The organism is Burkholderia sp. M6-3 (assembly GCF_050858985.1).
Classification (GTDB): Bacteria; Pseudomonadota; Gammaproteobacteria; order Burkholderiales; family Burkholderiaceae; genus Paraburkholderia; species Paraburkholderia caledonica.
Genome location: NZ_CP110090.1, coordinates 1,382,461 through 1,497,803, shown reverse-complemented (window position 1 = coordinate 1,497,803; position 115,343 = coordinate 1,382,461). Strand labels below are relative to the sequence as shown.

General features: G+C 62.0%; 98 protein-coding genes, 2 tRNA genes and 1 pseudogene (2 of these 101 only partly in view). 37 read left to right on the top strand and 64 right to left on the bottom strand.

Annotated features, from left to right (window positions below; genetic code table 11):
- Positions 1-1,065, bottom strand: partial view of a glycosyltransferase family 4 protein gene (locus tag OH764_RS06460; RefSeq protein WP_498848445.1) — the 5' portion only. The gene continues 153 nt to the left of window position 1, outside the view; only the first 1,065 of its 1,218 coding nucleotides appear in the window; the start codon lies at positions 1,063-1,065; the stop codon falls past the left edge of the window.
- A gap of 166 nt (positions 1,066-1,231) precedes the next feature.
- On the opposite strand from OH764_RS06460, the gene OH764_RS06455 reads away from it, so the two are divergent.
- The gene (locus OH764_RS06455) at positions 1,232-2,560 is read left to right on the top strand and encodes a glycosyltransferase (RefSeq protein ID WP_498848444.1); all 1,329 of its coding nucleotides are present in this window, start codon (positions 1,232-1,234) and stop codon (positions 2,558-2,560) included.
- Positions 2,561-2,625: 65 nt separating this feature from the next.
- On the opposite strand, the gene rpiA is transcribed toward OH764_RS06455, so the two are convergent.
- From rpiA to rnr, 3 genes are all read right to left on the bottom strand, one after another.
- A complete protein-coding gene (gene rpiA / locus OH764_RS06450; protein ID WP_087750926.1) occupies positions 2,626-3,321 on the bottom strand; it encodes a ribose-5-phosphate isomerase RpiA in 696 nt (231 codons plus the stop codon).
- A gap of 64 nt (positions 3,322-3,385) precedes the next feature.
- Positions 3,386-4,129 carry a 23S rRNA (guanosine(2251)-2'-O)-methyltransferase RlmB gene (rlmB, locus tag OH764_RS06445; protein ID WP_020065733.1) on the bottom strand — a complete coding sequence of 248 codons (744 nt, stop codon included), beginning with the start codon at positions 4,127-4,129 and terminating at the stop codon, positions 3,386-3,388.
- Positions 4,130-4,323: 194 nt separating this feature from the next.
- Positions 4,324-6,825, bottom strand: coding sequence for a ribonuclease R family protein (rnr, locus tag OH764_RS06440; RefSeq protein ID WP_498848443.1), 2,502 nt, complete (start codon positions 6,823-6,825; stop codon positions 4,324-4,326).
- Between the two features lie 305 nt (positions 6,826-7,130).
- On the opposite strand from rnr, the gene OH764_RS06435 reads away from it, so the two are divergent.
- The 3 genes from OH764_RS06435 to OH764_RS06425 all read left to right on the top strand — a co-directional run bounded on the left by OH764_RS06435 (position 7,131) and on the right by OH764_RS06425 (position 9,127).
- Positions 7,131-7,217: transfer RNA gene (locus OH764_RS06435), tRNA-Leu, on the top strand.
- Positions 7,218-7,429: 212 nt separating this feature from the next.
- A tRNA-Leu gene (locus tag OH764_RS06430) sits at positions 7,430-7,516 on the top strand.
- 288 nt (positions 7,517-7,804) lie between these two features.
- On the top strand, positions 7,805-9,127 hold the full coding sequence (locus OH764_RS06425) for an IS5 family transposase (RefSeq protein WP_498847578.1): 1,323 nt from the start codon (positions 7,805-7,807) through the stop codon (positions 9,125-9,127).
- Between the two features lie 45 nt (positions 9,128-9,172).
- Here the strand turns inward: OH764_RS06425 and OH764_RS06420 are convergent, their stop codons facing one another.
- The 7 genes from OH764_RS06420 to OH764_RS06390 all read right to left on the bottom strand — a co-directional run bounded on the left by OH764_RS06420 (position 9,173) and on the right by OH764_RS06390 (position 18,903).
- Entirely contained in the window at positions 9,173-9,838 is a 666-nt protein-coding gene (locus tag OH764_RS06420) for a TetR/AcrR family transcriptional regulator (protein ID WP_498848442.1), read from the bottom strand.
- Positions 9,839-10,043: 205 nt separating this feature from the next.
- Positions 10,044-10,907, bottom strand: coding sequence for a 4Fe-4S dicluster domain-containing protein (locus OH764_RS06415; protein ID WP_498848441.1), 864 nt, complete (start codon positions 10,905-10,907; stop codon positions 10,044-10,046).
- Between the two features lie 10 nt (positions 10,908-10,917).
- Positions 10,918-13,896, bottom strand: coding sequence for a molybdopterin-dependent oxidoreductase family protein (locus tag OH764_RS06410; protein ID WP_498848440.1), 2,979 nt, complete (start codon positions 13,894-13,896; stop codon positions 10,918-10,920).
- A 51-nt stretch (positions 13,897-13,947) separates the two neighbouring features.
- Positions 13,948-14,685 (bottom strand): OmpW/AlkL family protein, encoded by a 738-nt coding sequence (locus OH764_RS06405; protein ID WP_498848439.1) that lies wholly within the window; start codon positions 14,683-14,685, stop codon positions 13,948-13,950.
- A gap of 191 nt (positions 14,686-14,876) precedes the next feature.
- On the bottom strand, positions 14,877-16,844 hold the full coding sequence (locus tag OH764_RS06400; protein ID WP_498848438.1) for an acyl-CoA synthetase: 1,968 nt from the start codon (positions 16,842-16,844) through the stop codon (positions 14,877-14,879).
- Positions 16,841-17,797, bottom strand: a complete 957-nt coding sequence (locus tag OH764_RS06395; protein WP_498848437.1) for a fumarylacetoacetate hydrolase family protein — start codon at positions 17,795-17,797, stop codon at positions 16,841-16,843. Before OH764_RS06395 ends, OH764_RS06400 begins: the two co-directional genes overlap by 4 nt.
- Before the next feature lie 35 nt (positions 17,798-17,832).
- Positions 17,833-18,903, bottom strand: coding sequence for a VOC family protein (locus tag OH764_RS06390; protein ID WP_498848436.1), 1,071 nt, complete (start codon positions 18,901-18,903; stop codon positions 17,833-17,835).
- Positions 18,904-19,341: 438 nt separating this feature from the next.
- Between OH764_RS06390 and OH764_RS06385 the strand changes: the two genes are divergently transcribed.
- Positions 19,342-20,097, top strand: a complete 756-nt coding sequence (locus tag OH764_RS06385) for a TetR/AcrR family transcriptional regulator (RefSeq protein ID WP_498848435.1) — start codon at positions 19,342-19,344, stop codon at positions 20,095-20,097.
- 60 nt (positions 20,098-20,157) lie between these two features.
- Here OH764_RS06385 and OH764_RS06380 read toward each other — a convergent pair whose 3' ends face one another.
- The 6 genes from OH764_RS06380 to OH764_RS06355 all read right to left on the bottom strand — a co-directional run bounded on the left by OH764_RS06380 (position 20,158) and on the right by OH764_RS06355 (position 29,887).
- Complete coding sequence (locus OH764_RS06380; protein WP_498848434.1) at positions 20,158-20,895, bottom strand: PqiC family protein; 738 nt, start codon at positions 20,893-20,895, stop codon at positions 20,158-20,160.
- Positions 20,892-22,487: a PqiB family protein gene (locus OH764_RS06375; RefSeq protein ID WP_498848433.1), complete on the bottom strand. Its 1,596-nt coding sequence runs from the start codon at positions 22,485-22,487 to the stop codon at positions 20,892-20,894. The genes OH764_RS06380 and OH764_RS06375 overlap by 4 nt, the downstream gene beginning before the upstream one ends.
- 84 nt (positions 22,488-22,571) lie before the next feature.
- The gene (locus OH764_RS06370) at positions 22,572-23,891 is read right to left on the bottom strand and encodes a paraquat-inducible protein A (RefSeq protein ID WP_498848432.1); all 1,320 of its coding nucleotides are present in this window, start codon (positions 23,889-23,891) and stop codon (positions 22,572-22,574) included.
- Between the two features lie 181 nt (positions 23,892-24,072).
- Positions 24,073-25,536, bottom strand: coding sequence for an outer membrane factor lipoprotein domain-containing protein (locus OH764_RS06365; RefSeq protein WP_498848431.1), 1,464 nt, complete (start codon positions 25,534-25,536; stop codon positions 24,073-24,075).
- A 2-nt stretch (positions 25,537-25,538) separates the two neighbouring features.
- Complete coding sequence (locus OH764_RS06360; protein WP_498848430.1) at positions 25,539-28,712, bottom strand: efflux RND transporter permease subunit; 3,174 nt, start codon at positions 28,710-28,712, stop codon at positions 25,539-25,541.
- Complete coding sequence (locus OH764_RS06355) at positions 28,709-29,887, bottom strand: efflux RND transporter periplasmic adaptor subunit (RefSeq protein WP_498848429.1); 1,179 nt, start codon at positions 29,885-29,887, stop codon at positions 28,709-28,711. Before OH764_RS06355 ends, OH764_RS06360 begins: the two co-directional genes overlap by 4 nt.
- A 443-nt stretch (positions 29,888-30,330) precedes the next feature.
- Here OH764_RS06355 and OH764_RS06350 point away from each other — a divergent pair, with 443 nt between their 5' ends.
- Together OH764_RS06350 and OH764_RS06345 are read left to right on the top strand one after the other, a co-directional pair.
- Positions 30,331-31,086 carry a TetR/AcrR family transcriptional regulator gene (locus tag OH764_RS06350; protein WP_498848428.1) on the top strand — a complete coding sequence of 252 codons (756 nt, stop codon included), beginning with the start codon at positions 30,331-30,333 and terminating at the stop codon, positions 31,084-31,086.
- A 50-nt stretch (positions 31,087-31,136) separates the two neighbouring features.
- The gene (locus OH764_RS06345) at positions 31,137-33,578 is read left to right on the top strand and encodes a DUF3772 domain-containing protein (protein WP_498848427.1); all 2,442 of its coding nucleotides are present in this window, start codon (positions 31,137-31,139) and stop codon (positions 33,576-33,578) included.
- 48 nt (positions 33,579-33,626) lie between these two features.
- Here OH764_RS06345 and OH764_RS06340 read toward each other — a convergent pair whose 3' ends face one another.
- Genes OH764_RS06340 through OH764_RS06330 form a run of 3 tightly spaced genes read right to left on the bottom strand, consistent with a single transcriptional unit; the run spans position 33,627 to position 37,831 of the window.
- A complete protein-coding gene (locus OH764_RS06340; RefSeq protein ID WP_498848426.1) occupies positions 33,627-35,036 on the bottom strand; it encodes an FAD-binding oxidoreductase in 1,410 nt (469 codons plus the stop codon).
- Positions 35,037-35,051: 15 nt separating this feature from the next.
- Positions 35,052-36,353: an MFS transporter gene (locus tag OH764_RS06335; RefSeq protein ID WP_498848425.1), complete on the bottom strand. Its 1,302-nt coding sequence runs from the start codon at positions 36,351-36,353 to the stop codon at positions 35,052-35,054.
- 47 nt (positions 36,354-36,400) lie between these two features.
- Complete coding sequence (locus OH764_RS06330; RefSeq protein WP_498848424.1) at positions 36,401-37,831, bottom strand: sulfatase family protein; 1,431 nt, start codon at positions 37,829-37,831, stop codon at positions 36,401-36,403.
- Positions 37,832-37,971: 140 nt separating this feature from the next.
- On the opposite strand from OH764_RS06330, the gene OH764_RS06325 reads away from it, so the two are divergent.
- From OH764_RS06325 to OH764_RS06305, 5 genes are all read left to right on the top strand, one after another.
- The gene (locus OH764_RS06325) at positions 37,972-38,922 is read left to right on the top strand and encodes a LysR family transcriptional regulator (protein WP_498848423.1); all 951 of its coding nucleotides are present in this window, start codon (positions 37,972-37,974) and stop codon (positions 38,920-38,922) included.
- A 231-nt stretch (positions 38,923-39,153) separates the two neighbouring features.
- Complete coding sequence (locus tag OH764_RS06320) at positions 39,154-40,323, top strand: acyl-CoA dehydrogenase family protein (protein WP_498848422.1); 1,170 nt, start codon at positions 39,154-39,156, stop codon at positions 40,321-40,323.
- A 71-nt stretch (positions 40,324-40,394) separates the two neighbouring features.
- A complete protein-coding gene (locus OH764_RS06315; RefSeq protein WP_498848421.1) occupies positions 40,395-41,303 on the top strand; it encodes a CaiB/BaiF CoA transferase family protein in 909 nt (302 codons plus the stop codon).
- Between the two features lie 22 nt (positions 41,304-41,325).
- Entirely contained in the window at positions 41,326-41,472 is a 147-nt protein-coding gene (locus OH764_RS06310; protein ID WP_498848420.1) for a hypothetical protein, read from the top strand.
- A gap of 51 nt (positions 41,473-41,523) precedes the next feature.
- Entirely contained in the window at positions 41,524-42,762 is a 1,239-nt protein-coding gene (locus OH764_RS06305) for a thiolase family protein (protein WP_498848419.1), read from the top strand.
- Between the two features lie 40 nt (positions 42,763-42,802).
- Here OH764_RS06305 and OH764_RS06300 read toward each other — a convergent pair whose 3' ends face one another.
- Both OH764_RS06300 and OH764_RS06295 read right to left on the bottom strand, forming a co-directional pair.
- Complete coding sequence (locus OH764_RS06300; protein ID WP_498848768.1) at positions 42,803-43,021, bottom strand: helix-turn-helix domain-containing protein; 219 nt, start codon at positions 43,019-43,021, stop codon at positions 42,803-42,805.
- 222 nt (positions 43,022-43,243) lie between these two features.
- Positions 43,244-43,736, bottom strand: a pseudogene (locus OH764_RS06295) (AraC family transcriptional regulator ligand-binding domain-containing protein); the annotation flags it as partial.
- A gap of 218 nt (positions 43,737-43,954) precedes the next feature.
- On the opposite strand from OH764_RS06295, the gene OH764_RS06290 reads away from it, so the two are divergent.
- The 3 genes from OH764_RS06290 to OH764_RS06280 are packed head-to-tail and all read left to right on the top strand — an operon-like array spanning position 43,955 to position 47,113.
- The gene (locus tag OH764_RS06290; protein WP_498848418.1) at positions 43,955-44,737 is read left to right on the top strand and encodes an enoyl-CoA hydratase/isomerase family protein; all 783 of its coding nucleotides are present in this window, start codon (positions 43,955-43,957) and stop codon (positions 44,735-44,737) included.
- Positions 44,738-44,779: 42 nt separating this feature from the next.
- Positions 44,780-45,526 carry a Rossmann-fold NAD(P)-binding domain-containing protein gene (locus tag OH764_RS06285; protein ID WP_498848417.1) on the top strand — a complete coding sequence of 249 codons (747 nt, stop codon included), beginning with the start codon at positions 44,780-44,782 and terminating at the stop codon, positions 45,524-45,526.
- Between the two features lie 24 nt (positions 45,527-45,550).
- Positions 45,551-47,113 (top strand): class I adenylate-forming enzyme family protein, encoded by a 1,563-nt coding sequence (locus OH764_RS06280; RefSeq protein WP_498848416.1) that lies wholly within the window; start codon positions 45,551-45,553, stop codon positions 47,111-47,113.
- A gap of 116 nt (positions 47,114-47,229) precedes the next feature.
- Here OH764_RS06280 and OH764_RS06275 read toward each other — a convergent pair whose 3' ends face one another.
- Both OH764_RS06275 and OH764_RS06270 read right to left on the bottom strand, forming a co-directional pair.
- Positions 47,230-47,424: a DUF1427 family protein gene (locus tag OH764_RS06275; RefSeq protein WP_498848415.1), complete on the bottom strand. Its 195-nt coding sequence runs from the start codon at positions 47,422-47,424 to the stop codon at positions 47,230-47,232.
- Between the two features lie 33 nt (positions 47,425-47,457).
- On the bottom strand, positions 47,458-48,420 hold the full coding sequence (locus tag OH764_RS06270; RefSeq protein ID WP_498848414.1) for a quinone oxidoreductase family protein: 963 nt from the start codon (positions 48,418-48,420) through the stop codon (positions 47,458-47,460).
- Between the two features lie 381 nt (positions 48,421-48,801).
- Here OH764_RS06270 and OH764_RS06265 point away from each other — a divergent pair, with 381 nt between their 5' ends.
- The 3 genes from OH764_RS06265 to OH764_RS06255 all read left to right on the top strand — a co-directional run bounded on the left by OH764_RS06265 (position 48,802) and on the right by OH764_RS06255 (position 52,951).
- A complete protein-coding gene (locus OH764_RS06265) occupies positions 48,802-50,640 on the top strand; it encodes a glycoside hydrolase family 15 protein (RefSeq protein WP_498848413.1) in 1,839 nt (612 codons plus the stop codon).
- A gap of 161 nt (positions 50,641-50,801) precedes the next feature.
- On the top strand, positions 50,802-51,242 hold the full coding sequence (locus OH764_RS06260; RefSeq protein WP_498848412.1) for a response regulator: 441 nt from the start codon (positions 50,802-50,804) through the stop codon (positions 51,240-51,242).
- An 875-nt stretch (positions 51,243-52,117) separates the two neighbouring features.
- Positions 52,118-52,951, top strand: a complete 834-nt coding sequence (locus OH764_RS06255; RefSeq protein ID WP_498848411.1) for a CHAD domain-containing protein — start codon at positions 52,118-52,120, stop codon at positions 52,949-52,951.
- Between the two features lie 100 nt (positions 52,952-53,051).
- Here the strand turns inward: OH764_RS06255 and OH764_RS06250 are convergent, their stop codons facing one another.
- On the bottom strand, positions 53,052-55,280 hold the full coding sequence (locus OH764_RS06250) for a phospholipase C/P1 nuclease family protein (protein ID WP_498848410.1): 2,229 nt from the start codon (positions 55,278-55,280) through the stop codon (positions 53,052-53,054).
- A gap of 299 nt (positions 55,281-55,579) precedes the next feature.
- On the bottom strand, positions 55,580-56,020 hold the full coding sequence (locus tag OH764_RS06245; protein WP_498848409.1) for a hypothetical protein: 441 nt from the start codon (positions 56,018-56,020) through the stop codon (positions 55,580-55,582).
- A 459-nt stretch (positions 56,021-56,479) separates the two neighbouring features.
- Between OH764_RS06245 and OH764_RS06240 the strand changes: the two genes are divergently transcribed.
- The 4 genes from OH764_RS06240 (at position 56,480) to OH764_RS06225 (ending at position 60,768) form a co-directional block, all read left to right on the top strand.
- Entirely contained in the window at positions 56,480-58,174 is a 1,695-nt protein-coding gene (locus OH764_RS06240; RefSeq protein WP_498848408.1) for a hybrid sensor histidine kinase/response regulator, read from the top strand.
- 265 nt (positions 58,175-58,439) lie between these two features.
- Positions 58,440-59,513 carry an acyl-CoA dehydrogenase family protein gene (locus tag OH764_RS06235; RefSeq protein WP_498848407.1) on the top strand — a complete coding sequence of 358 codons (1,074 nt, stop codon included), beginning with the start codon at positions 58,440-58,442 and terminating at the stop codon, positions 59,511-59,513.
- Positions 59,510-60,118 carry a class I SAM-dependent methyltransferase gene (locus OH764_RS06230; RefSeq protein ID WP_498848767.1) on the top strand — a complete coding sequence of 203 codons (609 nt, stop codon included), beginning with the start codon at positions 59,510-59,512 and terminating at the stop codon, positions 60,116-60,118. The genes OH764_RS06235 and OH764_RS06230 overlap by 4 nt, the downstream gene beginning before the upstream one ends.
- Positions 60,115-60,768 carry a glycosyltransferase family 2 protein gene (locus tag OH764_RS06225; RefSeq protein ID WP_087752169.1) on the top strand — a complete coding sequence of 218 codons (654 nt, stop codon included), beginning with the start codon at positions 60,115-60,117 and terminating at the stop codon, positions 60,766-60,768. The genes OH764_RS06230 and OH764_RS06225 overlap by 4 nt, the downstream gene beginning before the upstream one ends.
- Positions 60,769-60,824: 56 nt before the next feature.
- Here OH764_RS06225 and OH764_RS06220 read toward each other — a convergent pair whose 3' ends face one another.
- The 3 genes from OH764_RS06220 to OH764_RS06210 form a co-directional block, all read right to left on the bottom strand.
- Positions 60,825-61,571: an SDR family NAD(P)-dependent oxidoreductase gene (locus OH764_RS06220; RefSeq protein ID WP_498848406.1), complete on the bottom strand. Its 747-nt coding sequence runs from the start codon at positions 61,569-61,571 to the stop codon at positions 60,825-60,827.
- A gap of 4 nt (positions 61,572-61,575) precedes the next feature.
- Positions 61,576-61,800: a cupin domain-containing protein gene (locus tag OH764_RS06215; RefSeq protein WP_498848405.1), complete on the bottom strand. Its 225-nt coding sequence runs from the start codon at positions 61,798-61,800 to the stop codon at positions 61,576-61,578.
- Between the two features lie 282 nt (positions 61,801-62,082).
- A complete protein-coding gene (locus OH764_RS06210; RefSeq protein ID WP_498848404.1) occupies positions 62,083-62,826 on the bottom strand; it encodes an SDR family oxidoreductase in 744 nt (247 codons plus the stop codon).
- A gap of 106 nt (positions 62,827-62,932) precedes the next feature.
- Here OH764_RS06210 and OH764_RS06205 point away from each other — a divergent pair, with 106 nt between their 5' ends.
- From OH764_RS06205 to madM, 3 genes are all read left to right on the top strand, one after another.
- Positions 62,933-63,856, top strand: coding sequence for a LysR family transcriptional regulator (locus tag OH764_RS06205; RefSeq protein WP_498848403.1), 924 nt, complete (start codon positions 62,933-62,935; stop codon positions 63,854-63,856).
- 316 nt (positions 63,857-64,172) lie between these two features.
- Positions 64,173-64,568, top strand: coding sequence for a malonate transporter subunit MadL (gene madL / locus OH764_RS06200; RefSeq protein ID WP_498848402.1), 396 nt, complete (start codon positions 64,173-64,175; stop codon positions 64,566-64,568).
- Positions 64,569-64,582: 14 nt separating this feature from the next.
- The gene (gene madM, locus OH764_RS06195) at positions 64,583-65,350 is read left to right on the top strand and encodes a malonate transporter subunit MadM (protein ID WP_020065695.1); all 768 of its coding nucleotides are present in this window, start codon (positions 64,583-64,585) and stop codon (positions 65,348-65,350) included.
- Positions 65,351-65,500: 150 nt separating this feature from the next.
- On the opposite strand, the gene OH764_RS06190 is transcribed toward madM, so the two are convergent.
- The 4 genes from OH764_RS06190 to OH764_RS06175 form a co-directional block, all read right to left on the bottom strand.
- Positions 65,501-66,415, bottom strand: a complete 915-nt coding sequence (locus OH764_RS06190) for a LysR family transcriptional regulator (protein ID WP_020065694.1) — start codon at positions 66,413-66,415, stop codon at positions 65,501-65,503.
- Positions 66,416-66,545: 130 nt separating this feature from the next.
- Positions 66,546-66,710, bottom strand: a complete 165-nt coding sequence (locus OH764_RS06185; RefSeq protein ID WP_498848401.1) for a hypothetical protein — start codon at positions 66,708-66,710, stop codon at positions 66,546-66,548.
- Between the two features lie 48 nt (positions 66,711-66,758).
- Positions 66,759-66,956, bottom strand: a complete 198-nt coding sequence (locus tag OH764_RS06180) for a hypothetical protein (RefSeq protein WP_498848400.1) — start codon at positions 66,954-66,956, stop codon at positions 66,759-66,761.
- A gap of 510 nt (positions 66,957-67,466) precedes the next feature.
- Positions 67,467-68,168, bottom strand: coding sequence for a FadR/GntR family transcriptional regulator (locus OH764_RS06175; protein ID WP_498848399.1), 702 nt, complete (start codon positions 68,166-68,168; stop codon positions 67,467-67,469).
- Between the two features lie 324 nt (positions 68,169-68,492).
- Here OH764_RS06175 and OH764_RS06170 point away from each other — a divergent pair, with 324 nt between their 5' ends.
- From OH764_RS06170 to OH764_RS06155, 4 genes are all read left to right on the top strand, one after another.
- Positions 68,493-69,503, top strand: coding sequence for a zinc-binding alcohol dehydrogenase family protein (locus tag OH764_RS06170; RefSeq protein ID WP_498848398.1), 1,011 nt, complete (start codon positions 68,493-68,495; stop codon positions 69,501-69,503).
- Between the two features lie 16 nt (positions 69,504-69,519).
- On the top strand, positions 69,520-70,653 hold the full coding sequence (locus OH764_RS06165) for a mannitol dehydrogenase family protein (protein ID WP_498848397.1): 1,134 nt from the start codon (positions 69,520-69,522) through the stop codon (positions 70,651-70,653).
- A gap of 90 nt (positions 70,654-70,743) precedes the next feature.
- Positions 70,744-72,030, top strand: a complete 1,287-nt coding sequence (locus tag OH764_RS06160; protein WP_498848396.1) for an MFS transporter — start codon at positions 70,744-70,746, stop codon at positions 72,028-72,030.
- 5 nt (positions 72,031-72,035) lie between these two features.
- Positions 72,036-73,583 carry a UxaA family hydrolase gene (locus OH764_RS06155; RefSeq protein ID WP_498848395.1) on the top strand — a complete coding sequence of 516 codons (1,548 nt, stop codon included), beginning with the start codon at positions 72,036-72,038 and terminating at the stop codon, positions 73,581-73,583.
- A gap of 331 nt (positions 73,584-73,914) precedes the next feature.
- On the opposite strand, the gene OH764_RS06150 is transcribed toward OH764_RS06155, so the two are convergent.
- The 5 genes from OH764_RS06150 to OH764_RS06130 all read right to left on the bottom strand — a co-directional run bounded on the left by OH764_RS06150 (position 73,915) and on the right by OH764_RS06130 (position 79,878).
- Complete coding sequence (locus OH764_RS06150; RefSeq protein ID WP_498848394.1) at positions 73,915-76,740, bottom strand: nitrate reductase; 2,826 nt, start codon at positions 76,738-76,740, stop codon at positions 73,915-73,917.
- A gap of 13 nt (positions 76,741-76,753) precedes the next feature.
- Complete coding sequence (locus OH764_RS06145) at positions 76,754-78,025, bottom strand: NAD(P)/FAD-dependent oxidoreductase (protein WP_498848393.1); 1,272 nt, start codon at positions 78,023-78,025, stop codon at positions 76,754-76,756.
- Entirely contained in the window at positions 78,022-78,369 is a 348-nt protein-coding gene (gene nirD, locus OH764_RS06140) for a nitrite reductase small subunit NirD (RefSeq protein ID WP_498848392.1), read from the bottom strand. Before nirD ends, OH764_RS06145 begins: the two co-directional genes overlap by 4 nt.
- A 163-nt stretch (positions 78,370-78,532) precedes the next feature.
- The gene (locus tag OH764_RS06135) at positions 78,533-78,889 is read right to left on the bottom strand and encodes a hypothetical protein (protein ID WP_498848391.1); all 357 of its coding nucleotides are present in this window, start codon (positions 78,887-78,889) and stop codon (positions 78,533-78,535) included.
- A gap of 155 nt (positions 78,890-79,044) precedes the next feature.
- The gene (locus OH764_RS06130; RefSeq protein WP_498848390.1) at positions 79,045-79,878 is read right to left on the bottom strand and encodes an oxidoreductase; all 834 of its coding nucleotides are present in this window, start codon (positions 79,876-79,878) and stop codon (positions 79,045-79,047) included.
- 163 nt (positions 79,879-80,041) lie between these two features.
- Here OH764_RS06130 and OH764_RS06125 point away from each other — a divergent pair, with 163 nt between their 5' ends.
- A complete protein-coding gene (locus OH764_RS06125; protein WP_498848389.1) occupies positions 80,042-80,953 on the top strand; it encodes an AraC family transcriptional regulator in 912 nt (303 codons plus the stop codon).
- 167 nt (positions 80,954-81,120) lie between these two features.
- On the opposite strand, the gene OH764_RS06120 is transcribed toward OH764_RS06125, so the two are convergent.
- The 8 genes from OH764_RS06120 to OH764_RS06085 all read right to left on the bottom strand — a co-directional run bounded on the left by OH764_RS06120 (position 81,121) and on the right by OH764_RS06085 (position 89,558).
- Positions 81,121-81,594 (bottom strand): VOC family protein, encoded by a 474-nt coding sequence (locus tag OH764_RS06120; protein ID WP_087752184.1) that lies wholly within the window; start codon positions 81,592-81,594, stop codon positions 81,121-81,123.
- A 295-nt stretch (positions 81,595-81,889) separates the two neighbouring features.
- Positions 81,890-82,156, bottom strand: coding sequence for a hypothetical protein (locus OH764_RS06115; RefSeq protein ID WP_498848388.1), 267 nt, complete (start codon positions 82,154-82,156; stop codon positions 81,890-81,892).
- A gap of 118 nt (positions 82,157-82,274) precedes the next feature.
- Entirely contained in the window at positions 82,275-83,117 is an 843-nt protein-coding gene (locus tag OH764_RS06110; protein WP_110403091.1) for an IclR family transcriptional regulator, read from the bottom strand.
- A gap of 70 nt (positions 83,118-83,187) precedes the next feature.
- Positions 83,188-84,729, bottom strand: a complete 1,542-nt coding sequence (locus OH764_RS06105) for an acyl-CoA synthetase family protein (RefSeq protein ID WP_498848387.1) — start codon at positions 84,727-84,729, stop codon at positions 83,188-83,190.
- Between the two features lie 26 nt (positions 84,730-84,755).
- Positions 84,756-86,537, bottom strand: a complete 1,782-nt coding sequence (locus OH764_RS06100) for an ABC transporter permease subunit (protein ID WP_498848386.1) — start codon at positions 86,535-86,537, stop codon at positions 84,756-84,758.
- Between the two features lie 10 nt (positions 86,538-86,547).
- A complete protein-coding gene (locus tag OH764_RS06095) occupies positions 86,548-87,627 on the bottom strand; it encodes an ABC transporter ATP-binding protein (protein ID WP_498848385.1) in 1,080 nt (359 codons plus the stop codon).
- A gap of 10 nt (positions 87,628-87,637) precedes the next feature.
- Positions 87,638-88,699, bottom strand: coding sequence for an ABC transporter substrate-binding protein (locus tag OH764_RS06090; RefSeq protein WP_498848384.1), 1,062 nt, complete (start codon positions 88,697-88,699; stop codon positions 87,638-87,640).
- A 97-nt stretch (positions 88,700-88,796) separates the two neighbouring features.
- On the bottom strand, positions 88,797-89,558 hold the full coding sequence (locus tag OH764_RS06085; RefSeq protein ID WP_498848383.1) for an enoyl-CoA hydratase/isomerase family protein: 762 nt from the start codon (positions 89,556-89,558) through the stop codon (positions 88,797-88,799).
- A 924-nt stretch (positions 89,559-90,482) separates the two neighbouring features.
- Between OH764_RS06085 and OH764_RS06080 the strand changes: the two genes are divergently transcribed.
- Positions 90,483-91,250 carry a glycosyltransferase family 2 protein gene (locus OH764_RS06080; protein ID WP_498848382.1) on the top strand — a complete coding sequence of 256 codons (768 nt, stop codon included), beginning with the start codon at positions 90,483-90,485 and terminating at the stop codon, positions 91,248-91,250.
- A gap of 104 nt (positions 91,251-91,354) precedes the next feature.
- The gene (locus OH764_RS06075) at positions 91,355-91,762 is read left to right on the top strand and encodes a hypothetical protein (protein ID WP_498848381.1); all 408 of its coding nucleotides are present in this window, start codon (positions 91,355-91,357) and stop codon (positions 91,760-91,762) included.
- 91 nt (positions 91,763-91,853) lie between these two features.
- Here OH764_RS06075 and OH764_RS06070 read toward each other — a convergent pair whose 3' ends face one another.
- From OH764_RS06070 to OH764_RS06055, 4 genes are all read right to left on the bottom strand, one after another.
- The gene (locus OH764_RS06070) at positions 91,854-92,690 is read right to left on the bottom strand and encodes a DeoR/GlpR family DNA-binding transcription regulator (protein WP_498848380.1); all 837 of its coding nucleotides are present in this window, start codon (positions 92,688-92,690) and stop codon (positions 91,854-91,856) included.
- A 65-nt stretch (positions 92,691-92,755) separates the two neighbouring features.
- Positions 92,756-93,757, bottom strand: a complete 1,002-nt coding sequence (gene pdxA, locus OH764_RS06065) for a 4-hydroxythreonine-4-phosphate dehydrogenase PdxA (protein ID WP_498848379.1) — start codon at positions 93,755-93,757, stop codon at positions 92,756-92,758.
- 62 nt (positions 93,758-93,819) lie between these two features.
- Positions 93,820-95,118, bottom strand: coding sequence for a four-carbon acid sugar kinase family protein (locus tag OH764_RS06060; protein ID WP_498848378.1), 1,299 nt, complete (start codon positions 95,116-95,118; stop codon positions 93,820-93,822).
- Positions 95,115-96,095 carry a 2-keto-3-deoxygluconate permease gene (locus OH764_RS06055; protein ID WP_498848377.1) on the bottom strand — a complete coding sequence of 327 codons (981 nt, stop codon included), beginning with the start codon at positions 96,093-96,095 and terminating at the stop codon, positions 95,115-95,117. Before OH764_RS06055 ends, OH764_RS06060 begins: the two co-directional genes overlap by 4 nt.
- Positions 96,096-96,362: 267 nt before the next feature.
- Between OH764_RS06055 and OH764_RS06050 the strand changes: the two genes are divergently transcribed.
- Together OH764_RS06050 and OH764_RS06045 are read left to right on the top strand one after the other, a co-directional pair.
- On the top strand, positions 96,363-97,220 hold the full coding sequence (locus tag OH764_RS06050) for an AraC family ligand binding domain-containing protein (RefSeq protein ID WP_498848376.1): 858 nt from the start codon (positions 96,363-96,365) through the stop codon (positions 97,218-97,220).
- A gap of 44 nt (positions 97,221-97,264) precedes the next feature.
- Positions 97,265-97,672, top strand: a complete 408-nt coding sequence (locus OH764_RS06045) for a DUF2000 family protein (RefSeq protein WP_498848375.1) — start codon at positions 97,265-97,267, stop codon at positions 97,670-97,672.
- 116 nt (positions 97,673-97,788) lie between these two features.
- Here the strand turns inward: OH764_RS06045 and OH764_RS06040 are convergent, their stop codons facing one another.
- From OH764_RS06040 to kce, 4 genes are all read right to left on the bottom strand, one after another.
- Positions 97,789-98,580 (bottom strand): SDR family oxidoreductase, encoded by a 792-nt coding sequence (locus OH764_RS06040; protein WP_498848374.1) that lies wholly within the window; start codon positions 98,578-98,580, stop codon positions 97,789-97,791.
- Positions 98,581-98,647: 67 nt separating this feature from the next.
- Complete coding sequence (gene fabG / locus OH764_RS06035) at positions 98,648-99,388, bottom strand: beta-ketoacyl-ACP reductase (RefSeq protein WP_498848373.1); 741 nt, start codon at positions 99,386-99,388, stop codon at positions 98,648-98,650.
- 43 nt (positions 99,389-99,431) lie between these two features.
- Positions 99,432-100,778 carry an MFS transporter gene (locus tag OH764_RS06030; protein WP_498848372.1) on the bottom strand — a complete coding sequence of 449 codons (1,347 nt, stop codon included), beginning with the start codon at positions 100,776-100,778 and terminating at the stop codon, positions 99,432-99,434.
- Positions 100,779-100,876: 98 nt separating this feature from the next.
- Positions 100,877-101,815 (bottom strand): beta-keto acid cleavage family enzyme, encoded by a 939-nt coding sequence (gene kce, locus OH764_RS06025; RefSeq protein WP_498848371.1) that lies wholly within the window; start codon positions 101,813-101,815, stop codon positions 100,877-100,879.
- A gap of 207 nt (positions 101,816-102,022) precedes the next feature.
- Here kce and OH764_RS06020 point away from each other — a divergent pair, with 207 nt between their 5' ends.
- Complete coding sequence (locus OH764_RS06020) at positions 102,023-103,048, top strand: AraC family transcriptional regulator (protein WP_027775304.1); 1,026 nt, start codon at positions 102,023-102,025, stop codon at positions 103,046-103,048.
- Between the two features lie 122 nt (positions 103,049-103,170).
- On the opposite strand, the gene OH764_RS06015 is transcribed toward OH764_RS06020, so the two are convergent.
- The 5 genes from OH764_RS06015 to guaB all read right to left on the bottom strand — a co-directional run bounded on the left by OH764_RS06015 (position 103,171) and on the right by guaB (position 110,455).
- Positions 103,171-105,039 carry a serine hydrolase domain-containing protein gene (locus OH764_RS06015; RefSeq protein WP_498848370.1) on the bottom strand — a complete coding sequence of 623 codons (1,869 nt, stop codon included), beginning with the start codon at positions 105,037-105,039 and terminating at the stop codon, positions 103,171-103,173.
- A gap of 281 nt (positions 105,040-105,320) precedes the next feature.
- Positions 105,321-106,091: a DUF72 domain-containing protein gene (locus OH764_RS06010; protein ID WP_498848369.1), complete on the bottom strand. Its 771-nt coding sequence runs from the start codon at positions 106,089-106,091 to the stop codon at positions 105,321-105,323.
- A 258-nt stretch (positions 106,092-106,349) separates the two neighbouring features.
- Positions 106,350-107,933: a glutamine-hydrolyzing GMP synthase gene (gene guaA / locus OH764_RS06005; RefSeq protein WP_498848368.1), complete on the bottom strand. Its 1,584-nt coding sequence runs from the start codon at positions 107,931-107,933 to the stop codon at positions 106,350-106,352.
- Between the two features lie 221 nt (positions 107,934-108,154).
- Positions 108,155-108,988 (bottom strand): hypothetical protein, encoded by an 834-nt coding sequence (locus OH764_RS06000; protein WP_498848367.1) that lies wholly within the window; start codon positions 108,986-108,988, stop codon positions 108,155-108,157.
- 6 nt (positions 108,989-108,994) lie between these two features.
- Positions 108,995-110,455, bottom strand: coding sequence for an IMP dehydrogenase (guaB, locus tag OH764_RS05995; RefSeq protein ID WP_020065652.1), 1,461 nt, complete (start codon positions 110,453-110,455; stop codon positions 108,995-108,997).
- Positions 110,456-110,700: 245 nt separating this feature from the next.
- Between guaB and OH764_RS05990 the strand changes: the two genes are divergently transcribed.
- Positions 110,701-111,678: a DMT family transporter gene (locus OH764_RS05990; RefSeq protein ID WP_408425576.1), complete on the top strand. Its 978-nt coding sequence runs from the start codon at positions 110,701-110,703 to the stop codon at positions 111,676-111,678.
- A 28-nt stretch (positions 111,679-111,706) separates the two neighbouring features.
- On the opposite strand, the gene OH764_RS05985 is transcribed toward OH764_RS05990, so the two are convergent.
- The gene (locus OH764_RS05985; RefSeq protein WP_498848366.1) at positions 111,707-112,039 is read right to left on the bottom strand and encodes an RnfH family protein; all 333 of its coding nucleotides are present in this window, start codon (positions 112,037-112,039) and stop codon (positions 111,707-111,709) included.
- Positions 112,036-112,473 (bottom strand): type II toxin-antitoxin system RatA family toxin, encoded by a 438-nt coding sequence (locus OH764_RS05980; protein WP_498848365.1) that lies wholly within the window; start codon positions 112,471-112,473, stop codon positions 112,036-112,038. Before OH764_RS05980 ends, OH764_RS05985 begins: the two co-directional genes overlap by 4 nt.
- A gap of 100 nt (positions 112,474-112,573) precedes the next feature.
- Here OH764_RS05980 and smpB point away from each other — a divergent pair, with 100 nt between their 5' ends.
- Positions 112,574-113,020: an SsrA-binding protein SmpB gene (smpB, locus tag OH764_RS05975; RefSeq protein WP_114196884.1), complete on the top strand. Its 447-nt coding sequence runs from the start codon at positions 112,574-112,576 to the stop codon at positions 113,018-113,020.
- Positions 113,021-113,220: 200 nt separating this feature from the next.
- On the opposite strand, the gene OH764_RS05970 is transcribed toward smpB, so the two are convergent.
- The 3 genes from OH764_RS05970 to ppsA form a co-directional block, all read right to left on the bottom strand.
- The gene (locus OH764_RS05970; protein WP_020065647.1) at positions 113,221-114,153 is read right to left on the bottom strand and encodes an SPFH domain-containing protein; all 933 of its coding nucleotides are present in this window, start codon (positions 114,151-114,153) and stop codon (positions 113,221-113,223) included.
- Positions 114,154-114,212: 59 nt separating this feature from the next.
- Positions 114,213-114,668, bottom strand: a complete 456-nt coding sequence (locus OH764_RS05965) for an NfeD family protein (protein ID WP_498848364.1) — start codon at positions 114,666-114,668, stop codon at positions 114,213-114,215.
- Between the two features lie 177 nt (positions 114,669-114,845).
- Positions 114,846-115,343, bottom strand: partial view of a phosphoenolpyruvate synthase gene (ppsA, locus tag OH764_RS05960; RefSeq protein ID WP_498848363.1) — the final stretch only. 1,908 nt of this gene lie beyond the right edge of the window; 498 of the gene's 2,406 nt are visible here — the last part of the coding sequence; its start codon lies off the right edge, out of view; the stop codon is at positions 114,846-114,848.

The following is a 115,343-nucleotide window of genomic DNA, read 5'->3' as shown; positions in this document are numbered from 1 at the left end:
AAACACGGCCGACGAGAACCGCTCCGCATTCGCACGGCAAGCGGCTGGCGTGATCTGCTCACGCTGCCGCTCGAAACGGTCGATGGCATCGAGCATCGACACGACAGTCTGTCGTCCGAAATAAACGCCTGTAGGATGCGCTTCACCGACAGGCACAACTGTTTCGAGCGCTCCGCCCTTGCCGAACGCAATGACCGGCGTGCCGCAGGCCTGTGCTTCGAGTGGAACGATGCCGAAGTCCTCTTCGGCAGCGAAGACAAACGCCTTCGCGCGCTGCAAATAGTCCTTGAGCACGCCGGCCGGCTGATAGCCGAGTATCGTCACATTCGGCCCGGCCTTGGCGCGAATCGCAGACATTTCGGGGCCGTCGCCGATCACGACCAACTGACGGTGCGGCGTTGCGCTGAACGTCTCGACAATCAGGTCGATGCGCTTGTACGGCACCATTCGCGAGGCCGTCAGATAAAAGTCGTCTTTGTTCGTGCATAGCTCGAACTGGTGCACGTCGACGGGAGGCGGAATGACGGCCGCGTCACGTCGGTAGGTTTTCATCATGCGGCGCGCGACGAATTGCGAATTGGCGATAAGACGGTCCACGCTATTCGCCGAGTGCGAATCCCAGCCACGCAGGTAATGCAGCAACAGGCGCACCAGCCAGGACCTGGGCCCGTGCGTCAATCGCGCTTCGCGCAGATACTGATGCTGCAAGTCCCACGCGTAGCGCATCGGCGAATGCACGTAACTCACATGCGTCTGATCGGGTCCGACGAGCACACCCTTCGCAACCGCATAGGAACTCGTGATAATGAGGTCGTAGCCCGAGAGGTCGAACTGCTCGACCGCGAGCGGCATCAACGGCAGGTAAGCGCGGTAGCGGCGCCGCGCGAGCGGCAGGCATTGAATGAACGAGGTAGTGACCGGTTTGCCGCGCAACGGCCGGCGGTCTTCGAGGAAGTCGACGAGACTGAAAAGATCGGCGTCCGGAAAGCATTCGATGATCTGCTCGAGTACTTTCTCCGCGCCGCCGGGTGCGACGAGCCAGTCGTGCACGATCGCAACTCTCATGATCTCCTTATCCTCAGTCAACGCCTCTGGGCTTAACAACGAGTGTATGTGGCGCTTCGTTTGCTGCGTGTGCGCGTGCACACATTCGACGCGCGACGGGACGCGAATAATTAATCATCCCATTCGCCTCTTGCGAACGAACAAAAACCAATTAATTCGCCTTCCTATGCGCCCTACGCTCGACGCCTCTCCAATCGCTACCCCGCTTCCGCTCGTGTCGCCGGTGTTCATCGATCCAGTTGCAGCGCCTGCCGCGCCGGTCGGCTCCGGCATGTCCGCACCCACGGTGAGGCACACGAGCGTATTGCCGCGCGTGCTGTTTGTCGACCAAAGCGGCCAACTCGGCGGGGCCGAGTTCGCGTTGCTGCAATTGGCAGAACATTGCATATCGCATAGCGAAGTCGTATTGCTTGCCGACGGTCCGTTTCGCATGCGTCTGGAAGCACTCGGCGCTCGCGTGCAAGTGATCAGCGACGCGAAGGTCTCGGGCATCGCGCGGCAAGCGTCGGCTTTGAACTGCTTGCGCGTGCTGCCGGGCATCGTGCGGCAGGTCCGCGCTCTTGCGGCACGCGCGCGAGCGTTCGACGTCTTGTTCGTCAACACACAAAAAGCGCTTGTGTTGGGCGCGCTTGGCAAGGCGCTGTATCGGAAGCCTGTGGTCTGGTATCAGCACGACATTCTCACGCGCGAGCATTTCGGCCGGGTGCAACTGAGCGTCATCAAGTGGGCCGTGCGGCTTGGGGTCGACCACGTGATCGTCAATTCGCAGGCATCGGCGAGGTCGCTTGCAGCACTCACGGGTCTCGCCGCAGACTCGGTGCCGGTCGTCTATAACGGCATCGACGCGAGCGCGTTCGATCAAGTGGATGGCACCGACATCGGCTCGCTCAGGCAGCGCCTCGGCTTGCCGGAGAACGCCTGGCTCGCAGGTCTGTTCGGCCGCCTCGCGCCGTGGAAAGGTCAGCACGTCGCGCTCGACGCGTTGGCGCGATTGCCCGACGCACACCTCGTTCTGGTCGGCGCACCGCTATTTGGTGAGGATGCCTATGCGCAGCGTCTGCGCGACCAGGCCGCCGCGCTCGGCATTGCCGAACGCGTGCATTTCGCGGGCTTTCAGGACGACGTGCCCACGTGGATGAAAGCGATGAATGTGATCTTGCACACGTCGACGGAACCCGAGCCGTTTGGCCGTGTGATCGTCGAGGGCATGGCGGCGGCCCGGCCGGTGATCGCGGCAGCCGCGGGCGGCGTAACGGAGATCGTGCGGCATGGCCGCAACGGCTGGCTCGTCAAGCCCGGCGATGCAGCGGCGCTCGCGGAGGCAATCGTCGCGTTGCGCGCAGATCCGGCGCTCGCACAGCGCCTCGCCCAACAGGCGCTGACCGATGCGCAGGTGGAGTTTTCGGTAGAGCGGTATTTGCAGCGGATGATGGACGCGTTGACGGCCGCGATGCAGCGCCCCGGTGATAGAACGAATACGCAGGCGAGCCGCTAGAACGCGTGCCGCTGCTCAAAAACAATGGATGCGTGCGAGCCCGCGTGAGCAGGCTCGCGCGTGACTCAGTCCTTGCGGTATTCGATGGTTTGCACGCCGGTGTCCGTGCCGAGCAGACACAGATTTGCGCCGCGCGCCGCGAAGAGTCCGACCGTCACGACGCCTGGCCAGGCATTGATATGCATTTCGAGCGTGCGCGGATCGCTAATACGCAGACCTTTGACGTCGATAATCTCATTGCCGTTGTCGGTGATGAAGGGCGTGCCCTCTTTCGTGACGCGCACCACCGGCACTCCGCCGAGGGCCGTGACGCGGCGGCCGATTGCGGTGCGTGCCATCGGCACCACTTCGATCGGCAGCGGAAAATTGCCCAGCGTGTCGACGAGTTTGCTCGCATCCGCGATACAGACGAACACGTCCGATACCGAAGCGACGATTTTCTCGCGCGTCAGCGCACCGCCGCCGCCTTTGATCATCGCGCCGCTGTGGTCGATCTCGTCCGCACCGTCTACATAAACCGGCAGCGAATCGATTTCGTTCAGATCGAGCACCTTGATGCCGTGCGATTGCAGGCGCGCGGTGGTGGCAAGCGAACTCGACACCGCGCCGCGATAGCGCGCCTTGTTGGCGGCCAGCGCGTCGATGAAGCAGTTCGCGGTAGAGCCTGTGCCCACGCCGATCAGCGAGCCTTCGGGCACGTTGGCGAGGACGTAGTCGGCGGCGGCCTGACCGACCAGTTGCTTGAGTTCGTCTTGAGTCATGGGAATGCCGGCTAGCAGTAAAAAACACTAGTTTACCGGAGTGCAAGCCTCGCGCCGGCCGGAATTACTTCTTCACCGCCCGCTGCCTGACCGCCTCGAACAGACACACGCCGCTCGCCACGGACACGTTCAGGCTTTCCACGGTGCCAGCCATCGGAATCTGCATGACGACGTCGCAGGTATCGCGCGTAAGGCGGCGCATGCCCTCGCCTTCGGCGCCCATCACGAGTGCAACAGGACCGTCGAGCTCCGTCTCGTACAGGCTCTTGCTGGCCTCGCCGGCCGTGCCGACAACCCACACGCCGGCGTCCTTCAGTTCGCGCAACGCCCGTGCCAGGTTCGTCACGGTGATGTATGGCACGGTGTCAGCGGCGCCGCTCGCGACCTTCGCGGCAGTCGCGTTCAGGCCGACGGCCCGGTCACGCGGCGCGATCACCGCGTGCGCGCCGGCAGCGTCGGCGACGCGCAGGCAGGCGCCCAGATTGTGCGGGTCCGTCACGCCGTCCAGCACCAGAATGAGTGGCGAACCGTTGATGCCATCGAGCAACTCAGCCAGGTTCTGCGCGAGCGGCATGTCGCCCGCGCGCGCGACGACGCCCTGGTGACGCTCGGTGTGCGCGAGGCCCCACAGTCGCGTTTCGTCGGCGGCGATGAGACGCACGCCCGCTTCTTTCGCCACGTGCAGAAACTCGGTCATGCGACGGTCCTTGCGCGTGGCGTCGTAATAGACATCTTCGACGGTGGACGCGTCGTGCCTGATACGCGCGGTGACTGCGTGGAAACCGTATAAAACCTTGTGACGTGCCATGACTGATACAACCTTTGATTGAGCCCGGCAGGATCGCCGCGCTGCTGTGATGAATATATGTGCCTGTGCGCGATCCAGCCAGCGCGTGAATCCGGGATTGACCGCAGATTGAACCAGGCAGCTGAAACGAACACCGCGCGCAACCGGCACGTCTAGACGTACCCGCTGCGCGCGGTTCAAGCCATGAGGCGGCTTTAGCGCTTCTTGCGCGCCGTCGGCTTGGACGCCGGCTTGGGTGCCGCGCCGTGCTTCTTCGCGGCACCGCGCGCGGCGCGTGCTTCCTTGACGGCAGCGCTTTGTGCGGGAGCCGCTTTCTTGCGACGCGCGCCCGCCGCATTGCCGCCTTCGACCGGCGGCAATGCACGCACGCGCGCGCCGCCGTTTTCGCCGGATGATTTGTCGGCCGCCGCCACGCCGCGCACCGGGTGCGGCTTGATCGGCGTATCCCGTACGAGACGGAAGTCGATCTTCCGCGCGTCGAGATCCACGCGGCTCACCTGCACGCGCACGCGATCCGACAGGCGGTAGCGAATGCCGGTGCGCTCGCCGCGCAGTTCGTTCTTGATCTCGTCATACTGGAAGTAGTCGGAGCCCAGTTCGGTCACGTGCACGAGGCCTTCGATGAAAAGCGAGTCGAGCTGCACGAAAATGCCGAACGACGTGACACCGTTCACCATGCCGCCATATTCTTCGCCGAGCTTGTCGCGCATGAAATAGCACTTGAGCCACGCTTCGACGTCGCGCGACGCTTCGTCGGCCCGGCGTTCGTTGGCCGAGCAATGCAGACCCAGTTCTTCCCAGATCGCCACGTTGTTCGAGCGCGAGCGGCCGCTTTTTTCCTCGTCGGCCTGCTGCATCGCGCGTGCGCGCGGCGACAGCGCCGTATTCAGCGTGACGCCTTGCGGCGGCTCAGGCTGATACTTGCGGCCCTGCAGGATCGCGTATATCGCGCGGTGCGTGAGCAGGTCGGGATAACGGCGGATCGGGCTCGTGAAGTGGGCGTACGCCTCGTAGGCGAGACCGAAGTGGCCGATATTGTCGGGGCTGTACACGGCCTGTTGCATCGAGCGCAGCAGCATGGTTTGCAGCATTTGCGCGTCGGGCCGTTCGCGGATTTGCGCCATCAGTGCGGCGTAGTCGCTTGCATGCGGCTTGTCGCCGCCGCCGAGCGTGAGGCCCATGCCGCGCAGGAACGTACGCAGATTCTCGAGCTTCTCCGCAGTCGGCCCGGCGTGCACGCGGAACAGGCCCGGATGCTTGTTGCGCTTGAGGAAGTCGGCGGCGCAGACGTTCGCGGCCAGCATGCATTCCTCGATCAGCTTGTGCGCGTCGTTGCGGGTGCGCGGCACGATCTGTTCGATCTTGCCCTGCGCATTGCAGACGATGTACGTCTCGGTCGTGTCGAAGTCGATCGCGCCGCGCTTCTGGCGCGCAGCAAATAGGGACTTGTAGACGCCGTACAGGTTCTGCAATTGCGGCAGCAGCGCGGCGCGGCGCGCGGCTTCCGGACCCTTGGTATTCTTCAGCACGGCGGCGACTTCGGTATAAGTCAGACGTGCGGCCGAATGCATCACGCCGGGATAGAACTGATACGCCTTCACTTCGCCCCGCGCGGTGACGATCATGTCGCACACCAGCACGCAACGGTCGACGCTCGGATTCAGCGAGCACAAACCGTTCGACAGTTTTTCCGGCAGCATGGGAATCACGCGGCGCGGAAAATAAACGGAGGTGCTGCGCTCGATCGCGTCCGCGTCGAGGCCGCTTTTCGGATGCACGTAGTGGGACACGTCCGCGATCGCGACGATCAGGCGGAAACCTTCGCCGCGGCCTACCTTGACCGGCTCGCAATAGACGGCGTCGTCGAAGTCGCGCGCGTCTTCGCCGTCGATCGTGACGAGCGGGACGTCGCGCAGGTCGACGCGGTGACGCACGTCGGCCGGTCGGACTTCATCGGGAAGTTTCGACGCTTCGGCGAGCGCGTCGGGGCTGAACTCGTGCGGCACGCCGTACTTGCGCACGGCGATCTCGATTTCCATGCCGGGGTCGTCGATATCGCCGAGCACTTCGGCCACGCGGCCAAGCGGCTGCGAATGACGACTCGGAAAATCGGTCAGCTCAACGACCACCACCTGACCGACCTTGGCCTTCTTGGTGTTCTGCGTGATCAGGATGTCGTGGCCAATGCGCTTGTCTTCGGGCGCGACGATCAGCGCGCCGTTCTCGTTGAGCAGGCGGCCGATGACGCGCTTGTTGGCACGGTCGGTGACTTCGACGATATGCCCTTCCGGCCGGCCACGCCGGTCATAGCCGACGATGCGCGCAAGCACGCGGTCGTTGTGCATGACCTTTTGCATTTCGGCGGTGGGCAGGAACAGGTCGTCCTGGCCGTCGTCGCGAATCAGGAAGCCGTAGCCGTCCCGATGGCCCTGAACGCGCCCTGCGACGAAGTTCGACGGATGAGTCAGTTGATACAAATTGCGCTGATCGAGCCGGATCTGGCCATCGCGCTCCATCGCGCCGAGGCGCTTGAAGAACCCCTCGCGCTCCTGGCGCTTGATCGACAAGGCTTCGGCGATGTCGTTGGCGGCGAGCGGCGCTTCGCTCGTACGCAGGACGCCGAGGATTTCCTCGCGGCTCGGAATCGGATACGGAAATTTGCTCAAGGGCTTGTCGATGATTTTTTCTCGTTGCATGGACGTCGGTCGGCGATGTGGCTCGGCTTAAGAAGCGTTTGCAGCGCGCATGATCCGCGCCTGCCGTTGCACTAAAAAGACTGTCTCGGGTCCGGCTCGTTCAAGGCTGAGTCCGACGGGCTTGTGCACCGTGCCAACGAACTACTGCGAGGCATTCTAACACCCGTGCGGCGCGCCACGCGGGCCGTCAATAGTCGCCGGGAAGCCCGCGCAGCGTCGTCGGCGAGTTGTTTAAGCAAGTTTTGAGAAACGCTTGACAGGCTCCATCCTGCCGCTATAATGGCGGTCTTTGCTGTTCATCACCTGCCCAGGTGGCGAAATTGGTAGACGCACTAGGTTCAGGTCCTAGCGGTGGCAACACTGTGGAGGTTCGAGTCCTCTCTTGGGCACCAAGATTCAAAACTAAAGCCGCCATGTTGTATGGGCGGCTTTAGTTTTTGTGCAAAGCGTTTTGTGCAAAGCGTTTGGTTTGATGGTCATGGAGTCTGATTACTGGCCGCCGGCATTAGATGCGTTGCTCGTAGTTGTAAAAGCGAAGTTTGTTTATAGCGGGGATTGACACGCTGCATCAGCCCGCTAAAATAGCGTTCTAGCTTGAAGACGTGCCCAGGTGGCGGAATTGGTAGACGCACTAGGTTCAGGTCCTAGCGGTGGCAACACCGTGGAGGTTCGAGTCCTCTCCTGGGCACCACAGTTGTTCCGGCGCAAGCCGCAGTAGTTCGAGAAACCCCGTAAGGCCAACGTCTTACGGGGTTTTTTGTTGTCTATAGATCCATTGCGTTCTACTGACATCGGCGATTTGTGCCTCTACCCACCATCACGCATCGTTAATGCAGGACGGTCGGCCACGTTCATTAGTCGACCCTGAACAATTCGGAGCTCCTTGTGCAGCAGAGCTTTGAGGCCGAAATGGTGTTGTGAGAATTGCAGGAACCTGGCACATTAACGCGAGAACCCTGCATTTTTCGACGAGGTGCGGATGGGTCCGAAGACACCTGTGACGGAGGGAGATTTTTTCCGCCAACCGCTGCGCGAACAGATCAACCTGAAGCATCCGTTGATACGTTTGGCCGACCTGATCAACTGGGCGCGACTGGGCGCGTCGATGAGCGAAAGCTTTGTATCGCGCAAGGGGCGACCGGCGACGTCGCCCAGACTGATTGCCGGGCTGCTGTATTTGCAGCACGCGTTCGACCTGTCCGACGAAGAGGTCGTCTGGCAATGGGTTGAGAACCCCTACTGGCAGGTCTTTACGGGCGAGACGTATCTCCAGACGGAGCCGCCAATCGACCCGTCGAGCCTGACGCGCTGGCGCAAACGACTGGGCGAAGCCGGCGTTGAAGAATTGCTCGCCGAGACGATCGAAGCAGCGAAGCGCGCTGGCGTGATCAAGGCCTCGAGCGTCAAGCGCGTGATTGTCGATACGACTGTCATGGAGAAGGCGATCGCACACCCAACCGATTCGCGATTGCTCGAACGGTGTCGCGAACATCTGGTGAAGGCTGCGGCACGGCATGGTCTGAAACTGAGGCAAAACTACAACCGCGAGGCGCCGCGACTGGGGCTGCAGATTGGCCGCTACGCTCACGCGAAGCAGTACAAACGCATGAGAAAGACATTGCGCACGCTGCGTTCGCGCGTTGGACGGGTGATGCGTGATGTGGAGCGGCAGCTCTCCCACGTGCCAGACTCAGGTCGTGTGGCGTTGCAGGAGTTAATTGGTCGCACGAAGCGCATCCTGGCGCAGAAGCCGAAGGACAAAAATAAGCTCTACGCGCTGCACGCACCGGAAGTTGAATGTCTGGCAAAGGGAAAGGCCCGCACGCCCTACGAATTCGGCGTGAAAGTGTCGATCACGACGACCCACAAGGAAGGCCTGGTCGTTGGCATGCGCTCGATGCCGGGCAATCCGTATGACGGGCACACGCTGGCTGAAGCGCTGGAGCAGGCGGCAATCCTGTGCGACGACACGCCAGAAGTCGCCATCGTCGATCGCGGCTACAAGGGTGTCGCCGTCGATGGCGTGAAGATCTATCACCCGGGGTTGCGGCGTGGCATCACACGCGGACTACGAGCGATGATCAGGCGACGCAGCGCAATCGAGCCAGCCATCGGTCACATGAAGACAGACGGAAAACTTGATCGCAACTGGCTCAAAGGCGCGCTCGGCGATGCGATGCACGCGGTGCTGTGCGGCGCCGGTCACAACTTCCGGATGATCCTGAGGAAGCTGCGGCTTCTTTGTGTCTTCGTTCTCGTTGCCCTGTTCAACTGCCACACTGCCACCGAAGTGCCGGCGTAACGCGAATGGCACGAGAACCGAATTGTTCAGGGCCGACTCATTAGCTCAGACGCACGGCGCTGTTACGCTGCTGCACTTCAAGTCTTGGCGTTTTTCCGGCGACAGTTGCCGCAGCGCATTTGAAATAAGCTTGCCGACCAAGGATTGAATCGCCTCGTCGCTGACTGCTTGCGGTGTGCATATCTTCAAGAAGTGCAAGCCATTGCACAGACTCATCAGCGTCATCGCGACGGCGTCCTGCGACAAAGGCAACTCGCAGCCGCCATGCATGACATTCGCACGCAAATAGGCGCTGACTTCTCCCAGTTGTTCGTGGCGGAGCGCATTCACGCGCTCCCGGAATGCGCTGTCGCGGCGTGCAATGAGATGCGCCTCCAGCCAAAGCGGAAAGGAATCGCTTTGGAGAAAGCAGCGGCTGTAATACGCGGTCGCGCGCGAACCCATATCGTCTGCCCTGCCCCGATCCGCGACGATGGACTGCAGACCCGCACTTGCCTCGTCGGCATCGCGACGGAGCAGTTCCAGGAGTAGTTCCTGTTTGCAGTGGAAGTTGGAGTAGAAGGCGCCGCGCGTATAACCCGCCGCCTTGACGATGTCCTCTACGCTCGTCGCGGCCAAACCCTTTTCAAGGAAAACGCTCCGCGCAGCCTCGAACAGACGCTCTCGCGTCTGCTGTTTCCTCCGCGCGTGCGTCAGGCGTTCGTGCTTCATCGCGTAGCTCACCGGTGACGTTGCCGTCTGGACTCGCCGAGCCTCAGCGAGCACGTCAGATGGCGGGTTGTTCGACAGCTCTACCGGTGCACCGAGCGGCGCACCGGCCATTTCTGTATGTATAGATCATAACTGATTATATTGTCAATTAAAAAAGCAGGAATGGAAATAACGAACCGTCCCGGCAAGGACGTTCATCCTGACGTTACGCGGGCTCGGCTGCGGTCGCCGGCTGCGCGACGTTGACGTCGCCGAGGTAAACGCTTTCGCCCAGTTCGCACTCGCGCGACGCCTTGCCGAGCGCGTGAACTATCTGCACCCGGTAGAGGCCGCTGTCCTTTGCGAGGCCCAGGAACCGGAAATCGCCGAACGCGTCCGACACCGTTTCGGCAATCTTCTCGCCACGCGCGTACAGCACGACCACGGCATCGGCAACACACTCGACGATGCCTTTCACCTCGGCACTCACGCTTCCGCCGATAAAGCAGCTTTCCCAGCGCTCAAGGCCGCTGTACCACACGCGAGGTTTTGTGCCGAGGCGCGGTTGCAAAACCTTCAGCCCTTCTTGCCTCGCCTTTTCCGCCATCTTTGCGTCGTCCAGCTTGACCGTTTCGAACACGCCGGTCGGGCATGACTGTTCACATCTGGGACGTTGCCAACCCCCGTCGAGCAGGTGGGCGTCGAAGATCCACGTCTGCGGCAGTTGCAGTTCCTCGTTCCACACGATCGCCTTGTAAGGGCAGGACTTCACGATATCCTTCCGCCCGCGCGCCTTCTCAGGATCGATGATGACGATGCCGTCGGCGCGTTTGCGAACGGCGCCGTCACCCGCTCGCACGCATGGCGCGTCGTCGCAGTGATTGCACATCACGGGCAGGTACGTCGTGTCGACCATGTGCGAGCGGCCCTGCACACGGCGCAAGATCCGGATGGGGCTCCCGGCGTCGGCCACGGCGGGCGCGGCGTAACCGGGGAAGTCGTTGCCGACGTGCTCGTCGCGCGCAGCGATGACGCAGTTCTGGCAGTTCTCGCAACGTCCGACCTTGACAATCAGATTCCATTTTTTCACGCTGTGCTCCTTACGCTGCGCGGGCGAGCAGAAACGCTTCGGCGCCTCGCCATTTCTCGACCTGTACGAGGCATGAATTCGGGCTCATGCTGCTCGTTCCTGCCGTTTGGGGCCGGTCGGGTGTCAGCATATTCATGCAGCCACCAATTTCGACGCGCTCGCCGTCGATCTCGATCAATTGAAACTCAGCGCTCGCCTCATATGACTTGACGACCCCTGCGGTGACCAGCGGCGAAACGTCGGCTGCGCAGATCACAGCACCGCGGTCGTTGTAGACCTTGACGAGCTCGCGATGACCGATGCATCGCATCGCCGCATCCGCCGCGCTCAACCTGAGGAGCCAAAAACGGTGCCCGCCGATGAGCGCGCGATGATCCTCGACACTGTTGATGGACGAATTTTTGCCGTCACAATGCGTATGAAAGCTGTAACGGCTGTGCGTGGCGATCAGTTGCAATGGGTATCGGTGAGCGAGGTCCGAGCGCAGCCCTTCCCACGACGGGATATAGCGGTTCAGCGGCGGCCGCTCAGGGTTGTCCGCTGTATGTCGCTTGAGCAGTTCGGGAATGAACTCGAACTTCCCGCTCGGCGTTTGCAGCCCCATGCCGAATTTTTCGGCATGCTGCGACGGCAGCGGATGAGGTTCTTGCAAGTCCTTGCGACGGCCCTGCGCGAACCAGCGCATATCCGGCGGCTGGCACAATTCCGCTTTCTCGGGCGGCACGACGAAATAGCCTTTGCGGCAGAAATCTCGCCACGAGATGTGATCGGGTAAATCCGACGATTCGAACACGCGCTTGACCCAGTCGAGTTCGCTGCATCCCTCGGTGAACACGCCGCCGAGGCCGAGCCGGGTCAAGATTGCAGTGAAGATGTCGTAGTCGGAGCGCGACTCGCCCAGTGGCTCGATGCATTTGTGCTGCATGGTCATGATGCGATGATTGACCGTGTTGAAACCATGATGTGCGTAGCCGCCGGAATTCGACCATTCGCCGATGTCCCACCGCTCGAGCGACGTGCACGCGGGCAGGATGATGTCGGCGAACTGCGCCTCGCCTTCCATCCAGATCGACTGGTTCACGACGAACTCGATGCTCGGGTGGCGGTAAGCCTCGGCCCAGCGTCCGGATCGGGTCACCGTGCTGAAGGCAGAGCCGCCATATCGGTAGATCATGTGGATGGGCGAGTAACCGGGCATCGGGTAGCTGAACGGCGCAAATTGCGCTTCCTGAGAAATGCCGTCCCATAGATATCCGGTCGCACGGCCGTTGATAATCGCGTCGGGCAGTTGTTGGCGCGGCACCATCTGCTTGACCGGATTCATGGTGAGAATATGCGGCATGCGCTGGTAGTTGTTCACCGCGTTCGCGGTCCAGGCCAGGTCGCCGGACATGCCGCCGTCCGCATAGCCAGGAAAGTAGAACTGCAGATCGTGCGGGACCCCGATCTCCAGGCAGCCGAAATTGACGCCCGGCTTGCCCCAGCCTTGCATCGCCATCATCATGACCATGCAGCGCGCCCATTGCGCGCCCGTGGCGCCGCGTGCGGCACCGCCAAATCCCGCTCCTGTCATGCCGACGGCGAGATAGACCTTCCTGTTCCCCCAGCGCCGCGCGAGCGCGCGGACATCTTTTGCAGGAACGCCGGTTTCCGGCTCCTGCCATTCAGGCGTCTTCGGCACACCATCGGATTCGCCGAGCAGATAGGCACGCCACTCGTCGAAGCCGGTCGTGCGCGTGGCAACGTAGTCTTCGTCATATAAACCTTCAACGACCCATACGTGCATGATGGCAGTGGCCAGCGCCGCATCGGTTTGCGGCCGCACGGGAATCCACCGTCCGCCGAACAGCTGGGCAGTCGGATTGCAGTGCGGATCGATGTGCACGAACTCGATACCAAGCTCCTTCGCCCACAGACGCCTCGCTGTTCCTTCGAACCCGGCATATGCGCCATTGGTGCTCTCCGGATCGCAAGACCAGAACACGATCATCTCCGCTTCCTTCAGGCAATCTTCGACGCCGCCGTAGCCGGACGGCACGCCGACCCGCATCGAGTTGCCGAAGTGATGCATCGCCCCCCAGTACCATCCCTCCCAACTGTCCGGATTCGCGGCCACGCGGGTGAACCCGATAAGGTTCGCAAACCGGGTCAGCGCGCTCAGGTAGTAGCCGACATTGCCCCATTGGTGATGGGAAGACATGGGAAACGTGATCGAACCGGGGCCATGAACGCGCTTTTGCCGGTTGATCTCCCGCGAGACGATGTCGAGAGCCTCGTCCCAACTGATCGGCACATAGCCGGACGTGCCGCGGTTTTGCGGATTGCGTTCGCCATCAGGGTCGAAGTCGACCCGCTTCATCGGGTGAAGAATGCGCTTGTCCGAGTAGACGAGTGACTTGATCGCCAATGCGTGCGGCGCGACCATGCCTCGCCGCGGCGGGCTGAAACGGCGTCCGCGCGCCTCGATCTCCCAGCTTGCTGCATCGGAGCGATCCAGGTCTATCGGCGTGACCCGGACGATGCGGCCATCCTTTACATAGACGAACAACGGCCCGCCGTTCGTGCAAGTCGCATAGCGCCGCGTGCCATCGCGCATCGGCGTACCCATCGGCAGGCCGACGGTTTGCATCATGCTCAGTGTTTGCATGAGCCAGACCAGTAGCTCGTCGTCGCCTTCCGTCACGACCTTGAAATTCTTCGCCGCATGCACGATCTCGGCCTGATCGGGACGTGGAGAGAGGAATTTGAGCGCGGTGGCGACATCCTTGAATGCGATGCGTACGTCCGGCTTTCGGCGCGTGTCAGCAAGAGAACGGACTCGCCCGTTCTTTATCTGGATTGCGCGCCCCATGCTTTCGTCCATCAGTCCGATCGAGGCGACCAGGTCGTGCTCTTTCAGCCGACGTCGATAAGCCGGAAAGCGGCGTGCCGTCAGTTCGAGAACTTTGGGCAGCGCAAAAAGAATGGTCTTGAGGACCTGTCGTTTCATCATTCGATCCTATGTGAGCTTTGTGTTGGAAGCGCAGCGGGCGGACCTGCGCTAGAACGTGTACGCCACGTTCACGAAAACGCTCACGGGATCCAGCCTGAGCGTGGATTTCGACACGACCTGGGTTCCCAGGGCGGTCTGCCCGTGCAAGGTCAGGTTGGTCTTGACCGGCATATAGTTGACGTTGCTTCCAACGGACCAGTGCTTTGTGAGCGCGTAACTTGCGCCTAGCTCGAATACCGGATTCCACGACGAACTGAGCGTTGCGTGCGCCGATCCGCCGGGCCCAAAGCTTCCTTCGACGAACGCTTTGTTAGTAGCCCGTACCTGTGTGAACCACGTATAGTTCACGCCGAGCCCTATGAATGGCCGGAACGCCGAGCCGGCCGAAAACAGGTGATAGCGAAGTTCGATCGCCGGCGGCATGGGCTTCGTCGTGCCGAGATTGCCGTACTTCGCCAGCGTCCCCTCCCCAATCAGGTCGACCTTCACTGGAAAACCCAGAAGCGCCGCAACGCCGATGCTATCCGTCACGTAGTATTCGGTTGTGATCCCCACCGTATCCGACGTCGATGCGTGCGCCCCTGTGCCCGTGAGCGTCTGATTCACTGGCTGCCCGCCAACGCTCTCGACCGTGAGCGGCGTTGCGTGACCCTGTGGCGCCACATGCAACCATCCGAGCGACAGCGTCATGCTGCCTGCACTCTGCGCGTGGGCCGCATCAGTCAGCGCGATCCCGCAGACGCACGCCACCGCTCCGGCAATGCCGGTTCTCCTCTGCTTCGTCATTGTTTTCTCCTGTCTCCAGTTGCCGCAACTGTTATGAATTGGGGCTTGTCCATGCCACTAGTGAGGCATCTTTTTCATTTTTAATAGTCGTACTAAATTAATTAAATCGTACTCATGCGATAAAAAGTCAATGCGCGCAAACGTCTTTGCGTGCGTCGACGTCCTATCGTCGCGTCCCTGCTACGGTGACTTCACCGCTCCTGCTGCTGGCGCACACAAGAAAACGAAATGGCGAACGGAAAGCGTGCGAGTGCCGAGGCCGCCAAAGCCTCCTGCGCGAGATCGGGAAGTTCAACGCGCAGCGCAAGACCCCTTGTTGCGTCTTCAACGACGCTAACGCTGGCGCCTTCGATGCCGACCGCCGCAAGAGCGCAATCAACTGCGTCTACCGTCTCGCGCCGTTTGAGCGCGGGCTTGAAAATCTTGCCGACAGCCGTCAGCGGCATGGAGTCGACGATGCGGATCGCCTTCGGCAGCGCGGCGCGCTCTTGAATCTCGCCACGCAAGAAGTCGAATAATTCCGCCTCTGTCGCGCTCATGCCCCGCTTCGTTTCGACATAAGCGACGGGCAGCTCCCCTGCGTGTGTATCCGGGCGGCCCACCGCCGCGGCGAGACGTACCGCCGGATGACGATGCAGCGGTTCTTCAATTGCCGCGGGATCGATGTTGTGTCCGCCCCGGATAATCAGCTCTTTTTTGCGGCCGGTGAGCCAGAAGTACCCGTCGGCGTCACAACGGCCGAGGTCGCCCGTGTTAAGCCAGCGGCCGCCGTCGCCCGTATCCATCCAGATGCCGCTGTTCTGCTCTGCTCTCGCGTAACCGACGAATACATTCGGGCCCGAGATCAGCAACTGTCCGACTTCATTTGCAGCGCAGTCCCGAACGTAGCTTCCGGCTTCGTCGACCACCACTGCTTTCATCGCCTGACCAGGCAGACGCAGACCGATCGAGCCGGCACGGCGCTTGCCAAGCGGCGGGTTGACGCTGCTGACGCAACTGCCTTCCGTGAGACCGTAACCTTCGAGAATTCTTATTCCCGTGCGGGCCTGGAATGCGCGGAGCAACTCAACCGGCATGGGCGCGGCGCCGCATAGTGCGTATTCGAGTGAACCGATATCCCGGCCCTCGACTGGAACATCCATCAATGAACCATAGAGGGTCGGGACGCCGCTGAAAAAGTTGATCCGGTAGTGCTCGACGATTTCCCAGAAACGCTTGACGACGCCTTCGCCCCGATAGCCCTGTGCCGTGCCGAGCACGACATGCGCGCCGCGCGAAAACGCAAGCAGCCCCGTCACCGTCACGGCGTTGACGTGAAAGAGCGGCAGTCCGCAGAAAATCGTCTTCCCGGGTCCGACGCTCTGCCCAAGGAACCGGCCGGCGCTCCACGCGTTGGCCACTTCGTTGCCGTGTCGGCGCATCGCGATCTTGGGCAGCCCGGTCGTGCCGCCCGTGCAGAAATAGGAAGACACGTCGTCCGGGTTCATCTGCTGCGCGGTGCAAAGCGCCTCGCCCGACTCGCGCGCAACTGCCGTCGCGAAATCGTGGAACGCAATCTGCGAGGCCACGGCGCGACTCTCGCCGACAGGTTCGTGCTGCGGCGAGCATTCGCCGGCTCGAACCGTCTGGGCCGGAGCCGCCCGGTCGCTGCGCGCTTCGCCGGCGAGATCGACCAGCACGACATGCCTGAGCGAAGGCACCTTATGCAGAACCGGCTTCACCTTCTGCCAGAAGTCAGTGCCTGGGAACGGTGCCAGCGTGACAAGCACGGCAGCGCCCGACGCCTTCAGCAATTGACCGATCGCCTCGCCTTCGAGCATCGGGTTGATCGCACAGACGATCCCCACCGCCTCGCCGCCCCAGATCACACAATGCGTCTCGGGCAAATTGGGCAGCACATAGGCGACGACGCTGCCGCGCTGTACTCCGAGGCGCGACAGCATGTTCGCCGTGCGCGTGATATCGCGCACGAGTTCGCTGTACGTCCAGTGTTTCGCGTTCGCGTAATCGTCGGCAGTTGCGAAATACGAGAGCGCCGGTGCAGATGGATCGATCGCGGCGCCCCGGCAGATCATCTCGTAGGTGTTCGACGGCAGATCGGCCGGTTGTCCTTGCGCTTCGATAGCAAGAACGTCCTGTAGGTTGGCGACGCCTTTCATGCTGCCTCTGCGATGACCAGGTTACGCTGTACCCCAAGGTCGATCGAACCGTCGGGACTGGCGATACGCGCTTCCACCACATCTCCGATGCTCAAATACTGCGGCCGCTCGGACTGCATCTTGAGGAACATGCGCCACTTTTCCGCTTCCGGAAGTTGCGCCGCGGCGCGCTGCTTCTCGGGCGATGGAACGATGAGCGCGCAGCCGGACGGCGTCCCCGTCGCGAGCAGGTCGCCTGCGTACAGGTCATGCACTCCGGACAGTTCAGTCAAAGTCTCCGCCGGACCGTAGACGAGACCCGCCGTCGAATCGCTCTGGCGAACCGCGCCGTTGACAGTCAACGTCAGCTTCAGCTCCTTCAGCTTGGGAATGTCGTGCTGTTGAAGCAGACAGAGGTATGGACCGACTGGGCCGAACGTGCGGTAGCTCTTGCCCTTGTAGAACTGCATTTGCGGAATCTGGATGTCTCGCGCCGAATAGTCGTTGACGATGACGATGCCCGCGACGAAGTCGTGGAGATTCTCCTCGGTAACCGTTTGGCGCGATTTGACGTTGCGCTTGAGAACAAGGCCCAGTTCGATCTCGTAGTCGAGAAACTGCACCTCCTTGGGCTTTACCAACCGGGAATCGGCGGCAACGATACAGCTAGACGCCTTCGTGAAGATCATGTTGAATTTCTTCACATCAGGGTCCAATCCGGACTCGATCATATGCTGGCGGTAATTGGCGCCCTGGCAGATGAACTGCTGATCCGCCGTGACTGGCGAGAGCCACTGCACGTCCGACTCGGCGATCTTCTGGCCGTCGAGGTACAGCAACTGCTCGACAGGATTGGCCTCGATGAACTCCGCGGTCGACTTGAACTCGCCGGGGATGGGCGTAATAGCGCCATCGGCCACGACGCCCCAATGTGCGCGGCCCTCATGCAGGTAATGCAGAACGTGAACTGGCATAGGTCGATCTCCGGATTCAAAGAAAAGGTGTGGTGTCACGCGAAAATTCTGGCCAGCGTCCTCAGCTTGCTCAGCGTGAGATCTGGGCAGCGTCGCAAATTCGAAATCAATGTGGCAATGCTCGCGGGAGTGAATCGAGGCCTCGTGAAACTGCGTGGCATCGTGGGCCCCCACTGAGCCATCGCCTCGCGGCTCACGGCATGAATGCCCGTTAGCGCGGCGGACGTGAACAGATCGCCGTCGCAGTAGTGTTCATGCTTGTCGCCCCATGGGTCCTGCCAGTAGTCGAATATCTGGCTGCCGAGAATATGGCGGCCGATGCCCCACGCGTGCGTCCAGCCTTTGTCGCGCAGAACGCGTTGGCCCATACCGACCGCGTCGGCGTCCACGACTTCGTAAGCACTATGGCTGTAGGTCGCCACGAAGCCCTGTGCGAGCGCGAGCGTGTGATGGTCGGCCGGCTCGTCACCGAGATCCAGCCGCAGGAATGCAACTGCCGGCGAACCGTCGGGAAGCACCTGTACGTCGCTCGGAATGAAGCCGAAGTGCCGCGTGTACCACGCACAGGTTTCCTGATAGTCGGCGAGTTCGAGCACGACATGCCCGAGCCGGATGACCTCCGGCGGCTGTTGGGGCGGCCGCTGTGTATCGTTGATGCGGACTGCCGCATCGAAGGAATTGAAAGGCAACGGCTGCCGATGGGGCAAGGCCTCTGCCGGCGACTGGCCCCATATCGCATCGACTCGGAAACCCGACGGATCGGTTAGCTGAACGACATAGCCGCCGCCCAGGAGCGCAGACGCTTGCACTTGGGACGCGCCCGGCAGGTTGGCCAGTGCATCGAGTTCGGCCATGCTGCCGACCTGCAGACCGAAACCGGCAAAGCGGGCTTTCTGCGCCTTGCGCACGGCATAGCAGAAATGCGAAGCCCCGGTACCGCGAAGAAGCAGGAGCGCTTCGTCCCGCGATACGGTCAGGAGCCCGAAGTCGTTGAGAAATCGTTCTGCCTGCTCCAGATCAGGCCGATCGAACATCAGATAACTCAATGCCGTTGCTTTTGCGGTCGGGTTGGCGTGACGAGCAGGCTGTGCGGTAGTGATTTTCATGGCGGGATGTGATCAGGCGATCGTAGTGACCGATGCGGTTTCGAAAGCCGGCGAACCGGCAGCGCGCGCAGACGGTAGAAGATGTCGGCGCCCACCGAGGTTGCCGACGGAACCGTGAACTAGAGGGGTGCCTGGACAGCAGCGGGACAGGCCTGTCACGCGACGGCTCACGGGTTGCCGGGCAATCGCTGTCTCCGCTGGCGAGCATTTCGCCGCCACGGCATGAACGACGCATGACGCCGCCGCCATGCGCGGAAGAATGAGGTAGTGCCGGCCGGTCGGCGCGACACCCTTTCGGGTTGCTGTCTCCACAGTCACTCCATCTGTTTTCGTTAGACCGGCCGTTGCGCCGTTGATGACATTAAACTCATCGCTGATTGTTTTGTCAACGTAGACGTTCGAATCTATACTGTGGACATAACCAGATCAGGATTGAACATGACAAACACGACAAATCGCCGGACAGCGCCGCGTCCGGCGCGTAAGGCGCCCGTCTCGCCGGCTCCCGCCGTCGAAGAACGCGAGCCGCGCGGCGCGCGCCGCAAACGTGAGACACGCGCGCGGCTGCTGGACGCGGCGCTCAGATTGATGGCCGAAAAAGGCATGGAGGGCGTGGCGATCAATGAGATCACCGAGGCGGCAGACGTCGGCTTCGGCTCGTTTTACAACCACTTCGAGTCGAAAGAGGCGATCTACGCGACGCTGATCGACAACGTGTTCGAGGAATTTGCGGACATGCTCGATCGTCTCGCGGCCGGCATTTCCGATCCTGCCGAAGTGGTCTCGGTCTCGGTGCGCCATACGGTGCTGCGCGCCAGGCGCGACCCGGTTTGGGGACGTTTCCTGATTCGCGAAGGGTTCTCTGCTCGCGTCGTCAGCCGCGGGCTAGGCCAGCGACTGCTGCGCGACATTGGAAACGGCATCGCTGCGAAGCGTTTCATCGTCGCAGATCCGTTTGTCGCGTTTCTGGCAGTGGGAGGCACGGTCCTCTCAGTGATTGCAGCCGATCTGAACTTTGCCGCACCTGGCGCAACCGCACCGGCAGTGCTCGCAGAACTCGGCTTTAGCGGCGAGCATTTCCCCGAGCGCACGGCGGCCGTGCTGCTGCAAACGCTGGGTCTGAAGCGCGCGGAGGCAGAAAAGATTGCGGCGCGTCCGCTGCCCGTCGTGGACGAGGCCGCCGAGGAGCAGTGACACCCCCGATGCCGCTCGCACCACGCCCATAGAGCGCGATACGCGGCTCGCGGAGCTGCTTTAATTCTCGCCGCGCGGGACCGATCGGTCGGCGATCGTTGCAGCGCTATCGGACAATCGGGGACATGCCAGTGCCGCCTTCTCCGTTTTGACAGATGTCGCCGCAGGTCGAAGGCCCGCCTCCGTCGATGTGCTGGAGAACGCGCGCACGGCCTGCGCGATCTGTGTAGCGATGGTCCGTATCGCGCGCCGATGACCATTCACCATGGCCTGATAGCCGTCTTGCACCGGCTCGCTCACCACGCTGCGACAGGTCAATGTCTGGCTACCGGCGAGCCTGTGAACGTTCCATACGACGTCGATCAGTACACGCGATCCAGGCCACGATTCGAAACGCTGAACGTCTGCAGCGATCTGGTAGGTCGGAATATCCGCGTCGTGCGCGACGCTCTCCCCACTCGGCGCGCCGCCGGCCTGCTGATTCACGCCGGCCAGAAGCGCGTAGCGGATCTCGTCGGGAAGCGGGGACGCCCACCGGTCATCCTCCAGCACCTTCACCTGCGCCGCGTCGACCTGCACGACAAGCTGACTTCTGGCGACGGCGGGCGGCACCTTGACCGGACGCATATCTATCCCGAAGGCCGGACTCGACGTGCTGTTCGCAATCGTCGGCTGCGCGTCGGCAACCAGCGTATAGAAGTGCGTAGGCGGCGACGCGCATCCGGCTAAAGCGGCGAGTCCAACGGCGGCAGCGATACACGCCGTGGTGCGCAACGGGCGTGGGTATTTCAGTGTCATGGCTTATCTCCTTTCTTGCCCACCAGCAGCGCCTGCGGATGCCGCTCAAGGTAATCCGCGAGTGCGTTGAGCGATTGCAGCGTACGCGTGAGCTCCTGCATCGCGTTCTGAATGTCCGACTGCATGGGCGCGGTCTGCCGGAGCGTCGATTCAGCGGTGCTGAAGGTTTTTTGCGCGGCCGCGAGCGTGTCACGGGCTTGCGGGACGATCTCCGTGTCCATATGCCCGAACAGCCTGTTGGCGTTCGCGAGCGCGCCGTTCAGATTGGCGCCGATCTGGTCGAACGGCACCTGGTTCAGTTTTCTTGCGATGTCCGCGACTTGCACCTGTAGTTCATCCAGCGTATTGGGCACGGTGGGCAATTCAATCGGATTGCGGTGCACATCCACGCTCGCGCGCGACGCTTTCGGGAACATGTCGAGTGCGACATAAAGCTGTCCGGTCAGAAGGTTTCCGGTTCTCAGCTGCCCGCGCAGACCTTCCATCACGAGATGCTGCAACAACTCGTGGCCGCCGGGCGTGTCCGGCGCCGGCAGCGCCTCGCTGGAGCGGCGGCTGAGCCGGTCGGGATAAAGCGCCATGGACACCTTCATACTGAAGCTCTTCTGGCCTTCGTTGTACTCGATGCCGATGTCCGTCACCTGCCCCAGCGATATGCCGCGAAGGTCGACCGGCGCGCCGACGGACAACCCGCGAAGAGACTGATTGAATCGCATCACGACATTCAGCGGCGGGCCGTCGGCCTCGCGCATCGCGTCCGATTCGTCCGCGGCCAGCCGGAACACCGCCTTGTCGGCTGCCGGTTGTCCGGCCTCCTGTCCTGGCGGCGACTGGAACGCGAGCCCGCCCACGACGACCGTCGCGAGCGATTGCGTGTTCAGCTTGAGCCCGTTTGAATCGAGTCGTAGATCGACCCCGCTTGCATGCCACCAACGTGTATTGGTGGCGACATACCGGTCGAACGGCGCATTGACGAATACGTTGACCACCACGCCCGCTCCGTGCGGATCGAGCGAGAAGCCAACCACCTGACCGACCTGGATACGGTGGTAAAAAACCGGCGCGCCGATATCCACCGAGCCCAGCGACTCGCCGCGCAGCGTGTACTGGTGGCCAAGCTGCCCTGTCGTGACGATGGGCGGATTTTCGAGGCCGGAAAATGCGGTTTGCTTCTGGGCGGAACGGCCGATATCCACGCCGATATACGCACCCGAAAGCAACGTGCCCAATCCGGAGACGCCGCTTGCGCCGACGCGCGGGCGCACGACCCAGAAGCGCGTACCCTCGGTCGCGAATTTCTCCGCGTCCTTGCTCAACTGGATATTCACGATGACGCGGCGCAGATCCTTCGACAGCGTGATGGTTTGTACCGAGCCGATCTCGACGTCCTTGTACTTGACCTTTGTTTTGCCCGCTTCCATGCCGTCGGCGCTACTGAAGGTCACGCTCACCACGGGTCCTTTGTCCACGATGGATCGCGCCACCAGCGCAACGCCGATCAACGCTGAAATGAGCGGCACTAGCCAGATGAGCGACGGCAGCCAACGTTTGCGCGGCTTGAGTTCAGGGTTTGACAGGTTGGAAAGATGCATCGTTTGAGAACTCTTTCAGGATTGGCGGTTTTTGGTGATCAGCGTCGCAGCGGCGGCTACATCATGGGTTGAGCGGTTCAAGCACTACGTTGCATCCTCGTGGTCCCAGATGAGCCGCGGATCGAACTGATGCGACGCGAGCATGGTGAGCACCACGACCGCCGCGAAAGCGAGCGCGGCGGGACCCGCAGTGACGACGGCGAACGAGCCGAAATGCACTAGCGCGACCGTCAGCGCGACAACAAACACGTCGAGCATCGACCATCGGCCAATGCGTTCGACTATCCGGTACAGACTGGCTCTTTCGCGGGCGCGCCAGCGCGACCCTCGACGAGCGGCGAGCGCCAGAAGCGTCAGAACCAGGAGCTTGAGCACGGGCACGAGAACGCTCGCGACAAAGACCACGACCGCGAGCGGCCAGTCTCCAGATGTCCAGAAGTACGCAACGCCACCGAGGATCGTGTCGTCCTCGGAGCGACCCAGCGAAGACGCGTGCATGATCGGCAGCAGGTTCGCCGGAATGTAAGCAATTGCAGCGGCGAGCAGCAGACTCACGGTTCGCGTGAGACTGTCCGGGCGGCGCTGATGCAGTACGCTCGCGCATCGCGAGCAACGCGCGGTCACCTCGGCTTGGTGACCCGTCTGAACGAGACCGCAGGCGTGGCAGCCGACGAGTCCCGCGCGCCGCGCGCTGACGGCAGCCGAAGAATCGCGTTTGACTGCCCGCTCGGGCCTGGCGAAGCAAACACGTTTGCCGCTCGCCGACGACCAGCGAAGCCTCGTCACGCGAGCAGACTTCGATTTGTCTCCAATTGCCCAAAGTCCGCGGGGATCGAAGGCGGCAAGAATGCCCAGCATGACCGTCAGCGCCGCCAGTGCGAATACTCCGGGGCCGGCGATCACCTCGGCCATGCTGACCATCTTCACGATCGTCACCAGCACGCCGAGCATGAACACTTCGACCATGCCCCAAGGCCGCACGAGTTGCACTACGCGTAACGTCGTATCGAAATGCGGTGGCCGCTTGCCGAAGCGAAGCGGCACCAGCAGATACAGCAACGCAAACAGTTCGATCAGCGGAAAAAGGATGGCCGAACAGAACACGATGATCGCGACGACGCCCATGTTGCCCGTCCAGAGCGAGCGCACGGCGCCCCACAGTGTTGCCTCGGATGTCATGCCGTTTGCGCGCAGTCCGATCACGGGGAACACCTGCGCGATGCAAAACATGATCAACGCCGCGAGCGTCAACGCGCATACCCTGTCGAGCGCCGCACCGGCGGCTTGCAGCGCCGTCAGACTTGCACCGCAGCGGGAACAGGTCGCGACACGCCCCCGGACGTGTGAAGGCTTGCGAAACAGCATGTCGCATTCGTGGCAGGCAATGAGTCTCTGGTATTCCATATGGGATGAAGTGGAAATCCGTGGAGATGGACAGGCGGAAGGCCCGCAGCGCGTGTTTCGCGCCGCAGGTCTCAGATGCAGGCGTTGTGCAGCAGATATCGTTCGATCGAGTCGGAACCCGCGGCTTCATAGCAGCGCCGAACTTGCGGCTCCGCCCGGGTCGACTCGCGGGAACATTCCGTTATTGCCCTGACGCTGCCGTCTGCTGGTTCGCTGGCAATTCGCCCATCGCCTGGAAAAGCGCCGCCGTGTCGCTCATGCGCTGGCTGGCCGCCCGCACCGCGCCCATCTGCGCGTTCAGATAGCGCGCTTCGCTCGCGTACTGCGCCGTGACAGGCAGCGAGCCCATGCGATGGCGCGAGGCGGTGTCGTCGAATGCTGCGCGCGCGGCCTGAGCGGCTACTTCGTTAGACGCCAGCGTCTGCGCATCGTTATCGAGTGCGGCAAGCGAATTCGCCACGTCCTGGAACGCGGAAAGCACCGTCGCCTTGTAGTGCAGCACTGAGGCGTCGTACGCATCGATCGACGCGCGGCGCTGTGCAACGAGCGCGCCGCCGTGGAAGATCGGCTGCGACAGGCTGGCGCCGATAGCCCATAGCCCGCCCGCGCCCGAGAGCAGCGCCGGCCAGCTAAAGCCGCCGCGGCCCATCGAGGCGGTCAGCGACAGGCTCGGGAACATCTGTGCCGTTGCAGAGCCGACATCGGCGGCTGCAGCCTTGACGGCGGCGTCGGCGGCCTGAATGTCAGGGCGTGCACGCAGCAGGTCCGAAGGGACAGCGACGGGCACGTGCTCGGGCAGCGACAGGGTGTCGAGTGCCGGCACGCTCGGCGGGTTGTCGGGCGTGCGGCCGAGCAGCACAGCGAGTGCATGAATCGCAGACGCGCGCTGCTGACGCAGCGCCGGCAAAGTCGCCGCGACCGACGCCGCATCCTGTTTCGACCCAAGCGCCTGCGCACGCGAGACCGAGCCGAACGCATAGCGCTGCTGGTCGTCGTTCGCCGTGTCGTTGGATACGGCAACGAGCCGTTCGGTGAGCGCGATCTGCCGGTCGAGCGCCGCGACACTGATCGAAGCACCCACGATGTTCGCGGCCAGCGCACGCCGCGACGCTTCGAGCTCATACGCCTGCACGTTCACTCGGGCCGCGCTCGCCGAGTTCATGTAACGGGTCTGACCGAACAGGTCGAACGTGTAGTGCGCCGCAAGCTGACCTGCAAAGAAGTTGTATTGCACCTGCTCGGGACCAAGTCCGGGCACGACCGGTGACCGGGCGCGCTCGATCTGTGCGACACCGTCGATCGACGGAAGCGTTGTCGCGCCGATCTGCGCCCGCAGTTGCTGTTGCGCCGACGCGAGCGTGCGCTGTGCCGCCGCGAGCGTGGGACTGTTGCGCAAGCCCTCGTCGACGAGAGCGTCGAGCGCATCGGAGCGATAGAGGCGCCACCATTGTGCCGCCGAGGTCGCGCCTACATCGAAAGTCTGTGTAACGCCCTCCGCCGCCACTGTCTTCGAAGGCTGCGTCTGCGCGCCGTAATGCTCGGGCGAAGGCATGGCCGGCGGCTCGCCGCCCGGTCCGAACGAGCACGCGCTCACAGCGAGTGCCGCAGCCACCGCCAGCACGGATGTCTTGTAATTGAAGCTCATGATCAAACCTCCGTATGCTCGGCGACGACCGCTTGCGTGCCGCGCTCGTCATGGCGGACCCTGAAGCACGTCGCATACAGCGCCGGCAGGAAGAACACAGTCAGCACCGTGGCGATCGTGATGCCGCCCATCAGCGCGGTTGCCATGGGCCCGAAGAAGCCCGAGCGAAGCAGCGGAATCAGCGCGAGCACGGCGGCGGCCGCCGTCAGCATGATCGGCCTGAAGCGCCGCACCGTTGCGCCGATGATGGCGTCGAAGCGCGCATGCCCCGCCGCGATGTCCTGATCGATCTGATCGACCAGGATCACCGAGTTGCGCATGATGATGCCGAACATCGCGATTACACCGAGCAGCGCGACGAATCCGAATGGCTTGCCGAACAGCAGCAGCGCCGTCACCACACCGATCAGACCCAGCGGCGCCGTCAGCACCACGATGAACGTCCGCGCAAAGTTCTTGAGCTGAATCATCAACAGCGTGAGCACCGCAATGATCATCAGCGGCATTTCCGCATTGATCGACGTCTGCCCCTTCACGCTTTCTTCGACCGCACCGCCCACGTCGATCCGATAGCCGACAGGCAGTGTGGCGCGCACAGAGGTGAGTGCGCGGTCGATGTCGCGCGTGACGTCGATGCCCTGTGCGTCGCCGCGCACATCGGCCTGCACCGTAATGGTCGGCTGCCGGTCGCGTTCCCAGATCACGCCGTACTCGAGCGTATCGCGTACATGTCCCAGCGAGCCGAGCGGCACTGGGCCATTCGGTGTCGGAATCGCGAGGCTCGTGAGCTTTGCCGGATCGACGCGTTCGCTCTTCGGCGCGCGCAGGTCCACGTTGATCAGCTTGTCGCGCTCGCGATACTGCGTGACCGTATATCCCGACAGCGTCATGGCGAGAAAGCTCGATACGTCTTCCGAACTCACACCCAACTGGCGCGCCCTGTTCTGGTCGATCTCGAACGAGATGGAGCGTTCGGCCGGTTCGTCCCAGTCGAACTGGACGTTGCGCGTGCGCGAGTCGCCACGGACCTTCTCAGCGACCGTCTCGGCGAGCGAGCGCACCGTCGCGATGTCGTCGCCGCTCACGCGGAACTTGATCGGGAAACCCACTGGCGGCCCGTTCTCGAGTCGTGCAACACGGGTACGAACGCCGGAGAAGTCTTTCTCGAGTTTCGCGTCGAGCCAGTGCATCAGCTCCTCACGGGTCTCGACGTCCCTCGCCGTAATCACGAATTGCGCGAAGTTCGGCTGCTGAAGCTGCTGGTCGAGCGGCAGATAGAAGCGCGGCGCGCCCGTGCCGACGAAGTCGACGAAATGCTGGATCTCCGCCTTGCCGTCGAGCACTTTTTCGAGGCGCTTCGCCTCACGCAGCGTTGCCTCGAACGAAGCACCTTCGGGCAACCTCAGGTCCACGAGCAGTTCAGGCCGTTCGGAGTTCGGGAAAAACTGCTGCGGCACGCGCGTGAATGCGCCCATTGCGATCGCGAACAGCACGACGGTCACACCGAGCACGACCCAGCGCCGCTCGATGCACCACGTCACCCAGCCTGCCAGACGCTTATAGAAGCCCGTGTTGTAGACATCGTGCTCGTGCCCATGAACGCTACCGGCATGGCCCTTGCGCTCAGGCAGCATATGAAAACCCAGGAGCGGCACCAGTACGACGGCCGCGAACCACGAAACGACGAGCGCGATTGCCGACACTTCGAAGATCGAGCGCGTGTACTCGCCCGTGCTCGATTTCGCGAGCGCGATCGGCAGGAAACCGCAGACGGTCACGAGCGTGCCGGTCAGCATAGGGAATGCGGTGCTGGTGTAGGCAAACGCCGCGGCGCGCATGCGGCTCCAGCCCTGCTCCAGCTTCACCGCCATCATTTCGACCGCGATGATCGCGTCGTCGACGAGCAGGCCGAGCGCGAGCACGAGCGTGCCGAGCGACACCTTGTCGAGCCCGATCCCGAACAGATGCATGCACAGCGCCGTCACCGCGAGCACGATCGGAATGGTGATCACGACCACCATGCCCGTTCGCAAGCCAAGCGAAACGAGGCTCACGACGAGCACGATCGCCACTGCCTCGCCCACCGAGCGCACGAACTCGTCGACCGAGTGCTTGACCGCATGCGGCATGCTCGAAACGGGTGCGAGCTTCAAACCCGCGGGCAGCGTGGCCTGCAGTTCGGACGCCTTTGCGTCGAGCGCCTTGCCGAGGTCGATGACGTCGCCGCCCTTTTGCATCGTCACGCCAATACCGAGCACTGCCTGACCGCCGACGCGCATCTGCGTCACGGGCGGATCGTCATAGCCGCGCCTGATGATGGCGATGTCGCCGAGCCGGAACGTGCGCTTGTTGATCGTGATCAGCACGTCCGCTAACGCCTGCTCGTCCTTGATTGCGCCGCTGGGCCGCACGAACACGCGGTCGTCAGCCGTGGTGACCGTGCCGACGGGCGCGACGGAATTCTGCGCGTCGATGGCCTGAGCCAGCTGCTGCGGCGTGATCGAAAGCCGCGTCAGCTGCGCATTCGAGACCTCGACGAAGATGTGCTGGTCGGGATCGCCGAAGTAGTCGACCTTCGCCACGCCGGGCACGCGTAGCAGCACCGTGCGCAGCTTGTCGGCGTAGTCGTGCAGCTGCGCGGGCGTGAAGCCGTCGCCCTCGAGCGCGTAGATGTTGGTATAGACGTCGCCGAACTCGTCGTTAAAGAATGGCCCGACCGTTCCCTTCGGCAGCGTTGCCCGGATATCGCCCACCTTCTTGCGAACCTGGTACCAGGTCTGGGGTACTTCCTTGACGGGCGCCGAGTCCTTCATCGCGAAGAAAATCATCGACTCGCCGGGGCGCGAGTAGCTCTTGATGTTGTCGACATACGGCGCCGCCTGCAACTGGCGGCCGATACGATCCGTGATCTGCTCCTGCACTTCGCGCGCGGTCGCGCCCGGCCAGTAGGTCTGAATGACCATCGTGCGAAACGTGAATGGCGGATCTTCCGATTGCGCGAGGCGCGTATAGCCGATCACGCCGAAGAGCGTCGCCAGTCCGATCAGGAAGATCACGAGCTGCTGGTGACGCAGTGCCCAGGAGGAGAGATTGAAACCGCCTGCGTCAGCGGTCCCTTTGTCGGAAGCATTCACGGGCGGCATGTCCGGCCCGTTCTCATGGTCGCGCGCGTTCATGACGGGAAGTCCTCCGGATGCAGCGGCGGCACGACTTGCACATGCTGTCCCGAACTCACGGCGTGCACGCCTTGCAGGATCACGCGGTCGCCGTCGTGCAGGCCCGAACCGATCGATACCGTACGTTCGTCGTATCGCTGGATCGTGACCGGGCGCAACTCGAGCGTGTCGCTTGCGCTACGCACGACCCACACCGCGGGATTCTCGCCACGATGGAAAAGCGCAGTCACCGGCAGCGTGAAGGTCTGTCCGGCTGCGTTGCCCTGAACCGAATCGAACGCGACGTTGGCCGTCATGCCAAGGCGCACTTCCGGGCTCGCTGCCGCGAGCGTCAGCTTGACCCGCCAGGTGCGGCTTTCCTGATCGGCGGCGGCCGACACTTCGCGCACGCTCGCCTCGAACGACTTGCCCGGCAACGCGGGCAGCGTCACACGCGCCTTGCTGCCGGCCTTCAGCGAGTTCACCACGCGCTCCGGGGCATCGCAGACGATATCCACGTCACCCGTCCAGTCGATATGATACACGGCCTGCGTGGCCTGAACGTTCTGCCCGGTGTTGGCATCTTCGGAAGTCACCACGCCGTCGTGATCCGCGGCAAGCGTTGCATAGCGCAGGTGATCGGAGGCGAGCGCCATCTGCGCCAGCGAGGAATTGCGCTGCGCCAGCGCGGTCGCGTAGGCGTCCTGGGTCTGTTCGAGCTGTGCGGGCGCAATCAGGTTCGCGTGCGCCTGTGCCTCGTCGCGGTCGAGCTGCTGTTTGGCAAACACGAGGCGATGTTCTGCGGCGTCGAGCTGCGCTCGCGCGCTGACAAGGTTGTTCTGCAGATCGGTTGGGTCGAGCAGCGCCACCGTCTGTCCCGCCTTGACGGTATCGCCGATACGCACTCGCCGCTCAGTGATCTTGCCGCCGACGCGAAACGAAAGCGTCGTGGAATAGCGCGCCTCTACCTGCGCGGGCAGCGACTCGCCCGGGATGCGTCCGTCGGGGCGAACCACACGTGCAACGACCGGCTTGGCCGCGGGCGCCACGACCTCGCGTTGATGACATGCGGAAAGAAGGATTGCGCTGCACGCCATGAGGATGACGGGCGCCCGATGCGTCGACCGGATGATGGAAGGTAACAACGAACGCGCCCGCTTCAGCGCGACAGGAACGGAATGTTTCACGATGTTCACAAGACAGGTGGTGAGTCCAGGTAGAAAAGTCGTCCGCGCTGATGAAAGCCGCCGTGCCCGGAAGCACGCGTTGCCATTGGCGCGAAAACAGGAAAGCCCTCTGATGCGCTACTGATCCTCTCGAGCGCCGCGGCAAACGATGGCACCGGCTTCTGGCCGGCCACCGAACCTGGCACGCAACACCTGCGTGTTGCAGATCAGCATTGACGGAGCCGCGCGATTGCATTTGCGCACGCGCCGCTCTGCACGGTATCTGCGGATTCCGGCCTGGTGTCCGTCAACGCCTCAGACGTTGCCGCTCTATCCACCCTGCCCGTTCAGTCCTGCTAGCCCACGTTTCCGCATGTCAGCCGCACGGATGAGATTAGACCCATAACTGATAACGTTGTCAACCATGACGTTTGAATCTAAAATCGGAACAGTCAATGACCGAGGAGGCAACAATGTCTGATGGCTCCAACCCGCGCGCGAGCCGCCGACAAGCAGTCATGGCCCTGATTCCGGCGCGCGAGCCGCTCGCCGGAGATTCGCCGCGTCTCGCCCGGCGCAAGAGCGAAACCCGCGCCCGTCTGCTCAACGCCGCGTTCGGACTGATCGCGAAAAAAGGAATGGATGGTGTGACGATCAGCGAGATCACGGACGCAGCCGATGTGGGATTCGGCTCCTTCTACAACCACTTCGAATCGAAGGAAGGCATCTTCACCGCGCTGGTCGAATGGCTGTTCGAGGAATTCGCCAATACGCTGGATCGACTCGCAAGCGGCTTGTCGGACCCCGCCGAGGTGATCGCGGTGTCGGTTCGTCATACGCTTTTGCGCGCTTGCCGTGAGCCGGTCTGGGGAGAACTGCTGATACGCGAAGGCCTGTCGATGCGCACGCTCAGCCGAGGGCTCGGTCAGCGTCTGCTGCGCGATACGGAGCGGGGCATTTCCGAGCAACGCTTCGTGGTGGCCGACGAGCTGATGTGCGTGATTTCCGTCATCGGCACGGTGCTCGCAGGAGTGGCCGTCGAACTCAATTCCTCCGCGTCGTCGAAACATGTAGTTCGTATGCGCAAAACGCTTCCATCGAAACAGGAGAAGCTCGCAGAGAACACGGCGGCCATCGTCCTGCAGGCGTTCGGCCTGAAACGCGCGGAGGCGGAGAAGATTGCCCGGCGTCCGCTGCCGGCGCCGCTCCAAAGCCAGCAATGTTTTTGAGGAACCGCCAGGCCGTGTCTTACTCTCTACGCGCTCCGCGCATGTACGTCATGCGAAATTTCATTGTGGTCGTCGTCCGTCTGAGCGTTCTTGCGCTGTTCGGCATTCTTCCTGGCACGGCCCGCCCGGCCAACGCGCCGCCTCCCGGGACCGGAGAATTCACCTATGCTCTGCCCGTCATCGCTCCCGCACCGGACGCCTCCCACGCACTCAATGCCCTTCAAAACAGGGAAGATCTGATCAGGCAGCGTGCATCTGCGGCAACCAGCGACGCCCAGCTACTCGAACTGGACGCACTGAGCCGACGTGTAGCCGAAGATGTGGACAAGTTGATAACCGGCTCTCTGCAGCCCGATCTCGCGAGAACACATGCGCAGCTCGACGTGCTGGGTGCGATGCCCGCGGCGGACACCGGTTCGGAAACCCCTGCGGTGGCGAGGCAACGCGACGCACTGACGGCGCAGCAAGCGCGGCTCGATGCAGAAGTCAAACAGGCGCAAGCGATCAAAGACAACCTTCTCAACGTGAATGCGCAGATTGGGCGACTGCTGCACGAACATTTGAAGGACCAATTGGCGCTTCGCACGGGAAGCATTCTGAGCATTCCGTTCTGGACGCCTGTCCTGCACCCTGAAGCGGCGGACTATCAACATCTGCGGGCATTCGGCGAGCAGATCGAAAAACAGATGCAATCGATGTGGCAACCGGAACGGAGGATCGCCACGGCGATTCTTCTGCTGATGGCGCTGGCCTGCACGACAATCGGGACGCGCATTCTTGAAAGAACGTTGGGCTCGCTCTGCCTGAGGCGTCTTCCGGAAGGACGGCTGCGGCGCAGTGCTTTCGCGGTATCGACCGTGCTCGCGACGTTGGCCACCGCGATTTGCGCCGTTCACTTCGTCAGCCTGGCGGTTGCCAGTCAGCAGCCCCTTTCGCCTGCCCTTCAGACCTTCGTCGACGGTCTCGTCAAACATGTCGTCAATTGTGTGCTGGTCGCCGCTCTGGGCAGGGCCTTCCTTTGTACACGACATCCTTCCTGGCGGCTGCCGGCCATCGCCGATCCGGTTGCGCGCGCGCTCAGCCCTTTCCCACGGATGTTGGCGGCGCTGCTGCTATTTTCAGGGACGATCGAGCAGATCAACCGGGCTGTCGATACGAGCCTGCAACTTACGATTTTCACTCGCGGTCTGGTGGCGTTGATCGTCGTGTTGACCATTGGTGCGTCGCTGCTGCGGGTCAACCGGGTACGCACCGCGCTTGCCGCTGCGGGCCATTCCCCCGAAGCGCGGTCGACGCTTACCGGCCTGATTCACGCTGCCGTCTGCGTGAGCGTCGTGGGCGCTTTTGTTGCGTTGCTGTGCGGGTACGTTTCCGTCGCTCGCTTCGTCACCTACGAGCTCGTATGGTTCGACATTGTTCTGTGCAGTCTCTTTTTTCTTGTCACGCTCACGCACGACGTATGTGAAAGCGCGTTGTCTCCCGCGCATGCAAGCGGCAAAACGATCAGACATCTGTTTGCGCTTAAAGACTTCCATCTCGAACAGATCGGCACGGTGCTTTCCGGCATTTGCCGAAGCGCACTGATCGTCGCTGCGGTGGTCGCATTGCTCACCGGTGGCCTCGGAACGACCCCCGCCGAACTCTTCGACAGCATTCTCGACATGCTGGGCGGCGACAGGCTGCGCGCGCTCAATATCGTCCCCGCTCAGATCCTGAGCGCCATACCGACGTGCGGCATCGGGCTATACCTGGTCCGCTCGGTGCGCAAATGGTTCGACAAGGAGTTGCTGCCCAAGACAGAGATGAGTCCGGGCATGCGCGCTTCACTGCTCACGCTGTTCGCAAACGTCGGCTACGCCCTGGTTGCGTTGCAGACTTTGTCCGTGCTTGGAGTGAGATGGCACAACCTGGCCTGGATTGTCAGCGCGTTATCCGTGGGAATCGGTTTTGGCCTTCAGGAGATCGTGAAGAACTTCATCTCGGGGCTCATATTGCTCGCCGAGCGGCCCGTCAAGGTAGGCGACATGATCAGTATCGCGGGCATCGAGGGCGACATACGGCGCATCAGCGTGCGTGCCACCGAGATCCAGCTCTCAGACAGATCAACGGTGATCGTTCCAAATTCGCAGCTCATATCGCAGAACGTGCGCAACGTGACGATGGGAAACACCACGCAAGGCGTCGTCACTCTTGTTCTAACATTCGCGCTGGATGTCGACCCCGAGCGGGTCCGCGATATCCTTGTCGATGCTTACCTGGATCATCCGGCGGTTCTCGAACACCCTCTGCCATCCGTCATGTTCAGTCATCTGACACCCGACGGCATTACGATGACGGTCACAGGATATGTCAGGAGTCCTCGGATCGCTGGAGAAACGAGAAGTGAACTGCTGTTCGCCATACTGAAAAGGCTACGCGCGGCCAACATCTCGCTGTCGAACCCAAGAACCGTGGTGGTTCAAGGAACGAGAAATAGCGAACTGATCGCGTGACAGCAATCGACTAAAAAAAGAACCGTGGAATAGCCCTGTCTCATGGCTTTATGTGCGCGCTGCGCGTTGCTTGAAGACACGGCCCGCGTTGAGCATTCCCGTGGGGTCGAGCAGCGCCTTGAGTTTGTTCATCAGTTCGATTTCCGGTTCCGAGCGGCTGCAACGCAGGAACGGCTCTTTAATCACTCCAATGCCATGTTCGGCAGAAATACAGCCTTCGGCCTCACTAACGGCCGCATAGATCAGCTCTTCCACTTCCAGCAAATTTGAAGCGTCCGCATACGGGCCGGAAAGCAGATGCAGGTTTCCATCGCCGAGATGGCCAAAGAACAAATGCGTCTGCTGCGGGAAGCGTTCGCTCAAAGACGAGCGTGCACCGTCGACAAAGCGCTCCATCCTGTCCATCGGTATTCCGATGTCGAACGCCGCATGAGGCTTGAGCTTCGACAGCAATTCGCCGACCGTCTCGCGGTATGCCCACAACTGCTTTGCGTGCTCGATGGTTTGCGCAATGATCACGTCCTGAACAATGCCTTCTTCCAGCATCCGTTCGAGCGACTGTTCAAGCGCGAGCCTGTCGTCATCGTAGGATTCGCCCAGCGTTTCCACCAGCACATACACGGGATACCACTCGCCGAACGGTGCTTTCAAATGAGCGATGTCCATCGCCGCGCTCATGAAGTCCTGCCACATCACTTCGAACGAAGAGAGACTTGCGAGCCGCGCGCGCAGGTACTTGAGCAGCCGCGTCGCGTCTTCGAACGACGCAACCGCGCACAACGCCGTATTCGCCGCTGAAGGCTTCGGCTCCAGCTTGAGCACGAGCCGCGTGATCACGCCGAGCGAGCCTTCGGAACCGATAAAAAGCTGCTTCAGATCGATACCTGTGGTGTTCTTCGTCACCCGATTCATCATCGACAGCACCGTGCCGTCGGGCAACGCAACTTCCAGTCCGAGAATCCGATCCCGCATCGTACCGAACCGGATCACGCGATTACCGCCGGCGTTCGTCGCCGCGTTGCCGCCGATCTGACATGTGCCGCGGGCACCGAGATCGAGTGGAAAGAACCAGCCTTCCGCTTCGACGAACGTCTGCAACTGTTCGAGCGGCACACCGGCTTGCACCGTCAGCGTTCCGCCAATCCTGTCGAACGATTCGATCGCATTGACGCGCGCAAGCGACAACGCGACTTCACCCGCCTGCGGCGTCGCACCGCCCGCCAGTCCAGTCAGTCCGCCCTGTACGACGACAGGCTGTCGGTGCTTCGCCAGCACGCGCAATGCGCGTGCAACGTCGGCGGGCGTGCGTGGGAACAAGGTCATTCGTGGCCGGACACGCGGCGCGTCGCTCCAATCGCCGGCGTGGGCGTCGGCAACGGACGCATCAAGCGACACGCAATCCGCGCCCAGTGTTTCGACAAGTGAGAGTTGGAGTGCGTCCGGATGCTGTGCATGCATGTTCCGATCTCCCGTTCAGGTCGCCACGCGTTCAATCTGTCCGCCGAAGCGGCCGACGAAACTGCCTGCGATCAACGCGATCAGCGCGACGACCGTCAGGAAGATGCCAGGCGCGGTCAATGCGCCGGTGTGATGCAGCAGTTGCGTCACGACCAGCGGCGTAATGCCTGTGAACAGCACGGTCGCGAGGTTGAGCGACAGCGCGATGCCGCTGAAACGCACGTTGGTCGGAAAAAGATCGGCGAGCAGATATGCGTACGCGCCGTTCACAAAGCCGCCGACGATGCCGATGATCACGAACGCAAACAGCGGATCAATGCCATGCGCGGCCACGAGACGGTAAAACGGATAGCTGCCGAACAGCATCAGAAGCGAACCGATGCGATGCCAATGCCGCGAAGGCACCGAATCGCCGAGCCACGCGAATAACAGCAGCGACGCAGACATCGTCGCGATACCGAGGTTCTGTCCGGCGCTGACTGCCGTAGGCGCGTAGTGGAGGACGGTCGTCAGGTACGACGGCAGCACGACGAAAAGGAGGCTGTTCGACGCATTCACAATCCCCGCCACGCCGACCCCGATCGCGACCTGCTTCGGGTAATCGGTCAGCACCTTCCTGAACGGACGCTTAACCTTGTGACTCTTGAGCCGCTGATATTCGTTCGATTCTTCGAGCGAAGTGCGCAGCCAGTACGAGACCAGTCCGATTACGCCGCCGAAGATGAAAGCAATGCGCCAGCCGAACGCGAGCGCGTCGGCGGCGTTGAGCAGCGAGTGCAGCGCGAGGCTGATCAGCGTCGCCGTCAGTACGCCGGAATTCAGGCAGAAGATCACAAGTCCGCTGACGAGACTTGCTCGCACCGGAATCTCTTCAACGACGTACGTGATCGAGCAAGGCAATTCGCCCGCGAGGAAAAAGCCTTGTGCGAGACGCAGCAGCACTAGCAGCACGGGCGCCATCACGCCGATCGACGCATAGCCCGGAATCAGCCCGATGCCGATGGTCGCTGCCGACATCGCCAGCACGGAGACCAGAAAAATCACGCGCCGCCCGAAGCGGTCGCCGAGACTGCTCAACACGATGCCGCCTAACGGACGCGACACGTAGCCGATCGCGAACACGCCGAACGTGCTGATCAACGACGCCAGTGGATCCGTTGCGGGAAAGAACTGCCGCGCGATTTCACGCGCGAACACGCCGTAGATGATGAAGTCGTAAATCTCCAGCGAGCCGCCGAGGCTTGCGAGAATCACCGTCTTCCACTTCTGCCTGACCGCGGGCTGGCGGGCAACCGCCGCAATGTCTGCTGAGGCCATCGAGTTGTCTCCATCATGGTTTTTTATCGGAATGTCTATGGCACGCGCTATTCGACCGGTACGGGTGTCGCCGCGGGCGTGCCTGTTCTCAACGCGGCGTCCCGGCCGCCGAATGCTTGCACCAGTCTGTCCTGATCAGACTTGGCGGCAGCATCGGCAGCCTCGGGATCGACCAGCGTCCGAAGCTGCCGTTCGAAACTCGCGAGCACATCGGCGTATTCCGGCAACGGCGCCAGGTCGCGCAACTCTTCCGGGTCGTTCTTCAGATCGAACAGTTCCGGCCGCATGCCGACGTAATGGTGATACTTATAGCGGCTGTCGGCGACCATGTAGGCTGCGCTCTCCGATCCAACGGCGTGATATTCGCTGAATGCGAGGCGCTCAGGCACGTCGTCCATGCGGGCGAGTTTAACCAGCGACTCGCCCGGACCGTCGATCATCTCCGCATCGCAGCCCGTGCAGTCGAGCAGCGTATTCTGGATGTCGACCAGCGACACCGGCGTGCCGCTCACCTTCCCCGCCGGAATGTCCGGACCGGCGACAATCATCGGCACGCCCGTCGACTCGCGGTACATCAGGCACTTGTTCCACATGCCGCGCTTGCCGAGGTTGTCGCCGTGATCGCTGCTGTAGATGATCGTCGTCGATTCGTCGAGCCCGTTCTCACGCAGCGCGGCGAGCACCTTGCCGACCTGCGCGTCGAGAAACGACACGAGCGCGTAATAGCACGCGACGGCAAGGCGCCGACGCTCGTCGCTGCCGATCGCGGCGTCGTGATCCATATGCCGCGCCTGACGTTCGACCCACGGATGCCGCACGTAACCCGTCGACGGATGCAGCGCCGGCAGGTCGATCGCGTCTGGATCATAAAGATCGAAGAATTCTTGCGGCACGACGAGCGGAAAATGCGGCGCAACGAGGCCGACGAACAGCACCCAGGGTTTGTCGTCGCGGCTGTGTGCGCCGAGCCAGTCGCACGCCGTATCGGCCACGCGCATGTCGAAGCGGTTGTAATCGGACATGCCCGGACCGATCTTGTCGTAGAGCGGAGAGCGGCCCATCGTCTCGGGCATCGGATTGCGCACCGAGCCCCACACCTGGCCGATGCCATCGAGAATGTGCACCGCGTGATGCTGCTTGCGAAAGCCAACGGGCGACGCCTCCGTCTTGTAGTGCAGCTTGCCGATAGACTCTGTCAGCAAGCCGCTCGCCGACAGATGCTGCGCCCAGCCAGGCGTGCTGCCGTCGTATGCGATTGCGTTGTCCCAGCAGCGGATGTCGTGAACATAGCGCCCCGTCGCGAGACTCGCGCGGGCCGGCACGCAGATCGGCGACGGTGTGTACGCGTTGCTGAAGCGCGTGCCGCGCTGCGCGAGCGCATCGAGCGCTGGCGTCTTGATGAGGGGGTGTCCGGCGCATCCCATCAGGTCGTGCTGATGTTCGTCGGACAGAATGAAAAGGACATTGGTGGGCTTCATGGCGCTGTCTCTGCGGCTTGTAGTCGATATTGCCGCGTCTCCTGCAGTTTATAGTGGTCCAACGCCGCATGACGTGCAATTGACATTTTGTGAAAAGCGAATAACTATTCGTTATTCGCTTTCGCGTCAGGCCATTGCTTATGGATCCGATCGAGCGCTTCTTCCAAGCTGGATTGAAGCTCAGTCATCTGCGTCTGCTCACAATGTTCGACAGCCTTGGGCAAATCCGGCTCGTCGCCGAAAAGCTCAACGTGACGCAACCTGCTATATCGAAGCAGCTTGCAGAACTGGAAGCGGGTCTGGGCGTGCCCGTGCTGACGCGTGTGGGCAACCGGCTGTTCTTCACGCCGGTCGGCGAGGCGCTGATGAAGCGCGCTCGCGAGGTATTCCATCAGCTTGAGCAGGCGCGCTTCGAGGTCGATGCGTTGACGAGCGGCATCTCGGGCAAGATTTCCGTCGGCGCGGTCGCGACCGTGATGCCCGTGTTCGCCCCCGAACTCGTGGTCGAACTGAAAAAACACGCGCCGCATGTGAACGTAAGCTTTTTCGAGGCCACCAGCGACCGCCTGTTTCCGATGCTCGCCGCCGGCGCGCTCGATTTCGTTCTGAGCCGCACGGGGCCGCCGCGCGCCGACACGGCCGCATTTGCTTCGCACGCTGTGCTCAATGATCCGATCGTCGTGGTCTGCGGACGCGAGCATCCGCTCGCCGGGCGCCGCACGATCGGCGCGTCCGATCTCGCCGGGCTGCCGTGGATCCTGCCGCCGCGCGAAGCGCCCACCTTTCTCTCGCTGCAAGCGTGGATGCACGAACACGAACTCGAGTTTCCCGATGGCTGCGTGCAATCCATTTCGTTGCAAGCGAACGAAGCAATGATCGCTTCGTATCCCTTTCTTGCGCTGATGCCGCTCGCAGTCGCGCGGCAAGGCGTGCAACGCGAGAAACTCGTGATTCTTCCGTTAGAAGGAACTCGCTTTCTGGAGACGGTGCAGGTGTTCTATAACCACTCGTCGGCGAATCCTGTCTTGCCCGTCGCGCTAACCTGTATTGAGTTAGCTGAAAAGCGGATTTCAAGCTTGCTGCTGGCGTAAGGTTCGTAGACCCAAGTAAATTGACCAATCGCGGTGTCGCCCTCGATCTACAACGCGTAACGCTGGAATGACCGCGCGTTTTCTGCCTTGCTCAGATCTGCAATGAACTTGCACAGATCCGCACTCGCTAAGGGACCGGTCACCCGCCTAAGATGCCTCTACACCGACAGCGTGGGATGAGCCAGCGTGGCTCGGCGCACACGGAAACACCTCACGTATTGGCATCCCTCGATGCCGCTTCAGCAAGGGCACACCATGGCAGACCGGTCCACCGCCTTTCTCACTGAGCAGCAGATCATGATTCGCGACGCAGCACGTCGTTTGGCTGCCGGAGTCGTCGCACCCACTGCGGCAGAGCGCGATCGGACCTCAGCCTGGCCGCATGCAGAACTGAAAACGCTGGCCAATGGCGGCTTTTTGGGCATGTTGATTCCCGAAGAGTATGGCGGCGTCGGGGCTGGATTTGTCGAGTTCTGTCTCGCACAACATGAGTTCGCCGCTGTCGATGCGGGCTTGGCCACCATCCTGCACGTCCACAACATCACTGCAATGTGCATTGCCGCCAACGGCACTGAAGCACAGAAGCGCGCCTACCTGCCGGCGATGGCGCGTGGCGAGGCGATTGGTGCGACGCTGATTTCCGAGCCGCAAGCCGGCTCAGACACTGCAGCCTTGCGTGCCACTGCACAGCGCGACGGTGATTGCTTCGTGCTCAACGGCACCAAGCAATTCGTCTCCAACGGCAGCCAAGCCGGCGTGGCCGTTGTTCTGGCGCAGACGGACAAGTCCAAAGGCAAGAAGGGCTGGAGCACCTTCGTTATCGACCCCAGTCAGGCGGGCTACCAGGTCAGCCGCATCGAAAGCAAGCTCGGCCAGCATACGGCGCACACCGCACAAATCGTGTTCGACAATTTCCGCGCTCCGGCGACCAGCCTGCTGGCCGAAGAGGGCAGCGGATATTCGACCATCCTTGGAAGCCTGTCGGATGGCCGTATCGGCATCGCCTTCATAGCGGCAGGCGCTGCTCGGGGTGCCCTGGAAGCTGCGCTTCAGTATGCGAACGAGCGCGAGGTTTCCGGAAAGACAATCATCGAACTGCAGGGCGTCGCATTCGATCTGGCCGACATGGCTGCGCAAGTCGACGTGGCCTTTCAGTATTGCCTGCACGCGGCACGGCTTTGCGAAGCCGGCATGGAATGCGGCAAGGAAGCCTCCATTGCGAAGCTGTTCGCCAGCGAGATGGCGGAGAAGGTCTGCTCGCAGGCGCTGCAGATTCACGGCGGCTACGGCTACCTCACGGATTTCCCGGTTGAGCGCTATTACCGCGACGTGCGCGTGACGAGTATCTACGAAGGCACGAGCCACATCCAGAAGCTGATCATCGCATGCTCGCTGGCTTGAGCAGCGGCGGTTGTCCGCACAACAAGCGCTTTCACGGAGACGACATGACATTGCCGCTCGAGGGTATTCGCGTGCTTTCGCTCGCGCAACAGTATCCCGGCCCGTTTGCAACGCTGGTGATGGCAGATCTGGGAGCAGAGGTCATTCTGGTGGAACGCCCACCCGCAGGCGACCCCGCTCGCATGCAGCCGGATTTCCATGCCGCGTTGAACCGCAACAAGCGCTCTGTTGCCCTGGACCTGAAGACCACGGCAGGCAGAGATGCCCTGCGCAGCTTGATCGCCACCGCCGACGTGCTGATGGAAGGTTTCCGCCCCGGCACGATGGATGGGTTGGGCTTTGGCTACAACGACGTGGCCGCGATCAACCCGCGCTGCGTGTATGTGTCGATCTCCGGTTTCGGTCAGCATGGCCCGTATCGCGACCGGCCGGCGCACGACCTGTCATACCAGGCGATCTCGGGGTTGCTGTTCCGGCAGGCCGAGACCGGCAGGATCGAGCCACTGCCGGAGTTGGCGATCGGCGATCTGACGGCAGCCATGTTCGCGCTGACCGGATGCCTCTCAGCGTTGCTGGAGCGCACGAAGACGAACAAGGGCCGCCATGTGGACGTGTCGATGACCGACGGCCTCGTGTCCTGGATGGCGGTATCGCTCAGCCCGCTGATGAACGGCGGCCCGCCTGGACTCGCGCAAATTAATGCCGAACCGGGCTACGGCATCTACCGCTGCGCGGATGGCCAGCTGCTGTCGCTCTCGATTGCTTACGAAGACTGGTTCTGGAAGCCGCTTTGCGGACTGCTGGACATGCCCGATGTCGTCAACGCTACGCATGACGAGCGCGTCCAGCGTGAGGCCGAATTGCGGAAGCGAATCGGGCAAGCCATTTCAGGTCTGCCGCGCGCTGAATGGGCGACCTTGCTGGACGGCGCCGGTATTCCATGGGGGGGCCGTCAATACGCTCGACGAAGTGGTAGATGACCCGCATTTCCGGGCGCGCGGCATGTTCACGCAGGCCATGGATGCCGATGGCAGGCGGCGCTGGCACGTAGCGCAGCCGCTGATATTCGATGGTGTGCGTTCCGGGCCGGTGAGCGGCGTGCCCGTCGTCGGAGAAGACAACGTAGCGCTGTTGCAGCGTCAATTGTGACCCACACCACACGCAATCACAGCGATCCCGGAGAACTTCAGGAGCAGGAGCATGAGCGAAATTTATGTTGTGGGCGTTGGTATGACGCCGTTCGGACGTCTGACGGAGGTGAGCCTCAAGGCCATGGTTCGCCAGGCGACAGAAGCTGCGTTGAAAGACGCCGGCCTGCAGAAGAATTCCATCGAAGCGGCCTTCTTCGGCAATGCATCGCAAGGGCACATGGAGGGCCAGCAGATGATCCGCGGCCAGATTGCCCTGCGCGACATGGGCATCAGCCGTATTCCGGTGGTCAATATCGAAAACGCCTGCGCCAGTGGAAGCAGCGCGTTCACGCTGGCGGTCAACCACTTGAAGGCAGGTGCCGGCGATATTGCGCTGGCGGTGGGTGCCGAGAAGATGTACTCGGCGGATCGCAGCCGCATGTTCTCCGTTTTCGACAGCGCGCTGGACATCTCATGCGCGGCCGACGTGCACGCCGATCTGCTTCGCATGGGTGAAGGCGTCGAGGTGCCGCCGGGCACGACCTCGCCGAAACCGTACAGCGTGTTCATGGATGTCTATGCAGCCTTCGCGCGCGCTCACATGAAACGCTTTGGCACCACGCAGCGCCAGATTGCGGCAGTCGCGGCGAAGAATCACGCGCATTCGGTGCACAACCCGCTGTCGCAATACCGCACTGCATACACCATTGACGAGGTGCTCGCGGCGGCGCCAATCACCTACCCGCTCACGGTGCCGATGTGTTCGCCAGTATCGGACGGCGCCGCAGCCGCGATATTGTGCACGGGCACTGCGTTGCGCCGGCTGGGCCTCGATACGCACCGCGCTGTGCGCGTGCTGTCGTCGGTGATTCAGACCGGCAGCGATCGAAACTATACCGACGTGCGCAACCACCTCACCGTACATGCGGCCCGGCGGGCGTATGAGGCGGCTGGCGTCGGCCCGCGCGATGTATCGGTGGCGGAAGTGCATGACGCGACCGCAATGGGCGAAATCGTCCAGATCGAGAACCTCGGATTCTTTGAGTGGGGCGAAGGCGGCCCGGCTTCCGAACGCGGCGACACCTCGATCGGTGGCCGCATTCCGGTCAATCCATCGGGCGGGTTGGAGTCGAAGGGGCACCCGGTAGGCGCAACGGGGATTGCCCAGATGCATGAACTGGTGACGCAGTTGCGCGGCGAGGCTGGACCCCGTCAGGTCGATGGGGCAAGCATCGCCGTGGCTGAGAATGGCGGCGGACTCTATGGGGTCGAAGAGGCTGTTGCTTGCGTGACCATTCTCGGGCGCTGAGCCCTGCAGATTTCTACCGCACCCGGATACCACCGGCGGGTCAGCGCCGATATGACCCAGGCGTGGTGCCGGTCCACGCCTTGAAGGCGCGGTTGAAAGCGGTGGTATCGGCGAATCCAAGCTGGGCCGCCAATTCCGCAATCGGCAATGTGCCGGTATTCAACCGCTCAATGGCCAGGTCTTTGCGTAACTGATCCTTCAGTGTCTGGAACGTGATGCCTTCTGCAGCGAGGCGGCGCTGAAGCGTACTGATCGACATGTAAAGGCGCCCCGCTACCGCGTCCATGTCGGGCCAGTCCGGCTCTCTTTGCAGCAGGACCGCCCGCACCTGCGCGCGCGTGGCGTAATCGCCGGGGTGCGGCAAGACGAAATTGCCAGGCGCGTTTTCGATCAGCGCGCGCAGTGCGGCTTCGTCACGCCGCACCGGCGCGTTCAACGCCGCCGCATCGAACCAGACCGCCGAGCGGGCTTGGCCGAACTGGACCTGGCACGGAAACATGATGGTGTGAAATGCGCCCCACTGCGGCACTTCGTAACTGAAGTCGACTTTGCGCGGCGGCAGGCGATCGCCTTTGAGCCACGCGAGCATATGCCAGAACACTCGCATCAATACGTCGTGGGCAATGTGGCGATGGGCAACTTCGGCGTCGGAGAACTGCAGCGTGAAGCCGGCAAGCGCATCTTCGCGTGCGTAGTGCAGCGCTACGTCGTGTTGCAGCAGCCGGAATGTGTGCCGCGCGGCGCATGGCAACTTCCAGGCTGGGCGCGCCGAGCGCGGAGCGAATGATCAGTGCAAAGCCGCCGGGCCGCATTGGATGCGACAGAAAACCGATGCACTCGTCGTCGAGCGCCACGATCAGTTGTCTCAGTAGCGCTCCGTACTGCTTCGGCGTGATCCGCGCACGTGGATCGTCGAGCACGGCAGGGGAAATCCCGCAGCCTTCCAGCAACGCGGCAATCTTCGCGTGCGACATGGCGGCCTGTTCCCTGGCCCCCACAAGCGAGCCATGCACCAGACTGACGGGAACCGTATGCGTTTGACCAGACATGCATGTCATTTAATCAGATTTACCGCGCTTACGCCGATGAGTTGAGCGGATCCGCAAAGAAGATGAATGGATACGCCATCGCGATTTGACGCGAGGCTTCTAAGATCTATGTATCAAGTGTCCCGCAGATGGAGCCTCTACTTATGCACGCAGCAGCTGTTCTCACGGAGGTTCGCGACGGTGCAATCTGGCTCACGTTGAATCGCCCCGAAGCCATGAACTCCATCTCGCCCGCGGTGGTTCAGGGGCTAATGCACGGGCTCGACCTTGCAGCAACGTCTAACGAGGTACGTGCCGTTGTCCTTTGCGGCACAGGACGCGCTTTTTGCGCCGGCGCCGATTTGAAGTTCGTGCGCAGCACCGGCGAGGGAGACGGCGTCGGAAGTTTTCTTGGCGACTTTCTGGTGTTACTGAACCGGCTCGAAGCATTCCCGAAGCCGGTAATCGCTGCGGTCAACGGCATGGCACTGGCAGGCGGCCTGGAGATGGTCTTGTGCTGCGATCTGGTCGTGGCGGCACGCTCGGCGCAGTTCGGCGACGCACACGCTAACTACGGCCTGCTGCCAGGCGGCGGCGGGTCGGTACGGCTGCCTCGCAAGATAGGACCGACGCGCGCGAAGTACCTGATGTTCACAGGCGAGTTCGTGTCCGCCGAGCACATGAAGTTGGCCGGCCTCGTCAATGAGATCGTCGATGACCCGGCGCTCCTGACGGCGGTCGGCGCGCTGGTGGCGGCGATGGCCGCCAAGAGCCCGCTTGGCCTCGCTCGTATGAAGGCACTGGTCGACGACGGTCTTCAGCAGCCGCTTGAAGTGGCGTTGCGGCAGGAACTGCTGATGAGCGCGCTGCATGAGCAAAGCCATGACATGCACGAAGGTTTAGCAGCGTTTGAAGAAAAACGTGCCCCCCGGTTCGTGGGGCGTTGATGGAACGGCCGAAACCTGTTCGGCAGCATGGGAAAGGATCAAATGAACCTGAATGACAAAGTCGCCATCGTGACGGGCGCGGCATCCGGCCTCGGGCTGGCAACCTGCAAAACGTTGCGTGCTGCCGGTGCAAAGGTGGTGGGATTTGATCTCGATGGCGCAAAGGTGGCCGAGGTGCTCGGGCCCGACATGATGGGCGTGGCCGTCGATGTCTCGGACGAGCGTAGCGTGATGGCCGCCGTGGAGAGGGTCCGCGACGTGCGTGGTGCGGTGCATATCGCGGTCAACTGCGCGGGCATTCTCGGTCCCTGCAAGACGATTTCTAAAAGCGAGTTGTTCCCAACCGAATTGTGGAACCGCGTGCTCGGCGTCAATCTGACCGGCACCTTCAACGTGGTTCGCCACGCGGCGTTGGCCATGACGGCAAATTCACCGGACGCCAGCGGCGAGCGCGGCGTCATTATCAATACCGCGTCGGGTGCGGCCAAGGCGGGTCAAATGGGACAAGCGGCGTACAGCGCCAGCAAGGCCGGCGTGGTCGGCATGACGCTGCCGATCGCTCGCTATCTTGCCGAACACGGCATCCGTGTCGTGGCCATTTCGCCTGGGTTGTTTGAATCCGGCATGTCGGCCGGCATGCCGGCGAAAGTGTCCGACGGTCTCATCGACAAAATGCTGTTCCCGCGACGCATGGGTAAGGCGGAGGAGTTCGCTGGTTTGGTCCGTCACGTGATCGAGAACGCGTATCTGAACGCGCAAACGCTAGACATCGACTGCGGTACGCGCTGAACTAGCCAACCAGAGGAGACCAGGATGCAACTGTCCGACTATTTCGACGCCGCCGCATCGCGCTACCCGAACCGGGAGGCTTTTGTGGACGGCGACGGCACGATCCGTATCGACTTCGCCGAAGCGCAGAAGCTCGTCTATGCCGTCGCCCATGCACTGCGTACCGACGATACGCTGGGGCTTGGAGCCCACATCGCCATCTACGCGCCAAACGATTACCGCATCAGTCTGCTGCAGATCGCGATAAACCGCGCCAGCATGGTTTGGGTTTCGATCCATACGCGCAATGCGGTTGAAACCAATATTGCCGTTCTCGACTATGCGGACTGCGATCTCGTTTTCTTCCACAGCAGCTACGAGGCGTTCGTTCCGGCAATGAAAACTGGTCTGCCGCGCACGAAGACATTCATTTGTCTCGACCGCGCTTCGGAGCATGGAGCGAATTTCGCCGAATGGATTTCGTCGCATCAAAACCTAACCTTGCCCGAAACCGAGGTGGACGAGGACCGCCTCGCGGTACTCCAGCCCACCGGGGGCACCACAGGCCCGTCGAAAGGTGCGCTGCTGACCAACCGAGCCGTCGAGATGAGTTTGATCTCGGTGTTTTCCGCACTCGACATGGACCACGAGACCCGCGTGCTGGCCGTCGCGCCGCTCACCCACGCGGCCTGCTTCGTGACGCTCGCTGCGGCGGTTCGTGGCGGCGCGACGGTGGTGCTACCGAGCTTCGATGCCTACAAGGTACTCGATACCATCGCCCGCGAGCGCATCACGCATTTATTCCTGCCGCCGACGATTGTCTACGCGTTGCTGAGTTCTCCGGCGTTGGACCACGCGGACACGTCGTCTCTGCGATGCATTGCCGTAGGTGCCGCCCCGATTGCGCCGGAGAAACTGAAGGAAGCGGTACGTCGCATTGGCCCGGTCATCTACGAGGTTTACGGGCAGAGCGAATGCCTGTTCCCCGTCGTCGCCAAACAACCTGCCGACTACCTGCTGGAATCGGGCGAGTTCGACGAGGGCGCGTTGCGCTCGGCCGGGCGTGCCGTGCCGTTCGCGCGTGTCGAGATCATGGGCGACGATGGCGCCCTTGTCGGCCCCGGCGTGCGCGGAGAGATCGTCGTGCGCTCAGCCATGGTGATGGCCGGCTACTACAAAAAGCCCGAGGATTCGAGCGCGGTCTCGGCCAGCGGATGGCACCACACGACCGACATCGGCATACGGGACGCGCGGGGGTTCATTACCATCGTGGACCGCATGAAGGACATGATCGTCAGCGGTGGCTTCAACATCTTCCCCGCCGAAGTCGAGGCTGCGATCAACGCGCATCCGGCCGTATTGGATTGTGCGGTGGTTGGCGTGCCGGACGGAAAGTGGGGCGAGGCCGTCAAGGCCATCGTGCAACTCAAGCCGGGTCAGGAAATCTCGGAAGCGCACCTGATCGATCTATGCAAGCAGGCGCTGGGGAGCGTCAAGGCGCCCAAATCGGTGGAGTTCTGGACGGACCTGCCGCGTAGTGCGGTGGGCAAGATACTCAAACGGGAAATACGCGCGCGGTTCTGGGAAGGACAGTGGCGGTCCGTCTGAGCGTGCCGTAAGCGTGCCCTGCCAGCGCGGCGTCGCCAGTCGAATTGACTTGCTTGCGGCACTGATGCGGACGGCGATAAGCTCGCCGTCCCTTTCAACATCTTACCTGTCACGATTCAAGCTGCGTTCGCGACCTGGCTGATTCCATGCGCAAGCACGTGGCGTACGAAAGGAAGCACACTCTCCCCTGCGAGCATGCCGAGCAGACCGACAAGCGCGATCGTCGGCGGCGCCGGCGACTTCACGTTGATAACGCTATAGACGAGCCCGACCAACATTCCGACAGCGAGCGACACGAGGTAAGGTTTCATGAAGTTTTCCAGTTCCGAGCAGGGAAACAACGCTCACATTTCGAGCACAACACGCCCACGGGTCCCAGCCTGGACCGCCTCGTATGCAGCCTTTGCATTTTCCAGCGCGTATCGTTGCGCAATCACCGGCGGCTCGAAGCTTCCTTTCTCAAACTCGGCTCTCAGCGCATCCATGAAGGGTGCAGAGTCAGCAACGCCAAGCTTCGCGCTGTCCGCCCCGTATAGCTGTGTCTCGTTGTGATAAAAATCAATCAGGTCGAATTCGACGCGCCGCTTGCCAGTGGCACTGATTTCAACCACGCGCCCGCGCCGCTTCGCAAGCGAAAGCGCGAGCTCAAACGTTACTCCGCCCACCGCATCGTAGACGAGGTCGACGCCACCGTTTGCCAGCTCGCGCACACGCAGTGCTGCGTCCTCCGATATAGGCACGTAATGGTCGATGAGGCGACCGGCAGGTGAATCCGGAAGCGGTTCATGACGGTCCACTGCTATCACTCGCGCGCCGCGTGCTTTTGCAATTTGCGTCACAGCACCGCCAACGCCGCCCGACGCACCAATCACGGCGATGGTTTCGCCCGCGGAAAGTCGTCCGTAGTCGACCGTGCCTAGCCATGCAACGACGAAATTGACGCCAATGGAAGCGGCTTCGGCGTGTGAAAGATTGGCCGGCTTGCGCGACAGCGCTTTCAGGGGAATTTGCACAAATTCAGCGTGAGTCCCGTCGCGCGTGAAACCAATGTCGCCTCCCGTGCCCCAAACCTCTGCTCCGATCCACTCGGCAGGACCTTCGACCACAACGCCGCTGAAATCGCGGCCAGGAATTCGCGGAGGTACGGTGTGCGAGAAGTGACCCGAAACATTCTTGACGTCACTAGGATTGACCGACGCCGCCTTGACCTGAACCACCGCCTGCTCTGCATCGGCATGCGGGGTCTCCAGATCGAGATACTCGAGTACGCTCGGGTCACCGAACGAGCGGAATTGAATTGCTTTCATGGCCTGGTCCTTTGACGGTTCTGGCTGCACTGGAGTCAGTGCATGCATTCACGAGTCAAAGTGTAATGCGTGATGCGGCGGGCGTTGCAACAAGGACTTCTGTGTTTCGAACAAATGCAGCGGAGCGTCCGATTGTGCTCACGTGGGCACTCACCACCCCACAGCGGCAATCAAGACTCAGTCGGCTCGGCAGCGACTTATCGTTTGCAGAAACGGGCTACAGCCTCTGCTATTGCAGCCTTTCCTCTACCGCCGCCGCTTCGCAAAAGCGGCACAATCGAGTCATCGGTTCTGACATGGAACAGAAAGTGCTGCGTGCAGCGCTCGTGAAACCAACGCCGGAGCTCGCTGAGCGCGCGGCTTCCGCTTGAGGGAAAGCTAATGGGCTCGCAACGAACAGAGTGTCAACGGCCAGTCTTGGCGACTAATTGCCGTGGCCTTATCGGCAACATGAAAACGACGGCGCTCGTTTCCACCCATGGGTCCATTGATTTCATGTGCTATCCGCGCATGGATTCGCCCACCATCTTCGCCGCGTTGCTGGATAAAGAAGGTGGCCAGTTTTCAATCACTCCATGCTCTGCCGATTTCACCTCGAAGCAGATGTATTTGCCGGAGACTAACGTCCTCCTGACCCGCTTCATGACAGGCGATGGTGTTTGCGAGCTTGTCGATTTCATGCCAGTCGTCAATGACTCCAAGGGCAAACTCTCACAGTCGACTGCAAACTGCGTGATCCGGGCGGTCAAGGTTCTATTTGGCTCGATGCACCTGTCGATCTCCTGCACGCCGCGCTTCAATTACGGGCGCGCTGGCCACACTGTCGAGCAGACAACGGGGGGCTTCCGGTTCGTCCCTGACGATGGCGCCGCACCTCTTCTCCTCCATGCGTCAACATCACTTGCATGCGACCGCGGCACCGTTGAAGCCACAGTGAAGCTTAGCGAAGGCGACACGCTTTGCATCGTGCTCGGTGCTGAGGCAGAGCTCGCGGAAGAGAATATTGACTGTGAGGCGCTGCTCAGCGATACCGCCGATTTCTGGAAGCGCTGGTCTTCCCAGTCGTCTTACCGCGGTCGATACCGGGAGATGGTTCTCCGCTCGGCGCTTACCCTTAAGCTACTCAGCTCGAGTGAGCACGGCGCGATTGTCGCGGCGCCCACCTTCGGACTTGCTGAATCGCAGGACGGCTCGCGTCGATGGGACTACCGCTTTACGTGGATACGCGATGCCGCGTTTTCCGTCTATGCGCTATTGCGGCTCGGCTATACGCAGGAAGCGGAGCATTTCATGCAATGGATTGCGGACCGGAACCGGGACTGCGCTTCGGACGGCTCCCTCCAGGTGATGTATGCCGTCGACGGTCGGCCTGTGCCAGAAGAAGAAGCCCTCGAACCGTTTGGCGGCTCAACAAGTAGCTTTCTGATAGGCAACGCTGCCCGGGACCAGAAGCAACTGGATGTCTATGGGGCGCTCCTCGATGCCGTGTACCTGTACAACAAATATGGCGTCAGCATATCGTACGAAGGCTGGCGTCATGTAGCGCGAACTGTGCAGTACGTGGTCGCCCACTGGCGGGAGGCGGATAGCGGAATCTGGGAGTTGCGAAATGGCGCCCGCCCGCTGCTCCATTCTCGCCTCATGTGCTGGGTGACTATTGACCGCGCCCTGCGGCTTGCTGAGAAGCGTTCTTTGCCGGCACCGTTCAGCGACTGGTTCGCCGCAAGGGACGAGATATATCGCGACATCCACGAGAATTTCTGGAACCCCGAGCGCAACACCTTCGTCCAGACTCCGGGCTCGACCACGCTCGACGCCTCCGTGCTGATGATGCCACTGGTACGGTTCATCGGCCCGCAGGACCCTCGCTGGATCGGAACGCTCGACGCAATCGGCGCAGAACTGAAGGTGGATCCGCTGATATTCCGCTACACGCGCGGTTCGACGCTCGACGGCCTGCCCGGTATGGAGGGTGGTTTCAGCGCGTGTTCGTTCTGGTACGCCGAGGCTCTCGCGCGCTCCGGAAGAGTCGACGAGGCGCGCCTCGTATTCGAGAAGATGCTGGCTTACGCGAACCACGTCGGCCTGTTCTCAGAGGAAGTCGCCACGACGGGAGAATCCCTCGGCAACTTCCCGCAAGCGTTGACTCACCTCGCCCTGATCAGTGCTGCTTACCGGTTAGACCGTGACCTCGATGGAAACCAGGTTCCGTGGACCTGACACTGGGACACAGGGCAGCAATCCGTCCGGATGCAGGCCGCAACACCCGTCTGGAACGACCGTGTAAGGGTTCGACGGAACCGGAGGCGGACAGGCAGTGAACGCTCGGCAGGTACGCCGCTTGCGAAAGTTGGTCGAGTTCTCTCTACCAATATCGCGTGATGTCCACCGTACTGCTCGTCGACGATGACCTTGAAAACAGATGGGCGCTTCAACTGGCGCTGGAAAGTCGCGGCCACCGGGTAGTGCTAGCCGGGAATGGATGGGACGCGCTACGCAAGGCACAAGCCGATTTTCCGGAACTCGTCCTCACCGATCTGGAGATGCCTGAGATGAGCGGCAGAGAGCTTTGCCAGCGTCTCAAGTGCCGGCCCGTATTTTCCGACATACCGGTCGTGTTGCTGTCAGCCATGCCGGAACCCGAAGAAGAAGGGATGCGCTCATGGAATGCGTTCCTCCGGAAGCCAGCCCCGATTGAAGTGTTGCTCGATACCATCGACACGTTCATCGCCGCACGTCTGACTTACGCACGCTCATCGCAGCGCGCCGAGTATCCCATTGTGGTGCGATGGAGAGCTATCGATTCGCGATGCTGGCCTTGACTGCATCGGAGCGCGTAGCCAACTTTGGCGCGTCGTCACTTTAGGTCGTGACGGTGCGGATTGGAAATTAGCTTCATCCATGCTTTCCGCCGAAACAAGCACACCGTCGTCCGGCTCACGCTCTTCGGTGAAGGAAAATTCACTGTGTTTGAGCATCCCGTTCTTCTTTCTCGGGATTCAATCGAGTCGTCGCGACGTTGCACTGTTCAGGCGCAACGGCAGTCCATAGTGCCGAGTCAAGTCTTGGGCCGGGCCGCACCAGACGCAGCGCATGGGAGCCGTCGCCAAACGCGAGGCATTCTATCTCCAAGCAATCCCCAACCGGTTCCGATACATTGCGACAGACGCCGCGAAAGTGCTTGAAAGGAAGCCCTCCTTCTCGCAGCATATCGAGAGCCGATGGCTCTCCGTCGAGTTCTTCCATCGTTAATCGGCATCTATTTAGTAAGGTTGTTGCAGCTTCGGCGTCGTGCATCTTCGTACCCCGTTGGAGAGTCGTGGCGAATGCCGCCGGGGGGCGGTGTTCCAATTCACAACGCTAGCAATTTTTGTGCAACGCAGCACTGCCGAGCGCTGTGCGAACGGCCTGACCGCAGCGGGCGACTGTGCGGCCCCCCGGTTTGATACGTCGCTTCGTGCCGCATGACAAAGCATTGCAACGGATGCAAATCCGGCATCAACGCAGGGAAACTTTCTACAAAGCGGAGGGCGACATCGCCTTCACAAAACCTTCATAAATCGGCCGGCGAAGGTTTTCTGCGATAGAAACGTTGTCCGCCCGCCCTTTGACAGCGCGCAGCGTCACGCGCGGGTCAGGAGGCCAGAAGGAATGGTTTTTGCCCATACTGGTGCATCGCGCAATATGAGGAACCATCATGACTTTGGACGGCAGCAAACCCATACCCGACCGTGACGCGCTGGCGGAATCCAGCTTCGCGACCTACGCGAACCCGTTGGTCACCGAGGCCATCGGACAGGTGTCGGCTCTGCGGGACGATGCAGACGCCGAGAAGCTCCACAAACTTCGCATCGCGCTGCGCCGCTTGCGTACTTTGCTCTGGGCGTACCGGCCGATTCTCGATGAAAAATTCGACAACGAGCAGCGCGCCCTCTTCAAGTTCATGGCCAACGCAGCGGGCAACACGCGCGACTGGGACATATTGATCAAGCTCGTGGAGAAAGACAGTGACCAGGCTCTTCTGGATGCATTCAGAAAAAGTCGAAACGAGACGGCCGAAAAAAGCGCCGAAACTTTAAGTCACGCACATCTCGACAAGACGCTACGCAATGCAGTGAGCGAAGCGAACCGGGAGTTGAACACATCGCCGACACGAACACCGCTGCGGAAATTCGCGCAAAAGCGGGTAAAGACGGCGCAGCAACAATTGAAAAAACGGATGCGCCACGCGTCGAAAGCGGGCAGCTCTGACTACAACTCGTATCACGATGTGCGCAAAGCTGGAAAGAAGGTGCGCTATCTCATCGAGTTCTTCGAGCCCTTGCTGGGCAAAAAACAGCGCAACGGACTGAAGGGACTCAAGCGGCTACAGAAGCATTTCGGCGCACTAAACGACGCCGTTGCGAGCCGTGACCTGCTCGACGCGAATCGCTCGTCGTTGCCTGCAGGCGTCGATGCAACGTCAGTCCTTCGTGCGTTGAAGAAAGAACAGCAGCGCCAGATTAAAGCAGCGTCGAAACTGCTTGGTTAGTTATGCGGGCCAGTCACCACACACGCCTCGCAAGGTGCTGTGGTGTACTGGCCCGTTGTGTGTTGTTGACGCCGCCGTGCGGCGAGCTAACAACGTGGCGTCATTCGAGCAACGGGGCAATCTTGTCCAGCGTCACAGAAGGGACAAAATCCTTGCTCTGATAAACCTTCGCCAATTCCGCTTCTGGTATTACTCGTGCTCCTGATGGCAGCGACGTGTCAGCCTTCTCGAATGCTGCTTCCCAGATGGCCGCAAGATAGCGCGCTCCCGCGCCCATCAGCCTTGCGGTATCGTCTCCAAAAGCGTCCCAGAGACCATCGACCACCTTCGCGGAACTGCCGCCGCCGAGGCGAATATATTCGTCGATCAGCTTGCTGGGAGGGAGCATGTCTGCCGCCTGCGCCATCAGCGTTACGGTGGCGAAAGCGGCATCGCGTCCGTTAGAAATGGCGGGGATCGTACCTTCGAAGCGTTTCGCTTGCGGAGCGATCTTGGGCAGCAACTCAGTCGAGTGCCGGTCGACCATCTTGTCTTCGTATGTCGAATGGACGCCCTTGCCCGGCCACGTCTTGCTGGTTGCGCCTGGGGCATCACGGTATCCGTCGGCATGATAGGACCCATGAAGCGGCTGACACGCATCGCCAACGTAGTGGGCCAACACCCCTGCTGCGCATAGGAATCGCGTATCGTCTCGGGCCTTCAACTGCCTAACCATCTCGTCAAAGATCTGCCACACGCGAAACGGCAGCAGCCCCTCTGAGCGACTGTCCGTTTGCCCTTCGTTTGCATACCACTGCAGCCATGCAGAAACGCTCATGTTGTCGATGCTGCTCAACGTGACGTCGCGCAAGGTCTTGCCGTTGGTATTCGGCTCGTCGATATCGGCATAATGGGTCGGATGTTCTGGCCCGGCGTTCTGTGCATAGTCCCGTCCGCCGGGCACACGCGCTGGCGTTTTCTTCCACACGAGGTCGGGCACATCGGCAAGTTCAACGAATTCGCCGTTGGCGAGTTTCGCGCGGATCTGCTCCGGCATCAGTTCATCAGGGCGAAAACTGATGCGCTCGATATTCGCCTTCATAAACTCCCGCAGTGGACCGTTCGCTACCGACTCGACTGCAGCGGTCGCGATGCTGTAATGACCCGTTTGTCCCCAGTACGGGTTAGCGCTTTGATTGTGGTCGCGGACCAGGTCGACGTCGAGCAACTGACATGCAGTGCTGAGCCCGCTAGCCAGCGCGTAGTTCAGACGCTTGTCGCCTACAAGCAACGTCTGGCCGCCCCATTCCACCGCCAACGGATGCAGCTTGGGCTTTTCCTTGTCTCCAGACTTCAGATACCACACCGTGCCCGAATCACCAGCCTGGGTTTGCGTCGAGCCCGATGTGGGCGCGATGAGAAACTGCGAAACATAGTCATAGCCCGCCAACGATTTGTGGCGGTAGAAAAGTGCCTTGATCGTTCCGTCGAGCCGTCCCGAAGCGCTGCCGAATGCAGTCACGGGCTGGTCGACCAATCGAAGGCTCAGGCTCAGTTCATTCAGGTCAGCGATCTCCTCAGGCGTCCCTTCGATACCGAAGGGCTGGCTCGACCAGTCGTTGACGTCGTGGACTTCGACGAGGCCAATGTCTAGCGTCAAATAACTGCGGCTCCCGGGAAACTCCGGAAAGACGGACGTGAACGGTTCGCGCGTCAGTTGTCGCTCAGAGGCGATGCCGATTTCGACGACCGCGCCGCGCAGACGCGCTTTAACAGGACTTCCAGGCTCTCCGCACACGTGCCGATTCGTGAGCGCATAGGTTGTATGGCCGTCGGTCACGAGACAACCTACGCTCGCGGCGCGTTCGACACCCTGCGCCTGCGCAAGCAGCGGACATCCGCCGCCAATATAGGTCGAGGGCCAGCGGGTATCGGCCGGAGCGTTTGGTGACGGCTCGGTCTCCTGCACTGCCACGACACAAACAGGAACTGCGCGGCCGTCCGGCATATAAAGCGTACGTGGCACCATGTGGTCCGGGTCGACCTTGCCAAATCCGAATTCCGTCGCATCCACCCAGTTGCGTACGAGCACAATGACTGCAGGCCACGAATACGGACGCACTTCCGAATTGTCGAACGTGCGAATGCCTTTCTCGAGTGGCGACCTGCTTCTGTCGGAATCGGCATTGGCCCCGGGCCAGGGGTCGTCTTTCCGGATCAGGTACAGACCCACAGCCGTGCCCACGACGTTCGCCTTGTTCGACAGATGCCAGTGGTAAAGCTCTCTGGCTTCGAGCAAGTCCTTCAGTGAGAGGCTCTGGAAATTCTGCTGTGTGGACAGTGGGCTCATCTCATCACCTTCGCGAGTTCGACCAGGAGCGGCCGGTTAGGATGCGCGTCGTGGGATGAGAAACTGCCCGCTTCGCGCACGTTCGCATTCAGGTTGGATGACCCATGTGACAACTTCGCGAAAGCGTCGCCGGCGCGGTCGCAACGCGGGCTTTCCAGGTCGCGGCGGACCGCAGATGATTTAATCGACCCTTGATTTACAGGAACATCGTGTGGGTGGCGCAAGGAACACGTCTCAGTCCCTTGCGCGCTGCCAACAAGTAAGAAGGCGCGCGAGCGGAGCGCCGCGACCGCCTGCTTTCATCCTTTCGCGGGGCGCCCCGTCTTCACCGCTTCTACCGCGGTCACGGCCGCCAGAAGACGTTTCAACGCCGCGGCCTCGAGCATGAGTAGCCCCGCCCGCAACAGCTCGCTCTTTTTGACGGATACGCCCGCGTCCAGACATTTCTGCTTCAGGGCCGCAATCTTTTCGTAGTCGGATTTCGGCATCGTAAAGCTGTCTCGCACCACCTTTTCCTTTCTTGCACGACGGGGCTTCTGTTCAGTCTGCGCCTTTACTTCTTCCTGCTTCGAAGCAGCGGCGCGCTTTGCTTTCGGTGCCGCTTTCGTCGGGACAGGATTGTTGGCCGCAGACTGCTCGGCAAGTGCGGCCTGCGACACGTCATCGCTTTCCTGACCTTTCGAATTTTTGGGGAAATGAAACGCCTTTTTGGTTGGCTGTCGTAAAGTCGGAGCGCCCATGGCTGATCCTTTTTCGGATAAGGGTATAAACAGTATATACGGTTATTTATCCGGAAAGTGGTCGATAAGTGGCCGATGCAAGTGCCCGGCGTGCGCAGCGTGCTTCCTGACTACGGCGCGCCGGTTGCGTGTGGACCAACTCCGGTCCGCCGCCCGCGCCTGCATATCGTCTGCGGGTGCCGAAGAATCGGTCCTTGACCATCTCGACCCAGTATCATGTCGCGTCGTCGTCGATCGGTTTGACGTGCCGCGAAAGCCCATCGCCGCTGCGGCTCCAGGCCTTTAAGCACAGGCCAACCCCGCCCCTCTGAAGAGCCGGCGTCGTTGACTTGGCGTGCTTCGTCCCGTATTGTTAAATGGACCCTTGGAGTGAGAGGTGGGCCTGCGGCAACCGCTCGCCCAATGCAACGAGCCTTGCTTTGTGGCACTCTCCGGTCTCCATCATCTTTGGATAGCAGCATGCCTGGTTACACTGGCGAGCTTGCCCGACGGCCTGCCCGGGCACCCGATTACGCAGCCGAAAATCAGGCCCTCGTCGCTCTCGCCCGGGCCCAGGCAGGCTCGCGCGAAGAACTTCTCCAGGCAATTGCGGATACGGCGCTATTGCTCTGCTCGGCGGGCAGCGCAGGCATCAGCCTCATCGAGCAGCAACAAGGCGAGCAGGTGTTCCGCTGGCTTGCCGTATCGGGACTCTGTGCCGGCCTTCAGGGAAAGACGACCGCATGGGAAGACTGCCCCTGCGGAGTAACTTTGCGGGCCGGCACCGCCCAGTTGTTTGTCGAGCCACAGACGCAATTCCCATGTCTGTCATTTCCCGGCATAAGCGTCCCGGAAGGTGTCGTCGTTCCTATCAATGTAGGAGGCAGGGACCTCGGTGCGATTTGGGTCATGTCCCACCGGGACGACTGCAGATTCGACCTCGAAGACGCCCGGCTGTTATCGAACCTTGCCGTCTTCGCGGGCTCTTCGCTGACAATCGTTGACGCACGCGACATCAGCGAGGAAAGCGAGCGCAGGCAAAACGAATTCATCGCGATGCTCGGGCACGAACTGCGAAATCCGATGGCGCCGATCGACAGTGCGATTGGCGCAGCCAGGCATCTCTGCGCCGACAACCAGCGAGCGGCCCGCGTGCTGGATATTGCACACAGGCAGATGCGCCACCTGCGCACTCTCGTAGACGACCTGCTGGATGCCGCGCGCCTGCAGCACGGAAAGCTCACCATCAAGCTCAGCGACACATCGTTCAACGACATTGCGTTCGATGCGCTGTCGGCGATCAGGCATCACATTGAAGCGCGCAAGCACAAGCTGACGGTCACCGGCCTCGACGAGCAGCTGCCTGTCCGTGCCGATCATGTGCGGCTGAGTCAGGCCCTCGGCAATCTGCTGTCGAACGCCGCAAAGTACACCGCAGTCGGCGGCGACATCCGGATGAGCGTCAGCATCGAGCCTTCGAATTCCTCTGACGGCGTCTCTGACTCGGTGCTTGTCGAGATTCAGGACAATGGCATCGGTATCGAAAGCGTCGCTCAGCAACAGATATTCGAACTATTTGCCCAAGGAGCGAGAGGCGCCGCGCGGGCAGATGGCGGCCTCGGCATCGGACTAGCCGTTGCCAAACGCATGGTCGAACTCCACGACGGCGAAATCTCGTTGCGCAGCGACGGTCCAGGAAATGGTACGACGGTACGCCTTCGACTACCGATACTGAGGCCTGTCGCTGATACGCAAGTCGCTCAGCAGGTGCAGGCGCATGCGGAGACGAAACGGGCGCGACTGATGGTCGTCGACGACAATCGCGACGCGTTGGAGGCACTCGGGCTTCTGCTCGAAGTGGAAGGTCATGAAGTCACCACGTCGGACAACGGCACCGACGCAATCAAGCTGATGTCAGAGCGCCGCCCGGACATCGCACTTATCGATATCGGAATGCCGGTGATGGACGGATTCGAGGTCGCACGCCTCGTCCGGCTGAATCCCGAACTTAACGGCATCGTGCTGGTGGCACTCACCGGCTACGCAGCGGAATCAGACAAGTCCCGAGCGCTTGCCGCTGGTTTCGACTTCCACCTGACGAAGCCGCTTTCGCTGGACAAACTCGAATACATCCTGTCCAACCGGTCCGAAGGCACGCTTAGCGGTATGGTTTGAAGCCGGGGTGCCGCGCACCGGTTTGTATCGCCATCGTTGGTTCCTGATCCGCAGCTCCCTCTGATCGGCCAGCGCTTTCGCAACAGCCGCGGCATGCGGCTTGCTACGCCTTCAAAAACCTCGACGTCCCACTGGTCGTCCTCCCGCACTGCCCGCCGCGCCGCGGGACCGGTGCTGCAATGACGGGGGGAAGACTGGCGTCGATCTGAATTGCACGACCCGGCAGTCCATCGAAAAACGATAAGTTGCGGAGTTCACGGAGCCGATGCAGACATCTCACCCAGCGCACCCGGTGGCAATATTCCTCGGCAAGACACATTTCGCTGCCGACGATCCGCTCGCCCTCGGCGCTGTATTGGCGGACCTCATCGAACACGAGTTCGATCGCCCGCCCCACATGCCGCTGCCCGGTCATGGCGAGACTCTTTCGCGTTGGCGTGTTCTCGCCGATGTCGCAGCGCACGATCTGGGTCTCGTCAAACTGTACGAGGGCCACACCGACGCCCTGGCGATCCTCGCGGAGCTTCATGGCCCCACGCCGCCGAGTGGGAGCAAATGGGGCGTCTGGGCGGCGGAATCACCCAACGCGCGCGTCCGTGCAACGCGACAAACCATCGGAAGCAATGGTGCCGACGTGGTCCTCGACGGTACCAAAGCGTGGTGTTCAGGAGCAGGCGTTCTCAGCCATGCACTCGTGACCGCGTGGCTCGACGATCAGCCAGTGCTCGTTGCCGTCGCTATGCATCACCCTTCCGTTTCGATCGATACCTCGAACTGGCAGGCCGTCGGTATGCAGGCCACCGCAAGTGCAGACGTAACTTTTCGCGGCACACCCGCGACGCTCGTTGGCGACGCCCATTCTTATGTGAATCGGCCCGGCTTCTGGCATGGCGGCGCTGGCATCGCGGCGTGCTGGTACGGAGCCGCGGCGCGCATCGGCGAAATGCTGCGTGACGCCTGCCGGCAGCACGCGGACCCGCACCGCCTCGCCCACTTGGGGGCAGTCGATTGCGCGCTGGCAGGCGCGGCATCGGTGCTGAGGGAGACGGCCGCGAATATCGACGCGCATCCTCACGCCATCGTGCAGCGCGAGGCACTGCGTGCGCGGCTGGTCGTCGAAGATGCAGCCACTGCCGTGATGCGTCACACCACGCGCGCACTCGGCGCCGGACCGCTATGCCGCAACGGCCGCTTCGCCCGCGCGATCGCGGACCTGCCCGTGTTCATTCGACAAAGTCACGCTGAGCGCGATCTGGCGGCGCTCGGCGAAACGCTCCTTGAAGAAGGTGGCGGCAGCACGCACACCTGCGAACCGGAGAACTCCCCGTGGACGCTATGACGCGCGACGCCGACCGCTATTTCGATGACCTGTACAAACACAGCGACGATCCGTGGAACCTGCGCAACGGCTGGTATGAACGCCGCAAGCGCTCGCTCACGCTCGCCGCTCTGCCACGCGAACGTTACCGCAATGCGTTTGAGCCCGGATGCGCAAACGGCGAATTGACCGCTCAACTTGCGACGCGTTGTGACGCACTACTTGCCGTCGACCTGCACGAGCGCGCGGTGCGTGCCGCATGCGAGCGCGTGGCGCACGCGCCGCACGTGCGTGTCGAGCAATGCGCGGTGCCCCGAGAATGGCCGACGCAAAGCGGACCGTACGACCTGATCGTCGTGAGCGAACTGGCCTATTACCTCGGCGACAGCGAACTGGAAATGCTCGCCGCACGGATCGCCGACACGCTCTCTTCCGACGGCACACTGCTCGCGTGTCACTGGCGCTGGCCCTTCGCCGAAGCGTTGCAGGCGACTACCAAGGTGCATGCGCTACTCGATGCACGCTGTGGCTTGACGCGGCTTGTGCATCACGAGGAAGCCGATTTCATCGTCGATGTCTGGTCGCGCGATGCGCGCTCGGTAGCGCAACACGAGGGCCTTTTATGATCGGTGTTGTCGTTCCCGCACACAACGAAGAGGCGCTGCTAAAGCCCTGTCTGATAGCGCTCGCCGAGGCGTCGTGCCATCCCCTGCTTGACGGCGAAGCTGTGCGTATCGTCGTCGTACTCGACGCGTGCGACGACCGCACCGGCGTCATTGCACATGCCCACGGCGCGCAGACGCTGAGCGTAAGCGCGCGCAACGTCGGCATAGCACGCGCGGCCGGCGCCGATCTGCTGCTGGCCGAGGGGGCACGCTGGCTGGCCTTCACCGACGCCGACAGCCGCGTCTCGCCGGGCTGGCTCGCCGCGCAGCTCGCGCTGGGCGCCGACGCTGTTTGCGGGTCGATCGCCGTGGACGACTGGAGCGAGCATCCGCAGAGCGTGCGCGATTTCTTTCGCGCGACATACATGGATGCGGACGGCCACCGGCATGTGCATGGCGCCAATCTCGGCGTCAGTGCGCAGGCATATCTTCGCGCGGGCGGTTTCCCGCCCTGTGCGTGCAGCGAAGACGTGGGGCTTGTCGATCGGCTGATCGCTACGGGCGCACAAATCGCATGGAGCGCAGCACCGCGCGTCGTGACGAGCGCACGAACGGCAGTACGCGCACGCGGCGGTTTTGGCGATACGCTCGTCTCATGGGCGGCGAGCTAGCGCACAGATCTTTCGCGTCGCTATGCATTGCCGCGAAAAAATGGAGCAATGCCCGTTCAGAACGGACTGATGCCTGACATGCCACCGTCGACTGCGAGGTCGGCGCCGGTCACGTATCCGGATGCATTCGACGCAAGAAAGAGGATTGCCGCAGCAACTTCGGCGGGTTCGGCCGGCCGCTTCATGGGAATCACATTCGACCATTCCAACAGTTGCGCGTCCGATATGCCCAACGTATCGAAAATTGGCGTAAGGGCGACTCCCGGTGAAATGCTGTTCACCCGCACGCCGAGTTCGACCAGATCGGCTGCAAAGCACTTTGCCAGCGAGACCACCGCCGCCTTCGAAGCGCAATATGCGGAAAAATTCTTCGTGCCTTGACTAGCCGCGAGCGACGCCACGAGGACGATCGACGCAGGTCGGGCGAGGAACGGCAACGCCTCTCGTACCGTCGAGAACACGCCGCCAACATTGATGTCGAGGAGTTCGGAAAATTGCGCCAGCGTCGTCTCGCGTAGTGGAGTTTGCCGGGAGATGCCTGCATTCGCGACCACCACATCGACATTGCATTTGAAACGGCCTACAGCTGTCTGATATAGCCGTTGCATGTCTTCCGGGTTCGCGGCATTCGCCATGACCGGCAACGCGTTCTCGCCGAGTTTGTCCGCGGCCTGCTGGAGTTTTTCCGCGTTACGCCCGCTGATCACCACGCGCGCGCCTTCCGCTATAAATCGCTCAGCGGTTGCGAAGCCTATGCCGCTGCTGCCGCCCGTCACCACTGCCAGAGCATGCTCGAGTTGCATTGCGTTATCCCCGCAAGTTGACGACCAATGCACGGCCCGGCCGGACTGCGCGCGTCGTATGGCCGGTGCTCTGCAAATCGTTTGCAATGAAAACCGAGCCTGCTGCAAAACGCTGCGCTGTGTCCCGCCCTTGCACGCTGATTTCCAGTTCCCCTTCGAGCACCACGACATATTGTCGCGATGGCGGGTTGTGCCAGCCGAGAAAGTAATCGCCATCGAATTCATGCATAAGCACGCTTTCGCATGACAGCGGCGAAGACAACGAGACGGCGACACCGTTGAACAACACCGGACTTGTTTCAAAGTCCTGGATAGCCCTGAAGTTAGAGTGTCCGTCGGTGCCCGTGTATATCTCGACGCATTCCATCGGACCTCCTTTTCTCGTCGACGAACAGGCGTAAGCGGTCCGGCATATGTGCAGACGATTCCACACGGCCATCAACCGCTTGCGGACAACAAACGAGTCTAGGAGGTGAAACGCAAAAGATCACGCAGGCTCTGTGTGAACTGGCTACGCGTTGAAGCCACCGTCGATCGTCAGGCTCGCACCGGTGACGAACCCGGCGTCCGGTCCGACAACATAAGCCACCATGCCGGCGATCTCGTCAGGATGTGCATGACGCGGCAGTGCCATGAGGCCATGCAATGCCGATGCAAAGTCGCCACTTTCCGGATTCATGTCGGTGTCGGTCGGGCCAGGCTGCACGTTGTTGACTGTGATCCCGCGCGGGCCGAGGTCGCGTGCAAGGCCTTGAACGAGTCCTTGCAGCGCCGACTTGCTCATCGCATAAGCAGCGCCGCCCGCAAAAGGCATACGCTCCGCGTTGCAACTGCCGATGTTGACGATGCGCCCACCATTTCCCATGTGCGGAAGCACTGCCTTGATGGCCACGAACACCCCGCGCACGTTGACTTCCAGCGTCTTGTCGAAGTCTTCCAGCGAGAAGGTGTCGACCGGGCCCATCAACAGCACACCGGCGTTATTGACCAGGATGTCGATCTTGCCGAGCGCCGCCGCTGCTTCGTCGACGGCGCGCGTCAGTGCCGCTGCGTCGCCTGCGTCGGCCTGCAGCGCGATGGCGCGCCCGCCCGCAGCCGTGATGCTCTCCGCGAGATCGTTCGCAATCGCCGCCGAGCCTTTGTAAGTGAACGCGACAGCCGCACCGTCGCGCGCCAACCGTCGCACGATGGCGGCTCCGATACCGCGGCCGCCGCCGGTTACAAACGCCACTTTGCCGTTGAGGGTTGAGTTCATGATGTCGTTCCTTATTGAATTGAGTGCATGAAGTATGGGCTCGACACCTGGTTACCGGTAGCGTCTAATGTAGAGTTGGTCTTTCAACCATTTGTATCGAATCACGATGGAAGCGTTGAACTCGATCGAGTCGTTCGTCCTTAGCGCGGAGTCAGGCAGCTTTTCGGCAGCCGCCCGTCGACTGGGCCTCACGCCCGCAGCGGTCAGTAAGAACGTCGCTCGCCTCGAGGCGTCGCTCGGGCTGCGGCTTTTTCAGCGCACCACGCGCAATCTCACGCTCACGGCGGCCGGCGAACGTTTCCTTCGGGACGTGGCCGATCCGTTTTCCGCGGTTCGCGATGCCATTGCAAATGCAGCCACGCATGAAGGCAAACCCTCCGGCTCGCTGAAGGTCAGCATGGCGTTGGCATTCGGTCGTGAGTATCTGCTGCCGTTGCTCGGCGAGTTTCTCCAACGCTACCCTGCGATCATTCCCGACTGGCACTTCGACAATCGCCCGGTCGATCTGGTCGCGGGCGGTTTCGACGCCGCGATCGGCGGCGGCATCGAACTGACGCCGGGAGTCGTCGCACGCGAACTCGCGCGGACCCACGTCATCGTGGCAGCGTCCCCTTCTTACATGGCGACACGGGCAATGCCCCGTCATCCCGGCGATCTGGCGGACTTCGACGGCATCGTGCGGCGCTCGGCTACATCGGGACGTATGCGTTCATGGACGCTGCGTAACCAGGTCGGTGAGCAGGCCGAGGCCGAGTGCCGTCCGAAGATGATTTTCGACGACCCCGAGGCGATGGCTCACGCGGCCATGCTAGGCCACGGTGTCGCATTCCTTCCGATGCCGCATGCGGCGCGCTGGCTCGCGAGCGGGGCTCTGGTGCGCCTGCTGCCCGGCTGGTACGCGGACCACGGACCGATTTCGATCTACTATTCGAACAAAAAACTCCTCCCCGAAAAAACGCGTGTGTTCATCGACTTCGTGGTCGCTGCTTTCCGGGAGCAGAGGCTCGCGTCGAAGTTCGACGCGCGATAGCACGAGACGCGCCCCCCATCTGTCATCGCGGCTCGACAGCCGCGAATCTGGTCGCTGCACGCCGCGCGAGGGAAAACCCCTAAACCGTGAAGCGGGCTGGTCCGCCCCGCCACGCATGGGCCTCGGCATCGCATACCTCGAATCGTTACCCTGACGATAACGAACGCCTGGCAAACGTCATTGAACGGTCATCTCGCGCTCCCATAGACTCGGGCCATATCAAAAGAATTAGCAACCGCCTGGCATGAGGTCAGAGCAAGCACATGGCGAGCTCGAGCCGACAGCATTTGGATGAGACACGGGACAGGAGACACGAATGATCATTTATGGAACTGCGCTGCTTGCTTTCTGCCACCTCGCCGGTCTGTTTCTCGGCGACCTGCTCGGGGTCGCCATCGGCGTGAAGACGAACGTTGGCGGGGTCGGCATCGCGATGCTGCTGCTGATCTTCCTGCGGCTCTATCTGCACGGAAAGGGTCTGCTACCCAAGGAAACGGAAGCAGGCGTGGGCTTCTGGGGCGCAATGTACATCCCTGTCGTCGTCGCGATGGCGGCCAACCAGAACGTCGTAGCCGCGCTCAAAGGCGGGCCCGTCGCGCTGATTTCGGCACTGGGCGCCGCAGCCTTGTGCGCCGTCTGTATCGCCGTGCTCTCACGCACCGGTCGCGACAGCACGTCGTTCATCGGCAGCCCGCAACCCGAAGAAATCTGAAGCAGGAGCCAGCCATGATCCAGATGCTCGACAAAGTACTGATACACAACGGCCTCGTCACGGCGTTCGCGCTGGTTGGGCTCATCATGTGGGTGTCATCGGTGATTTCGCGCAAGCTCACGTTCGGGCGCGTGCACGGCTCGGCGATCGCTATCGTGATCGGACTCGTGCTCGCTTACTTCGGCGGAGTTTTCACCGCGGGCCAGAAAGGTCTGGCGGACCTGCCGCTCTTCGCCGGCGTCGGTCTGATGGGCGGCGCGATGCTGCGGGACTTCGCAATCGTCGCGACGGCCTTCGAGGTACAGGCCACCGAAGCGCGCAAGGCCGGGCTCATCGGCGTCGTCTCGCTGCTGCTCGGCACAGTGCTGCCGTTCATCGTGGGCGCAAGCGTCGCTCACGCGTTTGGCTATACCGATGCGGTCAGCATGACGACCATCGGCGCGGGTGCGGTGACCTACATCGTCGGACCGGTGACGGGCGCGGCGATCGGTGCAAGTTCGGACGTGATCGCCCTCAGCATCGCGACGGGCCTCATCAAGGCGATCATCGTCATGATCGGCACGCCGCTCGCGGCCGGTTTCATGGGACTCAGGACGCCCCGCTCCGCAATGATCTTCGGCGGCCTTGCGGGCACGGTGAGCGGCGTGAGCGCGGGACTGGCGGCCACCGACCGGCGGCTCGTTCCTTATGGCGCGCTGATCGCCACGTTTCATACGGGCGTGGGCTGCCTGCTCGGACCCTCGCTGCTGTTCTTCACGACGCGCGCACTGGTTGGCGGCTGAACCTTATCGCAGCGGTTTCGCGGGTGACGCGTGACGACTGTTGTGCGACGGCAGGCGCCGCCGTCACGCGCCGCCTCGCGAAACAGGCGCAAGCGGCCCCGAACACGTGCACCAACTGTTATGCGCACGACAAAGCCGCAGCCCAAAACCTCAACCGGCGTTTCTTGTTCGAAGACGGCACACGGCCATGAGCGCAAGCAGATTCGGATCGCGCTCGCGTGCCCGCAGGAAGCTGACGCCGATCGTCTGGCGCATCATGTATTGCGGCTTGAGCGGGATGAACTGCACCTTGTCGCCGAATACGCCTCGCACGCGGCCGGGCAACAGCGTATAGCCGACGCCTCCGCTCACCAGGTTCATCAGCGAATAGATGTCGCCCACTCGCATCGTCACGTTGGGCGTGAATTCCGCGACGCGAAATGCTTCCTGGAAGCCGTGATAAGTCGCAAACCCCTCGCCTAGCGAAACGAAGGTTTCGTCGCGGCAGTCGCGCAGATCGACGGCATCGAGGTTTGCATACGGCGAATCCGCGGGTGCGGCGAAGAAAATATCGTCTTCGAAGAGCGGGATCGATTCGACCTCGGGCTCGGCATCGGGCAACGCCATCAGTGCCGCATCGATCGCACCCTGCTTGAGCTTCTCGATCAACTCCGCGTTCGGACCGAGCACCAGTTCGACCTGAAGTGCCGGCCGCCGCACTTTGAGGTCGACGACGATGCCCGGCACGGTCCTGATAGTCAGCGAATACAGCGACCCGATCTTCAGGCGATCCGACGAATAACCCGCGGCCTCGCGCGTCGCCCGGATGCCATCGGACATCAGCGTGATCACTTCTTGCGCGACGTCGGCGAGCATTTGCGCCGCATCGGTGGATTTCAGATTGCGGCCTTCATGACGAAACAGTGCGCAGCGCACACCCTGTTCGAGCGAGTGCAGCGCGCGATGCACGCTGACCGTGCTCACGTTCAGCGCCTCGGCCGCCTTCGCGAGACTGCCGGTCTGCATGAATGCGAGCAGCACTTCCAGTTTGCGGAAGGTAATCTCATCGTCGATTCGGTCGCGCATGTCGAGCTGTGGAACGGTCGAAACCGTCAATTATCGGCTCGCGTACGCCTGCGGCAAATAGCGTTATTCCCTCACGGGCTGAGCGAAGCAGCCGACGCGGGCACGCGTTGCGTCAATTGCTTGAGTCGTATCAGTTGCGTGGCTGATGGCGCTGCCAGTACCACCCGGGTATCTGATGCAGCTCGCTTAACTGCTTGCTGCGGCGATGCTCCCGCCGATAGTGACCTACGGTGAAGACGATCGCGATCAGGAGGACCGTTACACCCAGCACGATGCTAATCAGTTCTTCGTTCATTACCGCCCTTCGTTCAGTACATGGTTCTGGCCGTGACTGCTGCCCGGCTCAGCGCTTTCGCGCCACCGCGTTGAGCATGGAATGGCCCGCGCCGGTCACATGCAGGCGCTGGTGACCGCCAGCGAGCTCCTCGAGGGCGACCAGCTGACGTTCAAGCAGCGTGTCGAGTTCTTGCCTACACATGTCGATCTGGTCGGGCGCGGCCTTGACGAGCATCAGCGTGGCGAACTCTTTTGGACTCAGCATGGGGTGTCTCTCACAAATTTTGTATTAATACAGACGGAAGAACGAATTACCTGCCAGCCGTTCCATTCCGGTAAATTTCGACATTTATCCCGCGGTTTCACTAATTTGCGGCAGAGATACGTCGGGTGAACATTCTAAACTGAAAGGTACGGTGGTCATCAATCGAATAAACCATCGACGCCCGAGAAATGATAGCCGCTATATAAACATATGATATACCACTTTAGCCAAAAGCCCGGTGCATCTGGGGCTCATCTGTCCGTCGCCTTCAGCGACGGATGCGATAAATGCCCCACGCAATTCTCGATATGACAATTGAATGTCACCGGCCAATAGACTAAATGGGGTGAAAATAAATCGACACTTAATTACTTCGCAAAATGCCCGACGCTGTTCGAATTAGTCCAAACAATTATTAATCCGCGGGACGCGAATATTCGCGAGACGTCAACGTCCCTGAAAGACATATACAACGTTCAGCGTGCGGGACAGTCACCGCATCACCGCCCTTTATCTGCCTGTAATGAGCGAGCCGACCCAGCGCGACTCAGAGGCTCTCAAATGCGAGCGCATGGCGGCTTGCGCTTCGAGTGGATCGCGTGCGCATAGCGCCCCAACGATTCTTTCGTGCTCGAAGAGCGCGGCGCTCCACGTCGAAGCATTCTCTGTTTGCATTCGCAGCTTCCTGGCAATGGGCGCGTGCCGCTCGTCGAACAGTTCGCCGACCAACCGCGTGAACACCGCGTTCTGCGCGATCTCGGCAATGCAGATGTGAAACTGCCGATCTTCTTCCATCGGCGAGGCGCCTTGCTCAATCGCGCGACGCATATCCGCGACGAGTGCCTGCAGACGTGCGAGCCCCTGGTCGGTGAGACGCGCGCATGCCAGCGACGCGACACAACCTTCGATTGCCGCGCGCGCCTGCATGATGTCGCTCGGGCTATCGCCTATCTTGTCGCGAAGCGCGTCCGGGACCGGTGCGATGGAGCGAACGAAGACTCCCGCGCCCATCCGGATCTCGACGACGCCTTGTATTTCGAGCGCAATCAAAGCCTCGCGCACCGAGGGTCGCGAGACATTCAGCTGCAGCGCAAGGTCACGCTCGGGCGGAAGCCGGTCGCCCGTCGACAGATGGTTTGTCGCGATATAGGCCCGGATCTGATCCCCGATCAGGTGATAGAGCCGACGCGGTTGTACCGATTTGAGTTCCACGGTCCGAATCCCTGACGTACCTAACTGGCCTTACCAAGTACGGTGAAAATATGGGCGAATCACCGGTTTATCTTGAGAATATGCGTATCTGCGAGCCGTCAAACTCCGTATTTACCCGCAAATCGTCGAAGTGGCTTGACCAATTCTGAAAGGGAAAGTTATTCTACGTTCAGCGAATGCAAGGCTAGTTCAGCTTCGGTTCCGGCTTCGATGGCATCACGCGGCAACGGCGCCGCTGTCAGGGCAGCCATCCGCGCCCTCGCACACGATGTTTCCGTCCTGCTCCAACTTTTCGATAAAAAAGCCCACATAGGTCATTTAGTCATGCTTACAGTTGTCTGCGAGAAGCCCGGCACTCTTCGATCCGAAACGCGCTCGATTCCCGAACGTGGGCCGGGCGAAGTATTGCTGCGGGTCAGGCGCGTCGGTGTCTGCGGAACCGACATGCACATCTTCACGGGCAATCAACCGTACCTCGAGTACCCACGCGTGATGGGCCACGAACTGTCGGCCACTGTCGAGGCCGCCGACGCGGAGTCCGGCCTCGCTGCCGGCGATGCGGTCTACGTCATGCCTTATCTGTCCTGCGGCACATGCATTGCCTGCCGCAACGGCAAGACCAATTGTTGCGTGAACATCAAAGTACTCGGCGTGCATCGTGACGGCGCAATGACCGAATATCTGAGCGTACCCGCTCAATTCGTTCGCAAAGCGGAAGGCGTTACGCTCGATCAGGCCGCGATGGTCGAATTCCTCGCCATTGGCGCGCACGCTGTCCGACGCGCGGACGTCAGCGCCGGCCAGCGCGTGCTGGTCGTCGGCGCGGGACCCATCGGCATGGCTGCGATGATCTTTGCGGGCCTTCGCGGCGCAACGGTCACCGCGCTCGACTCGAGAGCCGACCGCTTGAAGTTCTGTTCCGCGAAGCTAGGCGTGGCAGCGTCGGTCACCGTCGGTAACGGCGACATTCAAGCGCTGAGCGAGCTGACGGACGGCGAGTTCTTCGATGTGGTGTTCGATGCGACCGGCAATCCGGACGCCATGCGCCGCGGCTTCGAATTCATCGCACACGGCGGAAAATATGTGCTGATCTCCGTCGTGAAGGACGTCATATCGTTTTCGGATCCGGAGTTCCATAAGCGCGAAGCAACGCTGCTGGGAAGCCGCAACGCGACGCTCGAAGACTTCGACACGGTTCTCGATGCGATGCGTGCGGGCAAAATCCCCGACGCCGCTTTGAACACGCACCGGTTGCAGTTGTCGTCTCTTCCCGCCGATTTCTCGAAGCTGCTCGATCCGTCAGCAGGCGTCGTGAAAGCGATCGTCGAATGCTAACGAACGGAAACCGCGCATGACCAACACGCCCTGTCCAATCCTTCAGTTCGGGACCAGCCGATTCTTGCAGGCGCACGTCGATCTGTTCGTCTGCGAAGCCGCGCGTCGCAATCCGGATGACGCGCTCGGAAAGGTCGCGATGGTGCAGACCACTGCGAGCACGCAAAGTCGCGCGCGCATCGACGCGATCCGCGCAAACGCGCGCTACCCTGTCCGCATTCGCGGCTTGCATCGCAAGGAAACCGTCGATCTGACCATCGAATGCGACAGCGTTGCACAAGCGCTGCATGCCGACGACGACTGGCCGATGTTGCTCGAATGCATTCGCGACGAAGTGAAAGTGATCGTTTCGAATACTGCGGACAACGGCTATGCGCTCTTTGCCGAAGACACCGCCTCGGTGCTTGACGGCCGCACAGCGCCACGCGGCTTCGCGGCGAAGCTGGCCGTTCTGTTGCACGAACGCTATCGCGCGGGCGGCAAGGCAATCACGCTGCTGCCGTGCGAACTGGTTTCGCGAAATGGCGACGTGTTACGAGATCTGGTGCTTTCGGTCGCGCGCGGCTGGCAGATGGACGCTGACTTTCTGCGCTATCTGACGAACGATTGCATCTGGGTCAATTCGCTCGTCGACCGGATCGTCTCCGAAGCCATCGAGCCCGTCGGCGCCGTGGCCGAGCCGTACGCTTTATGGGCGATCGAACAGCAGGAAGGCATGGTCTTGCCCTGCCGTCACGAAAGCATCGTGGTGACCGGCGATCTGGCGCACTACGAACGCCTGAAGCTTTTCCTGCTGAACCTCGGTCATACGATGCTGGCGCAGTGCTGGCTCGATTCGCAAGGCGATCCGGCCACCACCGTCCTCGACGGTATGCAAAACGAATCGTGGCGCGCAACGCTCGAATCGACATGGAACGACGAGGTGCTTCCTGTGTTCGAAGCACTGGGTCAGCGTGAGATTGCCGCGAAGTATCTCGACGATGTGCGAGACCGCTTCAGCAATCCGTTTCTGGCGCACCGGCTCGCCGATATCGCCAACAACCACCAGGAAAAGAAACAGCGTCGACTCAAACCTGTTGTCGAACTCGCCAGCGAACTCGGCGTGCGGGTCGAGCAAAAGCATCTCAAGGCTGCACTAGCCGGTGCATAGTCGTTCATAATCGTTCGTCATCGGTCTTGATCAAAACAGGCGGCCCGGCTCCACGCAAGAGGCCGTCATGAAGAAGTAAAGGAGACAAATATGCGCAACATGCGTTGGATAGTGATACTGCTGTGCTTTCTTGCGATCGCGATCAACTACATCGACCGCGCGAACATGGCCGTGGCGGCGCCCGCCATCCAGAAAGCTCTGGATATCGGTCCCGCTCAAATGGGTCTTATCCTGAGCGGCTTCTTCTGGACTTACGCGTTGATGCAGATGCCGTTCGGCTGGTTCGTCGACCGCATTGGTGCGCGCATCGCGTTGCCGCTCGCGGTGGGCTGGTGGTCACTGTTCACCGCGCTGACCGCGGCAGCGACCAGCGTCGGCGCCATGTTCGGTTGCCGTCTGCTGCTAGGCATCGGCGAAGCCGGCGCCTATCCTTCGTGCGCGAAGCTCGTGAGTCAATGGTTCAAGCCCGCACAACGCGCGCTCGCCACAAGCATCTTCGACAGCGGATCGCGGGTCGGGTCCGCACTGTCCATTCCAGTGGTGGCGCTCATCATCAGTGGGCTCGGCTGGGAAGCGTCGTTCGTCATCACGGGCGTAGTCGGCTTCGTGTGGGTTCTCGGATGGTTTCTGGTCTACCGGAATCCTTCGCGCGGCGATCTGACCGGCGAGTCCGATGAAGATGCCCCGCAAACCGCAGTTCCCGGGCGGAAGGTTCCGTGGCTCTCGCTCTTCAGGCATCGCACGCTGTGGGGCATGATGCTCGGCTTCTTCTGTCTGAACTTCGTCATTTACTTCTTCATTACCTGGTTTCCCAGCTATCTCGTCCAGACGCGCGGCTTTTCGCTGAAGTCGCTCGGCACGCTCGGCATGATTCCAGCGTTGATGGCGATTCCTAGCGGCTGGCTCGGCGGCTTCGTATCCGACGCGCTGTATCGCCGCGGCTGGAGCCTCACCAAGGCACGCAAGACCTGCATGGTCGCCGGTATGCTGCTGTCGTCGGTCATCACGCTATGCGCATTCACGACGAACATCTACCTGATGCTCGCCTTTTTCGGCATTGCTTATGGAAGCCTCGCTTTTGCCGCTGCGAGCATCTGGTCGCTGCCCGCCGACGTCGCTCCTACGCCCGACCACGTCGCCTCTATCGGCGGCATCCAGAATTTCGCGTCTAACTGCGCCGGCATTGTGATCACCACGTTCACCGGCCTGATGGTTTCGTTGACGCACGGCTCGTTCACGATTCCACTGTGCGTGGCGGGAGGCTTCTGCGTACTTGGCGCATTCAGCTACCTTGTCATTGTGAAAAAAATCGAGCCGTTGCCCGTCGAAGGCGATGCATACGACGCCGAACGCAGCCACGCTCATTCAACGGTATGAACATCATGTCCAGTCAATCAACGCAATTCGATCCTGCAGTCATTCGCCTGCACGCAAACGACGACGTCGTGATCGCAACCCGGCAGTTGGTGTCGGGCGCGCGCATCGCGTCGGAAGATCTCGTCATTGCCGGACTGATTCCGCCGGGTCACAAGATCGCGACACGCGCTATCGCTGCAGGCGAGCCGGTCAAACGCTACAACCAGATCATCGGAGTGGCAACGCAGCCGATCCAGCGTGGCCAGCACGTCCACGTCCAGAATCTCGGCATGGCCGAGTTTTCGCGCGCTCACGAGTTCGGCGTGGCGGTACATGCAACGCAATACGCCGCCGAACCCGCGACCTTCATGGGGATTCGTCGCGCCGATGGACGAGTTGCAACGCGCAACTACATCGGCGTATTGACGAGTGTGAACTGTTCGGCCACCGTCGCGCGTGCCATCGCCGATCACTTCCGGCGCGACGTGAATCCGCACGCGCTCGCCGACTATCCGAATGTCGACGGCGTCGTCGCATTGACGCACGGGCTAGGCTGCGGCATCGACACACTCGGCGAAGGGCTTGCGGTTCTGCGCCGCACGCTTGCCGGATATGCGGTTCATCCGAACTTCCACTCGGTGCTGTTCGTCGGGCTTGGCTGCGAGACGAACCAGATTGCAGGCGTGCTCGAGTCTGCCGGATTGAAGGACACGGAACAGTTGCGCAGCTTTACGATTCAGGATTCCGGCGGATCGAAGAAGACGATCGAGCGCGGCATCGCGATGGTCAACGAGATGCTCGCCGATGCTAACCGTGTAAAGCGCGAGCCGTTGCCGGCATCGCATTTGATCGTCGGTCTGCAATGCGGCGGCTCCGACGGATATTCCGGCATTTCCGCCAATCCGGCGCTGGGTGCAGCGGTCGATCGTCTGGTGCAGCACGGCGGCACGGCGATTCTCTCGGAGACGCCGGAAGTGTACGGCGCGGAACATCTGCTCACGCGGCGCGCCGTCAGTCGCGCAGTCGGCGAAAAGTTGCTGGCACGCATTGCGTGGTGGGAAGAGTATTGCGCGAGAAACGGTGCGGCGCTCGACAACAACCCCTCCGCGGGAAACAAGGTCGGCGGCCTGACGACGATACTTGAGAAGTCGCTCGGCGCGGTGGCCAAGGGCGGAACGACAAATCTCGTCGACGTGTATCAGTACGCCGAGCGCATCGACGCGAAGGGATTCGTCTTCATGGATTCGCCCGGCTACGACCCGGTGTCCGCAACGGGCCAGGTCGCGGCGGGTGCAAACCTGATCTGCTTCACGACAGGGCGCGGTTCGGCCTACGGTTGCGCGCCCTCGCCTTCGTTGAAGCTGGCGACGAATACCGCGCTGTGGGAACGCCAGGAAGACGACATGGACATTAACTGCGGCGGCGTGATAGACGGGTCCGCTTCGATCGAAGAACTCGGGGAAGCTATATTCACGCGGATGCTCGAATGCGCGTCGGGTGTGCCATCAAAAAGCGAAGTGAACGGCTATGGGCAAAGCGAGTTCGTGCCTTGGCAATTGGGCGTGATCACCTGAAGAGAGCAGCGGCACGCGTTGTCGCTTGCACTGCCCTGCGCCGCCGCGAACGCTCGGCGCGCCATGGGCCACGCAAGCGCGCCGGCCGCGGATTCGCCGCATGCCGCTGCGCTGCGCCACCGTCGGCAGCTTCGCCGTTGGAACCGGGAGACACAACGACGCCGGCGTTACGGTCGTCGTTGAATCCACCGATCACCTCGATTGCACGAAGCATCGCTTGAAGTTTTTTCAGCATCACAGCACACATTCCTCATCAGGCATTGCACTCGCGGCGAGCTCACCGTGACGCAGTGTGGCCAGTCTCGCGTCACGCGTAACGCGCAATGGCGATTCAAGCCGCACTCAAGCGCGCCAGTTCCGTATCGACCAGCAGCTTCTTCAACTCCGGCACACACGAACCGCAGTTGCCGCCGGCCTTCAGGCACGCAGTAATCTGCGCGGCGGTCTTCAAGCCCTGCTCGCGAATCGCCGTACAGATCGTATTGCGCCCCACGCCAAAGCACGAGCAGACCGTTGGCCCCGTATCGGCGCCCTTGCCTATGGGTTGACCCGCTAGCACGGCAATCCGGTCGGCTTCGTCGAGCTTGTCCTTCGCAAACAGACTTGCAAGCCATTCGCGCGCCGGCAAGTCGGGACGCGCCGACAGGAAAACACAGTTCTCGATGCGGTCGTCAACCACATGAACCGCGCGATAGACACCGGCGGTGCGGTCCTCGTATTCGAGCCAGTCGGCATGTGGATCGTCGACGCCCAACAGCGCCCGCGCCCAGGCGCCGCGATCGCCCTGCTCCGAGAGCGGATTGCGGCCCGCGAGTTCATAGCGCACGAACTGCGCGCCGTGAATGCGGGTCCAGTACGTGACGCCGGCGAGTGCCGGAGCGCGCCGGCTCAGCGAGAAGCCGTGCCACGCGACGTGAAACTTGTCGACCCGCACCGGCGTGTGTTTAAACTCGGGCTCGCCGGACAACGGATCGACCGATGGATTGACCACGGCGCCCACCCGCGCGTCGGAAGCCACCTGATCGTTCCAGTGAATCGGCACGAACACGCTGCCGCGCGCCATGCCGCCGCCGTATTGCACGCGCGCGACCATCGCACCCCAGCGGCTCGATACGCGTGCAAGGTCGCCTTCGCGCACGCCGCACAACAGCGCGTCCTGCGGATGCATGTCGACGAATGCCTCCGTGACATGGCCCGCGAGTTTCTCCGACTTGCCCGTGCGGGTCATGGTGTGCCACTGATCGCGCACGCGGCCCGTGTTCAGCGTCAGCGGATAGTCGTCGTCGGGCGCGTTAGCCGGCGCGCGCGGCGGCGTGGCAATGAAGCGCGCCTTGCCGTCCGCGTGGCTGAAGCGGCGATCGTCGAACAGACGCACGGTGCCCGTTGCGGCCGGGTGGTCGTCCGCGCGAACAGGCCACTGCACGGGTTGCAACCCGGCATAGCCCTCGCTGCCGAGACCCACTAGCCCCGCGAGATTGAACGCGCGATGCACGCCACCGTCTTCAACGCTTGCGTCTGCACGTCCCGCGCTGCTCCCGTTACGCCATGCACTCAGCCGCGCATGCTCGTCGAAAATCTCCTGCTGACTCGCGAACTCGAAACCTGCATAGCCCATGCGCCGCGCCACGTCGCAGATGATCTTCCAGTCCGCGCGTGCTTCTCCCGGCGCGGGAAGAAATGCGCGCTGCCGCGAAATCCTGCGCTCGGAATTGGTGACGGTGCCGTCCTTCTCTCCCCAGCCGAGTGCGGGCAGCAGAACATGCGCGAATGCGTTGGTGTCCGTGCGCTCCACAATGTCGGAGCAGACCACGAGATCGCAGCGGGCGAGCGCGCGTTTTGCCTGGTCGCTGTCGGGCAGGCTCACGACCGGATTGGTACCCATGATCCAGACCGCCTTGATCCGGCCTTGCTCGATCGCCTCGAACAGTTCGACCGCTTTGAGTCCTGGCCGCGATGCGATCGCAGGTGCGCCCCAGAACTGCTGAACGATTTCGCGATGCTTCGCGTTGTCGAGTTCCAGATGCGCGGCGAGCGTGTTTGCGAGACCGCCCACCTCGCGCCCGCCCATTGCATTTGGCTGTCCGGTGAACGAGAACGGACCCATTCCAGGCTTGCCGATGCGCCCCGTCAGCAAATGGCAATTGATGATGCTATTAACCTTGTCAGTGCCGGCGCTCGACTGGTTCACGCCTTGCGAATACACGGTCACCACGCGCTCGGTCCGCGCGAACAGGCGGTAGAACTCGAGCAGATCGTGAGGATCGAGCTTGCATGCTTTCGCGTATTGCGCGAGGTCGAAGCGGCTTGCCGCGCCGTTCGAATCACCGTTCACATCACTGGCTGAAGCGGCGGCTAACGCGTCGGCAAACCCGGTCGTATGCGCATCGACGAACTTCGCATCTATCGCACCGTGTTCCGCGAGAAAGCCAAGCAAGCCGTTGAAGAGCCGCACGTCGGTGCCCGCGCCGAGCGGCAGATGCAGATCGGCCATCTCGCAGGTCGCGGTGTAGCGCGGATCGATCACGACGATCTTCATGTCGGGCCGCGCTTCCTTGATCCTGACGATCCGCTGGAACAGGATCGGATGACACCACGCCGTGTTCGAACCCACCAGCACGACGAGATCGGCCAGTTCGAGATCTTCGTAGCAGACCGGCACGATGTCTTCGCCGAAAGCCCGCTTGTGTCCCGCAACCGATGACGACATGCACAACCGCGAATTGGTATCGATGTTCGCGCTGCCGACATAGCCCTTCATCAGCTTGTTCGCGACGTAGTAGTCCTCTGTCAGCAACTGCCCCGATACGTAAAGCGCGACAGCATCCGGCCCGTGCTCTTCGACGACCTTGCGAAAGCCACCGGCCACCGCATCGAGTGCATCGTCCCACGACACGTCGCGCAAGACGCCGCTCCCGGGCTCGCGCATCTTCGGATGAAGCAGCCGTCCGTCGAGTCCGATCGTTTCGCCGAGCGCCGAGCCTTTCACGCACAAGCGTCCGAAGTTTGCGGGATGCAGTTCGTCGCCTGCCATGTCATGTCCGCCGTCCGGCCGCGCGCTCACGCGCACGCCGCAACCGACGCCGCAATACGGGCAGGTGGTCCTGACAGCGTCACGGCCTTCGTCAGCCGCGCTCGAAATAGCGATAGGGAAACTCACGGTGTCTTCCAGGTCAGGCGGCCTGCGTTTCGCAGAGCGTTTTGCCGAACAGCAAATGGCTGCGCAGCGAAGAAATGTCGGTGCGGCTTTGGATCAGGTCGAAATACCACGCGCCTTCTTTCACGTCGCCGTATAGCACCGCGCCGATCACGCGGTTATCTTCGATCACCAGACGCTTATAGACGCCGCGGCGCGGATCGCGCAGCACGAGGTCTTCGCTGTCCGGACCGCCGATGAAATCGCCGGCTGAATACAGTTCGACGCCGGTGACCTTCAGCTTCGTCGCCGTCGCACGTTGCACGTAACGGCGATGACCCGCTCCGGCGAGATGTGCGCCGCACACGCGCGCCTGGTCCCAGATCGGCGCGACGAGGCCGAACGTCGCGGTGCGATGCTGCACACATTCGCCGACCGCGTAGATGCGCGGATCGTAGGTCTGCAACGTGTCGTCGACGACGATCGCGCGCTCGCAATGCAGCCCCGCCTGTTTCGCGAGGTCGATGTTCGGCCGCACACCGGCCGTCATCACCACGAGATCCGCGGGCACCTCCGTTCCGTCGTCAAAACGCACTGCGGTGACGCGATCCGGTCCGACGATTTCCGCAGTATTCGCCTTCAGCAGGAAACGCAAACCCTTGCGCTCCAGCGCCTGCTGCAACAAGGCCGACGCGCTTCGGTCGAGCTGGCGGTCCATCAGACTGTCCGTGACATGCACGACTGTTACCGACATGCCCTGGCGCATGAGCCCGTTCGCGGCTTCGAGACCGAGCAAACCTCCGCCGATCACGACCGCGTGACGATGACTGCGTGCCGCGTCGAGCATCGTTTCGACATCCTGAATATCGCGGAACGCGATCACGCCCGGCAGATCGTGACCGGGCACCGGAATCAGAAAGGGCTTCGATCCCGTTGCGATCAGCAGCCGGTCATAGCCCGCTTCAACACCATTTTTGGAGCGGACGATGCGTCGCGTGCGGTCGATTGCGATCACAGGATCGCCGGCATGCAGACGAATCCCGTTTTCTTCATACCAGCTACGCGAATTGAGAATGATGTCGTCGACGCTCTTCTCGCCCGCCAGCACCGGTGAAAGCATGATGCGGTTGTAGTTGCCGTATGGCTCCGCGCCGAACACGGTGATGTCGTAGAGATCCGGCGCGAGCTTAAGCAGTTCCTCTACCGTGCGCATGCCGGCCATGCCGTTGCCGATCACGACGAGGCGCGGGCGCGAAGGCGTTACTAACGTTATGTCCGCCGGCAAGCGCGCATCGATTTCCGCTTTCATGCCGCGACCCACACCTTGCCGCTCTCGACGCGCACGGGATACGCATTCACCGAATTCTCGGGTGCTTCGAGGCATTCGCCGGTGCGCAGATCGAAGTGATGCTTGTAGATCGGCGAAGCGACCACGATGCGCTCGCCGAGGCTGCCGATCAGCCCGCGCGAAAGTACCGCCGCGCGCGAGCCTGGATCGAAATTGTCGATTGCGAACACACCGCCGTCGCCGTCCGCGACGTGAAATACCGCTACCTGCTCGCCGTTGACGAGCGCGCAGACGCCCGTATTCGGAACGATGTCATCGAGCGCGCATACGGGCATCCAGGAAGCCGAAGTCTGTTCGTTGCTCATGCTGGGTTCCTCACTCATGTAGGTAGTTGTCAAGCAGTTCATACGGTTTCATTCGGTCGCGATGCGGTTCGCGACACAATCCGGACAGCAAATAAAAAACGTCCCGCGGATGCAATCGCCAGAGCGACTGTATTCGTGGGACGCCGTTGTCCGAACCAGTAATCTACGAAGGGACTTCTTGCTGCGTGCGGGCCGGATCGTCATTGATCCGCTGCCTTCTTAATGCAAAGCCCATGCCATCGGAGAACAGCAACACAGCCACGGCGCGCAACGCCCGCCCGGTAAGCCACCGCACATGTCGCCGCGCCGGACCGCTCGACCAGAGCAGACGCATTGCGAGGCGTGAAGGCGCAACAATGGTGCGACGCAGCACCGTCTGCGTGCAGCGCATCGTGCCGAGGTGCAACGAGCCGCACGCAAGACGCATGTGCTGTCTGGCCACGCTCTGCCGGATTGCGGCGGCGAGCGCGAGCTGTCCGAGCGCCGCTTCGCGAGCCTTGTGTTCGCCGCTAAAGCGCATGGCCCACGCGCACAGCGCCGGGCGTCTGCCGGGCGTCGCCGTGCGTGTGACAGTGTTGCCATGAAGCGCAACCAGGAGAGACCGCCTTTGGTCCTTTGATCCTTTGGTCCTTTGGTTAGGCTCAAGGCGATCACCCTCCTCGTTCAGCACTACGTTCAGACGTCGGTAGACCGCGTGACGGATTCCCACGCGGCGATTTCATCGGACAATGCGGACAGTTTCGCGCGCACGAGGCCGAGCGCATCGCTGCCCAACAGCAGGTGCGCGGGTGGCCGCTCGGCAGAGATCGCGGCCAGCATGGCGCGTGCAGCCTTGACCGGGTCGCCGGTCTGCTTGCCGCTCTTCTCTTCGCGAGCCTTGCGCACGGGATCGAACAAGGCGTCGTAGTCCGGGATAGAGCGCGGCGTGCGCGCCATCGAGCGGCCTGCCCAATCGGTGCGGAACGAGCCCGGCGCCACGGCAGTCACCGCGATACCGAACGGCTCCACTTCCTTGCCGAGCGCTTCCGAAATGCCCTCGAGCGCAAATTTGCTGCCGCAGTAATAGGCGATGCCCGGCATCGTGATGTAGCCGCCCATCGACGTGATGTTGAGAATGTGACCGCGGCGGCGTTTGCGCATGTACGGCAGTACTGCTTTGATTATTGCCACTGCACCGAACACGTTCACGTCGAACTGTCGCCGCATTTCGCCGAGCGGCGACTCCTCCAGGACGCCTTCGTGGCCATAGCCGGCATTGTTCACGAGGACATCCACTGGGCCGACACTGGCCTCCACCTCAGCCACGACACCGTCGATGGCGTCGAAGTCGGTCACGTCCAGCACGCGGCCCCATGCGCTGTCAGGCGCAAGCGCCTCGAACTCTTTTCTCGACGCTTCGCTGCGCACCGTGCCAATCACACGATGACCCGCCGCAAGCGCTTCCTGAGCGAGCGCGCGGCCGAAGCCGCTGCTCACGCCGGTGATCAGCAAAGTCTTGGTCGATGCCATGATGCCTCCTTTCTCAAGTTGAACAGAAAGTGCATACTATTCTCTTCAACCCGCCGGTTTGAGGCCGAATCGTCGATTTTTCTTGCCTATTCTTATGACGACCCAAAAAACGCTCCTGGAGGCGCGCGCTGCCAGCCGACCTGCTCGCGAGGAGCAGCAAAAAATGGCCGCCCTACTGCGCGCACTGGCGCCCCAGGAGGGCTACAACCTGACGGCCTTGCCGGGCGTTCGCATCCTGCGCTCCGACCGGCCGTTGTCGTCCACGCCCGTGCTGTACGACCCCGGCATCGTGATCGTCTGCCAGGGACGCAAGCGCGGCTATTTCGGCGATCAGCTTTACGTGTACGACGAGCAGCACTATCTCGCGGTGTCGGTGCCTGTGCCCTTCACAATGGAGACCGACGCGACGCCGGAGCACCCGCTCCTCGCTATCTACATGCACCTCGACTTCAAGCTGGCCGCGGAACTGATGGCGCAGATCGAGCGTCATGAAATGCCCAACCATGCGCAAGCGCCGCAGAGCATGATGTCGAGCCCAATGGACGGGGCGTTGCGAGACTCGGTGCTGCGCTTCCTGGAAGCGATGAACCGCCCGCTCGATGCAGCGGTTCTTGGCCCGGGGTTATTGCGCGAGCTGTACTTTCGGGTTCTCACAGGTGCGCAGGGCAGCGTGATGCGCGCCGCGCTGGGCATGAACGGGCAGTTCGGCAAGATTGGCAAAGCGCTGCGCCGGATTCATTCCGACTACGCCGGCGCGCTCGACCTCGCCGAACTCGCGAGCGAAGCCGGCATGAGCGTTCCCACGTTTCATACGCATTTCAAGGCGATCACGCGTACATCGCCGATGCAGTACGTGAAGTCGACGCGCCTGCACCAGGCCCGCTTGCTGATGTTGCGACAGGATATGACGGCCGAGGCCGCAAGCAATGCGGTCGGTTATGCGAGCACGTCGCAGTTCAATCGCGAGTTCAAGCGGCTTTTCGGGCTCACGCCCGCCGCAGAAGCGCGGCGCATGCGGGCGAGTTTCGCCATTCCGCCCGCGCACGCCGGTTCGGAGTTTGTCTCTTCGCATTGAGGCCGACGGTCGCACCATCGTTCAACGCGCAACCACTTGAATTGCGTTCGCTGGCTACACGCGCCCGCCAGGACCGTGGACGGGCCCGCACGTCGCGAGCCCCGACTCGGTCCGCTCGCTTCGCGCCCGGTTCGCGCCCCGACTCGCGCCCGACGCGGTGCCACGTGCTAGCCCGCAGTGCCTGCGTACGCCGCCTTTAGCGCGGCGACGTCGAACTTCACCATTTTCATCATGGCCTCGGCGGTGCGCCGCGCTTTTTCCGGATCCGGATCGGCCATCATGGCGATGACATCGGCCGGCGCAATCTGCCACGACACGCCGAAGCGGTCTTTCAGCCAGCCGCATGCGTCGGGCGAGCCGCCGCCTTCGAGAAGCGCGTCCCAGTAGCGGTCGACTTCCGCCTGATCGGCGCAATTCACAAGGAGCGAAACGGCATGGTTGAACGGTTCGTTGCCGGGGGAGCTCATGGCGATGAACGGCTGTCCGAACAGAACGAACTCGACGACCTTAGTCGAGCCGGCGCTCGGCACCGGCGTGACGCGGACTATGCGCGAGTCCGGAAAGATGCTTGTGTAGAAGGCCGCAGCCTCCTCGGCTTCGGTGGAATACCAGAGAAAGGGGGTGATCTTCTGAATCGTCATTGAGCGTCTCCTGTCAGTATCGGCCAGATGGGCGGCGGGGCCGCATGCCGCTATGGGGACGACGAAAGAAGACCATCAAAATCGACACCCCGGGAAGAAAAATACGGCTCGCGAGCCGCCCCGGATGACGCATCGACTCCGCCGCTCCACCGGAGCCGATTATAGGCAATCAAGCGCTTCGCTATCCTTCCGATACGTCCCGGTGCGTGCGCACTACCAGACACAATGCGCCGGCGCCGCGATCCACCTGGATCACGTCGCGTGTGGCAATCGGAAAGAGGCGTTCTCGCAGCCTTTACTGCTTGACCTCACCGGTTCGGCCCGTCCCGGACGCTCCCTGCGGCGACAACGCGTTTGCGCGCTTATCCATCAGCGTTCCCGGTTTGTTGCCGGGCGCGCCCATTGCCGCGGGCTCGTCGACGGTGCGCCCGGCCTGTCCAGGCTGCGCTTGCGTGCCGCTCTGCGTGCCGCTTTTCGCCGGCGCGTTACCGCTTTGTTGCGCATAGACCGTGCTGCTCACGCACAGCGCCAACGCGACACCTGCCACTTTCACCATACTCATGACTGTCTCCCGATTCCACGGCGATCGCCGTTTTCGAGGAATCCAGCATGGCGCGTGCCGCGAACCGGATTACGGCGCGCAACGCTCGGCACAACCAGGGGAAATAAGAGCAGCGCCGCTATTCGACGCGCCGCCGTGTGGAAATTGCAGAGGCCGTTGAAATGACCAGATCGGCGAAGCGCTTTTCGTCGCGATCCGCCTGCCAGCGCGAGCGGGCCACCGCTATATTGACCGCGCCGATGCCGCGCCCGTGTGCATTCGTGATCGCAGCCGCCGTCGAAATATCGCTCACGAAGTATTCGTCTTCGGTATGCGCGTAGCCCTGCTTGCGGATCTGCGCGATCCGCTCCCTGATCTTGCGCGGCTGGTAGACGGTAGATGCCGTGTACGCCACGAGATTCGTGCGTGACAGAATGTCGTCAATCTCGCCGTCGGCGAGCGTCGCCAGAATGGCGAGGCCGGGAGCGGTGCAATAGGCGGGCAGCCGCGAGCCCGTGATGACGTGTGCGTTGAACACGTTGCGGCTCACGATCCGCAGCACGAACACGATGTCCGTATCGTCCAGCACGGTGAGGTTGGTTGCCTCTTCCGTTTCGGAGCCGAGTTGCTGCAGATAAGGCGTCGCACGGCTCACGAGATCGTTCGACGTGAGATAGTGATACGTGAAGTCGAGAAGCCGCGGCGACAATTCGTACTTGCGACTGTCCGGGTCCTTGAAGAGATAACCGAGCGCGGCGAGCGTATAAGTGAAGCGCTGCGTCGCGCTCATGTCGAAACCCGTGAACGACGAGATTTCCGAGAGCGACAACTGGCGCTTGCTGCCGTCGAACGCGGTGAGCACCTTCATCGCCTTTTCTACTGACTGCACGTAAAGCGAAGACGCGGTCGGGTCGACGGCTTCGGCCGGCGGCTTTGCCGCAGAAGTCTTGCGCTTGCGCGGGGCTTTGGGCTCGTCGCTCATCAGGTCAGTTCGTATCCGGTTTGAACGGAGAATTATCGCATAGCCCTAAAACGCTATCTATATACGATAGCTACTGCTTTGCGGTGGCGAGCCGGTCCCACGCGTTGCCAGTGTCGCGGGACAGCAGGTGTTTCTTCACGCGTTCGCTCGCCGTCATCTCGAAGCCGGCCACCGCGCGGTAATAGCGCGGCAACTGGAAACTCGCGAGACGCTCGCACGCCCACGCGTGCAACGCTGGCCACTCCACCGGTTCGTCCTTGAACTGCACGTCGAGCAAGATGTCCTGCTCGCCGATCGCAGTGGCGACACCGATTGCCGCGCTCGCGCGGATCGCCGGATGCGCCGCAAAAATGCGTTCGATTTCCCAGGCGGACACGTTCTCGCCGCGCACGCGCATGCTGTCCGTCTGCCGGCCGATAAAGAACAGATCGCCGTCGGCATCGCGGCGCGCGCGGTCGCCGGTATGAAGCCGGCCATTGCGCAAAGCGGCTTTGGTTGCGTCGGGATTCTTCAGATACACCGGCAAAAACGTGCCCTCTACCTTGCTTGTCAGCACGATCTCGCCCGCCTCGCCCTCTCTCACCGGACGGCCATTTTCATCGAGCAATGCGATGTCGATCCAGGGCAACGCACGGCCGATCGAACCGGCCTTGCCCGTCACGTTCGCCGTGGCGAAACTCGAACATTCGGTCATGCCGTAGCACTCGCGCAACGACACCTTCAACCGCGCCTGAATTCCCTCCCACGATGATGCGCTCACGCCCGCGCCCCACGCGACGCGCAACGTGTGCTTTGCGGGTTGTTCCGTCTCGGGCAACTGCATCAGGATGTCGAGCACGCCGCCGAGATAATGGAGTTGCGTTGCGCCCGCGCGCTCGATCTGCGGCCAGAACTGCGACGCGGAGAAACGCGGCACGGCGTGCAGCGTCACGTTGGCAAGAAACGGCAGCAACAGCATCTGCGCGCCGCCGATGTGGCACAACGGCTCCCACAGAAAGAGCCTGTCCCTGTCGCGCACGTCCGCCACGCGAAGTGCCGCCTCGCTTGCGATACGCATCATCCGGTGCGTGAAGACGACACCTTTCGGGGCGCCGGTCGTACCCGACGTATAGATGATGCACAGCGGATCGTGCACGCCGATAGCCGGCGTAGCGAATTCCGTGCTCGTGTCGTGAACATCAAATGCCGGCAGATGCGTGCGCCGCGCAGCGCCGCAGTCGAGCTGCGCCGTCACCGTGTCGAATTCATCGTCGACGACGAAGAGCTTGGGCTCTGCATGCTGCAGCAGATATTCGAGGCCGGCCGCACGCAGCTTCGTGTTAACGGGCACCCACACCAGACCGCTCAAATGCAGCGCGTAGATCAGGTGAATATGCTCGGGACTGTTGCCGAGCATCACGGCGACGCGGTCGCCCTGCTTCAGACCTTGCGCGGAAAACCAGCGCTGCAATTGCACGACGTGGCGCGCGGCGTCTTCGCACGAAATCGCGCGATCCTCGAAGTGCACGATGGTGCGCGCGGGGTCGCGGCGCAATCCCGCCGCGAGCAGCGGTACGCAGTCGAGTTCGTCGTTGGCGTGCCGGTGAGCGAAATATTCTGGATAACGATGCATGTGTGAACCGGTCGAAATACGAAGACTCAGCGCGTCTTGCGCTTGAGCCAGGAGGAAACCGCGACGACGAGCGCGATCAGAATGACGAGTGTTGTCGACACGGCTGCTAGTGTCGGCGTAATCGCGAGCTGGATGTCGTCCCACATCTGCTTGGGCAGCGTCGAGTTGATGCCGCCGGAAACGAAGATCGCAATCGTGAGGTCGTCGAACGAAACGAGGAATGCGAACAGGAACGCGGCCGTCACGCTTGCCATGAGAAGCGGCAACACGATCGACGTAATGCGCCGCAATGGCGACGCGCCCATCACGCGCGCGGCGTCGTCAAGACGCCAGTCGAAGCGCTGGAAGCCGGCAGCGAGCGTGACGACCACATAGGGAATCGCGAGCACCGTATGGCCGATCACGAGGCCGAGGTTGGTGCCTGTGAGGCCGAAGCGTCCGAACAGATAAAGCAGGCCGACAGCCACCACGATACGCGGCACGATCAGCGGTGCGACCAGCAGAGCGAAAATCGGCTTGCTCGCGCGGCGCGGCATGCGCGTCATCGCGAGTGTGGCGCCGAAGCCGAGCAGCAGCGACAGCAACGCGGTACCGAGACCCACTTCGAACGAGCGGACGATTGCGCTTTGCCACACCGGCGAATCCATGAACGTGCCGAACCAGCGCACGCTGAACAGCTTTGGCGGAAAAGAAATGTAGTCGCTCTTCGTGAACGCATAGGGAATCACGGAAAGCACCGGCACGACGAGCACGACCATGATCGCGCACGTATAGAAACCGAGCGGGCTCACCGCGCGCGCGCCCTCTTGGGCGTGCGTCTTGCGGCGCATCATGAACGGAGCGAACACGCGCCCCGCCGCGATCAGAAGCGCGAGTTTGATGCCTTGCGCACGCGATCCGCGTTGGCGTTCCGCGACTTCGCCGGTGAGCGACGTGAGGCCCACCATGCGGTCGTACACGATGAAAATCACGATCGAGCAGACCAGCAACACGGTCGACAGCGCGCCGGCAAAGCGCATGTCGAACAGTTCCAGCACCGACGAGATCACGAGTTGCGCGATCATCGTCTCCTTCGGCGAGCCGAGCAGCGCCGGCACGATGAAGAAGCCGAGACTCGAAATAAATACGAGCAGACCGGCCGCCGCGACACCCGGCGAGGACAGCGGCAGAAACACCGTGAAAAAGCTCGTACTGCGTTCGGCGCCGAGCGTTTCGGCGGCTTGGGTGAGCCGATCGTCGATGCCGCGCATGACCGGCAGCATCGTCATCACGGCGAGCGGCAGCATCGAATGCACCATGCCGATCAGCACCCCGGTGAGCGATGGAATCGTGCCGCTCGTTTCGCGCACGAGACCGAGCGATAACGCAATGGTCGACAGCACACCGGTCTTCGAAAGCAGCAACATCCATGCGTAAGTCTTCACCAGATAACTGGTCCAGAACGGCAGCATGATCCACAACAGCCAGCGTTCCCGTGCTCGCTCAGACAGGCGGCTCAGCATGTAGGCGACGGGATAGCCGAGCAGAATGGATAACGCCGCCGTCATGAACGAAATGGCGAAGGTGATCCACAACACCTTCGCGTAGACCGGCGTGCGTGCAATGCGCTCGAACTGCGCGAAGCCGACCTGCCCTTCGGCACTGACGAGTCCGCCTTGCAGAATTTCGCCGACTGGCACGATGAAGAACACCAGCAGGAACACAAGCGTCGGCACGATCGGCAAAAAGCGCATGCAGCGCGCGAGCCAGACGGAGCGGCCGCGGCGCGAGGCTTCGTTCTCGCGGTGCGCGTGAAGAGCGATGGTCATCGTGTTCCTCTCAGGCCTGCAGAAGCGTCGTGCGATACGGGTCCCACACGAGGCCGACCTTGTCGCCGACGCGCGGCGAGAGGCTGCGCTCGCAGCGCACGGTGAGTTCGCTGCCGTCGTTCATCGCGAGTTGCACACGTGTATCGCTGCCGAAGAACACGATGTCCGCAATCGTGCCGTCGACAAAGCCGCGTTCGGGTTCGACAAGGCGCGGCGCCTCCGGGCGGACCAGCAGCGTGTGGCGGGTGCCGGCCGCGCCGGATGCAACGGATGCGCTCATTGCGTTCATTGGCAGAGGAATGCGGCCGCCCGCCGCTAGCAGAATCGCCTCGCCGCTCGCGCCGCGGGTGTCGTCGAGCGCGCCTTCGAGCAGGTTTGAATGACCGATGAAGCCGGCCGCGAAGCGCGTCGCGGGACGGTCGTACAGATCGGAGGGCGTGCCCACCTGCTCGATGCGCGCCTGATTCATCAGGCAGATGCGGTCGGACAGCGTGAGGGCTTCGTCCTGATCGTGCGTGACATACACGAACGTTGCGCCGAGTTCCTTATGCAAGCGGCGAATCTCCGACTGCATATGCTCGCGCAGTTTCTTGTCGAGCGCGCCGAGCGGCTCGTCGAGCAGGATCACCGAAGGCCGGTACGCAAAACAGCGCGCGAGCGCGATCCGCTGCTGTTGCCCGCCCGACAATTCCTTCGGAAAGCGCTTGGCGTATTCGGTCATGCGAACCATCGCGAGCGCGTCGTCGACGGCCCCGCGCACTTCGTCGCGCGGCTTGCGTCGCATGCGCAACCCATAGGCGACGTTGTCCCACACGCTCATGTGCGGAAAGAGCGCGTAGCTCTGAAACACCATGCCGATGCCGCGCTTGCCGGGCTCGACATGCGTGACGTCGCGCCCGTCGATCTCGATACGGCCCGCGCTCGGGGCGACGAGGCCCGAGATCATCTGCAACAGCGTGGTCTTGCCCGAGCCCGACGGACCGAGCAGCGTCAGGAACTCGCCGGCTTGCACGGCGAGGTCCGTCGGTTCCAGCGCGACCGCATCGCCGTAGCGCTTTGCAATGCCGATCGCCTCGAGCTTCGAACTCATGATGCGGTCCTTACGAAATGATCCACGAATTGAACCGCTCGGTGACTTTCTGACGGTTCGCTTCCCACCATTGGGGACTCGGCAGCCGCATATCGCGAATGTTGTCAGGCGCAGTGGGCAACAACGTCGCGCGGTCTTTGGAGATCGTCTCGAACGCTTTCTTGTTGGTCGGACCGTAGGCGAGCGTGCGTGTGAGCAGCGCCTGACGCTTCGCGTCGGCGCAAAAACGCACGAACTGCTTTGCCGCGTCCGCACGCGGCGTGCCCTTCGGAATGCCCCACCCTTCAATCGAGTAAAGGCCCTGGTTCCATACGATCGTGACCGGCGCGCCGCCGTCCTTCGCAGCTTGCGCGCGGCCGTTCCACGTCGAGATCATGTCGACGTCGCCGCTCTGGATGGCCTGCATCGCTTGCGCGCCCGAGGTCCACCAGATGTTGACGTGCGGCTTGATCTTGTCGAGGCTCCGGAAGGCGCGGTCCACGTCGAGCGGATAGAGTTTGTCGAGCGGCACGCCGTCGGCAAGCAGCGCCTGTTCGAGCGTGTCGAGCGGACTGCGCCGCAGGCAGCGGCGGCCGGGGAATTTCTTTACGTCCCAGAAGTCCGCCCACGATTTCGGGCCGTTATCCTTGAACTTGTCCGCGCGATACGCGAGCACCGTCGAATACACGTCGACGCCGAGCCAGTTCGGCGTGATCGCGTCGGGCATGATATCCGGATAGTCGCTCGCCTTCAGGCCGATGGGTTCAAGCAGACCTTTCGATTCAAGGTACGGAATATCGGCCGACAACGTGAGCGTGGTGACGTCCCACACATAGTTCTTCGTCTGAACCATCGCCGCGAATTGCGCGACGGGCTGCGATTCACGCGCGACGCTCACGACCTTGATACCGGTTGCTTTCTCGAACGGGTCGTAGAACGCTTCGCGATATGCGGTCGTATAGGGGCCGCCCGGGTCCGACACCACGATCTGCTTCGATTGGGCTCGCGCGGCGAGCGGCATCGCGCTCGCCACGGCAAGCGCGCCCGCGCCATGCAGAATGCGACGGCGCGTTGCGTTGAAGTCTTGCGTCATTGTTCAGGTCTCCCGCACATGGGTTGAGATTGGAACGGTGCGACTTTGACTCGATTCTGCCGGCTAGGCCACCACATTCGGCCTCGCTCGCGGCCGGCTACTTTCCGCGCTTACGGAAGAACTCTTCCATCATGCGAGCGGGTTCGCCCGAGTCGTACGCTTCGCGCTGAATGCGCTCCCCCGCTTCGATACAGTCGACGAACCCCGGCTCTGTCATCTCACGAAAACGCTGCTTGTCCAGACGCATCGCGACGGGCGGCTTCGCGGCGAGTTCAGTGGCGATTTCCAGCGCCTTGTCGAACACCTTGTCTTCGTCGACCAGATGATGGATGAGGCCGATGCGATGACACTCGTCCGCGTCCATCAGACGGCCCGTCAGCGTGAGCTCGATGGTGCGCGACATGCCGAGCATCGAGTTCATGATCCAGGGGCCGGTCGTGCTGGCAATGCCCGCATTGATTTCCGGCTGCCCCATGCGCACGCCTGCATGTGCGACGCGAATATCGCCGAGCAGCGCCACCTGGAACGCCGAGCCCGCGGCTGTGCCGTTCAGCGCCATGACGAGCGGCTTCGCAAGGCTGCGCAGCGCCGTGTAGTAGCGCTGCCATTCCTTGACCCACGCCACCGCGCGTTCGCCGTCGAAATCATGTGCTTCCGACAGGTCCTGGCCTGCGGAGAAAGCCCGGTTGCCCGCCCCCGTCATGATGATCGCGGCGACATCGGGGTCGTTGTTGAAGCGCTCCAACGCCTCGATGATGATTTCGCGCATCGGCGTGGTCCACGCGTTTAAACGCTCAGGACGATTGAGAGTGATGACCGCGACGCGGCCGTGATTCGAGAACAGCACGTCATTGCTCATTTGTTATCGCATCGCAATAGTTGATGGTGTAATGCAATATAGGCGCACCAAAAATAAGGTGCAAGCGGGTTTACCAGAGAGACGACAGGGGCGTCCGGCCGTTGAGGTGCCGAGGTCCGGCCAGCGGAGATTTGAGGTTCATCGCGGGAAGAAAGAAGGCCGGCGACGCTCTCTAGCGCACCCCTCTGCGGGGTTCGAGCGTGCTTAATAGTTAGTTAGCCGATCTGACGTAATCGCGTCGAAGTGCGCGGTCAAGCTTGGTTCTTCAGAGGGAAAGGCGGAACGGCGGCGCTGACACCCAACGGCGTTGCGCCGGTGGAAACGGTCACGACAGATTGCAGATCGCGGAGCGATGGAACAACAAAGGACTGCATCGAGGACAAAACCGACGCGCAGAAAAAAGCCGCAGACAAGCTGCGGCAAACAAACACACACGCCGAACGTTTGGGAACGCTGACGCCTGATGAATCGTAGCGACGTTTGCGGGGCATGAACATCGGGTGTTTTGTATGACAGCATGCGCTGAGTGCGCCAGAAGGCTTGTAGCACGTGCGTGTCGGCGCAACCGGACATTCGTCAAGTCGCGAAAAAACAACGCGAAGCGCAGGACGGGTCGCCCCATACATGGCAGGCGATGGAAGCAAACGCCGGTGGACGTCCGCGCAACAATGTAAAATCATCCCCCGATCGAACGCTGCACCCCCTATTCGCGCAGTCACTGCGATGCGCGTGTATCGCTTCGTCACCAGGCCACGCTGTGCGAACGTGCAGGACGGTTCCCGCGTGGCGTCTTCGGCTTCCAGTTCGCTCGCAAGACTGCGAACGATTCCATGTTCGGCACGAAATTGATTCGGCGCGACAACCAACGTGCTCGCACCGGATGGTAAAACGCCAGCCGGTCCAACCCATTACTTCAGGTTCAATTTGACTCCACTATCCGTCTACGTTCTCACATACAACAGCGAGCGTTATCTGGACAAGGTTCTGGCGGCCGCGAAGCGGGTCGCGGATGACCTGCTGGTCGTGGACAGCGGCAGCACCGACGCGACGCTGTCGATTGCGGCCGAACACGGCGCACGAATCGTGCATCGGCCGTTCGACAATTTTCGCGCGCAACGGCAGTTCGCCAACGGGCTTTGCCTGCACGAAACCGTGATGTTTTTCGATAGCGACGAAATTGCGAGCGACGCGTTAATCGACGAAGTACTCACCCTGAAAGCCCGCGGTTTCGATCACGAAGCGTATGCCGTCAGGCGCGACTGGGTCGTCATGGGCAAGGTCATTCACGCGCTGATGCCGATCTCGTCGCCGGACTATCCGATCCGCATCTATCGGCGCGCCACGCTGCGTTTCACCGACCATAGCGTTCACGAAACGCTGACCGGCTATGAGAACTGTGGGCGTATCGAATCGCCGGTCGTTCATCGTACGTTTGAGACCGCGAGCGAGATGAAGAGCAAGCTCGATCTGTACACGGACCTCGCCGCAACCGACCTGCTGGATAGAAGAGACCCGGCTCGCGTCCTGTGGCTCAAAAGCTGGTTCAGCCCTTTGGGCGCATTCCTGAAGTGGTACATCCGCAAAGGCAATGTCCGCGACGGTCGCATCGGTCTAACTCTTGCGCTTTACGCTTCGTCCTATACGCGACGAAAGTACCGCAAAGCGCTCGTGCAACTCAATGCAAATCGTTGAGGTGCTTTTTTCTATCGGCGCGTGAGAGCAGAATGAAAAGCCGCCGCCCACACTGAACCTTGCGATCTGCCCAGGATCGCCCACCTGCCGACCGGGAGTTTCGTATGATCGTATCGATGAATACGTATTTCGACGTTCCCGGCGGCTTGCGCACGGGCACTGTCGGGCTGACTTTGGCTCTCGCCGTTTCCACTGCGGGCGCGGCGTCGAGCTGTCCGACAGTGATCACGACGCCGGGCGGCAGCGCATTCGACATGGCCTTGCTCATTTCGGACAACGGTTCGCCGGCAGCGGCGCTCGCGAAGCTGCGCTCCGTGTTGTCGAAGCTCGGCTGGGGAAGCCGTTGCAGCATGCTCCGAGACGTGGCCGCATGCGAGGAAACGGTCGAGCTTGCGAAACGGGCAGTCGTCGCGCTCGAAGCTTGCGCCGGCTCGACGCCGCCCAGTACGGGCGCCGACAAGCCGCGTGAACAAAGCGGAGACCGGGGCCAATCCGCACGACTCGGCGAATGAAGCCGTAGCCCAGGCTACCTGGCGATTCGCGCGATGCCTGGTCGTTGTTCTACACACGCCATGCGCGACATGCGTCACTGCGATTCGTACTTCAGTCCGAAGCAGCGGCCGTACGTCGAAGCGCGGCTTCGCTGGGCGCCGCCGCAAGCGGCGAGCTATCCATATCCGCTGTTTCCACGACGACGCGTTCCAGCGCCCTGAACGGCGCGAGAAGCGCCTCGTCCGCGACGCTCGACGTAATGAGCCGCCAGTCGCGTTCGAGAGGAGTCCAGTGTTGTTGCCGCGAGCGGCCGAGTTTGTCGGCGTCGGCAAGCACGAGAACCTGCGCCGCGCGCCGGATGATGCAGTCCTTCAGATACGCTTGCTGCGCGCTGGCTTCGCACAGCCCGAATTCGGCGACCACGCCATCCGCGCCGAGAAAAGCCTTGTCGACGCTCAGACGGCTCAGCGAAAGTTCGGCAAGCGGCCCGAGCGTGCTCATGCTCGAACTGCGCAGATCGCCGCCGATCAGCGTCAGATGCACACCCGGAGCGTTCGCGAGCGTCATCACGGCAAGCAGATTATTGGTCACCACGTGAAGATCGACGCGCGAGCCGAGATGCCGCGCGAGCGCGGCGCAAGTCGTGCCGCCGTCGAGCAGCACCGTATCGCCGTCGTGCACATGCGCGGCAGCCGCCCGCGCAATCGCTTCCTTCTGCTCGCGCTGCGTCGCCTTGCGTTCCTCCAGCGACGCCTCCGGCTCATGCGAGCCGATCAGCGCGGTCGCGCCGCCATAGGTGCGCACGAGGCGGCGCTGGTTCGCAAGCGTCGTGAGATCGCGCCGGACCGTTGCCTCGGATACGCCGAGCGCGGCGCTGAGCTGTTCGACGTTGGCGTCGCCGGTCACAACGAGATCGAGAATCGCGCGATGGCGCTCAGACGCTTTCATGGCTGTCATCTGCAGTAAAGAGGCTGCCGATCTTACACCACGGCCGCCGCACCATTTGCCCTGCTTCAGCCGCGCCGCGTGGCGAGTTCGGCACCCTGGCGGAGTGCCTCGAGCAAGCTGCGCTCGTCGGCGATGCCCTTGCCCGCAATGTCGAATGCGGTGCCGTGATCGACCGATGTGCGGATCACTTCGAGGCCCACGGTCACGTTCACGCCGGCTTCGAGGCCGAGCACCTTCACCGGGCCGTGGCCCTGATCGTGATACATCGCGACCACCAGGTCGAAATCGCCGCGGCCCGCGCGGAAAAACAGCGTGTCGGCGGGCAGCGGCCCCGTCACGTCGAGCCCCCGTTCCTGCAGCACTTTCACCGCCGGCACGATTTTCTCTTCTTCCTCGCCGTAACCGAACAGGCCGTTTTCGCCGGCGTGCGGATTGATGCCGCACACGCCGATGCGCGGCTTCGCAATGCCGGCCTTGATGAGCGTCGCATTACCCCGCTCGATAGTGCGTTGCACGAGACCCGGCTCGATCTTGCGGATCGCATCGATGATGCCGATATGCGTGGTCACGTGAATCACGCGCAGTTGCGGCGCGACCAGCATCATCGACACCTCGTCCACACCCGTCAGATAAGCGAGCATTTCCGTATGGCCGGGAAACTTGTGGCCGCCCGCGTGCAGCGCTTCTTTGTTCAGCGGCGCCGTGCAGATCGCGTCGATCTGCTTCGCCTCGGCGAGTTGAACCGCGCGCGCGATGAACTGATAGGCGGCGTCGCCGGCGACTGCCGACAACTGGCCGAACGGCATGTCGGCGGGAATCAGGTCGAGGTCGATGCAGTCGATCGTGCCCGGCTCGTAGCGCGCTTCGGCCGCTTCCTTGATACGGCGGATTCTGGCGTTGCCGCCGACGATCTCGTTCGCGCGCTCCAGCCGCCGCGCGTCGCCGATCACGAGCGGACGGCACTGCTTGTAGACGATGTCGTGCGCAAGGCTTTTGACGATGATCTCCGGGCCGACGCCCGCTGCGTCGCCCATCGTGATGCCGATGACTGGAAGGTAATTGCTCATGATGTTTTGCCTGGTCCTTGATGTCTGCCTAACCTGCCCGCCTGATTGCGCCGATGCGGCGCTCAGGCTGGATCGTGTAAGCCGGTTCCCGCGACCGCCGACGTTGCCGGCGCTTCGTGCAGATAGCGCCACGCGGCGAACAGCGCGTGATCCGTGCCGAAGGCGCCCGCCTTCGTGACGATACGCAAATGCGGTTGCGACGCGCGGGCTTCGATGGGCTTGCCGATTGCCACACCCGGTTCGATCTCCGCAATCAGTTCCACACCGCTGACGCCGACGGCACTCAGCATCGCGCGCGCGGTCTCGCCGCCCGTTGCGATCAGTCCGCCAAGCGCGCCGAAATGCGGCTCGACGAGCGCCGCAAGTGCCGTGGACAGCAGCGCGCCTTCGGCCGGATCGAACGCGTCGTCGCGGCCGATGCGCAGCAACAGATCCGCGCGCGTCGCGATCACCTCGCCGATCTGTGCCCGCCACGCGGGCCAGTCAGGATGACGCTCTCCGTCGCGCAGCATCGCGGGCGGTACGGTCAGTTCCGCCATGCCCGCGCGTTCGCGCAGCATCGCACACTGCCGCTCCGACACCGCCGAGAGACTGCCCACGAGAACCAGCACCGGCGCGCTTTCATCGCGCGATTGCGGTGGGCATTGAGTCTGTGCCGCGGGTCGAGTGTCGAACAGACCAGCGAGGCCCGCGATCTCGCGCGCGAGGCCGCCTGAGCCGACCCAGAACAGCGCCTCGCTCATCTGCGTCGTGACCTGAGCGAGCGTCGATAAATCCTGCCTTGTCTCGGCGTCCACCACCAGTGCCTGCGTGCCGCTCGCTGCCACTGCTGCGATACGCGCGGCGAGCGTGTCAGCACCTTCGCGCAGCGCGTCCACCTCGAGTTGCGCGGTCGACAAGCCGGCTTCCGCCAGCATCGCGTGCAGGTCGGCGGCGCGACCGGGATTGTCGAGCTGCCAGGTGTCCGTCGATTCGAGCGGTTCGCCGTGCACGAACACGCGGCCGCCGCGCAACGTGCGGCCCGTCGCCGGGAACGCAGGCGCGACGATCGCGAGGCCGGCTAGCGGCTGCAACGCGGCGACCTCGGCCGCCCAGTTGCCGCGCAGCGTCGAGTCGATTTTCTTGTACAGACGCCGGCCCGGACCGCGCAATGTCTGCCAGGCCGCCGCGCTGCGTTGCGCGGCCTGGGCTGGCGTGAGACGGCGAGTGTCGGTGTCCGCGGCGATCACGTCGGCCGCCTGTGCGTCGAGCCCATGCGCCGGCACGTCGAGCGTCACGATGGTGCGGTGCCCGGCGCTGGCAAAGCCGATCGCGCAATCTGCGGCGCCGGACAGATCGTCGGCGATGATCAGTATGCTCATCGCGCCAGCTCTCCTGCTTCGCGGCGAAGCTGCACGCGTTTCGCGACGGCGGCAGTGAGGATCGGCGAAAGGATCGCGGTCACCACGACGCACGCGGCCACGAGCAGTGTCGCGCTTTTAGCAGCCTCTGAGTAGACCGGGTTCGCCGCGGCGATCAGCGCCGGCACAGCGGCCGCATTACCCGCCGTGTTCGCTGCCGCGACGCCAGCGACACCGGTGCCGCCCGTCAGACGATCGGCCAGATAAAGCGGAATGCCTGTGACGATCACAACCGCAATGCCGAGCCCGATGCCGAGGATGCCGGCCTGCCACACCTTGTGCAGATCGAGGCTCGCGCCGAGCGCCAGAGCGAAGAATGGAATCATCACCGGTACGGCTTTGCCGAGGAACGCGCGCATTTCGCGGTCCAGGTTACCCAGCAGCATGCCGAAAACCAGCGGCAGGATGCTGCCGACGAGCGTAGGCCACGGGAACGCCGACAGACCGGCGACGCCAAGCGTGACCATGGTCAGGAAGGGGCCGGATTCGAGCGACATGATGGTGTAGGCACCCACGTCTTCCGAGCGGCCGTATTGGCCCATCAACGCCATGTAGAGCCCGCCGTTGGTGTCGTTCATCGCCGCGACGACCGCAAGCGTCGACAGACCGGCGAAAAGTCCCGACGAAATGGGCTGTTCGCCGAGGAAACGCCCCATCACGACGCCAATTACGATCGCGGCGCCAACCTTGGTGACGAACAGCGCGCCGCCTTTTTTCAGCAGATAAGGCGTGGCTTTGACGTCGATGCTCGCGCCCATGCAGACGTAAAACACCGCGAGAATCGGCAGCGCGCCGGTGAACAACGCGTTTGTGAACGAGCCGAAGAATTTCGGCATGCCCGGCAGGAAGGTCGCGACGAGCGCGCCTAGCAGCAACGGGACGATCATCATGCCGCCGGGTACGCGTTCAATGCCGCGCTTTATGTGTATTTGGGCCATACGAGTCTCCAGTCTGATCCGACCTGATTGATTTGGTCACTGATTTGATTGAAACGATCAGATTGCAGTGTACTTCTTCCGAGAAACTTGCGCAAATCAATCATTTGTGTGATCGATGTGAGCAGGCGGCGACTGGCACGAGCGCGCGACTCGCTGCTGCGCCTCTCGCTAACCGGCAGTAACGGGCTTGCGTCAACGGCGCGAAACGGATGCTGACCACGTACACTGCCGTCAGCAACGGGCAATCCAAAAGGAGCGAGGTAAGTAATGACGAGCGCGGCGTTCTCCCTTGCAGGTTCCGACAACTGGCTAGAGGCGCGGCGCGATCCGGAGACGGGAATCGAAAGCCTGCGCGCGCATTTCAGCGGCCACGCCTACGATCCACACGACCACGACGACATGCTCATCGGCTACACCGAACAGGGTGTACAGCGCTTCCGGTGCCGCCGCTCGCTGCACACGAGCGTCCCGGGCCGGGCGATCCTGATCGAGCCAGGCGCGTTGCACGACGGCCATGCGCCGGAGGCAGGCGGATTCACCTACGCAATGCTGTATCTGCCGCAGACCTGGGTCGAACGCGCGACGCGCCGCCTGAACGTTCCCGGTCTCCAGCGGGTCGACGCGGCTTTCGCGCATACGCTCGTCGACGACAGCGGTCTAGTCGATGCCATCCGGCAAGCGTTTCTCGCGATCTACGGCAATGAAGGTCGACTAGCGCGCGACCAGACGTTAGATCGCCTGCTCAAGCGGCTCGCCGGTCACCTGGGCGATATGCCGATGGCGGATGGCGTGGCGATGTCAGCCACGATCGCCCGAGTCCGCGATTTCTTGCACGACCACATGGACGGCAACGTCGGACTCGATGAACTGGCCAGTATTGCGGGGATCGACCGGTTCCGGTTGACGCGTCTGTTTCAGCGGGCGTTCGGCACGTCGCCGCACGCGTATCTGATCCGCCTGCGCCTGCGCGCAGCGCGCAGACTGCTCGCAAACGGCCGCACACCCGCGGAGGTTGCCGCAGAAGTCGGATTCGCGGATCAAAGCCATCTTGGCCGCTGGTTTCGCCGTGCGTACCGGATGACCCCGGCCGCCTACCGGCGCATGTGCACGAACGTTCCAGACTGATTGCGCAGGCTCGCCGATCATGAGCGCCTCACCGAGGAGCAAACATGTTCGATACGAAGGTAGCGCTGATCGTGCGCGACGATCTCGCAGTCTGGCAGAAACTCAATGTAGCCGCGTTTCTCGCGACGGGTGTCGCCGCCGCGATACCGGACGCGCTGGGCGAGCCTTACGAGGATGCCGCCGGGCGCCGATATGGCCGCATGCTAGGTCAACCAATGCTGGTGTTCGCCACCAATCTTTCCGGGTTGCAAGCTGCGCATCGGCAAGCCGTCACGCGCGAACTCACGATCGTGCCCTACGTGCACGCGATGTTTTCAACCGGCCACGACGCGGCGAATCGCGAGGCTTTTCATGCGCAAGATGTGACGAACCTGGACCTCGTGGGTCTCGCGCTGCATGGGTCCAAAAAGGCCATCGACAAAACGGTGAAAGGGCTTGCATTGCACCCGTGAGTGATGTTCGCGGCGGCGGCGCAGTTGAGTCCATCCAACGCGGCTTCGAGCAAGGTAATCGCGTTGGCGTGTCGAGCGCCGCCTCGCCGTCCCGCACGTAGCGAGGCGGCATCGCCTCATAAGTACTCGACGTTGCCATCCACACTGATTGCCTGCCCCGTCACATTGCTGCCCGCCGGGGACGCGAGGAACAGTGCCATTGCCGCGATGTCGTCGACAGTCACCATGCGGCGTAGCGAGATTTTCTTCAGGTACTCTTCGCGCATCGCGTCAAACGGGATTCCAAGGGCGTCTGCACGAGCGGAGATTACGCGGTCCATCCGTTCGCCTTCCACCACGCCGGGCAGAATCGCGTTGACGCGCACATTGCTCGGTCCGAGCTCCGCAGCGAGCGATTTGACCAGCCCCACGATCGCCCATTTCGTCGACGCGTATGGCGTTCGGAACGGATACCCAAGGCGTCCCGCAACAGAAGACATCGCGATGATGCTCGCGCAGTCCGATGTCTCCTTGAGTACCGGCACCGCCTTGCGCAGGAAATAGAACTGACTGTTCAGATTGGTGGCGACAGTACTCTCCCATTGCGCGGGATCGAGTTCCTCCACGGCACCCGTAGGTCCCGCTATGCCGGCGTTATTGACGAGAACATCGAGTCCGCCGAGCTTGCGCCGCGCATCGTCGATGATCTGATCGACCTGTGCCTGCTTCGACACGTCGGCGATGCCCGCGTGCAGTTTGGGGAACCGCGACGTGGCCGCATCGATGGCGGCCTGGTTTACATCGCAGATATAAACCTCTGCTTGCGCCTCGATGAACGCTTCGGCGATCGCCAGACCAATTCCCGCAGCACCCGCTGATACGAATACCCGCAGCCCGGGCCTCGGCTTCAAAAGATCAATGATGCTCATTCGCGTGTCTCTCCGATGTTCTTGATATGGCTCGTCATGCGGCTCGTAGAGTGATTAATAACGCTGCTCACAGCGTGAGTCCTCCGGTGGCCTCTATAACCGCGCCGTTGACATAGCTTGCTTCGTCGCTCGCGAGGAACGCGTAGATGCTGGCGATTTCCTCGGGCTTGCCGAGCCGGCGCAGCGGCACCTGGTCGCGCATCTTCGTCAGCACATCTTCAGGGATCGTCTTGAGAATGGGCGTGTCGATGAAACCCGGCGCAACCGCATTGACGCGAATGCCTTTCGGACCCAGTTCGCGACTCCATGTCTTCGTGAAGCCGATCACGCCGAACTTGGCTGCGGCATAGTTCGTCTGTCCATAGTTACCGTAGACGCCCACCACGGAACTCGCGTTCAGGATGACGCCGGAACCCTGTTCGATCATGGTATCGACAACGGCCTGTGCGGTATGGAAAACGCCGCGAAGATTCACGTCGATCACGTCGTCGAATTGCTGCAGCGTCATTTTTTGCAAACGGGCGTCGCGCGTGATTCCCGCGTTGTTCACGACCACATCGATGCGCCCATATGTGCCGCGCACCTTGGCGACCACTTCATCGACTTGCGTGCGATTGGTGACATCGACGGCAAATGCGTCCGCCTTCCCGCTCGCTTCGCGACACAGGTGCGCGACCGTCGCCACCGCATCGAGATTCATGTCGCAAGCGATCACGACCGCCCCTTCGCGTGCGAACTTCAATGCCGTTGCCGCGCCGATCCCCTGCCCCGCGCCTGTAATGATTGCGACTTTTCCGTTCAGCTTCATCGTTGAATATCCTTACTGTAAAAACCAGGCTCGAACATGCCCGCTATGGTTTCATCTGTGCAGCCGGCCCCGACGACGCAAGCACACCGGCCTCGCTGCGCATTGCTCGCGCCAGCACAGGAACCAGTGCGAGACCGAGCACCCCGGCAATCAGGATCACCGTGAAACCGGCATCGCTTCGACCGGAGGATGTTTCTGCAATACCGAACAGATACGGTCCCACGAAGCCGCCAATCAACCCGATCGTGTTGACGAACGCAAGGCCGGCGGCTGCCTGAATGCCTTGCAGACGCTTCATCGCGATCGCCCAGTAAGAAGGCAGCACGCCGCCCGCGAAGAATGCGGTCACGGTGAGCAGCGCGATTCGCGCGGCGGGATTCGTCACTGCAAGGTACGCACAAGCACCGAGGATAAGCCCTGCGGTCAGGATACCGAGAAACACACAGTCGCGATCCGTGCGGCGGTGGATACGCGGAAGGACCAGCACGCCGAGCAGAAAGCCGAGACCGACGCTCGCCGACAGAAAACCTACCACGAGCGACGAATTGACATGCATCTGATGAATGATGGCGGGCGTAAAGAAATACAGTCCGACGAACGCGACCTGATTCAGAAAGTAGATGATGCCGATCAGCACCGTCGTGGGCCGTTTCAGAGCGGCAATCCAGTTCGCGGACGAATAGTCCGCGCGGCCGTGCCCGTCGATCACCGCATGCGTCTCAAGCACATCGCGCTCGGCCGCCGAGAGCCATCGTGCGTCGCGCGGCCGCTCGGGCATCTTGAAGAACAATACGATGCCGACGATCACGCTCGGAATGCCTTCGAGCATGAACATCCATTGCCAGCCGTGCAGGCCGCCGAAGCCGTCGAGTTGCATCAGCGCGCCGCCCAACGGATTGCCGAGCATCAGCGCGAGCGCCGGTGCAATGTAGATCCAGCCGACCACGACAGGCCGGTCGTGAGGCGCGAACCAGAGCGTCACCATATACATCAGCGCGGGGAAAAGGCCCGCCTCCGCAATGCCTAGCAGAACACGCAACGCGTAGAACGAGGACGTTCCCTGCACGAACATCATCGCCGTCGACAGAATGCCCCACGTCACCGCGATGCGTGCGATCCAGCGGCGCGGCCCGACCTTGTGCGCTGCGAGGTTGCTCGGAACTTCGAGCAGTGCATAGCCGAGAAAGAAAATGCCCGAGCCGAAACCGTATGCGGCGGCGCTGATGCCTACATCCGCCGCAAGCTGCAGCTTCGCGAGCGCAACGTTGGTGCGATCGAGGAAGGACATGAAGTAGATGGCGCACATCAACGGGATGAGTCTGGCCATTGCTTTGCGCGTGGCGACGCGATGCAACTGTCCGACCCGCTGATCGGCGGAAGCGGTATCCATAACGTTGTCTCCAATATTTGAAACAGATCTATTTTTTTGTTGTTGCGAGGCAGACCGGGACTCATGCGCTGATGAGTCTCGCGGCAGGTACACAGCGGCTACAGGTTGACCTGATCGGCGCCCTTGAGACCCAGCATTTTTCGCGCGTCGGCGGGCGTGGCGATTTCCAGAGACAGTTCTTCAAGAATGCGACGGATTTTGCGGACCTGTTGCGCGTTGGTCTCCGCCTTCACGCCCTTCGAGAGGTACACACTGTCTTCCAGACCCACGCGCACATTGCCGCCCATGATCGCGCTCATGGTCACGAGCGGCATCTGATGCCGGCCTGCGCCGAGCACCGAGAAGTGATAATTCTCGCGGCCGAACAGCCGGTCTGCCGTCGAACGCATCAGCAACATGTTTTCAGGGTCCGCGCCCAGACCGCCCAGAATCCCGAACACCGACTGAATGAAAAACGGCGGCTTAACGAGGCCTTGATCGACGAAATGCGCAAGGTTATAGAGGTGGCCCACGTCGTAGCATTCGAATTCGAAGCGCGTGCCGCTTTCGCCCAGTTCCAGAAGAATGTTGCGGATGTCCCTGAAGGTGTTGCGGAAGATCATGTCTTCCATTCCTTCGATGTAGTCCTTCTCCCAGCCGTAGCGCCACGATGAGATTTTTGCGGCGACCGGATGGATCGAAAAGTTCATCGAGCCCATATTGAGCGAACACATCTCGGGCTTGGCCAGTCGAGGATACGCGAGACGTTCTTCGAGCGTCATGCGCGTGCTGCCGCCTGTCGTGATGTTGATAACGGCGTCGGTCGCTTCGGCGATCGCAGGCACGAAGGCCTTGAAGATTTCCGGGCTCGGTGTCGGTCGGCCGTCAACCGGGTCGCGAGCGTGCAAGTGGATGATCGCGGCGCCCGCTCGAGCCGCCTCGATCGCCTGATCCTTGATTTGCTCCGGCGTGATTGGCAGAAACTCGGACATCGACGGGACATGCGTTGCCCCCGTGATGGCGCATGAAATGATGACCTTTCGGCTTGTGTCGCTCATTGAAATATCCTCGATTGCGGACATGATCCGACGCACCGTCGTGCGCGACCGGATCACGCGTCCGCGTTGTCCCCATTGTCTGCAGATGCCCCGACCGCTGTGCGGGCGCATCGTCTTGTGTAGTCAATCTTATTTCGATACGATCGCAGCGGTAAGGTCATTTCCGGACATGGAGATGTCCCTTGAGGACAATTTGCGGAGCTTTCTTTGGCATCGACCCGCCCATTGCTTAACGAGCGTATCTACGCGCCGTACAAAATCGCCGCGCTGGTCGAAGTCCTCGCGGAGCAAGGCATTGCGCCCGAAACCAGTCTGAAGGGAAGCGGCCTGACAGTGGACCAGCTCAACGACGCGTCCGTGATGACCTCGGTGCGTCAATATGCAGTGGTGGCCCGCAACGCGGTGCTGCTCTCGCGCGACCCGGCGACGCCGTTCAAGGTCGGCTCGCGTCTGCACCTGTCGGCGTACGGCATGTACGGCTATGCGCTGATGTCGTGCCTGTCGTTGCGCGATTACTTCCGTCTCGGCGTGAAGTACCATCGCCTTGCAACACCCACGGTGACGATCGAGTGGACGGAGTATCCGGACAAGGCTGTCTGGTCGTTTCCGGACGCGTTTGTTTCGAGCCCGTCGCGCGAACTGCGCGAGTTCATCATCGAGCAGCAGTTCACGCAGCATGTCACGCATCTGCAGGACGTCGCCGGCCATAGCTGCCCGCCGCTCAAGGCCTGTTTCTCGTACCCTGCTCCGCCGCATGCCGGCATCTATTCGCAGTACCTCGGCTGTCCGTGCTTTTTCGACGCGCCGCAATGCGAGCTCATCTACGACAGCGCGATTCTGAACCAGAAGCCGCAGCTCGCGCACAAGCTCACTGCAACGCTGTTGCAGGAAACCTGCGATCGCCTGATCGGGCAGGCGAAGACCTCTGTCGGCACGTCCGGCGAGGTGTATCAGATTCTGATGAGCACGCCGGGCGTTTTTCCAGGCATGGAGGAAGTGGCGACAAGGCTGAATCTTACGAGCCGGACCTTGCGGCGTCACCTTGAAACAGAGGGAACCTCTTTCGTGGCAATCGTCGACGACGTGCGCTGCTCGCTCGCTATCGAATATCTGCAGTCGACAAGAATGAGCACCGAAGATGTCGCGATGCTTCTAGGCTTCAGCGACGCGGCAAACTTTCGCCGCGCCTTGAAGCGGTGGACAGGAAAAGGGCCTGGCGAACTGCGGCGGTGAGCGCGTTTCCGTTGCCCGGTGCCTGCGATTGAATGACAGTACTGCGAACGTTAATGTGCCCTTCGAACGCGGACACCCGTAGCGGAAACTCGCGCGACCTGGCGGCATGAAAAGCTTGCCCGTCAGATCCGCGCGTAAATCGAAGTGCCGATTGTCAGCGTCGTCGCACTGGTCGACGCGAAACGGATCTCGTAGAGGTCGCGCCCGAAATTGCCCGGCACCTTGACCGACATGCCACCGAGCGTGTCGCTCAACGGCACGAATAGCTGGTAGCGAAGGTCTTCGTTGCCGTACAGCACGTAGCCCGGAAGCTCGTTCAGTGTCGCGAAAAACCCCGGCGGATTGCCAAGCACGACGATCGGCACGGCGCTCGGCGAATCGTTGGTCAACGTCCATTGCGTACCGACGCGTTGCTGCCACGCGCTGTCGAGCGCCGCCAGCGGTGTCATTTGCTGACCGACCGGCAACGTCAGATAGGCATAGCCCGCGCCTGGCACGACGCGCTTCATCAGATAGCGATAGTTGAACGCATTTCCCCCGCTGTCGCTGCCCGACACGACTGCGAACCGATACGAGGCCGTGTCGGTATCGCTTGCCCACCAGCCGTCGCTGCGATACCGGTATGCGCCAATCTGCGCCCAGCCTCGCGTGTGGGCGTCCCACTGGTTGATCTGCAGACTACCGTCCGCGTTGGCAAGCACCTGATACGGCGAATCCGAATTGCCGTAAATGCCCGCTCCGCTCGCAATGCCCGGCCCCGATGCAACCGGCGGTGGCGTTTTACTGATCCTCGCCGGTAGCGACGAAATCGTGCCGTCTTCTTTCAACGCCGACAGCACCAGCGTTTCAGCAATCCCGCGAGCGTCGTATCCCGCATTGCCGGTCACCAGCAGCGCGAAATGCGAGTTAGGCACAACGAAAAATTCGGTCGAATAGAACGCAGTGCCGCCGTCTTTTTCCCAGCCGAGCACGCCTGCAGCGTTGAGCGCCGGCTGTACCACGGTGTCCCAGCCAAGACCCCAGCGCCATTCGGGCGATGGGTTGATCGTCAGGCTTTTCGTCTGGTCCGCGCCCATCTCCGCGATGCCCGCCGCGGAGACGATGCGCCGTCCTTCGAACATGCCGCCGCCGTAGATCATCTGCGCGAGGTTCATCATGTCGGCGGGCGTGGAGCTTAGTCCTCCGGTCGCGTACGCATTGACGAATTCCTGGCGCTGCGTGCCGTTCACGTACGGCAGCGAGAACGATCCGCTGGAAGGCACGCTCGTCAGATAGCTGGAGTTCGTCATCTTGAGCGGCGCGAGGATCTCCGACTGGACGAAGTTCACGAAGCTCTGCCCCGTCACGGCGAGCACGACCTGCTCGACCATCGTGAAGCCGTCGTTGCAATACACGGCGAGTTCACCAGGCAAATGCTTCAGGTGCGAGTTGGCGAGTTCGGCTTGCGTGTCGGCGGCGTAGCCGGCAACCGGCTCGAACGTGAAGAGATTGCGCCCATTTGTCCCGGGCAGACCGGATGCATGCGACAGCAGATGACGCATGGTGATCTGTGCGTATTGCGGCGACAACATCGTGAAGGTCGGCAGATATTTGACGATTGGCGTGTCGAGCGTGATCAGCCCGCGATCGACGAGGATCGTCGCCGCCAGCGCCGGGAACAACTTACTGACCGAGCCGATGTTGAAGCGCGTCTGCGGCGTCGCCTTGATCTGCCCCGGCACCGATGCCAGCCCGAAAGCCTGCTGCCAGACCACCGCGTTGCCTTTGACCATCGCGACTGAAATCGCCGCCACGCCATTCGACGGATCACTGACAGCCTGCTGGATCGTCTGTTGACCAAGCGCAATGGTCTGCTGATAAGGCGTCGAATGGAGCTCGTCGTTGCCGCAGCCGGGCAGCACGGCCGCGAGCACCCCGGCGCCCGTGTAGCCGAGAAATTGCCGCCGCGCTTCGCTGGAAAGCCCCTTGTCGTTGCGGTTGCGTCTGGCCACGGCATTCCCCTTTGTTCAAGTTTTTCAGGACCTGTAACAAGCGTTTGTTAAACCGTGGCGCCGCCCGCACGGCAAAGCCATTTCCGCATCTTCGACACGATGCGAGGGCGTTTTCGCGTGCGGCACCCTACCCCAATCATAGCGGCGCAATGCGAGCGCGAGTAGCAATGTGTCGAGATGCTGCGAGGCTTTGGCTCAAGAGTGCGCTCAACGGGTTGCTGACACCTGGCCGGAATAGCCGGCTCGGCTCGCGATCGCTATGTACCGTTCGAAGGGGCCGCCTAAGCAGCCGCTTCTTCCAGCTTTTCCATCAGCATCAAGGCGTTCGGCACCGCCTCGCCAAGCGCGGTGTTGTCGAGAATACACCAGACGTCGGCTCCGGATTCCCGGGCTTCGACAATGCGCGCCGCGACCGCTTCGATGAACGGCTCGTCGTAGGCCGAATAGTAGATACGAGGCGAGCCGTGCAAACGGATGTACAAGGTGCGCGGATCGCCCACCGGTTCAGCGTCGGCGACGGGCGGTGGATGCGCGCGCACGCAGGCAACGCCGCCATCGATTAGCGTTTGCGCGGCTTCGTCGGTGAACCACGACGCATGACGCGGTTCGCAGGCAACGCGCACGTTTGTGAGGTCGCGCAGTAGCGCAAAGAAGTCACGTGCGACGGATTTATCGAATGCGAGGCTCGGTGGCAACTGTAGCAACAGACAGGCCATTTTCTCGCCCAAGGGCGCGGCTTGCGCGAGAAATGCGCTCATGGCGGCATCGGCGTCGCTCAACCTGAGTTCGTGCGAGACCGCCTTCGGAATCTTCACGGAAAACCGGAATGCTTCGGGTACGGTTTCAGCCCAGCGGGCATAGGTTTTCGGCTGATGCGGGCGATAGAACGACGAGTTGATTTCCACAGCCGGGAACAGCCGCGCATACCGCTCGAGATGGCTACCCTGCGTGGGAAATCGCGCCGCGACGTTGGATGACAGCGCCCAGCCTGCACAGCCGATAAGTATCGGCGGTGCGGTGGAACGAGTCTCGCGATGCGTCGAATGGGTCATGCGTGTAGGCGCAGCAAAGTCTGGGCCTATGAGGCGTGGTGATGCCGCTGGTTTAGCAGCTAGATGCGGGAGACCTACAAGAAAAAGGCCCGCGGGAAAGCGGGCCTTGCGAGATGCTGACGGCGGGAAGGCTGCAGGAGCAGCGTTCTTTTGGGAGACTTTTTACGTCGACGACGCTTTGGTCGGGTGTGGTCGCTTCGGTCTTTTGCGCCGGTTAATGAACCGGACGTGCTCGATCTGCACGCCGGTTGTTACCGCTTACTCCCACTCGATCGTCGCCGGCGGCTTGCCGGAGATGTCGTACACCACCCGGTTGATGCCGCGCACTTCATTGATGATGCGGTTCGACACATGACCCAGAAGCTCATGCGGCAGATGCGCCCAATGCGCGGTCATGAAGTCGAGCGTCTGCACGGCGCGCAACGCGACCACGTACTCGTAGGTGCGGCCGTCGCCCATCACGCCGACGCTCTTCACCGGCAGGAACACCGCGAACGCCTGGCTCGTCAGGTCGTACCACGACTTGCCGGTCTCCTTGTCGATGAACGTGCGCAACGTCTCGATGAAAATGGCGTCTGCGCGACGCAGCAGATCCGCGAAATCGCGCTTCACTTCGCCGAGAATCCGCACTCCCAAACCCGGGCCCGGGAACGGATGGCGATACACCATAGCCGGCGGCAGACCGAGCTTCACGCCGAGTTCGCGCACTTCGTCCTTGAACAGTTCGCGCAGCGGTTCGAGCAGCTTCAGGTTCAACGTCTCAGGCAGGCCGCCCACGTTGTGGTGGCTCTTGATAGTCTGCGTCGCCTTCTTGCCCTTGCCCGCCGATTCGATCACGTCCGGATAGATCGTGCCTTGCGCGAGCCACTTCGCATCGGTGAGCTTGCCGGCTTCCGTCTGGAACACCTCGACGAACTCCGCGCCGATGATCTTGCGCTTCGCTTCCGGGTCAGTCACGCCTTCCAGCTTGCGCAGGAACACGTCGCTTGCGTCGACATGAATCACCTTTACGCCCAGGTGATCCGCGAACGTAGCCATGACCTGCTCGGCTTCGTTCAGGCGCAAAAGGCCATGATCGACGAATACGCAGGTGAGCTGATCGCCGATCGCGCGGTGCAGCAGCGCCGCCGCCACCGACGAATCCACGCCGCCCGACAAGCCGAGAATCACATGTTCATTGCCGACCTGCTCGCGAATCTTCGCGACTGCTTCGTCGATATAGTGGCCCATTTCCCAGTCGGGCCGCGCGCCGCAAATCTGCAGCACGAAGCGCTCGAGCATCGCACGGCCTTGCACGGTGTGCGTGACTTCCGGATGCCATTGCAGGCCGTAGAAGCGGCGCGTCTCGTCGGCCATTGCGGCGATCGGGCACGATTCCGTCGACGCCATCAGCGCGAAGCCAGGCGGCATTTCGAGCACCTTGTCGCCGTGGCTCATCCACACTTTCAGCATGCCGTGACCTTCCGGCGTAGTGAAGTCGCTGATGCCGTCGAGCAGGCTCGTGTGATTGCGCGCGCGCACTTCGGCATAGCCGAACTCGCGCAGATGGCCGATGTCGACCTTGCCGCCCAGTTGCTCGGCCATGGCCTGCATGCCGTAGCAGATGCCGAGCACCGGCACGCCGAGTTCGAACACCGCTTGCGGCACGCGCGGCGTGTCCGTTTCGGTGACGGAGCTCGGGCCGCCGGACAGGATCACGCCCTTCGGCGCAAAGTCGCGGATGAACGAAGCATCGACGTCGTAGGGATGGATTTCCGAATACACGTTGGCTTCGCGAACGCGACGTGCAATCAGTTGGGTGACTTGCGAACCGAAGTCGAGGATCAGGATCTTGTCATGCATGGCAGCGGACGGAGTCAAAAGTGAGCGGATACGGAATGCCGCGCACGAAGCGCGGCGTTGAATTCAAAGCGGTCCACGCGGACATGCGGGCCCGCGGATGCGATGGCGAAACGCGATGATGAAGCCTGTGTGCGCCTAGTTCGCCACTGCTGCAGTTACCTGCCCGTGGCGCGCGCGTACGGATTGCGGTTGCTTTGGCGAATGCAGTGGCGCGCGGCGCGTCAGCCATGAAACGGGGGCCGGGGCGCATTGGGCGCATCGGCAGCGGCATTGCGGGCCTCGTCGCGAGCGACAGCAGCTTGCGCCCGTGCAGCGCGTTCGGATGCGCTCAGACCGGGCTCGTCGACCGACGGATGCAACGGCACGGTAGATGCCGAGCCGAGCGGCCGCGTGTCTGGAGCAGCAGGCACGACCGTCGCAGCAGGCATAGCCGGCTCGACGAGCGGCTCCGCGCGATACACCGGGAAGCCCGCCGTAGCAGGAACCACGGGCTCGCGCCGGCCGTCCGTGCTTGCAGAGCTTACCGTGCTTGCCGTGCTAGCTGCAGTGTTGATTGCCGCTTCGTTCGCCGCCCTGTTTGCCGCGTTTTTGGCGGCGTCTTTCGCAGCCTGCTTTTCGGCACGCTCCGCGGCATTGGCTTCAGCGACGCGCAACTTCTCGCGCCGCCGCACCGCGCCCGACAACCGCACGCCGCCCAGACCCAGCACCAGCAACACCACGCCCGTGAGCACCGCGACGATCTGCCCGAAGCCGGTCAGCGCCGGCGTATGCAAACCGAGCAGCCAGACCAGCATCAGCACGCCGGTCAACCAGTTCACGTGGCCGACAGCCCTTGCAACCGACGACGTCAGCCCGCCGTCGATCGACGCATGCAACGCGAGCCACGCGAGCCCGATCAACGCAACGCCAAACGCCTGGCCGACCAGCGCCGGCTGCGTTTGCACCAGCAGCAGCGCGTTGTACAACGAAGTCCACGGCGTCAGCAGGAACAGCAGGCCGAACGCGAGCAGCAACAACGCGTCGACGATCAGTACAGCGCGCAGCAATGGCTTCATTGGCGTTTAGTCCACGTGGTAGTTGGGCGCTTCCTTGGTGATTTGCACGTCGTGCACATGCGACTCGCGCAAGCCCGCGCCCGTGATCTGCACGAACTCGGCCTTGTCGTTCATCTCGGCAATCGTGCGGCAACCGCAGTAGCCCATGCTGGCACGCACGCCGCCGATCAGCTGGAACAGGATCGCGTTGACCGAGCCCTTGTAGGCGACGCGGCCTTCGATACCTTCCGGCACCAGCTTGTCGATGTTTGCCGAGTTGTCCTGGAAGTAGCGGTCCGCCGCGCCGTCCTTCATCGCGCCGACCGAACCCATGCCACGGTAGGACTTGTACTGGCGGCCCTGATACAGGAACACGTCGCCCGGGGCTTCTTCGGTGCCGGCGAACATGCTGCCCATCATCACGGCGTTTGCGCCCGCTGCGAGCGCCTTGCTGACGTCGCCCGAAAAACGCACGCCGCCGTCTGCGATAACCGGCACGCCGGTGCCCTTCAGCGCTTCGGACACGTTCGAGATCGCAGTGACCTGCGGAACCCCGACGCCTGCGACGATTCGCGTCGTGCAGATCGAGCCCGGGCCGATACCGACCTTCACGCCGTCTGCGCCGTATTCGACGAGCGCCTTGGCTGCCGCCGCGGTGGCGATGTTGCCGCCAATCACCTCGACGTGCGGGAAGTTCTGCTTGACCCAGCGCACGCGCTCGAGCACGCCCTTGCTATGACCGTGCGCGGTGTCGACGACGATCACATCGACGCCCGCCTGGACCAGCAGTTCGACGCGCTCTTCATTGTCCGCGCCGACGCCGACCGCCGCGCCCGCGCGCAGCTTGCCGTGTTCGTCTTTACAGGCGTCCGGGTGCTCGGTCTGCTTGGTGATGTCTTTCACCGTCATCAGGCCGCGCAGTTCGAATGCGTCGTTGATGACCAGCACACGCTCCAGACGGTGGCTGTGCATCAGCGCCTTGGCCTCGGCGAGCGAGGTGCCTTCCTTGACGGTCACGAGCCGCTCACGCGGCGTCATGATATTGCGCACCGGCTCGTCCAGACGCTCTTCGAAGCGCAGGTCGCGATTGGTGACGATGCCGATCAGCTGCGCGCCTTCCACGACTGGAAAACCGGAGATGCCATGCTGTTGCGACAGTGCAATGACGTCGCGCACTTTCATTTGCGGCGGCACCGTGATCGGATCGCGGACGACGCCCGACTCGAAGCGCTTGACCTTGGCCACTTCACGCGCCTGCTCGGCCGCCGTGAGGTTCTTGTGAATGATGCCGACGCCGCCCATTTGCGCCATGGCGATAGCGAGGCGGGCTTCGGTGACCGTGTCCATAGCTGCGGACACGAGCGGCATATTCAGGGAAATATTGCGGGTCAGCCGGGTCTTGAGGCTGGTGTCGCGCGGCAGAACATCGGAGAAGGCCGGGACGAGGAGCACGTCATCGAACGTGAGTGCTGTTTGGATCAGACGCATGGCAAATCCTATAGGCGCAAAAGCGAATTATACGCGATACCTCCCCGCTTTTCACTGCGCGAACAGCAGCTTAGCGATTTTCGGGTGCTTTTTTTCGTGGCTTCGCGCCCGCTATTTCGCTTCGTCTTTCGCCTCGGGTTCGATCGCGTTTCGTTTGCTCGCCTCGAATGCAGAATCAAACAAGACGCGCGCGGCGCCCAACGGCTAATCTGCGCACCATCCCGGTTTTCTTGCAGGAGCAGTCGATGCAGCGCGGTGTCGCATATGGAGTGATAGCTGGAGCCTTGTGGGGCATGGTTTTTCTGGTCCCGCGGGTGCTGCCGGACTTTTCACCGCTTCTGCTGTCCGCCGGCCGGTACACCATGTACGGCGTCGTCTCGCTGGCAGCGGCGCTGCCAATGGCGCGCTCGCTCGTCAAACGCCTGACTCGCGAGGACCTGGTCGCGCTCGTCAAGCTCGCGCTGGCCGGCAATCTGCTGTATTACCTGCTGCTGACTGCCGCTGTGCATCTGGTCGGCATTGCGCCCGCGTCGCTGATCGTCGGCGTGCTGCCCGTCACGGTGACGCTCATGGGCCGCGGCGACCACGGCGCAGTGCCGCTCTCCCGCCTCGGCTGGCCGCTCGCGATGGTGATGGCCGGCATCGCCTGCATCAATATCGACGTCTTTACGGTCGCCGAAGGCACGCCGGTCAGCGTTCTCACCAAAATGCTCGGCCTCGCCTGCGCGGTCGGCGCGCTCGGCTGCTGGACATGGTTCGCGGTCGAAAACGCGCGCTACCTTCAGCGTCAGACGCGTTTCACCGGCAACGAGTGGTCAGTGTTGTGGGGCGTGGTGACGGGCATGCTAGGCGCCGCGCTCTGGCTCGCGGCCGCCGCGCTGCCACCGGGCGGCCCGCAAGGCGAACTTGCGTCAGGCCGCTGGCACAGCTTCTGGATGCTCAACCTCGGTCTGGCGATTGGCGCGTCGTGGCTCGGCAACGGGCTGTGGAACGCGGCGTCAAAGCGGCTGCCCCTCACGCTTTCCGGCCAGCTGATCGTATTCGAAACGCTGTTCGCGCTGCTCTACGCGTTTATTTACGACGAAAGGCTGCCGCGGCCGCTGGAGATCGCCGCGATCCTGTTACTGGTGGCAGGTGTGTGCTGGTCGGTGCGTCAACATGCGGATGACGATTCCGGGAGCGCCACGCCCATCGGAAAAAAGGCGCACGGTTCGGCGCCTTGAAGCGGGCGGTGCGTCTGCGGTCCGGCGCCTACCGCGAATCCTTGTTCTGCCACCGGCGGCCCTCAATGGAGCCCGCCTTCCGGGTTTTTTCGACGCGGCGTTGACGAGAAACCTTCGGGTCCACCAGCAGCGGCCGGTAGATCTCGACGCGGTCGTGATCGGCTAGCGCCATATCGAGTGGCTTGAGCTTGCCGAACACACCGACCTTCTGCGTGCTCAGATCGATCTGAGGATAACGCTGCAAAATGCCGCTCGCCTCGATGGCCTGCATGAGTGTGGCGCCCGCGGGCAGTTCGACGTCGATCAGCACCTGCTCGGTGGCGAGCGCATAACAGACCTGAACGGACAGACGTTCGCTCATGCCTTGCCGTAGCGCTGACCGGCGCGCTTCACGAACGATTCGACGAAAGTATTGGCGATATGATTGAACACCGGCCCAATGATCTTCTCGAGAATGATGTTGGTGAACTCGTAGTGCAACGCGAATTCGATCTTGCAGGCGTCCGCGCGCAACGGCGTGAAGCGCCAGAAACCGGTGAATTTGCGAAACGGGCCGTCAGCGAACTCCATGTCGATACGCGTTGGCCGCTCCATGCTGTTGCGCGTGGCAAAGTGTTGCTTGATACCCTTGAAGTTGATGTCGATCTTCGCCTCCATGCTGGTGTCGTCCCGGTGGCGGACCTCCACTCCTCCGCACCAGGGCAGGAAGTTGGGGTAATCGTCGACGTCGGTGACGAGGTCGAACATCTGTTCCGCCGAATGGCGGATCAACACGGTTTTTTGGACATCTGCCATAAATTGAACAGCGCGCGGCGAGGGTGGACGAGCGCGGCGGGCTTTCCTTGCCCCGCTTTGCTAAAATCGTGATTTTAAACGAGTTGGGCACTTTCCATTCATGAGCATTATCGACAACAGAAAAGCCTTCTACGACTATTCGGTCGAAGAACGCTACGAAGCAGGGCTCGTGCTCGAAGGATGGGAGGTCAAGGCCTTGCGCGCCGGCCGTGGCCAGATCAAGGAAGGTTACGTCGTGATTCGTAACAACGAACTGTTCCTGATCGGCACGCACATCAGCCCGCTGCCCGAAGCCTCGACCCACATCACGCCCGATCCGGTCCGCACACGCAAACTTCTCCTGCATAGCGAGGAAATCAGCAAACTGATCGGCAAGGTCGAGCAGCGCGGCTATACGCTCGTGCCGCTGAACTTCCATTACAAGGGCGGCCGCGTCAAATGCGAAATCGGTCTAGCCAAGGGCAAGAAGCAGCACGACAAACGCGAAACCGAGAAAAAGCGCGATTGGGAGCGCGAGAAAGCGCGTTTGATGCGCTCGCCGAGCTGAGCTCTTGGGCGATCTGCGTCGTTCGCTTTACGCGACGCGAAAGAACTATCGCGCGGATATGCCGCACCTTGCCCAAGGCCGCCGCATCTTTTTTCACCTGATCTAACAAAAATGGCCCGCACTGATGCGGGCCATTGTTTTTCCTGCGCCATTATCGGAAGGCGCTCACGACCGACTCGCCCGTGCCTCGCTCGGCCCGCTCAGCGCGCGTCCGCGACGCCCTTGCCTTTATTCACGATGGCGAGCGCCGACGCGATCATCGAACTCATGTCCGACAGATTGCCCGGCACGATCAGTGTAGTGCCCTGCTTTGCCAGATTGCCGAACGCGTTCACGTATTGCTCGGCGACTTTCAGATTCACCGCCTCCATGCCGCCGTTCGACTGAATCGCAGCGGCAATCTTCTGGATGGCCTGCGAATTTGCGTCCGCGACGGCAAGAATCGCCGCGGCCTGACCTTGCGCCTGGTTGATCGCCGCCTGCCGCTCGCCTTCCGATTTCTGGATCGCCGCTTCGCGTCCGCCCGACGCGATATTGATCTGCTCCTGCTTGCGCCCTTCGGACGCCGCGATCAACGCGCGCTTCTCACGCTCGGCGGTGATCTGCGCCTGCATCGCGTGAAGAATTTCCTTTGGCGGCGTCAGATCTTTGATCTCGTAGCGTAAGACCTTGACGCCCCAGTTCGCCGCGGCTTCATCGAGGGCGGAAACGATGCTGTGATTGATGAAATCGCGCTCTTCGAAAGTCTTGTCGAGTTCGAGCTTGCCGATCACCGAGCGCAGCGTGGTCTGCGATAACTGCGTGATCGCAAACACGAAGTTGCTTGACCCGTACGACGCCTTCATTGGATCCGTGACCTGGAAGTACAGCACGCCATCTACCTGCAACTGCGTATTGTCGCGCGTGATACAGACCTGGCTCGGCACTTCAAGCGGGATCTCCTTGAGAATGTGCTTGTACGCGATCCGGTCGACGAAAGGGAACACGAAGCTCAAACCCGGCGTCAACGTGCTGTGATAGCGGCCAAGGCGCTCGAGCACCCACGCGTGCTGCTGCGGCACGATCTTGATGGTCTGCGCCGCCAGCACGATCACAATGACCAGGAACACCGCCCCGATAATGGTCGAATCCATATCTGCACTCCAGAACCGTTAGTTGGTTTAATTAATCGCCGCGAGCCTACCGACCAATATCACAGATGCGCCGCATTGGACCGTGCGTGCTGCGCCGCGGCCACCACGAGGCAACTACCGCGCAACTCTTTGATCTCGTAAATGCGCGCATCGTCCGGCTCTCCGGGCGCGAGTTCGACGTCCCATTCCGCGCCGCGATAGCTCACTCGCGCACGACGCTCGTGCCATGCCGGCACGTTCACCGTCTGACCGATGTCTAGATTGACGTCCGGATTCCTGGATGCCTCCTTGCGCGTCCTGCGGCCGAAACGCGAACGCCTCAGCACGAGCACCGCGGCGAGCGCCACGATCGCGGCGACGGCGAACTGCATGTCTGCTGCAGCGCCCGCGATATGCGCAATGGCCGCAGCGACGCAACCGAGCGCGATCATCAGCAAATAGAAAGTGCCGCTGAGCAACTCCAGCACGACCAGCACACCGGCCCCGACCCACCAGAACAGTCCACCTGGCGCCACTTCGACCTCCACAAAGCAAAACACCCCGGATCTACCGGGGTGTTTATAGCACGAAGCGGATGCGGATTACCGGCATCGAACGTGCGGTTGAGCCTACCTTTGATGCGCCTTCGCTATGCGTTTGATCTGCCGCGCCTTTCGTCATGCGTGCCGCTTACGACGCGGCACGCGCAACGCTCACTTCGTCGACGTTTTTGCCAGCTGCTGCCAGGTCTCGATGATCGTGTCCGGGTTCAGCGAGATCGACTTGATGCCTTCGTCCGTCAGCCATTGAGCAAAGTCGGGGTGATCCGAAGGACCCTGACCGCAGATACCGACGTACTTGTCGAGGCGCAGGCAAGTTTCGATCGCGCGCTTGAGCATGAACTTGACCGCCGGGTCGCGCTCGTCGAAATCGACGGCCAGCAACTCCATACCGGAGTCGCGGTCGAGGCCGAGCGTGAGTTGCGTCAGGTCGTTCGAGCCGATCGAGAAACCGTCGAAGAACTGGAGAAATTCCTCCGCCAGAATCGCGTTCGACGGCACTTCGCACATCATGATGAGACGCAGGCCATTCTCGCCGCGCTTCAGACCGAACTTTTCGAGCAGCCCGACCACGCGCTCGGCCTGCTTGAGCGTACGCACGAACGGCACCATGATCTCGACGTTGTCGAGGCCCATCTCTTCACGCACCTT

Coding starts and splice junctions, on each gene's coding strand:
- OH764_RS06310 (WP_498848420.1), top strand. CDS start 41,326: ATGTTCACGCAGGCCATGGATGCCGATGGCAGGCGGCGCTGGCACGTA.
- OH764_RS06010 (WP_498848369.1), bottom strand. CDS start 106,091: ATGACCCATTCGACGCATCGCGAGACTCGTTCCACCGCACCGCCGATA.
- OH764_RS06125 (WP_498848389.1), top strand. CDS start 80,042: ATGGCCGCCCTACTGCGCGCACTGGCGCCCCAGGAGGGCTACAACCTG.
- OH764_RS06275 (WP_498848415.1), bottom strand. CDS start 47,424: ATGAAACCTTACCTCGTGTCGCTCGCTGTCGGAATGTTGGTCGGGCTC.
- OH764_RS06205 (WP_498848403.1), top strand. CDS start 62,933: ATGGAAGCGTTGAACTCGATCGAGTCGTTCGTCCTTAGCGCGGAGTCA.
- rpiA (WP_087750926.1), bottom strand. CDS start 3,321: ATGACTCAAGACGAACTCAAGCAACTGGTCGGTCAGGCCGCCGCCGAC.
- OH764_RS06365 (WP_498848431.1), bottom strand. CDS start 25,536: ATGAGCTTCAATTACAAGACATCCGTGCTGGCGGTGGCTGCGGCACTC.
- OH764_RS06290 (WP_498848418.1), top strand. CDS start 43,955: ATGCACGCAGCAGCTGTTCTCACGGAGGTTCGCGACGGTGCAATCTGG.
- OH764_RS06375 (WP_498848433.1), bottom strand. CDS start 22,487: ATGCATCTTTCCAACCTGTCAAACCCTGAACTCAAGCCGCGCAAACGT.
- OH764_RS06100 (WP_498848386.1), bottom strand. CDS start 86,537: ATGACCATCGCTCTTCACGCGCACCGCGAGAACGAAGCCTCGCGCCGC.
- OH764_RS06305 (WP_498848419.1), top strand. CDS start 41,524: ATGAGCGAAATTTATGTTGTGGGCGTTGGTATGACGCCGTTCGGACGT.
- OH764_RS06185 (WP_498848401.1), bottom strand. CDS start 66,710: ATGAACGAAGAACTGATTAGCATCGTGCTGGGTGTAACGGTCCTCCTG.
- OH764_RS06030 (WP_498848372.1), bottom strand. CDS start 100,778: ATGGATACCGCTTCCGCCGATCAGCGGGTCGGACAGTTGCATCGCGTC.
- OH764_RS06250 (WP_498848410.1), bottom strand. CDS start 55,280: ATGAGCCCACTGTCCACACAGCAGAATTTCCAGAGCCTCTCACTGAAG.
- OH764_RS06405 (WP_498848439.1), bottom strand. CDS start 14,685: ATGACGAAGCAGAGGAGAACCGGCATTGCCGGAGCGGTGGCGTGCGTC.
- OH764_RS06190 (WP_020065694.1), bottom strand. CDS start 66,415: ATGCGCGACCGAATCGACGATGAGATTACCTTCCGCAAACTGGAAGTG.
- OH764_RS06385 (WP_498848435.1), top strand. CDS start 19,342: ATGACAAACACGACAAATCGCCGGACAGCGCCGCGTCCGGCGCGTAAG.
- OH764_RS05990 (WP_408425576.1), top strand. CDS start 110,701: ATGCAGCGCGGTGTCGCATATGGAGTGATAGCTGGAGCCTTGTGGGGC.
- OH764_RS06265 (WP_498848413.1), top strand. CDS start 48,802: ATGGGCTCGCAACGAACAGAGTGTCAACGGCCAGTCTTGGCGACTAAT.
- OH764_RS06380 (WP_498848434.1), bottom strand. CDS start 20,895: ATGACACTGAAATACCCACGCCCGTTGCGCACCACGGCGTGTATCGCT.
- OH764_RS06215 (WP_498848405.1), bottom strand. CDS start 61,800: ATGCATGAATTCGATGGCGATTACTTTCTCGGCTGGCACAACCCGCCA.
- OH764_RS06370 (WP_498848432.1), bottom strand. CDS start 23,891: ATGGAATACCAGAGACTCATTGCCTGCCACGAATGCGACATGCTGTTT.
- OH764_RS06055 (WP_498848377.1), bottom strand. CDS start 96,095: ATGGCCCAAATACACATAAAGCGCGGCATTGAACGCGTACCCGGCGGC.
- OH764_RS06095 (WP_498848385.1), bottom strand. CDS start 87,627: ATGAGTTCGAAGCTCGAGGCGATCGGCATTGCAAAGCGCTACGGCGAT.
- OH764_RS06410 (WP_498848440.1), bottom strand. CDS start 13,896: ATGAAACGACAGGTCCTCAAGACCATTCTTTTTGCGCTGCCCAAAGTT.
- OH764_RS06130 (WP_498848390.1), bottom strand. CDS start 79,878: ATGGCATCGACCAAGACTTTGCTGATCACCGGCGTGAGCAGCGGCTTC.
- OH764_RS06345 (WP_498848427.1), top strand. CDS start 31,137: ATGCGAAATTTCATTGTGGTCGTCGTCCGTCTGAGCGTTCTTGCGCTG.
- OH764_RS06210 (WP_498848404.1), bottom strand. CDS start 62,826: ATGAACTCAACCCTCAACGGCAAAGTGGCGTTTGTAACCGGCGGCGGC.
- smpB (WP_114196884.1), top strand. CDS start 112,574: ATGAGCATTATCGACAACAGAAAAGCCTTCTACGACTATTCGGTCGAA.
- OH764_RS06425 (WP_498847578.1), top strand. CDS start 7,805: ATGGGTCCGAAGACACCTGTGACGGAGGGAGATTTTTTCCGCCAACCG.
- OH764_RS05980 (WP_498848365.1), bottom strand. CDS start 112,473: ATGGCAGATGTCCAAAAAACCGTGTTGATCCGCCATTCGGCGGAACAG.
- madL (WP_498848402.1), top strand. CDS start 64,173: ATGATCATTTATGGAACTGCGCTGCTTGCTTTCTGCCACCTCGCCGGT.
- OH764_RS06170 (WP_498848398.1), top strand. CDS start 68,493: ATGCTTACAGTTGTCTGCGAGAAGCCCGGCACTCTTCGATCCGAAACG.
- OH764_RS06340 (WP_498848426.1), bottom strand. CDS start 35,036: ATGCATGCACAGCATCCGGACGCACTCCAACTCTCACTTGTCGAAACA.
- OH764_RS06360 (WP_498848430.1), bottom strand. CDS start 28,712: ATGAACGCGCGCGACCATGAGAACGGGCCGGACATGCCGCCCGTGAAT.
- OH764_RS06300 (WP_498848768.1), bottom strand. CDS start 43,021: ATGTCGATCAGTACGCTTCAGCGCCGCCTCGCTGCAGAAGGCATCACG.
- pdxA (WP_498848379.1), bottom strand. CDS start 93,757: ATGAGCAATTACCTTCCAGTCATCGGCATCACGATGGGCGACGCAGCG.
- guaA (WP_498848368.1), bottom strand. CDS start 107,933: ATGCATGACAAGATCCTGATCCTCGACTTCGGTTCGCAAGTCACCCAA.
- OH764_RS06145 (WP_498848393.1), bottom strand. CDS start 78,025: ATGAAAGCGGAAATCGATGCGCGCTTGCCGGCGGACATAACGTTAGTA.
- OH764_RS06040 (WP_498848374.1), bottom strand. CDS start 98,580: ATGAGCATCATTGATCTTTTGAAGCCGAGGCCCGGGCTGCGGGTATTC.
- OH764_RS06120 (WP_087752184.1), bottom strand. CDS start 81,594: ATGACGATTCAGAAGATCACCCCCTTTCTCTGGTATTCCACCGAAGCC.
- OH764_RS06390 (WP_498848436.1), bottom strand. CDS start 18,903: ATGAAAATCACTACCGCACAGCCTGCTCGTCACGCCAACCCGACCGCA.
- OH764_RS06350 (WP_498848428.1), top strand. CDS start 30,331: ATGTCTGATGGCTCCAACCCGCGCGCGAGCCGCCGACAAGCAGTCATG.
- guaB (WP_020065652.1), bottom strand. CDS start 110,455: ATGCGTCTGATCCAAACAGCACTCACGTTCGATGACGTGCTCCTCGTC.
- OH764_RS06260 (WP_498848412.1), top strand. CDS start 50,802: ATGTCCACCGTACTGCTCGTCGACGATGACCTTGAAAACAGATGGGCG.
- OH764_RS06085 (WP_498848383.1), bottom strand. CDS start 89,558: ATGAGCAATGACGTGCTGTTCTCGAATCACGGCCGCGTCGCGGTCATC.
- OH764_RS05985 (WP_498848366.1), bottom strand. CDS start 112,039: ATGAGCGAACGTCTGTCCGTTCAGGTCTGTTATGCGCTCGCCACCGAG.
- OH764_RS06320 (WP_498848422.1), top strand. CDS start 39,154: ATGCCGCTTCAGCAAGGGCACACCATGGCAGACCGGTCCACCGCCTTT.
- OH764_RS05970 (WP_020065647.1), bottom strand. CDS start 114,153: ATGGATTCGACCATTATCGGGGCGGTGTTCCTGGTCATTGTGATCGTG.
- OH764_RS06050 (WP_498848376.1), top strand. CDS start 96,363: ATGACGAGCGCGGCGTTCTCCCTTGCAGGTTCCGACAACTGGCTAGAG.
- OH764_RS06330 (WP_498848424.1), bottom strand. CDS start 37,831: ATGAAGCCCACCAATGTCCTTTTCATTCTGTCCGACGAACATCAGCAC.
- OH764_RS06045 (WP_498848375.1), top strand. CDS start 97,265: ATGTTCGATACGAAGGTAGCGCTGATCGTGCGCGACGATCTCGCAGTC.
- OH764_RS06325 (WP_498848423.1), top strand. CDS start 37,972: ATGGATCCGATCGAGCGCTTCTTCCAAGCTGGATTGAAGCTCAGTCAT.
- kce (WP_498848371.1), bottom strand. CDS start 101,815: ATGAGCGACACAAGCCGAAAGGTCATCATTTCATGCGCCATCACGGGG.
- OH764_RS06155 (WP_498848395.1), top strand. CDS start 72,036: ATGTCCAGTCAATCAACGCAATTCGATCCTGCAGTCATTCGCCTGCAC.
- OH764_RS06455 (WP_498848444.1), top strand. CDS start 1,232: ATGCGCCCTACGCTCGACGCCTCTCCAATCGCTACCCCGCTTCCGCTC.
- nirD (WP_498848392.1), bottom strand. CDS start 78,369: ATGAGCAACGAACAGACTTCGGCTTCCTGGATGCCCGTATGCGCGCTC.
- OH764_RS06255 (WP_498848411.1), top strand. CDS start 52,118: ATGACTTTGGACGGCAGCAAACCCATACCCGACCGTGACGCGCTGGCG.
- fabG (WP_498848373.1), bottom strand. CDS start 99,388: ATGAAGCTGAACGGAAAAGTCGCAATCATTACAGGCGCGGGGCAGGGG.
- OH764_RS06060 (WP_498848378.1), bottom strand. CDS start 95,118: ATGAGCATACTGATCATCGCCGACGATCTGTCCGGCGCCGCAGATTGC.
- OH764_RS06235 (WP_498848407.1), top strand. CDS start 58,440: ATGCAGACATCTCACCCAGCGCACCCGGTGGCAATATTCCTCGGCAAG.
- OH764_RS06090 (WP_498848384.1), bottom strand. CDS start 88,699: ATGACGCAAGACTTCAACGCAACGCGCCGTCGCATTCTGCATGGCGCG.
- OH764_RS06400 (WP_498848438.1), bottom strand. CDS start 16,844: ATGAAAGGCGTCGCCAACCTACAGGACGTTCTTGCTATCGAAGCGCAA.
- OH764_RS06160 (WP_498848396.1), top strand. CDS start 70,744: ATGCGCAACATGCGTTGGATAGTGATACTGCTGTGCTTTCTTGCGATC.
- OH764_RS06395 (WP_498848437.1), bottom strand. CDS start 17,797: ATGCCAGTTCACGTTCTGCATTACCTGCATGAGGGCCGCGCACATTGG.
- OH764_RS06270 (WP_498848414.1), bottom strand. CDS start 48,420: ATGAAAGCAATTCAATTCCGCTCGTTCGGTGACCCGAGCGTACTCGAG.
- rlmB (WP_020065733.1), bottom strand. CDS start 4,129: ATGGCACGTCACAAGGTTTTATACGGTTTCCACGCAGTCACCGCGCGT.
- rnr (WP_498848443.1), bottom strand. CDS start 6,825: ATGCAACGAGAAAAAATCATCGACAAGCCCTTGAGCAAATTTCCGTAT.
- OH764_RS06105 (WP_498848387.1), bottom strand. CDS start 84,729: ATGCATCGTTATCCAGAATATTTCGCTCACCGGCACGCCAACGACGAA.
- OH764_RS06420 (WP_498848442.1), bottom strand. CDS start 9,838: ATGAAGCACGAACGCCTGACGCACGCGCGGAGGAAACAGCAGACGCGA.
- OH764_RS06225 (WP_087752169.1), top strand. CDS start 60,115: ATGATCGGTGTTGTCGTTCCCGCACACAACGAAGAGGCGCTGCTAAAG.
- OH764_RS06220 (WP_498848406.1), bottom strand. CDS start 61,571: ATGCAACTCGAGCATGCTCTGGCAGTGGTGACGGGCGGCAGCAGCGGC.
- OH764_RS06285 (WP_498848417.1), top strand. CDS start 44,780: ATGAACCTGAATGACAAAGTCGCCATCGTGACGGGCGCGGCATCCGGC.
- OH764_RS06180 (WP_498848400.1), bottom strand. CDS start 66,956: ATGCTGAGTCCAAAAGAGTTCGCCACGCTGATGCTCGTCAAGGCCGCG.
- OH764_RS06240 (WP_498848408.1), top strand. CDS start 56,480: ATGCCTGGTTACACTGGCGAGCTTGCCCGACGGCCTGCCCGGGCACCC.
- OH764_RS06135 (WP_498848391.1), bottom strand. CDS start 78,889: ATGCGCTTTAGCGGCGAACACAAGGCTCGCGAAGCGGCGCTCGGACAG.
- OH764_RS06165 (WP_498848397.1), top strand. CDS start 69,520: ATGACCAACACGCCCTGTCCAATCCTTCAGTTCGGGACCAGCCGATTC.
- OH764_RS06000 (WP_498848367.1), bottom strand. CDS start 108,988: ATGAAGCCATTGCTGCGCGCTGTACTGATCGTCGACGCGTTGTTGCTG.
- OH764_RS06115 (WP_498848388.1), bottom strand. CDS start 82,156: ATGAGTATGGTGAAAGTGGCAGGTGTCGCGTTGGCGCTGTGCGTGAGC.
- OH764_RS06230 (WP_498848767.1), top strand. CDS start 59,510: ATGACGCGCGACGCCGACCGCTATTTCGATGACCTGTACAAACACAGC.
- OH764_RS06335 (WP_498848425.1), bottom strand. CDS start 36,353: ATGGCCTCAGCAGACATTGCGGCGGTTGCCCGCCAGCCCGCGGTCAGG.
- OH764_RS06110 (WP_110403091.1), bottom strand. CDS start 83,117: ATGAGCGACGAGCCCAAAGCCCCGCGCAAGCGCAAGACTTCTGCGGCA.
- OH764_RS06075 (WP_498848381.1), top strand. CDS start 91,355: ATGATCGTATCGATGAATACGTATTTCGACGTTCCCGGCGGCTTGCGC.
- OH764_RS06280 (WP_498848416.1), top strand. CDS start 45,551: ATGCAACTGTCCGACTATTTCGACGCCGCCGCATCGCGCTACCCGAAC.
- OH764_RS06070 (WP_498848380.1), bottom strand. CDS start 92,690: ATGAAAGCGTCTGAGCGCCATCGCGCGATTCTCGATCTCGTTGTGACC.
- madM (WP_020065695.1), top strand. CDS start 64,583: ATGATCCAGATGCTCGACAAAGTACTGATACACAACGGCCTCGTCACG.
- OH764_RS06245 (WP_498848409.1), bottom strand. CDS start 56,020: ATGGGCGCTCCGACTTTACGACAGCCAACCAAAAAGGCGTTTCATTTC.